Origin of the sequence: Arenimonas sp. (assembly GCF_041919775.1) — a bacterium.
Taxonomy (GTDB): Bacteria; Pseudomonadota; Gammaproteobacteria; order Xanthomonadales; family Xanthomonadaceae; genus Arenimonas.
In genome coordinates, this window is the sequence record NZ_JAYRTE010000005.1 from 1 (window position 1) to 114181 (window position 114181).

96 protein-coding genes (1 of these 96 cut by a window edge) are annotated in these 114181 nt (G+C 69.4%); 51 read left to right on the forward strand and 45 right to left on the reverse strand.

What is annotated here, in order from left to right:
• Positions 1-64: 64 nt before the first annotated feature.
• Positions 65-2278 (reverse strand): catalase/peroxidase HPI, encoded by a 2214-nt coding sequence (gene katG / locus ACE3TE_RS04605; protein WP_374602621.1) that lies wholly within the window; start codon positions 2276-2278, stop codon positions 65-67.
• 188 nt (positions 2279-2466) lie between these two features.
• On the opposite strand from katG, the gene ACE3TE_RS04610 reads away from it, so the two are divergent.
• A complete protein-coding gene (locus ACE3TE_RS04610; protein WP_374602623.1) occupies positions 2467-3381 on the forward strand; it encodes a class I SAM-dependent methyltransferase in 915 nt (304 codons plus the stop codon).
• Positions 3382-3466: 85 nt separating this feature from the next.
• Here ACE3TE_RS04610 and ACE3TE_RS04615 read toward each other — a convergent pair whose 3' ends face one another.
• Positions 3467-5236 carry an ABC transporter ATP-binding protein gene (locus ACE3TE_RS04615; protein ID WP_374602625.1) on the reverse strand — a complete coding sequence of 590 codons (1770 nt, stop codon included), beginning with the start codon at positions 5234-5236 and terminating at the stop codon, positions 3467-3469.
• Between the two features lie 67 nt (positions 5237-5303).
• Here ACE3TE_RS04615 and ACE3TE_RS04620 point away from each other — a divergent pair, with 67 nt between their 5' ends.
• Positions 5304-5849 carry a pseudouridine synthase gene (locus tag ACE3TE_RS04620; RefSeq protein ID WP_374602627.1) on the forward strand — a complete coding sequence of 182 codons (546 nt, stop codon included), beginning with the start codon at positions 5304-5306 and terminating at the stop codon, positions 5847-5849.
• A gap of 56 nt (positions 5850-5905) precedes the next feature.
• On the forward strand, positions 5906-6667 hold the full coding sequence (locus tag ACE3TE_RS04625) for a class I SAM-dependent methyltransferase (RefSeq protein ID WP_374602629.1): 762 nt from the start codon (positions 5906-5908) through the stop codon (positions 6665-6667).
• A gap of 135 nt (positions 6668-6802) precedes the next feature.
• On the opposite strand, the gene ACE3TE_RS04630 is transcribed toward ACE3TE_RS04625, so the two are convergent.
• Positions 6803-7312 carry a hypothetical protein gene (locus ACE3TE_RS04630; RefSeq protein WP_374602631.1) on the reverse strand — a complete coding sequence of 170 codons (510 nt, stop codon included), beginning with the start codon at positions 7310-7312 and terminating at the stop codon, positions 6803-6805.
• 92 nt (positions 7313-7404) lie between these two features.
• A complete protein-coding gene (hrpB, locus tag ACE3TE_RS04635; RefSeq protein ID WP_374602633.1) occupies positions 7405-9915 on the reverse strand; it encodes an ATP-dependent helicase HrpB in 2511 nt (836 codons plus the stop codon).
• Between the two features lie 93 nt (positions 9916-10008).
• Here hrpB and ACE3TE_RS04640 point away from each other — a divergent pair, with 93 nt between their 5' ends.
• Genes ACE3TE_RS04640 through ACE3TE_RS04650 form a run of 3 tightly spaced genes read left to right on the forward strand, consistent with a single transcriptional unit; the run spans position 10009 to position 11787 of the window.
• Positions 10009-10800 carry a TatD family hydrolase gene (locus ACE3TE_RS04640; RefSeq protein ID WP_374602634.1) on the forward strand — a complete coding sequence of 264 codons (792 nt, stop codon included), beginning with the start codon at positions 10009-10011 and terminating at the stop codon, positions 10798-10800.
• Positions 10797-11570 (forward strand): hypothetical protein, encoded by a 774-nt coding sequence (locus ACE3TE_RS04645; protein ID WP_374602636.1) that lies wholly within the window; start codon positions 10797-10799, stop codon positions 11568-11570. The genes ACE3TE_RS04640 and ACE3TE_RS04645 overlap by 4 nt, the downstream gene beginning before the upstream one ends.
• A 55-nt stretch (positions 11571-11625) precedes the next feature.
• Entirely contained in the window at positions 11626-11787 is a 162-nt protein-coding gene (locus tag ACE3TE_RS04650; protein ID WP_374602638.1) for a hypothetical protein, read from the forward strand.
• Between the two features lie 92 nt (positions 11788-11879).
• Here ACE3TE_RS04650 and ACE3TE_RS04655 read toward each other — a convergent pair whose 3' ends face one another.
• The 7 genes from ACE3TE_RS04655 to ACE3TE_RS04685 form a co-directional block, all read right to left on the reverse strand.
• Positions 11880-12368, reverse strand: coding sequence for a hypothetical protein (locus ACE3TE_RS04655; protein WP_374602639.1), 489 nt, complete (start codon positions 12366-12368; stop codon positions 11880-11882).
• A 37-nt stretch (positions 12369-12405) separates the two neighbouring features.
• Positions 12406-13701 (reverse strand): hypothetical protein, encoded by a 1296-nt coding sequence (locus ACE3TE_RS04660; RefSeq protein WP_374602641.1) that lies wholly within the window; start codon positions 13699-13701, stop codon positions 12406-12408.
• Positions 13698-14813 (reverse strand): OmpA family protein, encoded by a 1116-nt coding sequence (locus ACE3TE_RS04665; protein WP_374602643.1) that lies wholly within the window; start codon positions 14811-14813, stop codon positions 13698-13700. Before ACE3TE_RS04665 ends, ACE3TE_RS04660 begins: the two co-directional genes overlap by 4 nt.
• A 75-nt stretch (positions 14814-14888) precedes the next feature.
• Positions 14889-17504, reverse strand: a complete 2616-nt coding sequence (locus ACE3TE_RS04670) for a protein kinase (protein WP_374602644.1) — start codon at positions 17502-17504, stop codon at positions 14889-14891.
• A gap of 4 nt (positions 17505-17508) precedes the next feature.
• Positions 17509-18054, reverse strand: coding sequence for an ECF-type sigma factor (locus ACE3TE_RS04675; RefSeq protein WP_374602646.1), 546 nt, complete (start codon positions 18052-18054; stop codon positions 17509-17511).
• 71 nt (positions 18055-18125) lie between these two features.
• Positions 18126-18893, reverse strand: coding sequence for an ABC transporter permease (locus ACE3TE_RS04680; RefSeq protein WP_374602648.1), 768 nt, complete (start codon positions 18891-18893; stop codon positions 18126-18128).
• Entirely contained in the window at positions 18890-19825 is a 936-nt protein-coding gene (locus ACE3TE_RS04685; RefSeq protein ID WP_374602650.1) for an ABC transporter ATP-binding protein, read from the reverse strand. The genes ACE3TE_RS04680 and ACE3TE_RS04685 overlap by 4 nt, the downstream gene beginning before the upstream one ends.
• A 116-nt stretch (positions 19826-19941) precedes the next feature.
• Here ACE3TE_RS04685 and ACE3TE_RS04690 point away from each other — a divergent pair, with 116 nt between their 5' ends.
• The 4 genes from ACE3TE_RS04690 (at position 19942) to ACE3TE_RS04705 (ending at position 24129) form a co-directional block, all read left to right on the forward strand.
• Positions 19942-20694, forward strand: a complete 753-nt coding sequence (locus ACE3TE_RS04690) for an FAD-binding oxidoreductase (RefSeq protein ID WP_374602652.1) — start codon at positions 19942-19944, stop codon at positions 20692-20694.
• Between the two features lie 77 nt (positions 20695-20771).
• On the forward strand, positions 20772-22226 hold the full coding sequence (locus tag ACE3TE_RS04695; RefSeq protein ID WP_374602654.1) for an alpha/beta hydrolase: 1455 nt from the start codon (positions 20772-20774) through the stop codon (positions 22224-22226).
• Entirely contained in the window at positions 22223-22957 is a 735-nt protein-coding gene (locus tag ACE3TE_RS04700) for an ATP-binding cassette domain-containing protein (protein WP_374602655.1), read from the forward strand. The genes ACE3TE_RS04695 and ACE3TE_RS04700 overlap by 4 nt, the downstream gene beginning before the upstream one ends.
• Positions 22954-24129: an ABC transporter permease gene (locus ACE3TE_RS04705; RefSeq protein WP_374602657.1), complete on the forward strand. Its 1176-nt coding sequence runs from the start codon at positions 22954-22956 to the stop codon at positions 24127-24129. The genes ACE3TE_RS04700 and ACE3TE_RS04705 overlap by 4 nt, the downstream gene beginning before the upstream one ends.
• Positions 24130-24275: 146 nt before the next feature.
• On the opposite strand, the gene ACE3TE_RS04710 is transcribed toward ACE3TE_RS04705, so the two are convergent.
• From ACE3TE_RS04710 to rpmH, 5 genes are all read right to left on the reverse strand, one after another.
• Positions 24276-25298, reverse strand: coding sequence for an energy transducer TonB (locus tag ACE3TE_RS04710; RefSeq protein ID WP_374602659.1), 1023 nt, complete (start codon positions 25296-25298; stop codon positions 24276-24278).
• 131 nt (positions 25299-25429) lie between these two features.
• On the reverse strand, positions 25430-26764 hold the full coding sequence (gene mnmE, locus ACE3TE_RS04715; protein WP_374602660.1) for a tRNA uridine-5-carboxymethylaminomethyl(34) synthesis GTPase MnmE: 1335 nt from the start codon (positions 26762-26764) through the stop codon (positions 25430-25432).
• A gap of 63 nt (positions 26765-26827) precedes the next feature.
• The gene (gene yidC / locus ACE3TE_RS04720) at positions 26828-28564 is read right to left on the reverse strand and encodes a membrane protein insertase YidC (protein ID WP_374602662.1); all 1737 of its coding nucleotides are present in this window, start codon (positions 28562-28564) and stop codon (positions 26828-26830) included.
• A 53-nt stretch (positions 28565-28617) separates the two neighbouring features.
• A complete protein-coding gene (gene rnpA, locus ACE3TE_RS04725; RefSeq protein WP_374602664.1) occupies positions 28618-29055 on the reverse strand; it encodes a ribonuclease P protein component in 438 nt (145 codons plus the stop codon).
• Between the two features lie 39 nt (positions 29056-29094).
• Positions 29095-29235 carry a 50S ribosomal protein L34 gene (gene rpmH, locus ACE3TE_RS04730; protein ID WP_026817103.1) on the reverse strand — a complete coding sequence of 47 codons (141 nt, stop codon included), beginning with the start codon at positions 29233-29235 and terminating at the stop codon, positions 29095-29097.
• 174 nt (positions 29236-29409) lie between these two features.
• Here rpmH and dnaA point away from each other — a divergent pair, with 174 nt between their 5' ends.
• From dnaA to ACE3TE_RS04790, 12 genes are all read left to right on the forward strand, one after another.
• The gene (gene dnaA / locus ACE3TE_RS04735; protein ID WP_374602666.1) at positions 29410-30747 is read left to right on the forward strand and encodes a chromosomal replication initiator protein DnaA; all 1338 of its coding nucleotides are present in this window, start codon (positions 29410-29412) and stop codon (positions 30745-30747) included.
• A 233-nt stretch (positions 30748-30980) separates the two neighbouring features.
• On the forward strand, positions 30981-32081 hold the full coding sequence (gene dnaN / locus ACE3TE_RS04740; RefSeq protein WP_374602668.1) for a DNA polymerase III subunit beta: 1101 nt from the start codon (positions 30981-30983) through the stop codon (positions 32079-32081).
• Between the two features lie 103 nt (positions 32082-32184).
• Complete coding sequence (gene recF / locus ACE3TE_RS04745) at positions 32185-33267, forward strand: DNA replication/repair protein RecF (protein WP_374602669.1); 1083 nt, start codon at positions 32185-32187, stop codon at positions 33265-33267.
• Between the two features lie 259 nt (positions 33268-33526).
• Positions 33527-35980, forward strand: coding sequence for a DNA topoisomerase (ATP-hydrolyzing) subunit B (gene gyrB / locus ACE3TE_RS04750; RefSeq protein WP_374602671.1), 2454 nt, complete (start codon positions 33527-33529; stop codon positions 35978-35980).
• A complete protein-coding gene (locus ACE3TE_RS04755; protein ID WP_374602672.1) occupies positions 35958-36776 on the forward strand; it encodes a lysostaphin resistance A-like protein in 819 nt (272 codons plus the stop codon). Before gyrB ends, ACE3TE_RS04755 begins: the two co-directional genes overlap by 23 nt.
• Positions 36777-36851: 75 nt before the next feature.
• Positions 36852-38450: a UUP1 family membrane protein gene (locus tag ACE3TE_RS04760; RefSeq protein WP_374602673.1), complete on the forward strand. Its 1599-nt coding sequence runs from the start codon at positions 36852-36854 to the stop codon at positions 38448-38450.
• Between the two features lie 3 nt (positions 38451-38453).
• Positions 38454-39425 carry an alpha-L-glutamate ligase-like protein gene (locus tag ACE3TE_RS04765; RefSeq protein WP_374602674.1) on the forward strand — a complete coding sequence of 324 codons (972 nt, stop codon included), beginning with the start codon at positions 38454-38456 and terminating at the stop codon, positions 39423-39425.
• Between the two features lie 191 nt (positions 39426-39616).
• A complete protein-coding gene (locus ACE3TE_RS04770) occupies positions 39617-40897 on the forward strand; it encodes a tetratricopeptide repeat protein (RefSeq protein ID WP_374602676.1) in 1281 nt (426 codons plus the stop codon).
• A gap of 110 nt (positions 40898-41007) precedes the next feature.
• Entirely contained in the window at positions 41008-41670 is a 663-nt protein-coding gene (locus ACE3TE_RS04775) for an energy transducer TonB (RefSeq protein WP_374602678.1), read from the forward strand.
• A 52-nt stretch (positions 41671-41722) separates the two neighbouring features.
• Positions 41723-42505 carry a MotA/TolQ/ExbB proton channel family protein gene (locus ACE3TE_RS04780; protein WP_374602680.1) on the forward strand — a complete coding sequence of 261 codons (783 nt, stop codon included), beginning with the start codon at positions 41723-41725 and terminating at the stop codon, positions 42503-42505.
• 28 nt (positions 42506-42533) lie between these two features.
• Positions 42534-42947, forward strand: a complete 414-nt coding sequence (locus ACE3TE_RS04785) for an ExbD/TolR family protein (RefSeq protein ID WP_374602682.1) — start codon at positions 42534-42536, stop codon at positions 42945-42947.
• Positions 42948-42959: 12 nt separating this feature from the next.
• Positions 42960-43391, forward strand: a complete 432-nt coding sequence (locus ACE3TE_RS04790; RefSeq protein ID WP_374602684.1) for an ExbD/TolR family protein — start codon at positions 42960-42962, stop codon at positions 43389-43391.
• 78 nt (positions 43392-43469) lie between these two features.
• On the opposite strand, the gene ACE3TE_RS04795 is transcribed toward ACE3TE_RS04790, so the two are convergent.
• On the reverse strand, positions 43470-44222 hold the full coding sequence (locus ACE3TE_RS04795) for a pyridoxine 5'-phosphate synthase (RefSeq protein ID WP_374602686.1): 753 nt from the start codon (positions 44220-44222) through the stop codon (positions 43470-43472).
• Between the two features lie 94 nt (positions 44223-44316).
• Between ACE3TE_RS04795 and ACE3TE_RS04800 the strand changes: the two genes are divergently transcribed.
• Positions 44317-47199 (forward strand): diguanylate cyclase, encoded by a 2883-nt coding sequence (locus tag ACE3TE_RS04800; RefSeq protein ID WP_374602688.1) that lies wholly within the window; start codon positions 44317-44319, stop codon positions 47197-47199.
• Positions 47200-47229: 30 nt separating this feature from the next.
• Here ACE3TE_RS04800 and ACE3TE_RS04805 read toward each other — a convergent pair whose 3' ends face one another.
• The 3 genes from ACE3TE_RS04805 to cls all read right to left on the reverse strand — a co-directional run bounded on the left by ACE3TE_RS04805 (position 47230) and on the right by cls (position 49237).
• Positions 47230-47481, reverse strand: a complete 252-nt coding sequence (locus tag ACE3TE_RS04805; RefSeq protein ID WP_374602690.1) for a GlsB/YeaQ/YmgE family stress response membrane protein — start codon at positions 47479-47481, stop codon at positions 47230-47232.
• A 14-nt stretch (positions 47482-47495) separates the two neighbouring features.
• Complete coding sequence (locus ACE3TE_RS04810) at positions 47496-47759, reverse strand: hypothetical protein (protein WP_374602692.1); 264 nt, start codon at positions 47757-47759, stop codon at positions 47496-47498.
• Between the two features lie 62 nt (positions 47760-47821).
• Positions 47822-49237: a cardiolipin synthase gene (cls, locus tag ACE3TE_RS04815; protein ID WP_374602694.1), complete on the reverse strand. Its 1416-nt coding sequence runs from the start codon at positions 49235-49237 to the stop codon at positions 47822-47824.
• 54 nt (positions 49238-49291) lie between these two features.
• Here cls and ACE3TE_RS04820 point away from each other — a divergent pair, with 54 nt between their 5' ends.
• On the forward strand, positions 49292-50365 hold the full coding sequence (locus tag ACE3TE_RS04820) for a PA0069 family radical SAM protein (protein WP_374602696.1): 1074 nt from the start codon (positions 49292-49294) through the stop codon (positions 50363-50365).
• Positions 50366-50374: 9 nt separating this feature from the next.
• Here ACE3TE_RS04820 and ACE3TE_RS04825 read toward each other — a convergent pair whose 3' ends face one another.
• A complete protein-coding gene (locus ACE3TE_RS04825) occupies positions 50375-51079 on the reverse strand; it encodes a 2OG-Fe(II) oxygenase (RefSeq protein WP_374602698.1) in 705 nt (234 codons plus the stop codon).
• A 1-nt stretch (position 51080) separates the two neighbouring features.
• Complete coding sequence (locus ACE3TE_RS04830; RefSeq protein WP_374602700.1) at positions 51081-52094, reverse strand: class 1 fructose-bisphosphatase; 1014 nt, start codon at positions 52092-52094, stop codon at positions 51081-51083.
• A 90-nt stretch (positions 52095-52184) separates the two neighbouring features.
• Between ACE3TE_RS04830 and ACE3TE_RS04835 the strand changes: the two genes are divergently transcribed.
• Positions 52185-53432: an MgtC/SapB family protein gene (locus ACE3TE_RS04835; RefSeq protein WP_374602702.1), complete on the forward strand. Its 1248-nt coding sequence runs from the start codon at positions 52185-52187 to the stop codon at positions 53430-53432.
• Between the two features lie 4 nt (positions 53433-53436).
• Here the strand turns inward: ACE3TE_RS04835 and ACE3TE_RS04840 are convergent, their stop codons facing one another.
• On the reverse strand, positions 53437-54078 hold the full coding sequence (locus tag ACE3TE_RS04840) for a response regulator (protein ID WP_374602704.1): 642 nt from the start codon (positions 54076-54078) through the stop codon (positions 53437-53439).
• Positions 54075-55214: a sensor histidine kinase gene (locus ACE3TE_RS04845; protein ID WP_374602705.1), complete on the reverse strand. Its 1140-nt coding sequence runs from the start codon at positions 55212-55214 to the stop codon at positions 54075-54077. The genes ACE3TE_RS04840 and ACE3TE_RS04845 overlap by 4 nt, the downstream gene beginning before the upstream one ends.
• 155 nt (positions 55215-55369) lie before the next feature.
• Here ACE3TE_RS04845 and ACE3TE_RS04850 point away from each other — a divergent pair, with 155 nt between their 5' ends.
• Positions 55370-56095, forward strand: coding sequence for a hypothetical protein (locus ACE3TE_RS04850; RefSeq protein ID WP_374602707.1), 726 nt, complete (start codon positions 55370-55372; stop codon positions 56093-56095).
• Here ACE3TE_RS04850 and phhA read toward each other — a convergent pair.
• Positions 56041-56937 (reverse strand): phenylalanine 4-monooxygenase, encoded by an 897-nt coding sequence (gene phhA / locus ACE3TE_RS04855; RefSeq protein WP_374602709.1) that lies wholly within the window; start codon positions 56935-56937, stop codon positions 56041-56043. The genes ACE3TE_RS04850 and phhA overlap by 55 nt on opposite strands.
• Positions 56938-57059: 122 nt before the next feature.
• Here phhA and ACE3TE_RS04860 point away from each other — a divergent pair, with 122 nt between their 5' ends.
• On the forward strand, positions 57060-57539 hold the full coding sequence (locus tag ACE3TE_RS04860; protein WP_374602710.1) for an Lrp/AsnC family transcriptional regulator: 480 nt from the start codon (positions 57060-57062) through the stop codon (positions 57537-57539).
• A 101-nt stretch (positions 57540-57640) separates the two neighbouring features.
• Here the strand turns inward: ACE3TE_RS04860 and ACE3TE_RS04865 are convergent, their stop codons facing one another.
• The 4 genes from ACE3TE_RS04865 to ACE3TE_RS04880 form a co-directional block, all read right to left on the reverse strand.
• Positions 57641-59290 carry a M28 family metallopeptidase gene (locus tag ACE3TE_RS04865; RefSeq protein ID WP_374602712.1) on the reverse strand — a complete coding sequence of 550 codons (1650 nt, stop codon included), beginning with the start codon at positions 59288-59290 and terminating at the stop codon, positions 57641-57643.
• A 71-nt stretch (positions 59291-59361) separates the two neighbouring features.
• Positions 59362-60555 carry a GGDEF domain-containing protein gene (locus ACE3TE_RS04870; RefSeq protein ID WP_374602714.1) on the reverse strand — a complete coding sequence of 398 codons (1194 nt, stop codon included), beginning with the start codon at positions 60553-60555 and terminating at the stop codon, positions 59362-59364.
• 82 nt (positions 60556-60637) lie between these two features.
• Positions 60638-61411: a rhomboid family intramembrane serine protease gene (locus tag ACE3TE_RS04875; RefSeq protein WP_374602716.1), complete on the reverse strand. Its 774-nt coding sequence runs from the start codon at positions 61409-61411 to the stop codon at positions 60638-60640.
• Between the two features lie 43 nt (positions 61412-61454).
• A complete protein-coding gene (locus tag ACE3TE_RS04880; protein WP_374602718.1) occupies positions 61455-62426 on the reverse strand; it encodes a TerC family protein in 972 nt (323 codons plus the stop codon).
• Between the two features lie 296 nt (positions 62427-62722).
• On the opposite strand from ACE3TE_RS04880, the gene ACE3TE_RS04885 reads away from it, so the two are divergent.
• From ACE3TE_RS04885 to folE, 4 genes are read left to right on the forward strand one after another with little or no spacing between them, the layout of a single operon-like run.
• Positions 62723-63889 (forward strand): GGDEF domain-containing protein, encoded by a 1167-nt coding sequence (locus ACE3TE_RS04885; protein ID WP_374602720.1) that lies wholly within the window; start codon positions 62723-62725, stop codon positions 63887-63889.
• A gap of 39 nt (positions 63890-63928) precedes the next feature.
• A complete protein-coding gene (locus ACE3TE_RS04890; RefSeq protein WP_374602722.1) occupies positions 63929-65101 on the forward strand; it encodes a class I SAM-dependent rRNA methyltransferase in 1173 nt (390 codons plus the stop codon).
• Between the two features lie 9 nt (positions 65102-65110).
• Complete coding sequence (locus ACE3TE_RS04895) at positions 65111-66343, forward strand: TCR/Tet family MFS transporter (protein WP_374602724.1); 1233 nt, start codon at positions 65111-65113, stop codon at positions 66341-66343.
• A gap of 46 nt (positions 66344-66389) precedes the next feature.
• Positions 66390-66974 carry a GTP cyclohydrolase I FolE gene (gene folE, locus ACE3TE_RS04900; RefSeq protein WP_374602726.1) on the forward strand — a complete coding sequence of 195 codons (585 nt, stop codon included), beginning with the start codon at positions 66390-66392 and terminating at the stop codon, positions 66972-66974.
• An 18-nt stretch (positions 66975-66992) separates the two neighbouring features.
• On the opposite strand, the gene ACE3TE_RS04905 is transcribed toward folE, so the two are convergent.
• Positions 66993-67979 carry a VWA domain-containing protein gene (locus tag ACE3TE_RS04905; RefSeq protein WP_374602728.1) on the reverse strand — a complete coding sequence of 329 codons (987 nt, stop codon included), beginning with the start codon at positions 67977-67979 and terminating at the stop codon, positions 66993-66995.
• A 107-nt stretch (positions 67980-68086) separates the two neighbouring features.
• Between ACE3TE_RS04905 and ACE3TE_RS04910 the strand changes: the two genes are divergently transcribed.
• The 3 genes from ACE3TE_RS04910 (at position 68087) to ACE3TE_RS04920 (ending at position 69809) form a co-directional block, all read left to right on the forward strand.
• Positions 68087-68650 carry a hypothetical protein gene (locus tag ACE3TE_RS04910; RefSeq protein WP_374602730.1) on the forward strand — a complete coding sequence of 188 codons (564 nt, stop codon included), beginning with the start codon at positions 68087-68089 and terminating at the stop codon, positions 68648-68650.
• A 4-nt stretch (positions 68651-68654) separates the two neighbouring features.
• Positions 68655-68966, forward strand: coding sequence for a hypothetical protein (locus tag ACE3TE_RS04915; RefSeq protein WP_374602732.1), 312 nt, complete (start codon positions 68655-68657; stop codon positions 68964-68966).
• Between the two features lie 117 nt (positions 68967-69083).
• Positions 69084-69809: an OmpA family protein gene (locus tag ACE3TE_RS04920; protein WP_374602733.1), complete on the forward strand. Its 726-nt coding sequence runs from the start codon at positions 69084-69086 to the stop codon at positions 69807-69809.
• 153 nt (positions 69810-69962) lie between these two features.
• On the opposite strand, the gene ACE3TE_RS04925 is transcribed toward ACE3TE_RS04920, so the two are convergent.
• The 5 genes from ACE3TE_RS04925 to ACE3TE_RS04945 form a co-directional block, all read right to left on the reverse strand.
• Positions 69963-73496, reverse strand: a complete 3534-nt coding sequence (locus ACE3TE_RS04925) for an indolepyruvate ferredoxin oxidoreductase family protein (protein WP_374602735.1) — start codon at positions 73494-73496, stop codon at positions 69963-69965.
• A gap of 74 nt (positions 73497-73570) precedes the next feature.
• The gene (gene lnt, locus ACE3TE_RS04930) at positions 73571-76015 is read right to left on the reverse strand and encodes an apolipoprotein N-acyltransferase (RefSeq protein WP_374602737.1); all 2445 of its coding nucleotides are present in this window, start codon (positions 76013-76015) and stop codon (positions 73571-73573) included.
• 26 nt (positions 76016-76041) lie between these two features.
• A complete protein-coding gene (locus tag ACE3TE_RS04935) occupies positions 76042-76686 on the reverse strand; it encodes a hypothetical protein (protein ID WP_374602739.1) in 645 nt (214 codons plus the stop codon).
• An 18-nt stretch (positions 76687-76704) separates the two neighbouring features.
• Complete coding sequence (locus ACE3TE_RS04940; protein WP_374602741.1) at positions 76705-77793, reverse strand: SGNH/GDSL hydrolase family protein; 1089 nt, start codon at positions 77791-77793, stop codon at positions 76705-76707.
• 154 nt (positions 77794-77947) lie between these two features.
• Positions 77948-79084: a GGDEF domain-containing protein gene (locus ACE3TE_RS04945; RefSeq protein ID WP_374602743.1), complete on the reverse strand. Its 1137-nt coding sequence runs from the start codon at positions 79082-79084 to the stop codon at positions 77948-77950.
• A gap of 107 nt (positions 79085-79191) precedes the next feature.
• Here ACE3TE_RS04945 and ACE3TE_RS04950 point away from each other — a divergent pair, with 107 nt between their 5' ends.
• Both ACE3TE_RS04950 and ACE3TE_RS04955 read left to right on the forward strand, forming a co-directional pair.
• Positions 79192-80388 (forward strand): EAL domain-containing protein, encoded by a 1197-nt coding sequence (locus ACE3TE_RS04950; RefSeq protein WP_374602744.1) that lies wholly within the window; start codon positions 79192-79194, stop codon positions 80386-80388.
• A gap of 7 nt (positions 80389-80395) precedes the next feature.
• Positions 80396-83239, forward strand: coding sequence for an ATP-binding protein (locus ACE3TE_RS04955; protein WP_374602746.1), 2844 nt, complete (start codon positions 80396-80398; stop codon positions 83237-83239).
• A 54-nt stretch (positions 83240-83293) separates the two neighbouring features.
• Here ACE3TE_RS04955 and ggt read toward each other — a convergent pair whose 3' ends face one another.
• Positions 83294-85033 (reverse strand): gamma-glutamyltransferase, encoded by a 1740-nt coding sequence (gene ggt / locus ACE3TE_RS04960; protein WP_374602748.1) that lies wholly within the window; start codon positions 85031-85033, stop codon positions 83294-83296.
• Positions 85034-85068: 35 nt separating this feature from the next.
• Between ggt and ACE3TE_RS04965 the strand changes: the two genes are divergently transcribed.
• The 3 genes from ACE3TE_RS04965 to ACE3TE_RS04975 all read left to right on the forward strand — a co-directional run bounded on the left by ACE3TE_RS04965 (position 85069) and on the right by ACE3TE_RS04975 (position 87720).
• On the forward strand, positions 85069-85746 hold the full coding sequence (locus tag ACE3TE_RS04965) for a putative 2OG-Fe(II) oxygenase (RefSeq protein ID WP_374602750.1): 678 nt from the start codon (positions 85069-85071) through the stop codon (positions 85744-85746).
• An 18-nt stretch (positions 85747-85764) separates the two neighbouring features.
• Positions 85765-86670: an AEC family transporter gene (locus ACE3TE_RS04970; protein ID WP_374602751.1), complete on the forward strand. Its 906-nt coding sequence runs from the start codon at positions 85765-85767 to the stop codon at positions 86668-86670.
• 75 nt (positions 86671-86745) lie between these two features.
• The gene (locus ACE3TE_RS04975; RefSeq protein ID WP_374602752.1) at positions 86746-87720 is read left to right on the forward strand and encodes a hypothetical protein; all 975 of its coding nucleotides are present in this window, start codon (positions 86746-86748) and stop codon (positions 87718-87720) included.
• A 26-nt stretch (positions 87721-87746) separates the two neighbouring features.
• On the opposite strand, the gene ACE3TE_RS04980 is transcribed toward ACE3TE_RS04975, so the two are convergent.
• The 3 genes from ACE3TE_RS04980 to gltB all read right to left on the reverse strand — a co-directional run bounded on the left by ACE3TE_RS04980 (position 87747) and on the right by gltB (position 95225).
• Positions 87747-89234: an AAA family ATPase gene (locus ACE3TE_RS04980; RefSeq protein ID WP_374602753.1), complete on the reverse strand. Its 1488-nt coding sequence runs from the start codon at positions 89232-89234 to the stop codon at positions 87747-87749.
• A gap of 124 nt (positions 89235-89358) precedes the next feature.
• Positions 89359-90762 (reverse strand): glutamate synthase subunit beta, encoded by a 1404-nt coding sequence (locus ACE3TE_RS04985; RefSeq protein ID WP_374602754.1) that lies wholly within the window; start codon positions 90760-90762, stop codon positions 89359-89361.
• The gene (gene gltB / locus ACE3TE_RS04990) at positions 90759-95225 is read right to left on the reverse strand and encodes a glutamate synthase large subunit (protein ID WP_374602755.1); all 4467 of its coding nucleotides are present in this window, start codon (positions 95223-95225) and stop codon (positions 90759-90761) included. Before gltB ends, ACE3TE_RS04985 begins: the two co-directional genes overlap by 4 nt.
• Positions 95226-95354: 129 nt before the next feature.
• On the opposite strand from gltB, the gene ACE3TE_RS04995 reads away from it, so the two are divergent.
• From ACE3TE_RS04995 to ACE3TE_RS05035, 9 genes are all read left to right on the forward strand, one after another.
• Complete coding sequence (locus ACE3TE_RS04995) at positions 95355-95987, forward strand: P-loop NTPase (RefSeq protein WP_374602756.1); 633 nt, start codon at positions 95355-95357, stop codon at positions 95985-95987.
• Between the two features lie 15 nt (positions 95988-96002).
• On the forward strand, positions 96003-96479 hold the full coding sequence (locus ACE3TE_RS05000) for a histidine phosphatase family protein (RefSeq protein WP_374602757.1): 477 nt from the start codon (positions 96003-96005) through the stop codon (positions 96477-96479).
• Between the two features lie 4 nt (positions 96480-96483).
• Positions 96484-97062 (forward strand): YceI family protein, encoded by a 579-nt coding sequence (locus ACE3TE_RS05005; RefSeq protein ID WP_374602758.1) that lies wholly within the window; start codon positions 96484-96486, stop codon positions 97060-97062.
• Between the two features lie 6 nt (positions 97063-97068).
• Positions 97069-98910: a phosphatidylserine/phosphatidylglycerophosphate/cardiolipin synthase family protein gene (locus tag ACE3TE_RS05010; RefSeq protein ID WP_374602759.1), complete on the forward strand. Its 1842-nt coding sequence runs from the start codon at positions 97069-97071 to the stop codon at positions 98908-98910.
• A gap of 117 nt (positions 98911-99027) precedes the next feature.
• On the forward strand, positions 99028-99636 hold the full coding sequence (locus ACE3TE_RS05015) for a YkvA family protein (protein WP_374602761.1): 609 nt from the start codon (positions 99028-99030) through the stop codon (positions 99634-99636).
• Between the two features lie 7 nt (positions 99637-99643).
• Entirely contained in the window at positions 99644-100072 is a 429-nt protein-coding gene (locus ACE3TE_RS05020; protein WP_374602763.1) for a hotdog fold thioesterase, read from the forward strand.
• An 80-nt stretch (positions 100073-100152) separates the two neighbouring features.
• Positions 100153-100953 (forward strand): lysophospholipid acyltransferase family protein, encoded by an 801-nt coding sequence (locus ACE3TE_RS05025; RefSeq protein WP_374602765.1) that lies wholly within the window; start codon positions 100153-100155, stop codon positions 100951-100953.
• 5 nt (positions 100954-100958) lie between these two features.
• Positions 100959-101987 (forward strand): YheT family hydrolase, encoded by a 1029-nt coding sequence (locus ACE3TE_RS05030; RefSeq protein WP_374602767.1) that lies wholly within the window; start codon positions 100959-100961, stop codon positions 101985-101987.
• Positions 101988-101996: 9 nt separating this feature from the next.
• Positions 101997-104015, forward strand: coding sequence for a tetratricopeptide repeat protein (locus ACE3TE_RS05035; RefSeq protein ID WP_374602768.1), 2019 nt, complete (start codon positions 101997-101999; stop codon positions 104013-104015).
• A gap of 22 nt (positions 104016-104037) precedes the next feature.
• Here the strand turns inward: ACE3TE_RS05035 and ACE3TE_RS05040 are convergent, their stop codons facing one another.
• Entirely contained in the window at positions 104038-104832 is a 795-nt protein-coding gene (locus tag ACE3TE_RS05040) for an undecaprenyl-diphosphate phosphatase (RefSeq protein WP_374602770.1), read from the reverse strand.
• 312 nt (positions 104833-105144) lie between these two features.
• On the opposite strand from ACE3TE_RS05040, the gene glnA reads away from it, so the two are divergent.
• The gene (glnA, locus tag ACE3TE_RS05045; protein ID WP_374602772.1) at positions 105145-106554 is read left to right on the forward strand and encodes a type I glutamate--ammonia ligase; all 1410 of its coding nucleotides are present in this window, start codon (positions 105145-105147) and stop codon (positions 106552-106554) included.
• On the opposite strand, the gene ACE3TE_RS05050 is transcribed toward glnA, so the two are convergent.
• The 5 genes from ACE3TE_RS05050 to ACE3TE_RS05070 all read right to left on the reverse strand — a co-directional run bounded on the left by ACE3TE_RS05050 (position 106542) and on the right by ACE3TE_RS05070 (position 112022).
• Complete coding sequence (locus ACE3TE_RS05050) at positions 106542-107285, reverse strand: sulfotransferase (protein ID WP_374602774.1); 744 nt, start codon at positions 107283-107285, stop codon at positions 106542-106544. The genes glnA and ACE3TE_RS05050 overlap by 13 nt on opposite strands.
• Positions 107285-108133 carry a hypothetical protein gene (locus ACE3TE_RS05055; RefSeq protein WP_374602776.1) on the reverse strand — a complete coding sequence of 283 codons (849 nt, stop codon included), beginning with the start codon at positions 108131-108133 and terminating at the stop codon, positions 107285-107287. The genes ACE3TE_RS05050 and ACE3TE_RS05055 overlap by 1 nt, the downstream gene beginning before the upstream one ends.
• Positions 108115-109059 (reverse strand): glycosyltransferase, encoded by a 945-nt coding sequence (locus tag ACE3TE_RS05060; RefSeq protein WP_374602778.1) that lies wholly within the window; start codon positions 109057-109059, stop codon positions 108115-108117. The genes ACE3TE_RS05055 and ACE3TE_RS05060 overlap by 19 nt, the downstream gene beginning before the upstream one ends.
• Positions 109056-110339, reverse strand: coding sequence for an ABC transporter ATP-binding protein (locus ACE3TE_RS05065; protein ID WP_374602780.1), 1284 nt, complete (start codon positions 110337-110339; stop codon positions 109056-109058). Before ACE3TE_RS05065 ends, ACE3TE_RS05060 begins: the two co-directional genes overlap by 4 nt.
• 105 nt (positions 110340-110444) lie before the next feature.
• Complete coding sequence (locus ACE3TE_RS05070) at positions 110445-112022, reverse strand: hypothetical protein (protein ID WP_374602781.1); 1578 nt, start codon at positions 112020-112022, stop codon at positions 110445-110447.
• Between the two features lie 367 nt (positions 112023-112389).
• Here ACE3TE_RS05070 and ACE3TE_RS05075 point away from each other — a divergent pair, with 367 nt between their 5' ends.
• Both ACE3TE_RS05075 and ACE3TE_RS05080 read left to right on the forward strand, forming a co-directional pair.
• A complete protein-coding gene (locus ACE3TE_RS05075) occupies positions 112390-113208 on the forward strand; it encodes an ABC transporter permease (protein ID WP_374602783.1) in 819 nt (272 codons plus the stop codon).
• Positions 113198-114181, forward strand: the 5' portion of a protein-coding gene (locus ACE3TE_RS05080; protein ID WP_374602785.1) for a GspE/PulE family protein. The gene runs 711 nt beyond the window's last position; 984 of the gene's 1695 nt are visible here — the first part of the coding sequence; it begins with the start codon at positions 113198-113200; the stop codon falls past the right edge of the window. Before ACE3TE_RS05075 ends, ACE3TE_RS05080 begins: the two co-directional genes overlap by 11 nt.

Consider the following 114181-nt stretch of genomic DNA (forward strand, 5'->3'; position numbering starts at 1 on the left):
GGGCGGGGTCCAGTGGACCCCGCCCGTTTCGTTTTCTTACTGCACCTGACCCCAGGCCCGGGACTCAGCCGTGCAGGTCGAAGCGGTCCGCCTCCATCACCTTGGTCCAGGCGGCAACGAAGTCGTCGACGAACTTCTGGCCGGCGTCGCTGGCGGCATAGACCTCGGCCAGCGCACGCAGCTGCGCGTTCGAGCCGAACACCAGGTCCGACACCGTGCCGGTCCACTTGAGCTCGCCGGTCTTGCGGTCGCGGCCCTCGAGGATGTCGCGGTTGCCTTCCGAACGCTTCCACTTGGTGCGCATGTCGAGCAGGTTGCGGAAGACTTCGTTGTTCAGGGTGCCCGGGCTCTTGGTGAACACGCCGTGGCTGGCGCCCTTGTAGTTGGCGCCCAGGGAACGCAGGCCGCCCACCAGCACCGTCATTTCCGGTGCGCTGAGCCGCAGCAGCGCGGCGCGGTCGACCAGCATCTCGGCCTCGGAGCCTTCGAAACCCTTGGCGACGTAGTTGCGGAAGCCATCTACCTTGGGCTCGAGCGGCGCGAACGAATCGGCATCGGTCATTTCGTCCGTGGCATCGGTGCGACCCGGGTGGAAGGGCACGGTGATGTCGAAGCCGCCCTTCTTCGCCGCCGCCTCGACGGCCGCATTGCCGGCCAGCACGATCAGGTCAGCCATCGAGATCTTCTTGCCGCCGCTGGCGGAGGCGTTGAAGTCCTTCTGGATGCCTTCAAGCGTGGACAGCACCTTGCCCAACTGCTCGGGCTGGTTCACTTCCCAGTCCTTCTGCGGCGCCAGGCGGATGCGGGCGCCGTTGGCACCGCCGCGCTTGTCGCTGCCGCGGAAGGTCGAGGCCGAGGACCAGGCGGTGTAGACCAGCTCCTGCGTCGCCAGGCCGGAATCGAGCACCTTCTTCTTCAGCGCGGCCACGTCCTTGTCGTCCACGAGCGGGTGGTCGACGTCGGGCACCGGGTCCTGCCAGATCAGCACTTCCTCGGGCACGTACTTGCCCAGGTAGCGGTTGCGCGGGCCCATGTCGCGGTGGGTCAGCTTGAACCAGGCGCGGGCGAACGCGTCGGCGAACTCGTCCGGGTTGTCCTTGAAGTGGCGCGAGACCTTCTCGTAGGCCGGATCCATGCGCATGGCCATGTCGGCCGTGCTCATCATCAGCTTTTCCTTGCGGCCCGGCTCGTGCGCGGCCGGCGCCATGTCTTCTTCCTTCAGACCGACGGCCTGCCACTGCTGCGCGCCGGCAGGGCTCTTGGTGAGTTCCCAGTCGTACTTGAACAACACGTCGAAGTAGCTCATGTCCCACTTCGTGGGCGTCGGCGTCCACGCGCCTTCCAGCCCGCTGGTGATTGTGTGGCCGGCCATGCCGGACTCGTAGCCGTTCACCCAGCCGAAGCCCTGGTTCTCGATGTCCGAGCCTTCCGGCTCGACCTGCACCAGCGAGGCATCGCCGGCGCCGTGCGCCTTGCCGAAGGTGTGGCCGCCGGCGGTCAGCGCGACGGTCTCGTAATCGTTCATCGCCATGCGCGCGAAGGTGTCGCGGATGTCGCGGGCCGACAGCAGCGGGTCCGGGTTGCCGTCCGGGCCTTCCGGGTTCACGTAGATCAGGCCCATCTGCACGGCGGCCAGCGGGTTGGCCAGGTCGCGTTCGCCGGAATAGCGGCTGTTTTCCTTGTCGCTGGTCGACAGCCACTCCTGCTCCGGACCCCAGAACACGTCGGCGTTGGGCTCCCAGATGTCGGTGCGGCCGCCGCCGAAGCCGAAGGTCTTGAAGCCCATCGACTCAAGCGCGACGTTGCCGGTCAGGATGAACAGGTCGGCCCAGGACAGCTGCTTGCCGTACTTCTGCTTGATCGGCCACAGCAGGCGGCGCGCCTTGTCGAGGTTGCCGTTGTCCGGCCAGCTGTTGAGCGGCGCAAAGCGCTGGTCGCCGGTGCCGCCGCCACCGCGGCCGTCGGAGATGCGGTAGGTGCCGGCCGCGTGCCAGGCCATGCGGATGAAGAAAGGACCGTAGTGGCCGTAGTCGGCCGGCCACCAGTCCTGCGAGTCGGTCATCAGGGCATGCAGGTCCTGGATGACGGCGTCGAGGTCGAGCTTCTTGAACTCTTCGCGGTAGTCGTAGTCCTCGCCCATCGGGTTGGCCCGGGGCGAATGGCCGTGGAGGATGCCAAGGTTGAGCTGGTTGGGCCACCAGTCCGCATTGGTCCAGGCGCCGGTGATGGCCTGGCTGCGGCTTCCGCCCGAGAAGGGGCATTTTGCTTCGTTGGACATGGCGTTCTCTCCTGGGGTCCGCGATGGGGTCCGACCACAGTGGCCCCGTTGGCCCGATAGGTGAAGTTCTTTTTTCCAATGGCTGCCATAGGAACTGGCTATCGTTTCGCCCAGAGCCGCCATTGCAGGGGCTTAACGGGTCCGCGTGATAGCCTCCGGGCTCGTTTTCATGCCCCCGGAGCCTCTTCATGCGAACCACGCGCACCCCCCTCGCCCTTGCCTTCGCCCTGTCGCTGGGCCTGGCCGCCTGCAGCCCCGCCTCCGAAGAGCCGGTGGCCGCGCCGGAAGCCGCCCCGGAAGCGACCGTAGCCGCCGACACCGAGCTTGCCGACCGCGATGCCCAGGTCGATCCGATGGACAAGGTGCTGGCCGGTGACTGGCGCGACCCATCCAACGCCTCGCGTGACGCATGGCGCCACCCGCGCGAAACCCTGGGCTTCTTCGGCGTCGGCCCCAGCCAGACGATCATCGAGATTTCCCCGGGCGGCGGCTGGTACACCGAGATCCTGGCCGCGCTGCCGGGCGAGAAGGGCCGCTACATCGGCGTGATCAACGACCCGTCGAAGTCGGGCAACGAGCGCGCCCAGAACTACTACACCGAAGCCAACACCAAGCTGCGCGACAAGCTGGCGGCCCGCGCCGACGTCTATGGCGCGGCGACGCTGGTCGAAATCGACCCGAAGGCGCCGGTGCTCGGCGAGCCGGGTTCGGCCGACGTGGTGCTGACCTTCCGCAACGTGCACAACTGGGTGATGGCCGGCAACGAGGCGGCGATGTTCCAGTCCTTCTACGACGTGCTCGCCCCGGGCGGCGTGCTGGGCGTGGTCGAGCACCGCGCCGCGGCCGGCAAGACCCTGGCCGAAGTGAAGACCTCCGGCTACCTGCCCGAGGACTACGTGATCGGCCTGGCCGAGGCGGCCGGTTTCGTGCTCGATGACAAGAGCGAAATCAACGCCAACCCGGCCGACACCAAGGACCACCCGAACGGCGTCTGGACCCTGCCCCCGGGCAACAACCACGACGAAGCCGACCGCGCCAAGTACGCCGCGATCGGCGAAAGCGACCGCATGACGCTGCGCTTCGTGAAGCCCGCCGCCGAGTAAGCTGGGGCCCGTGTAGGAGCGCCTTCAGGCGCGAAGTCTTTCTTTGCCAAGGGCAAAGTCAAAAGATTCGCACCTGAAGGTGCTCCTACAATCTTTCCGGCGCCTCGCCGGTTTGCAGGCGCCAGAGGGCGGCGTAGGCGCCGCCCTTTTCCAGCAACTGGTCGTGGCTGCCCGATTCGACGATGCGGCCGGCGTCCATCACGTGGATCACGTCGGCGTGGCGCACGGTGCTCAGGCGGTGCGCGACCACCAGGGTCGTGCGGCCTTTCGCGGCACGGGCCAGCGAACGCTGGATCGCGGCTTCGGTTTCGTTGTCCACGGCTGATGTCGCTTCGTCGAGCACCAGCACCTTCGGGTCGCGGTAGAGCGCGCGGGCCAGGGCGATGCGCTGGCGCTGGCCGCCGCTGAGGTTGCCGCCGCGTTCGCCCACTTCACTGTCGTAGCCCAGCGGCAGCGCGTCGATGAAGGCGTGCGCTTCGGCGGCGCGCGCCGCGGCCTCCACGCGGGCGCGGTCGGGCTGGCGTTCGCCGTAGGCGATGTTGTCGGCGACGGTGCCGTCGGTGAGGAAGGGTTCCTGCGCGACGTAGCCCACCGCGCGGCGCAGCGAAGCCGGCGCGATGTCCGCCAGGTCGGCGCCATCGAGCACCAGCCGCCCCTGCTTCGGATCCAGGAAACGCAGCAGCAGCTTGAGCAGCGTGGACTTGCCCGCGCCCGTGCCGCCGACCAGGGCGACCGTGGCGCCGGCGGGCACGTGCAGGTTGATGCCCTGCACCGCCATGCGCCCGTCGTAGTCGAGACCCACGTCCTCGAAGTGCAGCTCGCCGCGCGCGCCCGCCGGCACCGCGCCGGTACCGCGCACCGGCACCTGCATGTCCAGCAGGTCCATCACCCGGTTCACCGAGGCCATGGCGCGCTGGTACAGGTCGACCATGTCGGCCAGGCGGGTCAGCGGCCACAGCAGGCGCTGGGTCAGGTACACCAGCGCGGAATAACTGCCTACGCCCAGCTCGCCGCGCAGCGTCAGCACGCCGCCGTAAAGCAGCGTGGCCACGAAGCCGGCAAGGATCGCCATGCGGATGACCGGCGTGATCGCCGCCGAAAACCGGATCGCATCGGCGTTGCGCGCACGGAAGCCATCAGAGGCCTGGCGCAGGTGTTCGGCCTCGAAGTCCTCGGCCGTGTAGGCCTGGATGGTGGCCATGCCGGCCAGGTTGTTGTTCAGGCGCGCCGATACCGTGGCCGCGGCGTCGCGCGCGGCAGCGTAGCGCGGGGCCAGCCGCTTCTGGAACCAGAACGCGCCGATCAGGATCAGCGGGATCGGCAGCATCGCCAGCGCCGCCAGGCTCGCGGTCAGCACGAAGAACACCGCGCCGACCAGCAGCGACGACACCAACACCTGGATCAGGTCGTTGGCGCCGGTGTTGAGGAAGCGTTCGATCTGGTTGACGTCTTCGTTCATCAGCGCCATCAGCCGGCCGCTGCGCTCGCGTTCGATCACCGCCGGCGGCAGCCGCTGCAGGTGGCCGTAGGCCGCCTGGCGCAGCGCGTGCTGCAGCTCCTGCGCGAGGCCGCGCCACTTCACCGCCAGCAGGTATTCGAACACCGACTCGAGCACCCAGACCACGATCGACAGCGCGACCAGCAGGTAGAGCTGGTGCAACGGATCGGGCACGCCCAGGCCGGCCAGGAAGGAATCCTGCTGGTTCACCACGACGTCGACGGCCACGCCGATCAGCAGTTCGGGCAGCACGTCGAAGAACTTGTTGAGCACCGAATAGACGGTGGCTGCCACGGTGGTGCCGCGGTGCGGCCGGGCGAAGCCGGCAAGCCGGCGCAGCGGGTGTTCGCGGGTCATGGGGGTTCCCTGGACGGGGCCGGTGCTGGCCCCGGCAGCATTTTCCCATGCGGCGTAGAATGGACGGATGCTGATTGCCTTCAACAAGCCCTACGGCGTCCTGAGCCAGTTCACCGACAAGACCGAGCCGCCGCGGCCGACGCTGGCGGGCTTCGACCTGCCGCCCGGGGTTTACGCCGCCGGCCGGCTGGACCAGGACTCGGAGGGCCTGCTGTTGCTGTCCGACGACGGCCCGCTGATCGCCCGCATCAGTTCGCCCAAGTTCCACTGGCCCAAGACCTACCTGGCCCAGGTGGAAGGCGACGCCACGGAAGCCCAGCTCACCGCGCTGCGCCAGGGCGTCGAGCTCAAGGACGGCACCACGCGCCCGGCCAAGGCCCAGAAGCTGGTCGGCGCCCCCGACTGGCTGTGGCCGCGCGACCCGCCGGTGCGCCAGCGCAAGACGGTCGCCGACAGCTGGATCGAACTGACCATCACCGAAGGCCGCAACCGCCAGGTGCGGCGCATGACCGCCGCGGTCGGCCTGCCGACCCTGCGCCTGCTGCGCATCGCCGTCGGCCCGCACCGGCTCGAGGGCCTGCGCCCGGGCCTGTGGCGCGAAGAGCCCTTGTAGCCTCCGGAGCCCGGGAGTCAAATGGGGTCTGACCCCATTGACCGGCCGGAGGGTGCGTGGACTTCAAGGATCATTTTTCCGGGCACGCAGCGGACTATGCCGCGGCGCGTCCCACCTATCCGCACGCGCTTTACCAGTGGCTGGCTGACAACTGCCGGCACCACGACCTGGTCTGGGACGTCGGCTGCGGAAACGGCCAGGCCAGCCTCGCGCTGGCGCACTGGTTCAACCGCGTGCACGCCAGCGACGCCAGCGCGGAGCAGATCGCCAACGCACCCGAACACCAGCGCGTCACCTGGCGCGTCGAAACGGCCGAACACTGCACGCTGCGCACGGGCACCGTCGACCTGGTCACCGCCGCGCAGTGTTACCACTGGTTCGACCAGGAGCGGTTTTGCCACGAAGCCCTGCGCGTGCTCAAACCCGATGGCCTGTGCGCGGTCTGGTGTTATGGCAAGTCACGGGTGAGTCGCGACGTCGACGCCGTGTTCAACGAACTCTACGAGGACCGGCTGGGCGCCTACTGGCCGCACGAGCGCCGGCACGTCGAGGACGGCTACCGGCACCTGCCTTTCCACTTCGAGGCGCTCGGTGAGATCCCGCGCCTGGAGATGACCCAGTCCTGGACCCTGGCCCAGTACCTGGCCTACCTGCGCAGCTGGTCGGCCAGCCAGCGCTGCCTGGCCGAAACCGGACGCGACGCGGTCGCCGAACTGCAGCCGCGCTTCGCCGAGGCCTGGGGCGACCCGGAGCGGGAACGTGAGGTGGGCTGGCTGCTGTCGATCCGCGCCGGGCGTTCGCCGCCGGCGGATCTGTAACAGCGCGGGCTTCTTGGGCGGAGCGTTTCACCTGGGCAGGGACTTCCACCGTGGGAGGGACTTCAGTCCCTCCCACAAGGAAGTCCGTCCCACGAGGAACTGCCTCCCAAAGGGAAGCTCCTCCTGTAAGGAGGTTTAGCTGGCGGACTTCTTGGCCGGTGCCTTGCGGGCCGCCGTCTTGCGCGTGGAGGCCTTCTTGGCCGGCGCCTTCTTCGCGGCGGACTTGCGCGCAGTGGTCTTGCTCGCGGCCTTCTTCGCCGGGGCCTTCTTGGTCGCCGCCTTCTTGGCGGTGGCCTTCTTGGCCGTCACCTGGGTGGACTTCTTGGCGGTGCCACCGGCGGCCGTCGCCTTCTTGCGCTTGTTCACCGCGTACACCGCGGCGCCCACGGCAGCCAGGGCGGCAGCGCCCACGGCCGTACCGACAGGATGCTTGCGCACGGCCTTGATGGCCGCCGACGAGCCGCGCTTGACCGCAGCAACGCTGGCGCCGGCGCTGACGATGGCACCGGCCTTCTTGGCCAGGTCGGCCTGGTTCCACTTCTTCTTCGCCAGGGCTCCGGCGTCGCCGAGCTTGTGCCTGGCAACCGAACCGGCATCACCCAGCTTGGTCATGGCGTTCGAAACAATCGTGTTCTTCTTGCTCATGTCTTGTCTCCGGGATCGGGGTGTAGCGACGGAATTGCCCCCACAGCCTACCCTGAGAAACATGAACGCAGCGCAGCGGCCTGGCCGGACGCCTAGGTTCCGCGCGGCTTGGCGCGATGCGTCGCGGTGGCGGTCCAGGGGTCTTCGGGCCACGGATGGCGAGGGTAGCGACCCTTCATTTCCTTGCGCACTTCCGGGTAGGTGGACTGCCAGAAGTTGCGAAGGTCCTGGGTCACCTGCAGCGGTTTTCCGCCCGGCGAAAGCAGGTGCAGCAGCACCGGCACGCGGCCGTCGGCCACGCGCGGGGTGTCGGCCAGGCCGAACAGTTCCTGCAGTTTCACCGCCAGCACCGGCGGGCTTCCCAGTGCATAGCTGACCGGGCGCTCGAGGCCCGACGGGACGGTGATCCGACGCGGCGCCAGCGCGTCGATGCGCTGGCGCAGCGACCAGTCGAGGCCCGACTTGAGCGCCTCGCCGAGGGTCGCTTCATCGAGGGCGTCCAGCCGCGTCTTGCCGGCGAAGGCGGGCATGAGCCACTGCCCGCGGCTGGCCAGCAGTGCCTCGTCGGACAGGTCGGGGAAGCCCTGGTCCGGCAGCCATTCGCGCAGGCAGCGCACGCGTTCGCGCCACTGCTGAAGGGCCTCGGTCCAGGGCAGGGCGTCGAGGCCGAGTTCGCCGACGGCGTCGGTCAGCGCCTGCGCCGCCAGCGCCGGGTCGGGGCGTCCGGCCGGACGGGATGCCAGCGTGATGCGGTCGAAGCGGCGCTCGCGGCGGCTGACCAGCGCACGGGCATCGGCGTCCCAGCGCACGACGTCGCCTTCGAAAAACCGGTCCGGAAAATCGCGCTGCAGGCGCGCTTCGTCCACCGGCGCGGCGCGCAGCACCAGCGAGTCCCGCGCCTCGAAGCGCAGTTCGCTGGCGACCAGCCAGGGTTCGCCGAACACCGCGCTGTCATCGAACAGGCGCGCCATGCGGCCATTGGCGAGCTGGTAGCGGCGGGGGTCGGCGGGATGCTGGCGGGCGACGCGGTCGGGGAAAGCGTGTGCGAGCAGGTCACCAAGGCAATGCGCCGGCACCTCTGCGGGTGGCGGCGTGTCGCAGCGCAGGCGACGGCGCCACTGGCGGGCGGCGGCGTCGATCGCCGCCAGCGCGCCCCGGTTCGCCTGCCCCGGCGCCCGCCCCGCGCGGAACGCGGCCAGCGCCTGCCAGCGTGCGGCCAGCGCGTCGCTGCGTTCGCGCAGGGGATCGCGGGCCTCGACCAGGGCGGCAAGGTCGCAGGCCAGCGCCGTTTCTTCGGCCGCGGTGGGCGCCATCAGCATCGCCGCCAGGCGCGGATGGGTGCCCAGCGCCAGCATCCGGCGACCAAAGGCGGTAAGCCGGGCGTCGGTGTCCAGGGCACCGAGTCGCTGCAGCAGTTCGCGCGCCGCCGCGAGTGCGCCGGCGGGCGGTGGGTCGGGGAAACGCAGGTCGTTGCTGCCCCAAGCGGCGAGCTCCAGCGCCAGGCCGGCCAGTTCGACCTGGGCGATTTCGGGCGTGCGCATCGGTTCCAGTCGCTGCGACTGCGGCCACAGGCGATACGCCCAGCCTTCGGCGACACGACCGGCGCGACCGGCGCGCTGGTCGGCCGAGGCCTGCGAGATCGCGACGGTTTCAAGCCGCGAAAAGCCGGAATTGGGGTCGTAGCGCGGCTCGCGCGCCTGGCCCAGGTCGATCACCACGCGCACGCCTGGCAGGGTGACCGAACTTTCGGCGACGTTGGTGGCGAGGATGATGCGGCGGCGACCCTGGGGATCGGGATTCAGGGCGGCGGTTTGTTGCTCGACGGGGAGATCGCCGTGCAGGGCGAGTACCTGGAGCTCGCCGGCGGCCGTCCCTGCGGCATGGGCGTCGGGCAGCGTGGAGACCGCCGCCTGCGCCAGGCCGATTTCCCGCTGCCCCGGCAGGAAGACCAGCACGTCGCCCAGATGGTTCTCCAGCGCCGCGGCCGCGCAGCGGCGCAGTTGAGAGGTCCAGCCCTCGTCGCGCCGCGCCGGGAAGTGCGACACCGTCACCGGAAAGCTGCGGCCAGCGCTGGTCAGGCGCGGTGCGTCGAGGAAACGCGCCAACGCCTCGCCGTCGAGCGTGGCCGACATGACGACGATGCGCAGGTCGTCACGAAGCTGGGACTGCACGTCCAGGGCCAGCGCCAGGCCCAGGTCGCCGGCGAGGTGGCGTTCGTGGAATTCGTCGAACACGATCGCGGCCACGCCTTCGAGCGTGGGATCGTCCTGGATCATCCGGGTCAGGATGCCCTCGGTGACGACTTCGACGCGGGTGCGCGCCGACACCTTCGATTCGAAGCGGATGCGGTAACCGACCGTCTCCCCCGGCGCCTCGCCCAGCTGGCTTGCCATGAAACCGGCGGCGGCGCGCGCCGCGACCCGGCGCGGTTCCAGCATCAGGATCCGGCCATCGCCCCGCCAGGGCGCATCGAGCAGCGCAAGCGGAACCTGCGTGGTCTTGCCGGCGCCGGGCGGGGCCTCCAGCACCAGGCGCGGATGCCCGGCGAGGCTGCGCAAGAGCCCCGGCAACAGTTCGGCAATCGGAAAGTCAGTCCCGCCCACGGCGCGCAGTGTAGCCGCCCCACCCCAATGGGGTCAGAGAACATTTATGTTTCAATGGCGCGCTTCAAGCAAATATGTTCTCTGACCCCATTTATGGATTTGATTGATATTGGCGCCAACCTGGGCCATGAGAGTTTCGACCACGACCTCGACGCCGTGCTGGCGCGTGCCCGCACCGCCGGCGTGGGCCGGATGGTGGTCACCGGCGCCAGCCGCGCCGGGTCGGTGCGGGCGCTCGAACTCGCGCGTGCGCATCCCGGCCTGCTGTGGGCAACCGCCGGCGTGCATCCGCACCACGCGGTCGAGTGCACGGCCGAGGCGATCGCGGAGCTGCGCGCCCTGCAGGCCGAGCCGGAAGTCGTGGCGGCCGGCGAATGCGGCCTGGACTACCACCGCGACTTCTCGCCGCGGCCGGCGCAGCGACTGGCCTTCGAACGTCAGCTGGAACTCGCCGCGGAAACAAGGCTGCCGCTGTTCCTGCACCAGCGCGACGCCCATGGCGACTTCATGGCGATCATGAAGGCGTTCGAAGGCAAGCTCGGACCGGTGGTCGTGCACTGTTTCACCGGCACCCGTGAAGAGTGTTTCGACTACCTCGACCAGGACTGGCACATCGGCATCACCGGCTGGCTCTGCGACGAACGCCGCGGCAAGCACCTGCGCGAGTTCGTGAAGGACATCCCCGCGCACCGCCTGATGGTGGAAACCGACGCGCCCTACCTGCTGCCGCGCACCGTGCGGCCGATGCCCAGCCATCGTCGCAACGAACCGATGTACCTGGCGCACATCGTCGAAGAGCTGGCCCGTGACCGGGGCGAAACCATGCAAACCACCGCCGCCGCGACGGTGGCGACGACCGAGGCGTTCTTCGGACTGGCGCCTTGAACGGCCTGCTCGCTGCCTTCGGGCTTATCCTCGTCGGCAGCGTGGCAGCGATCCTGTCGCCACTGGCAGTGCGCTGGCGGGGAAAAGCTGGCGCCGACGGGCTTCTTATCCGCGAGGAACACCACCGGAAAAAGCGGATCGGCCTTGAAATCGGCATCCCGACCCGCGCCTGGCTGGATTTCGAGTGCCGGGTCGAAACGAGGATGGACCGCTTCTTCAAGCGCCTCGGCTGGACGCGCGAGATCCAGGTCGGCCGCAACCCTTTCGACAAGACCGTCTACCTGACGGCCGACGACCCGCGCATTGAAGCCCTGATGCGGGAGAACGAAGAAGCCTGCGCCTTGCTGCAGCGGCTGGTCGCCAGCCTTCCGCCCGAGGGTGCAGGGCTGCGCCAGATCGTTTGCCGGGATGGCGTGCTGCGAATTTCGCTCACCACGCCCGACGCCGCCGACGGGGAAAAAATCAGGCAATGGGCCTTGCCCCGGCTGCGCGCCCTCCAGGCGGCCCTTCCGCCGCCCGGCGGTTTGTCCGTGGCGCGGCGCGGCCGCGGTGGTCGCCGTGCTGCTGGCGCTGGCCTTCTGGCTGGTCGGGCGCAGCTCCCGGTTCCACCACGTCTTGCTGAAGGTGTTGCTGCTCGGAAGCCTGGGCGCGTTCTCCAGCGCCTACATGGGCCTGTCGGACCTCAACCGCGCGACCGACAGCTCTCCGGTCGAACGCCGCCATGCAGTGCTCTTGCCGGGCGAGTCCCTGCGCCTCTCCCGTCGCTCTAAGGTGCCGCGGGCCGATGTGTATTCGGCTGGCCTCCCCGCGGGTCTGCTGGTGCGCATGCCGCGTGGATACGCGAGCCAGCCGGGGATGCCGATGGTCGCCATGGTGCTGGTGCGACGCGGTGGTCTGGGCCTGACCTGGCTGGAGGGCGTGGACGCCCTGACGGAAGAGGAATGGCAGTACTGGCAGGAACTGCTGGATCAACGCACTGCGCGATGAAGGCCGGGACGGGCCTTTTGAAACCTCCGCGGCAGCGACGAGCGCCACCGCCGCGGCATTCTCCGGGTTGCCGGATGCCGCCCGGGCCAGGTTCAGGGCGCCGGCGCCACACCCACCGGGAAACAGCGGTCCGGCGCCATCGTGCGCCGGGCGATCCGGGCGTAGATGCGTTCGCCGAGGTTCGCCGTGTTCTTCAGCTCCACCTTGTCCACCTTCGGCTTGCGGTCCAGGCAAACCCAGGGCTGGGGGCTGAGGCCGTAGGACTGCACCGTGCCCGTGACCCAGGCGTGGCCCGACGCATCGCGGCGGATCTTGCGCTCCAGGTCCACCAGCACCTTCGCGCGCAGCTTGCAGCCCTTGAACGTGACGTCCTCGACGCCCAGCAGGTTGAGCGTCTTGCGTCGCGAGATCTCGATCTCGTCGCCGGCGATGTCGCTGTCGATGGCGGCGATCACTTCGGCACGCATCGCGTTGCCGATGGCTTCGACGACACGGCAATCGATGGTCTGGGCGCGGGCTCCCGACGCCGCGGCCAGAACACAGGCACCAGCGAGGGAGAACAGGGGAAGAAGTTTCTTCATGGGGGATCTCCGGGGGGTGGAAGGAAAAGCCGCCGGTTCAGTCGTCGACCGGCAGCCCGTGTCGGCGACCGAAGTCGAGCGCCTGGTCGCGGAACCCGTCTTCGAGCGCCTTCATCCGCGCCCGTTCACGCTCGCGGCATTCGCGCCCCGGCCGGCCTTTCGGGCAGGCGTCGAGCGCCTGCCGGATCGCGATGGCCTGGGCCTGCAGGTCGAAACCCTGCTGCCCGAGCGCCGTCGCCTCCTCGAGCCCGCGCGCGGTGAAGGCGGTGACGAAGCGATAGGGCGTGGTGTCGGCCTCGATGCGGGCCGCATCGAGTTCGATCAGGTCCATCACCAGGTCGCCGCCGTCGCTGTCGGCGCCTTCGGCGAGCATGCGCTTCACCAGGCGGTTGGCGCGCACGCGGTAATCCTTCATCAGGCCGACACCCAGGCCCAGGTAAGGCATCTGCGTGGCGACCGGGTGCGCGTTGCGGCTGACCCAGAACTGCAGGTGGCCGGTCTCACCGCGACCGCGCAGGCCCTGCACCGCGCCGCCCGGGCCTTCGCCCAGGGTTTGCGGCGTGCGCGGCACCGAGCGCAGGAATTCGCGATGCAGCGCCGAGTTGCGCAGCCAGGCGAACCCGGCGCCCAGCTCTTCGCCCAGCTGCAGGCAGGCCGGGCCGATGTCCACCTGCTTGCCGCACACCAGGGTGTCGCCGTCGGCCTGGCGCAGCAGGAAATGGAACTCTCCCTGGTTGAACTGGTTGCTCGGCAGCCAGCTGCCCAGTCCCCAGTGCGGGAAGTACATGCTGTTGTCGGCGGAATTGACGAAGTAGGTGATCTCGCCCAGGCCCTCGGCCGAGTCGATGAGCTGGCGCAGGCGCAGGTCGAAGCGGTGTACGCCCAGCTCACTCTCGGGATTGCGTGGAAATCCGCTGTCGGCGACGAAGGCCGCCTCGGCCCGCGCGCGCAGCATCGCCAGTTGCTTCACCGCATTGAGGTCGGTGATTTCCTCGCCGTGCGCGATCCAGGCTTCGTCGGTGCCCGACTCCACGACCTCGATCGGCGGCAGTTCGAAGGGATTGTGGATTTCCTCGATCACCTCTCCCACCAGGTCGCGCGCTTCGGCCGAGCCCGATTCGACGATCGGCAGTGCCGGCGCGAACGGGTCGCTGGCCGAGGCCGGCGCGGGCATCGTGATTTCGCCGGCCTCGCGGGCCGATTCGCTGCCCGAGTCGACGACATCCGGCGACGGCGGGTCGAACGGGTTGGGCAGCCGGCCGGTGGCCGCGAGTGCCGCGCCGGCGATGAGCACCGCGGCCCCGGTTCCGATCCAGGCGGCCCGCCGGCTCATGGCTTCACCAGCTCGACGCGGCGGTTCAACGCACGACCGGCTTCGCTGCTGTTCGGTGCCACCGGTTCCGACTCGCCGGCGCCGCGCGAACGCAGGCGCCGGTCGGGCACGCGATGTTCGATCACCAGGACCGAACGCACGGCCAACGCGCGATCTTCGCTCAGGCGCAGGTTTGCGCCGGCGTCGCCGACGTCATCGGTGTGGCCGACGATCTCGAGCTCCAGCGAAGGATCGGCGCGCATCAGTTCGGCCACCTGCGCCAGCGCATCGGACGACTCCGGCCGCAGCGTGGCCTTGCCTGTGTCGAAGTATATGCCGTCGAGCCGCACCTTGCCGGCCGCGGCGAGTTCGGCCGCGAGCTCCGCCGCATCGACGCCGGCCTGGCCGGTCTGCATGGCCTCACCTTCGACCACATACACCCAGCTGCGCTGCTTGTTGACCATCACCGCCGCGGCGATCGCGCGACCGCCCACCTCGCCTTCGGCGGCGAGGTAGCGGAAGTCGCCGCCGACGCCGATGTTCATGTCGGCCACGCGCATCCAGTTGGCCTCGCGCGTGCCGGTGCCGCCGCATTCGGCGCGCCCGGCGCAGCGGTGCACGATGCGCAGGCCCTGGCCGGTGAGCGCCTGCTCGTAGTTGCGCGCGATCTCCAGCGTCGAGCGGCCTCCGGGGTTGTCGTAGACCTCCTTGCTCACGCGCCCTTCCAGCCGGCGGCTGCGCAGGTCGCCATTGTCCTCCCGGCCGGTGACGAAGTTGTACTCGTCGAAGGCCTGGACCTCGCTGTCGCGCAGGCTCGAGCCGGCATAGGGCACGACCCGGAATGCCGCGGTCGACGCTTGTTGCCCCGTCGCAGGGACCGGCGCGGAAGTGGCCCGGCCCCGTGCATCGACGTATTCGACCTGCTCGCCGCGGCGCCGGGCTTCGCTGGCGCAGCGTTCATCGCCTAGGGCGCAGCGCGTCGCGCGCCGGACCTCGCGATCAACTGCGCGCTCGACTTCGCCCTGCACCGCCCGTTCGGCCGTGCGCCGGAGTGACTTGCCGAAGTCCTGGCCCAGGCCGGGCAGCGGCATGGCCATCAGGGCAGCCAGGACAAGAACGGGAAACACGCGCATGGAACACTCCTGCGAATTCTGGGGTGACTCCGTGCAATACGCCGACCGGCGCCAGGTCGTGCCACGAGATGGTGTTCACAGGGCGCCGGGGCAGGACAGCGCGGCCCCGGGCCTGGCCAGGCAGTCCTGCACGAGCTCGCGGTTCTTCCATGGGCCGGGCATGGCCTCGACCGCCGCCAGCACCGCCGGCCGCAGCTCGGCCGCGGCCGCCGGGTCGGTGGCGTCGAGCAGTGCCAGGCGAAGGCGCCAGTTGCGCAACCAGATCGGCGCAATGGGCTCGGGCGCATCACCCGGCGGCGCCGGCAGCAGCTGCGCAGCCAGGCCTGGCTTGCCTTCCAGCAGGGCCAGCTCCGCGTCCGCCATCTCCAGCAGGGATTCGTTTCCCGCTGCATCGCGGCAGGCCGCACGGGCGGCGCGGGCGCCGTCCGGATCGCCCGCTACGAGGTGCGCGCGCATGGCATAGGCGCAGCCGGTGGCCCGCCAGCGGCTTTCGGGCCCCTCTCCCAGGGCGACGCGCATGGTCTCGGCCGCCGCGACGTCGGCCAGCGCGCCGGGGACATCGCCCGCCAGGCCGCGAAGCTCGGCCCGGTGCAGCAAGCAGCTCAGCGCGTGCGCGTGCACCCGCTTTAGGGCCGCATCGATCGTTATGGTTCGGTCGAGCAGCTCCATCGCTTCCTCGCGCCGACCGCGGTCCAGCGCCAGGCCGGCAGCGTTGCAGTAAGCGATGGCGGCGATGACGTGGGGTTCGGTGTAGTTCTCGTCGGCCACCTTCACCGCGGCGTCGGCTAGTTCCTGCGCCCGCGGGTAGTCAGGCCAACGCCTGAGGGTCGGCACCGCATCGGCGTAGGTGAAGGCCAGCCAGCCGGGGTTATTGGCGTACACCCGGGCGGCCACGTCCAGCCGTTCCTCGAACAGTTCGCGGTCGTCCGGCTTGCGCAGAAGGGCGTTCACCGTGGAGAGCAACTCCAGGTATCTGAGATGCGTCTGGCTGCCGCGCAGGTCGTCCTCGCGGAAGCGCTCCCGCAGCGGTTCCATACGCGCCAGCGCCTGCTCGTTATCGCCCGCAGCGGATTCGGTCGTGGCGAGCTCCAGCGTCAGCAGGATCAGTTCATGTTCGTCGGCGCCGTGCCTGCGCGCCATGGCCAGGGCGTCGGTGGCCAGATCGACCGCACGCCGGTTCTTGCCGACCGGCCGCAGCGCCTCGCTGTAATCGGCCATCAGCGTCCAGTGCAGGCGCGGATCGATGCCGGGCGTTCTTTCGGCCAGCGCCAGCCCTCGCTCGAACAGTTCCGCGGCGACATCGTATTCGCCACGCGTGGTCCGGGCGCCGGCGATCAGGCGCAGCAGGTCGGTGGCCACCTCGGGCTGCCCGGCTTCCAGGGCGGCGTCGACCCGCGCTTCGCCCGCGTCCAGCAGGTCGGCGGCGGTCGCTTCGCGCCCCAGGCTCGGGTTCGAGGCCGCCAGCATCTCCGCCACGTAGTCGCGAACGGCTTCGGCGCGCGCCCTGGCCGTTTCGGCCTCGGCCTGGGCTTCGCGGGCGGCGTTCGCCTGGGTCCGCGCTTCGCCCGCCTGCCAGAGGCTGGTACCGACACCCACCGCGATGCTGGCCACCAGCGCGGCGGCCAGCGCGGCCGGCAGCGGATGCCGGCGGATCCAGCGTCGCAGGCGGTATCCCGAGCCGCCGCGACGGGCCTTCACCGGCTTGCCGTCGAGCCAGGCGCGAAGGTCGGCGGCGAGTTCGGCGGCGCCGGCGTAGCGCTGGCCGGGCTCGCGCGCCAGCGCCTGGCGCAGCACCGCCTGCAGGTCCGCGGGCAGGCGGCAGTCGCCGGGCAGCACCGCGGTGTCCGCGCTGTCGGGCAGCACCGGCGGCGCGCGCAGCAGCAGCGTATGCAGCAGGGCGCCCAGGCCGTACACGTCGGTGGCCGTCGACACCGGACCACCGCGTCGCTGTTCGGGCGCGGCATAACGCGGCGTCAGCGGGTAGCTGCCGCCGCTGGTCAGTTCCGAAACACCTTCCTCGAGCACGCGCGAGATGCCGAAGTCGAGCAGCACCACGCGGCCCTCGGCGTCGACCATGACGTTGCCGGGCTTGATGTCCCGGTGCACCACCAGGTGCCGGTGTGCGTGTGCCACCGCGTCCGCGACGGCGGCGACGCGACCGACAATGTCGCGCGTGTCCGGCCGGGTCCGTGCGCTCCAGGCGTCGATCGCCTCGCCGTCGACCAGCGCCATCGCGAACCAGGGCCGACCGTCCGGCGCCACGCCGGCATCAAACAGCGGCGCGATGCCCGGATGCCGAAGCCGGGCCAGGATCTGGATCTCCCGCGCGAACCTGGCGCGTGCCTCGTCACTCGGCGTCGGCAGCGCCAGCAGCTTGACCGCGGCGACCTGGTCTTCCGGCGCCACGCTCGAACGGGCGCGATAGACGACCGACATGCCGCCGCGACCCAGCACCGCGCCAATGCGCCAGCGGCCGAGCTGTTCCGGGGTATGCGCGTCCGGAAGGCGCTGGTCGAGCGGACCGGTGCCGGCTTCGGCCTTCTGCATGCGCCGGACGCGGTCCCGAACCGCCGGCGACGCGGCTTCCAGCGCAGCAGCCGCCTGGTCGTCGTCCAGGTCGCGCAGGCGTTCGAACAGCGCGATGGCGTCCTGCCAGAGTTTCGAATCGGTATCGTCGCCGGCGCCGGCCATGGGCTCATTCCATCATTGCGTGCAGGGCCGCACGGGCGCTGGCCCAGTCTCGTTTCAAGGAACGTTCGGAGCGGCCCAGGAGTGCCACGAGTTCGGGGAACTCCAGGCCGGCGAAAAAGCGCAGCTCGACCAGGCGGGCTTTTTCGGGGCTGGCGCGGGCCAGGCGTTCAAGCGCCTGGTCCAGTTCGATCACGCGCTGCGGCGAGAGTTCGTCGACCTGGTCTTCGTCCATTTCGACGCGCACCAGGCCGCCACCGCGGCGGTCGGCCAGCCGTCGGCGGGCGTGGTCGACGATGATCCAGCGCATGGCCTGGGCGGCCGCCGCGAAAAAGTGCTGCCGGCTTTCCAGCGGCAGGGCGCCGCCGGCGAACAGGCGCAGGTAAGTTTCGTGTACGAGGACGGTGGGCGACAGCGTGGCGTCGCCGCCCTGGCCCAGCCGCGCGGCGGCCAGTCGCTTGAGTTCCGCGTACAGGCTTTCGAAAGCGCGGGCCAGCGCCCGGGGATCGCCTTCGCGCGCCGACGCCAACCATGCCGTGATATCGCCAGTCATCCGTCGGGGGCCGGAAGGGAAACCGGCCCGACGTTAACCCGCAGGCCCGGGCAACGCCAGCCCGGGCGGACTCAGGTGCGCAGCCCGACGCCCCGGCGCAGCAGCCACAGGGCCAGGGTGCCGAGGCCGATCACGAAGGCCAGCATCAGCCCGAAGGCCACCGCCATCGACACGTCCGACTGGCCGAGCAGGCCATAGCGGAAAGCATTGACCATGTAGAAGATCGGGTTGAGATGGGTGGCCGTCTCGGCCCACTGCGGCAGCAGTTTCACCGAATAGAACACGCCGCCCAGGTAGGTCAGCGGCGTGAGGATGAAGGTCGGGACGATGGCGACGTCGTCGAACTTCTTGGCGTACACGGCGTTGACGAAACCCGCCAGCGAGAAGATCACCGCGCCCAGGAACACCGTGGCCAGCGTCACCAGCGGATGCGGGATGCGCACCGTGGTGAACAGCATCGCGATGCCCAGCACGATCGCGCCGACCATCAGCCCGCGCAGCACGCCGCCGGCGACGTAGCCACCGAGGATCACCCAGTTGGGCATCGGGCTGACCAGCAGCTCCTCCACGTGCCGGCCGAACTTGGCGCCGAAGAAACTCGAGCTGATGTTGCCGTAGGCGTTCTGGATGATTGACATCATCACCAGGCCCGGCACGATGAAGTCCATGTAGCTGATGCCGTCCATGGTGCCGATGCGCGAGCCGATCAGGTTGCCGAAGATCAGGAAGTACAGCGTCATCGTGATCGCCGGCGGCACCAGGGTCTGGCCCCAGATGCGCAGGATGCGGGCGACCTCGCGGCGGGCGATGGTGAACAGCGCGACCAGGTTGGGGTTCACGGGTTCACCTCTGCATTTCCGGTCAGGCGCACGAACAGTTCCTCGAGCCGGTTGGACTTGGTGCGCATCGAACGCACCTTGATGCCGGCCTGGTCGAGCGCGGCGAACACGCGGTTGAGCTCCATGTCCCGCGGCATCTCCAGGTCGATCGTGTGGCCGTCCTCGGCCAGCAGGGTGGCGCCTTCGATCGCCGGCAGCGTCGCCGGCAGGCCGCCTTCGACGTCAAGCAGGAAACCTTCGACGTCGAGCTTGGCCAGCAGCGTCTTCATCGGGCCTTCCTCGATGATGCGGCCGTGGTCGATGATCGCCAGGTTGCGACACAGGCTTTCGGCCTCCTCCAGGTAATGCGTGGTGAGGATGACCGTGGTGCCGGCGGCGTTGACCTCCTTGAGCGTCTTCCACATGCCGCGGCGGATCTCGATGTCGACGCCGGCGGTCGGCTCGTCGAGGATCAGCAGCTTTGGCCGCGTCATCATGGCGCGGGCGATCATCAGTCGCCGCTTCATGCCACCCGACAGCGTGCGCGACATCTTGCGCGCCTTGTCCCAGAGCTGGGCCTTCTTGAGCTCTTCTTCGGCACGCACCAGCGCCTCGGCGCGCGGGATGCCGTAGAAGCCGGCGTAGTTGACCAGGATGTCGAGCGGCTGCTCGAACATGTTGAAGTTGATCTCCTGCGGCACCAGCCCGACCAGGCGCATCGCCTGCGAACGGTTCGCGTGCAGGTCGACGCCGAACACGCGCACTTCACCGGCGCTCTTGTTCACCAGCGAACTGACGATGCCGATCAGGGTGGACTTGCCGGCACCGTTCGGCCCGAGCAGGGCGTAGAAGTCGCCTTCCCCGACCCGCAGGGACACGCCCTTGAGGGCCTCGACGCCATTGTCATAGGTCTTGCGGAGATCGGTGATCTCCAGCGCGGGTAGTTTCTGCATGGGGCTCCTGGGCCGGCCGGCGCTGCGCCGGTGGGCGATGGGGCCTTATTATAGGCGCCTTGCCGCCCGGCCCCCGGGCCCGGGCGGCACACTGTTTCCCATTCCCGGAGTCCGTATTGGCCATCGTGCATTTCCCGCTTCGCGTGGTTGGCAGCCGAATGCTGGCGCCCAGCGTGCGTCACCTCGAATTCGCCCGTGACGATGGCCAGCCGCTGGACTTCATCCCCGGCCAGTTCATCCAGGTGCATTTCAACTACGCCGACGGCACGCCGACCAAACGCAGCTACTCCCTGGCGACCATGCACGACCATGCGCTGGGACCGGGCGAGGCGGTGGAGATCGCGGTCAGCTATGTCGCCGGCGGCGCCGCCACGGCGCTGTTCGAGGCGCTCGACGAAGGCCAGCAGATCCAGGCCTCCGGCCCTTACGGCCGTTTCTGCCTGATGCCCAATGACACCAACCGCCGCTACCTGCTGATCGGCACCGGCACCGGCGTCACGCCCTACCGCGCGATGCTGCCGCGGCTGGCCGAGCTGATCCGCGAGCGCGGCATCGAGGTGGTTCTGCTTTTCGGCTGCCGCACGCCGCAGGAGCTGCTTTACGGCGACGACTTCCGCGCCTTCGCTGCCGCCAACCCGGGTTTCCGCTTCGTGCCCTGCTTCAGCCGGGCACTGCCGGCGGACGCTTCACCGGACGACCGTCGCGGCTACGTGCAGGACGCCCTGGCGGAATTCGCGCCCTCGGCCGACGGCGACATCGCCTACCTGTGCGGCAACCCCAACATGGTCGACGCATGCTTCGAGGTGCTGAAGTCCGCGGGACTGCCGGTGCCGCACATCCGCCGCGAGAAGTACGTCAGCGCCAAGTAGGCAGGTCCTTCGTCACGTTTCGGCGTCCCCGGTCGTCTGTCATCCTGTGGGCCGTTTTGGCCCGGATGGGAGAGTCCATGAAACCCCTGCTCTTGCCGCTGGTCCTGGCGGCGCTGGTCGCCGCGCCCTCGGCGCAGGCCCGCACCCTGGGCCAGCTTGAATTCACGCCCTGCGAACTGTCGCAGCCCGGCACCGGCGCCACCACCGCGCTCGAATGCGCCACGCTGGAAGTCCCCGAGAACCCGGAAAAACCCGGCGGCCGGACCCTGAAGCTGAAGGTCGGGCTGGCCGCCGCGCGTTCGGCCGAGGCCGAGCCGGACATGGTGCTGTTCATTGCCGGCGGCCCGGGCCAGTCCGCCACGGAAACGTATCCGTCGGTGGCCGGGGGGTTCTCGCGGCTGCTCGAGAAGCGCCATGTCGTCTTCGTCGACCAGCGCGGCACCGGCGAAGGACACCGCCTGGCCTGCGACTTCCCGGACGAGCTGGCCGAGTCCGAGGCTTCCGACGAGCAGCAGGTCGAGCTGGCAAGGGACTGCCTGGCCAGCTTCGATGCCGACGTGGCCCAGTACACGACCACCGTGGCGGTGGCCGACCTCGAGGCGCTGCGCCAGGCCCTGGGCGCACCGAAGTTCAACGTCTACGGCGGCTCCTACGGAACGCGCGTCGCCCAGGAATATGCGCGCCGTCACCCCGATGGCGTGCGCAGCCTGCTGCTCGACGGCGTGGTGCCGCCGGGCCTGGCCCTGGGCAGCGAGCACAGCATCAACCTCGAGGACACGCTCAAGTCCATCCTGGGCCGCTGTGCCGCTGATGCTGCCTGCCGCGAGGCCTTCGGGGATCCCTACCGCACCCTGTACGCGCTGCGCGACCGCGTGCGCGAACAGCCGACGACGGTGACGGTGCCGGACCCGCGCAGCTTCGCCCGGCGCGAACAGCGCCTGGACGAAGCGGCCGTCGCGGTGATTGCGCGCTTGTTCGCCTACGCGCCGGAAACCGCGGCCCTGCTGCCCCTGCTGCTCGACGAGGCGCAAAAGGGTCGCCCTGAAGCCCTGTTGGCGCAGGCCGCGCTGGTTTACGACTCGCTGGCCGGGCAGATCAACCACGGCATGCAGCTTTCGGTGATCTGCGCCGAGGATGCGCCGCGCCTTGCTTCGCGCGACGAGGACGAGGCGCTGATCCTGGGCAATGCCATCGTCGGCGTCACGCTCAACCAGTGCAGCGTCTGGCCGCGCGGCCCGGTTTCGGCAGACTTCCGCGAGCCGCTTGAAAGCGGGCTGCCGACGCTGCTGATGTCCGGCGAACTCGATCCGGTGACGCCGCCGCGTTACGGCGACGAAGTCGCAAAAACCCTGCCGCGCTCGCGGCATCTGGTCGGCAAGGGCCAGGGCCACATCCTGCTCTCGCGTGGCTGCACCCCGAGGCTGGCGGCGGAGTTCGTCGACACGCTCGATCCGGTCGGCCTCGATGCCGGCTGCCTGGAGGTGCTCGACGCCTCGCCCTTCTTCCTGGATTACAACGGAGCCGCGCCATGATCGAGGTCCGCGACCTGCACAAGGCCTTCGGCAAGGTCGTCGCCGTGGACGGCGTCGGCTTCCGCGCCAACGACGGCCAGATCACCGGCCTGCTGGGGCCCAACGGCGCCGGCAAGACCACCAGCCTGCGCATGCTCTACACGCTGCTGCGGCCCGACCGCGGCCAGGTGATCGTGGACGGCGTCGACGCCGCCGTTGATCCCGAAGCGGTTCGCCGCCGCCTTGGCGTGCTTCCCGATTCGCGCGGTCTGTACAAGCGACTGACCAGTCGCGAGAACATCCGCTACTTCGGCCGGCTGCACGGCATCGACGACGCCACCATCGCCGCGCGCACGCAAACCCTGGTTGACGCGCTGGACATGGGCGACATCATCGACCGTCGCACCGAAGGCTTTTCGCAGGGCCAGCGGGTGAAGACCGCGATCGCCCGCGCGCTGGTGCACGACCCGCGCAACGTGATCCTGGACGAACCCACCAACGGCCTGGACGTGATGGCCACGCGCGCCATGCGCCGCTTCCTGCACCAACTGCGCGACGAGGGCCGCTGCGTGCTGTTCTCCAGCCACATCATGCAGGAGGTCGCGGCGCTGTGTGACCGCATCGTCATCATCGCGCACGGCCGCGTGGTGGCCGAGGGCACGGCTGACGAGCTTCGCGCGCAGACCGGCGAAGCCAACCTCGAGGACGCCTTCGTGAAGGCGATCGGCACCGAAGAAGGACTGATGGCATGAGCGCCGCGACCACCGTTTTCCTGAAGGAAGTCACCGAGAACCTGCGCGACCGCAAGACGGTGTTCAACGCGCTGGTGATGGGCCCGCTGCTGGGTCCGGTGTTCTTCGTGATGATGATGAGCTTCATGATCACGCGCGAACTGTCCAATGCGGAGAAGCCGCTGGAGATTCCCGTGGTGGGCGCCGAACACGCACCCAACCTGGTTGGTTTCCTGCGCCGGCAGGGCGTGACCGTGCAGGCGGCGCCGGAGGATGCCGAGGCTTCCATCCGTGAACGCGACACCCGCGCGGTGCTGGTGATCCCCGCCGACTATCCGGATCGCTGGCGCGCCGGCGAAACCGCCCAGGTCCAGGTGCTGCACGACAGTTCCGACCGCGACGCGCGCGCACCGATGATGCGGCTGACGGCCTTGCTCGATGCCTACGCCAAGCAGCAGTCGGCGCTGCTCATCAGCGCCCGCGGCCTGCATCCGGCGATCCTCTCGCCGGTGGTCGTGGCCCAGCGCGACCTGGCCAGCACGCAGCAGCGCGCCGGCCAGCTGCTCAGCTTCCTGCCCTACCTGCTGGTGCTGGGCGCCTTCCTGGGCGGCATGTACCTGGCGATCGACACCACCGCCGGCGAACGCGAACGGCAGTCGCTGGAGCCCCTGCTGGCCAGCCCGGCTTCGCGGGCCCAGATCGTGCTGGGCAAGCTCGGCGCGACCTTCGGCTTCGCGATGGTGTCGATGATGCTCAGCCTGGTCGCGTTCGCGGTCGCCTTCCAGTTCATCCCGCTGGACAAGCTGGGCATGAAGGTCGATTTCGGCGCTGGCCTGATCCTGCGGGCGGGGCTGCTTATGGTGCCGCTGGCGCTGGTGTTCGCCGCGCTGCAGACGGTGGTGGCGGCTTACGCGAAGAGCTACCGCGAGGCCCAGACCTACCTCTCGCTGCTGATGCTGCTGCCGATGATCCCGTCGGTGCTGCTGATGGTTTCGCCGATGAAGGGCGAGCTGTGGATGTCGGCCACGCCGCTGCTGTCGCAGAACCTGCTGATCATGCAGCTGGCGCGCGGTGAAACCGTCGCGCTGGCGGACTTCGCGCTCAGCTTCGGCTGCACGCTGGCGCTGGCGGTGCTGGTGACCTGGCTGGCGGTGCGCATCTACCACCGCGAACAGCTGGCCGTCTCGACCTGAACCCGCTTCGGTAGGAGCGCCTTCAGGCGCGAATCTTTTGGCTTTGCCTTCGGCAAAGAAGGGATTCGCGCCTGAAGGCGCTCCTACAGTCAGCAAGGAAAAGGCCCGGCATTGCCGGGCCTTTTCGTTTCCAGCTTCCGCGGAACTTACGGGCGGAAGGTGAAGGTGCGGGTGATCGTGGCCGGGCCGTCCATCGGCTCGAAGCGCCAGTCGCGCACGGTGCTCTGCACTTCACGGTCGAAGGTGCCACGCGGCTGCGAACGCACGATGCTGACGTTGGTGACCTCGCCGCTGGCGGCGATGGAGATCTCCACCGTGACTTCGCCCGAGACGCCGCTGCGGTAAGCCGCGCGCGGGTAGGACGGCTGCGGGGCGCGCACCGCCACCGGGTTGCTGGCGCTGGCGCGGGTCGGCTGGGCCGGCTGCGCGGCCGGGGCGGGGGTCGGCGTTGCCGGCTGGGTCGGGGCCGGGGTGGCCGGCTGGACCGGCTGGCTCGGCGCCGGCGTGGCGGGCTGCGCCGGCTGCGGCTGGGCAGCGGCCGCTGCGGCAGCGGCGGCGGCGGCGGCCGCTTCGTCGGCAGCGCGCTGGGCGGCCAGCTCGGCGTCACGTTCGCGCTGGGCTTCGCGCTCGGCTTCCTGCTCGGCGCGTTCGACCACACCGGCGCGGCCCTTGGCGATGGAGTCCTTGATGCGCGGCAGGGCCGGGGTCTGGGCGTCGGTGCGCTCGATCAGGGCGCGCAGGCGCTCGGCTTCGACGAAATCCTCGCGGCCGATGGCCTGCTCGGCGGCGATGATGGCGTAGGGCATCAGGTCGATGAGGGCGCTTTCGGCCGAGGCGTCCGGCTTGTCGCTCTTCTCGCGCAGGGTCAGGTAGTACTCCATGGCGTTGTCGCCGGCCGGGGCGTACAGGCGCTGTTCGCGCAGGGCCTGGGATCCGCGGCTGCGCAGTTCGTCGACGCTCAGGGAGGCCAGGGCGGCCTCGGCGGCCTGCTGGGCCTCCTGGGCAGCCACTTCTTCAGCGGTGGGGCCGGCGGGCTGGGCCGCGGTCGGCGCATCCCCCGCCGCGTCCGGTTCGGCCTCGTCCTTGGAGCAGGCGGCGAGGCTCAGGCCAAGGGCCAGGGCGATGCCCCAGCGCAGGGCGCGGGAGGAGGCGGGCGTGGACGCGGTCATTAGGTTTTCCCCTGAAAAGTTAACAAACCATGACGTTCAGCACATAAGAGTTTGGCCGGTTTGTCAAGGCGAAATCGTTTCGGGCTGCGATCCGCGTCACGGAATCGCCCGGCCAGGGGGCCGACGGGCGCCTACTTGCCGATGCAGAAGTCCGCGAAGATCCGGCCAAGCAGGGCGTCGGCGTCGATGGTGCCGGTGATTTCGCCGAGAGCGTCCTGGGCCCGGCGCAGCTCCTCCGCCGCGAGTTCGCCGGCGCCATGGTGCAGCTGCCGGGCGCCTTGGGCCAGGAAAACCGCGGCGCGATCCATGGCTTCCAGGTGGCGGGCGCGGGCGCTGAAGGCCCCGTCGCTGCCCTCGCCCTGCCCGGCCGCGTCGCGCAGCCTTGCCCGCAGGGCCTCGAGACCTTCGCCGGTGCGGGCCGACAGCCACAGGTGTTCCCCGTCGTCGTGGCGTTCGGCATGCACCGGGCGGCCGCTGAGGTCGGCCTTGTTGTGCAGCCAGAGCACCGGCACGCCGGGCGGCAGGTCCAGGCGGGGCCCGGATGGCGCCTGGTCGTCGAGCACGGCAAGCACCAGGTCGGCGCGCTCGAGTTCGGCGCGTGCGCGCCGGATGCCTTCGCGTTCGACCTGGTCGGGGGCCTCGCGCAGGCCGGCGGTGTCGACCAGGGTCAGTTCGATGCCGTCGACGAGGATGCGCTCGCGCAGCAGGTCTCGCGTGGTGCCGGCGACGTCGGTGACGATGGCGCGGTCCTCGCCGGCCAGCGCGTTGAGCAGGGACGACTTGCCGGCATTGGGGGCACCGGCGATGACCACGTGCAGGCCGTCGAGCAGGCGCTTGCCGCGGCCGGCGTCGGCGCGCAGGCGGTCGAGGTCGCCGGCCACGCCGCGCAGGCGCTCCTGCAGCTCCGGCGCCGCGAGGAAATCGACTTCCTCTTCCGGGAAGTCCAGCGCCGCTTCGATCCACACGCGCAGGGCGACCAGGGCTTCGACCACGGCATCAACGCGGCGCGAGAACTCGCCGTCCAGCGAGCGCCGGGCGGCGCGCAGCGCGGCTTCGCTGCCGGCGCTGACCAGGTCGGCGACGGCTTCGGCCTGGGCGAGGTCCAGCCGGCCCTCGAGGAAAGCGCGTTCGGTGAACTCACCCGGCCGCGCGTGGCGGGCCCCGAGGCCCAGGCAGCGGCGCAGCAGTCGGGCCAGCAGCAGCGGGCTGCCATGGCCCTGCAGTTCCAGCACGTCTTCGCCGGTGTACGACTGCGGGCCCGGGAAAAACAGCATCAGGCCATCGTCGATGACCTCGCCGTCGCCGTCGCTGAAACGCAGGTAGTGCGCATGCCGGGGCTCCGGCGGCCGACCCAGCAGCGTCGCGCCGATGGCCCGGCAGCCCGGGCCGCTCAGGCGCACGATCCCGACGCCGGCAGCACCGGCCGCCGTCGCAATCGCTGCAATCGTCTCGCGCTGGCTTGTCATTTGGAGCGATTTAGCCACGGATGAACAGTGTCTGTCCGTGTTCATCCGTGGCAGAAACCGCTCTTATTTGCTCACGGTCGCCGTGGCGGGCTTGGTGCCGTGGCGCTTGGTGATCACCCACTGCTGGGCCAGGCCCAGGATGCCGTTGGTGCACCAGTAGAGCACCAGGCCCGACGGGAAGAAGGCCATCATCACGCCGAAGATGAGCGGCATGGCCGTCATCATCTTCTTCTGCATCGGGTCCATGCCCGGGGTCGGCGTCATCTTCTGGGTGAGGTACAGCACCACCAGGTTGATCGCCGGCAGGATGAAGTAGGGGTCCGGCGCGGTCAGGTTCTGGATCCAGCCGATCCACGGCGCCTGGCGCATTTCCACCGACTCGAGCAGCATCCAGTAAAGCGCAATGAACACCGGGATCGTCACCAGGATCGGCAGGCAGCCGCCGATCGGATTGATCTTCTCTTTCTTGTAGAGCTCCATCATCGCCATCTGGAACTTCTGCTTGTCGTCGCCGTAACGTTCCTTCAGCGACTCGATGCGCGGCTGGATCGCGCGCATCTTGGCGAAGCTCTGGTACTGCTTGGCCGACAGCGGGTACAGCACCAGCTTGATGATCAGCACCGTCAGGATGATCGCCCAGCCCCAGTTGCCGGTCAGGTCGTGCAGGGGTTCGAGCACGTAGTCGAACATCGGCTGGGCGAGGAAGGTGAAGATGCCGTAGTCGAGCGTCAGCTTCAGGCCCGGTGCGACGTCGGCCATCTGCTCCTGCAGCTTCGGGCCGACCCACAGCGTGGCTTCACGCGTGGTGGCCGTGCCCGGCGCGACTTCGAAGGGCGCGCCGACGCTGCGCACCAGGTAACGCGGCTGGCCCTCGCCGAGGGTCGCCAGCGAGAAACGCTGCGGTTCGGCCTTGGCCGGCACCCAGGCCACCAGGAAGTGGTGCTGCAGCAGCGCGATCCAGCCGCCGGTGACGTCGAGGTTGAGCGGGCCGTCCTCGGCGAAATCGTCGTACTTGCGCTTCTCGAACTTCTCGGCCGGGCTGTACCAGGCGCCGCCGGTGAAGCTGTAGGCCTCGGGATTGGTCAGCGCCCAACCCTTGGACTGGCCCACGGGCGGGATGCGCTGCAGCTGCTGGTAGCCGTAGCCGCGCCAGGCGGCGGTGCCGTCGTTGCGGACTTCTTCGCGCAGGGTGATGTCGTAGGCGCCGCGTTCGAACACCCAGGTCTTGCGCACGGTCAGGCCGGTGGCCGGATCGGTCCACAGCAGCGGGACTTCGAGGCGGTCCTGGCCGTCGGCGAGCTGGAAGTCGGTGCGACCGCCTTCCGGGCGGAACACGGCCTCATGGTTGGGGGCGTTGCCGGCCGTGGCGACCAGGCCGGACTGCGCGACCGAGAAACGCGCGGCGTCGTTGTCGAACAGGCGCACCTTGCGCGCGGGTTCGTCCTTGTCCACCGGGTACTGCAGCAGCTCGGCGCCGACCAGGTTGCCGCCGCGCAGGTCGACGCGGATGTCCAGCACGTCGGTACGAACGCGCAGCAGGCCGGGGCTGGCCGCCGCCGGACCGGTGGCCGCCGGCACGCCGCCGGCGTCGGGAGCGGCCGGAAGCACGGCCGTGGCGGGCACCGCCGCCGCATCCGGCACCGCGCCATCCCCGGGCAGCGCCGCCGTCGGTTCGGGCAGTGCGGTGGCAGGGGCCGACTCGGCGGGGTTGGCTTGCACCGGACCCTTGTTCCATTCCAGGAACAGGAGGAAGGCGACGGCAAGCCAGGCGATCAGCAGGAAGGTACGGGTCTGGTTCATGGGCAGGCTGCAGGCGCCGGGCGGAAGGCCACGGGGCCGGCGGGAAGTCTCGGTCAGGAGTCGGTGGCGGGGCGCTCGCGCGCGTCCGGGGAGGCTGGCATTGTGCCGGCAGGGGCGGTGGGCTTCAACGACCGCGCCCTTTCCAGCAGCTGCAGCCACTGTTCGCGCAGCCCCGGGTTGTCCAGCGCGGACGCACCGGGCTGGGCGATCAGAACGTAGTCGCCGGCGGGCAGCCGATGGCGTTCGCGACGGAAGACGTCGCGGGCGATGCGCTTGATGCGGTTGCGGCCGACGGCGCGCTTGTCCACTTTCCTGGACACGGCAACGCCGAGCCGTGGCTCGGTGGCCTCGGCCCGGACGTGGGCAAACAACCTCAGCTGTGGGCTGGAGAGCCGGCGACCTGCCTTGAACACCGCCTGGTACTGGGCGGATACGCGCAGGCGCGCGTTGGGCGGGAAGTCGCTCGGCGGGACGGGCGGAAGATTATTCACAGCCCGTCAGGCGGCCGCCGGAAAGCCGGCGGCGGCGCGTCAGACCGCGAGGCGGGCCCGACCCTTGGCACGACGACGGGCGAGGATCTTGCGACCGTCGGCAGTCTTCATGCGGGCACGGAAACCGTGGTCGCGCTTGCGCTTGAGGTTGCTGGGCTGGTACGTGCGCTTGGTGGCCATGGGGCACCCCGGTTGGTTTTTGGGCGGAAAAGACCGCGGACTATAGCGGTTTCCCCGGGCCGTAGTCAACAGCGGTTTGCATGGCGGACCAGCCGGCGCGGCGCTAGACTGCACGACCCCGAACACTTATCCACAGCGCCCCCGCGGTGCTGTCGCCCGGAATTTCGCTTGAACATGGATGCTGCCTGGCCCCGCTGCCTGGAACGACTGGAAGCCGAACTGCCCGCCGAAGAGGTCCACACCTGGCTTCGGCCGCTGCAGGTGGAAACCCACGCCGACGGCCTGACCCTCTACGCCCCCAATGAATTCGTGGTCGACCAGGTGCGCGAGCACTACCTGGCCCGGATCCGCGAACTGGTGGCGCATTTCGCCGGGGCCCCCGCCGCCGTCGCCCTGGCCGTGGGCTCGATGCAGCGGGCCGCGGCCAGCCCGGCCGCCAGCGCCGCCCAGGCCACGCCCGGGCGGCCGCGCGCCGCCGGCGGTGCGGAATTCACCGGCAACCTCGACTCGCACTACACCTTTGAAAACTTCGTCGAGGGCCGCAGCAACCAGCTCGGCCGGGCCGCGGCGCTGCAGGTGGCCCAGAACCCGGGCAAGGCCTACAACCCGCTGCTGCTGTACGGGGGCTCGGGCCTGGGCAAGACCCACCTGATGTACGCGGCCGGCAACTTCATGCGTCGCAACAACCCGGGCATGCGGGTGCTGTACCTGCGATCGGAGCAGTTCTTCAGCGCGATGATGAAGTCGCTGCAGGAGAAGTCGATGGACCAGTTCAAGCGCCAGTTCCAGCAGGTGGACGCGCTGCTGATCGACGACATCCAGTTCTTCGCCGGCAAGAACACCACCCAGGAAGAGTTCTTCCACACCTTCAACGCGCTTTTCGACGGCAAGCAGCAGATCATCCTGACCTGCGATCGCTACCCGCGCGAAGTGGAAAACCTCGAGACCCGGCTCAAGACACGCCTCACCTGGGGCCTGAGCGTCGCCATCGAACCGCCCGATTTCGAAACCCGGGCCGCGATCCTCACCGCCAAGGCCGCCGAGCGGTCGGTGAAGCTGCCCGAGGACGTCGCCTACCTGATCGCCAAGCGCATGCGCTCGAACGTGCGTGACCTCGAGGGCGCCCTGAACACCCTGGCGGCCCGGTCCAACTTCATGGCCCGGCCGATCACCGTGGAATTCGCCCAGGAAACCCTGCGCGACCTGCTGCGGGCCCAGCAGCAGGCGGTGTCCATAAGCAACATCCAGAAGACCGTGGCAGACTACTACCAGCTGCGCATGGCGGACCTGTTGTCGAAGCGGCGGACGCGCTCCCTGGCGCGCCCGCGGCAGATGGCGATGGCGCTTAGCAAGGAACTGACCGAGCACAGCCTGCCGGAAATCGGCGATGCCTTCGGTGGCCGCGACCACACCACCGTGATGCACGCCTGCAAGGTGATCCGCGAACTGCGCGAGATCGACGGCAAGATGCGCGAGGACTGGGAAAAGCTGCTGCGCAAGCTCAGCGAGTAACGTGGATCCGGCCGTGGAACTCATCCCCGGACGGGCTGTGGACAAGTTGGGGGCAATTCCAGGGGCGGAAATCCATCCACAGGTTTCCACAGGGACCCGGGGCTTCCACACACAGGCTTAGGGTTGCTGTTTTTCGTTTAAAAACAAAAGGTTGGCTGTGTTATCCCGCGATTTTCGCGACACTACCACCACCAGTTTTTGATTTATCCACTCATTGGAGCTTGGGGAATCGCATGCGTTTCAGCCTGACGCGAGAAGTTCTGCTCAAACCCCTTCAGCAGGTCGTGAACGTGGTCGAGCGGCGGCAGACCCTGCCGGTGCTGGCCAACCTGCTGGTGACGGTCGAGGGCGACAAACTGTCGATGACCGGTACCGACCTCGAAGTCGAGATGGTCGCCCGCACCGACGTCGACGACGCCCAGCCGGGTGAAACCACGATCCCGGCGCGCAAGCTTTTTGAAATCGTCCGGGCGCTCCCCGACGGCAGCAAGGTGACCCTCAGCCAGTCGGGCGAGAAAGTCACCGTGCAGGCGGGTCGCAGCCGCTTCACCCTGGCCACGCTGTCGGCCAATGATTTCCCGGCCGTCGAGGATCTCGACCTGGTCGATCGCATCCGGGTTCCGGAGGCCGCGCTCAAGGAGCTGATCGAACGGACCGCGTTCGCGATGGCCCAGCAGGACGTGCGTTATTACCTCAATGGCCTGCTGCTGGACCTGCGCGAGGACAGCCTGCGCTGCGTCGCCACCGACGGTCACCGCCTGGCCCTGTGCGAAGCCCCCCTGCCGGCCGGCGCCCAGACCCGCAAGCAGATCATCGTGCCGCGCAAGGGTGTGCTGGAGCTGCAGCGCCTGCTGGAAGGCGGCGACCGCGAGGTCGAGCTGGAAGTCGGTCGCAACCACCTGCGCATGCGCCGCGAGGACGTCACTTTCACCTCGAAGCTCATCGAAGGCCGCTTCCCCGACTACGACGCGGTCATCCCGATCGGCGCCGACAAGGAAGTGAAGCTCGACCGCGAAGGCCTGCGCGCTGCCCTGCAGCGTGCGGCGATCCTGTCCAACGAGAAGTACCGCGGCGTGAAGCTGGAAATCAGCCCGGGCCAGGTGCGGATCGTGGCGCACAACCCGGAACAGGAAGAGGCCCAGGAAGAAATCGAGGCCGAAACCAAGGTCGACGGCCTGGGCATCGGCTTCAACGTGACCTACTTGCTGGACGCCCTGAGCGCCCTGCGCGAGGACACGGTCATCCTGAACCTACGGGATGCCAATTCCTCGGCCCTGGTTCGCGAGGCCAGCCACGAGCGCAGCCGCCACGTGGTGATGCCGCTGCGGCTGTGACCCGAGGTTTCGCCGCTTGTGACCGCCGCCCGGCCCGTGCCGGGCGGTGTCGTTTCCGGGCTCCGGCGATCCGCGCGGCAGTCCTTCAACGCCCCACTCCCACATGCGCCTGACCCGGCTCGACGTCCAGAACCTGCGCTGCCTGGCCGACGTCCGCTTCGAGCCGGCCGCCGGACTGAACCTGGTCACGGGTGGCAACGGCGCCGGCAAGACCAGCCTGGTCGAGGCCATCCACCTGCTGGGCTACGGCCGGTCCTTCCGCGGGCGCGTGCGCGACGGCCTGGTTCGCAGCGGCCAGCCCGCCCTGTCGGTCTATGCCGAATGGGTCGATGGCCAGGGCCGCTCCCGCCGGGCCGGGCTTCGCCACAGCGGCAGTGACTGGGAGGCCCGCCTCGACGGCGCGACGGCACCAAGCCTCACCGAGCTGTGTGCCGAGCTGGCGATCGTCAGCTTTGAGCCGGGCAGCCACGAACTGATTGCGGGCGGCGCCGAACATCGCCGCCGGTTCCTGGATTGGGCCCTGTTCCACGTGGAACCGAGCTTCCTTCCGGCCTGGCGGCGCTATGCCCGGGCCCTGAAGCAGCGCAATGCCCTGCTCAAGCGGGGGCCGCCGGCCAGTGCCCTGGATCCCTGGGACCAGGAGCTGGTCGATTCCGGCCAACAGCTGAGCCGGCTCCGCGCCGACTACCTTGCCCGCCTCGAACCGGTGCTTGCCGCGACGGCGGCTGAGTTCCTGCCGGAGCTGGGGCAGGCGGGCCTCTCCTTCCTGCCGGGCTGGCGGCAGACCGACCACCCGCTGGCCGATGCGCTGCTGCTGGCTCGTGACCGGGACCTTGCGCTCGGCTACACCAATGTCGGCCCCCACCGGGCGGACTGGCGCGTCGATTACCCCGCCTTGCCCGGGAAAGAAGCCCTGTCGCGGGGTCAGGAAAAGCTCACGGCCCTGGCCTGCATCCTGGCCCAGGCCCGGGCTTTTGCCGCCGACCGCGGGGAGTGGCCCCTGGTCTGCCTGGACGACCTGGCCTCCGAGCTGGACCAGACCCACCTTCGGCACGCGCTGTCAGCGGTACTGGACTCCGGGGCCCAGGTCATCCTGACGGCGACCGAGGCGCCCGGGATCCTGACCGGGCCGCTGGCGCCGTTGGCGAGGTTCCACGTGGAACGCGGGCAGTTGCGGCAGGTGTAGCGGGGCGGTCCGGGTCCGCGGCCGGGAAGTATCGGGACTGAAGTCCCTCCCACGGTGGGCATTTCCGGCAAAACCGGCCTGGCGCGGGACTGGCGGCGAGATCGGCCCGACCCGCTCCCCGGGAGCGCTCCGCCGCGAGGCGCCCGCCTGTGCCATGTGAAGCCGCCACGCGCTATACTCGGACACCTTATTTATAGGCGCGCTGTGCCGCCCCCCGCGGGCGCCGGCGGGCCGCCGTGGACCCGAGTACACGCCTCCGATGACCGACACCCCGACTCCGCCGACTCCCGCCAACAACAACTACGACTCCAGCAAGATCACCGTGCTGCGCGGCCTCGAAGCGGTCCGCAAGCGGCCAGGCATGTACATCGGCGATGTGCACGATGGCACCGGCCTGCACCACATGGTGTTCGAAGTCGTCGACAACGCCATCGACGAAGCGCTGGCCGGCCACTGCGACGCGGTCCTGGTCACCTTGCACGCCGACGGCTCCTGCTCGGTGTCGGACAACGGCCGCGGCATCCCGGTCGACATCCACAAGGAAGAGGGCGTGTCCGCGGCCGAGGTCATCATGACCGTGCTGCACGCCGGCGGTAAGTTCGACGACAACAGCTACAAGGTCTCCGGCGGCCTGCACGGCGTTGGCGTCTCGGTGGTCAATGCGCTTTCGTCCAGCCTGTGGCTCGACATCTGGCGCGACGGCCAGCACTACCAGCAGGAGTACGGGCTCGGTGAGCCGCTGTATCCGCTGAAGGAAGTGGGCCCGTCGGGCAACAAGAAGGGCACCCAGCTGCGCTTCCTGCCCAGCGCCGAAATCTTCACCGACGTCGAATTCCACTACGACATCCTGGCCAAGCGCCTGCGCGAGCTGAGCTTCCTCAACTCCGGCGTGCGCATCGAGCTGGTCGACGAGCGCGGCGAAGGCAAACACGACGTTTTCGAATACGAAGGCGGCATCCGCAGCTTCGTGGAACACCTGGCGGCCCTAAAAACCCCGCTGCATCAAACAGTTATCTCTGCTTCGGGCGAAAAGGACGGCATCGTCGTCGACATCGCCGTGCAGTGGACCGACAGCTACCAGGAAACGATGTTCTGCTTCACCAACAACATCCCGCAGAAGGATGGCGGCACCCACCTGCAGGGTTTCCGCGCGGCGCTCACGCGCACGCTGAGCAATTACATCGAACAGAACGGCATCGCCAAGCAGGCCAAGGTCGCGATGAGCGGCGACGACATGCGCGAAGGCATGATCGCCGTGCTGTCGGTGAAGGTGCCCGACCCGAGCTTCAGCTCGCAGACCAAGGAAAAGCTGGTCAGCTCCGAGGTGCGCCCGGCGGTTGAATCGGTGATCGGCCAGAAGCTCGAGGAATTCCTGCAGGAGCGCCCGAACGAAGCCAAGGCCATCGCCGGCAAGATCGTTGACGCCGCGCGTGCGCGCGAAGCGGCGCGAAAGGCCCGCGACCTCACCCGTCGCAAGGGTGCGCTCGACATCGCCGGCCTGCCCGGCAAGCTGGCCGACTGCCAGGAGAAGGATCCGGCGCTGTCCGAACTCTTCATCGTCGAGGGTGACTCGGCCGGTGGCTCGGCCAAGCAGGGCCGCAACCGCAAGCACCAGGCGGTGCTGCCGCTGCGCGGCAAGATCCTCAACGTGGAACGTGCGCGTTTCGACCGCATGCTCGCGTCCGCCGAAGTCGGCACGCTGATCACCGCGCTCGGCACCGGCATCGGCAAGGACGAGTACAACCCGGACAAGCTGCGCTACCACCGCATCATCATCATGACCGACGCCGACGTCGACGGCTCGCACATCCGCACGCTGCTGCTGACCTTCTTCTACCGGCAGATGCCGGAGCTGATCGAGCGCGGCCACGTGTATATCGGCCTGCCGCCGCTGTACAAGCTCAAGCAGGGCAAGAACGAGCTTTATCTCAAGGACGACGCGGCGCTCAACGCCTACCTCGCCAACAACGCCGTCGAAGGCGCCGAACTGCGACCGGCCGACGGTGCGCCGCCGGTGTCCGGCGCGGCGCTGGAAAAACTGCTGCTCGACTTCACCGCCGCGCGGGATTCGCTGGCGCGTTTTGCGCACCGCGTCGATACGCCGGTGCTCGAAGCCATGCTGGAAATGCCGCCGCTGACGGCCGACGGTTTCGCCACGCCGGGTGCGCTCGATGGCTGGACCACCGAGCTTGAAAAACGCCTCAACGCCACCGGCCTGGGTCGTGCGCGCTACACGATCACGGTGCAACCCGGGAACGTCGAGGAAAACGCGCCCGCCGCGCTCGTCGTCTCCAAGCAGCACCACGGTCTTGCATCCACGCAGACGCTGCCCGCCAGCCAGCTGCTGGGCGGCGAACTGCGCCTGCTCACCGAAGTCGCCACCGCGCTCGATGGCCTGCTGCAGCCGGGCGCCAGCATCACGCGCGGCAATCGCACGCAGCCGGTCACGCGCTTCGTGCAGGTGCAGGAATGGCTGCTCGAGGAAGCCAAGAAGGGCCGCATGATCCAGCGCTTCAAGGGCCTGGGTGAAATGAATCCGGAGCAGCTCTGGGAAACCACCGTCAACCCGGAAACGCGCCGCCTGCTGAAGGTGCGCATCGAGGACGCCGTCGCCGCCGACGAAATCTTCTCCACGCTGATGGGCGACGTGGTTGAGCCGCGCCGCGAATTCATCGAAGACAACGCGCTGCGTGTCGCCAACCTCGACGTCTGAGGACACGCCGCCGGCCGGCGGCGCGTCCGACAATCCGCCCCTGCCGCCCGCCGCGACGAAGAACGCGCCGCCGCCGCGACCCTGGCTGGGTTTCACGATCGACGCAGCGCTGGCCGTCGTGCTGCTGATGGTCGTTTCGATCCTGCTGATCACTCCGCTGGTCCTGGTCGAAACCTTTGCCAGTCCGGGCAGGCCGTCGGACGAAGTGCTGCAGGCGATGCTGCCCCAGATCACCGTCGCCGCCATCGTGTCCATGCTGCTGGCCGCCCTGGCCACCTGGATGCTGCGCGGCCGCAACATGGTGGGCGAGCTTCCGCGCTCGCCGCTGGGGCCGGCGCTGGCCTGGTCGCTGCTTGCCGGCGTCGGCATCCAGCTGCTGGTGCTGGCCATCGACGCCGGCCTAGGCTTCCTCGATGCGCCGCTGACGCCCAGCAACGCCGAGCCCATCGAGGCCCTGGCGCGGCAGTGGCCCTGGCTGACCTGGGTGCTGGTCGTCATCGTCGGCCCGTTCGCCGAAGAGCTGCTTTTCCGCCACGTGCTGCTGCGCCGATTCGCCCTGGCGGGCCGCGTGCTGGCCGGACTGGTCGCAACCTCCGCCCTGTTCGCCCTGCTGCATGAAGTCGGGCAGGGCGCCGACCGCAGCCTGGCGGCCTGGTTCGGCATCCTCGCCGTTTACCTGGCCATGGGCATGGGCTTTGGCCTGGTTTACGTCCGCACCGGGCGCTTGTGGGCCGCCTTCGCCGCCCACGCCGCCTGCAACGCCACCGCCATGGCGATCGCGGCATTCTCGACTTAGCGGACCCGGGGTTACACTGGCCCGCCGCACGGCCGCAGGGGCACGGCGCCGTGCAGGAATCCAACCGGGAACCCTATGAGCAAGCGACACCTCTACCTGCTGGCCCTGGCCATCATCGTCGCCGCGTCCGCGGCGATCTACTACAAGTGGAAGGTGCTGGAATTCCCGCTGCAGCCCGACGCCCAGGTGCAGGTCTGGACGCTGCAGGCGCACGTCGAGTACCAGCCCCGCAAGGCCGCGAACACCGTCACGCTGCAGCTTCCCGAGACCACGCCCGGCTTCACGCTGATCGACGAACGTTTCGTCGCGCGCAATTACACCAACCTGGGTGAAACCGCCGACGGCGGCCGCGAGGTGCAGTGGGCCATCCGCCGCGCCGTCGGCGAGCAGGACCTGTACTACCGCGCCACCGTCGTGCGCGCCGACGAGGGCGCCACGGTCGAACTCGACTTCGACCCCGAGCTCGCGCCGCAGCCGGAGTTCGAGGAGCCCTACGCCACCGCCGCGAATACGCTGCTCGACCAGGTGCGCGAACGTTCGTCCAACACCGTCACCTACGCCCGTGAACTGCTGCGCCGGCTCAACGAATCCGAGCCCAGCGAGGAAGTCGCGCTGCTCCGCGAACTGCACGGTGACGACGACAGCGCCCGGACCAACTTCGTCGTGCAGCTGCTGGCGGTGCGCAACATCCCCGCGCGCGTGGTGCACGGCCTCAAGCTTGCGCCCTCGGGCGAGGGCATCGATCCGGGCGTCGAGGCCCGCATGCAGTCCTGGCTGCTGGTGCACGACGGCCTGACCTGGACCATGCTCGACCCGCGCACCACCGCCGAAGGCCGCCCCGCCGACCTGTTCCTGTGGAACGCCACCGGCAAGCCCCTGCTCACCATCGACGGCGACCCGCCCTCGATGCTGGCCTTCACCGTCAAGGCCAACCTGGCCGACGCGATGGCCACCGCCGAACGCCGGCTGGAAGTACGCGACGCCAACCTGGTGCGCTATTCTCTGCTGAGCCTGCCGCTGCAGGCGCAGGAAACCTACCGCATCCTGCTGATGGTGCCGATCGGCGCCTTCATCATGCTGTTGCTGCGCAACCTGGTCGGCGTGAAGACCTACGGCACCTTCATGCCGGTGCTGATCGCGCTGGCCTTCCGTGAAACCGCCCTCGTGGCCGGCATCTCGCTGTTCGTGGTCGTGGTGGGCTTCGGCCTGCTGGTGCGTTTCTACCTCGAGCGCCTGCGCCTGCTGCTGGTGCCGCGCCTGACCGCCATCCTGATCCTGGTGGTGCTGCTGATGGCCGCCGTCAGCGTGCTGTCGAACCGCCTGGGACTGGAAGTGGGCCTGAGCGTCGCGCTGTTCCCGATGGTCATCATGGCCATGACCATCGAACGCATGTCCGTGGCCTGGGACGAACGCGGCGCCGGGACCGCCATCCGCGAAGGCATCGGCACCCTGGTCGTCGCCGCCCTCGCCTACGTGGTGATGAGCTGGCGCCCGCTCGAGCACCTGGTCTTCGTCTATCCGGAAGTGCTGCTGGTGCTGTTCGCGCTGGCCCTGCTGCTTGGCCGCTATTCGGGCTACCGGCTCAACGAACTGCTGCGCTTCCGCGCCCTGGCCCGCGACCCGGACCCGATCGCGCCGCCGCCGGCAGAACCCGAACCGGAAACCAAGGCCTGAGCCATGGCTTTCTTCAACCCCTTCAAGGTCGCCAGGCGGCTGCGTGAAATCGGCCTGGTCGGCATCGGCCAGCGCAACGCGCACTACGTGCTGATGCACAACCCGCGCAAGTTCTACCCGCGCGTGGACGACAAGCTGCTGACCAAGAAGCTGGCGATCAAGGCCGGGCTGCCGGTGCCCGACCTCTACGCCGTGGTTCGCGAAGAACACGAGATCGCGGAACTGCACAAGAAGCTCGAGGGTCGCGACAGCTTCGTGGTCAAGCCGGCGCATGGTTCGGGCGGCGACGGCATCCTGGTGATCAGCGGCCGTCGCGGCGACAAGTACCGGCGCGCCAGCGGCAGCCTGATGACCCGCGAGGAATTCGAGCACCACCTCTCGAACGGTCTGTCCGGCCTGTTCTCGCTCGGTGGCCAGCCCGACCACCTGATCGTCGAGTACTGCGTGCAGTTCGACCCGGTCTTCGACAACGTCAGCTACAAGGGCGTGCCGGACGTGCGCATCATCGTGTTCCTGGGTTACCCGGTGATGGCGATGATCCGGCTGCCGACGCGGCTCTCGGACGGCAAGGCGAACCTGCACCAGGGCGCGATCGGCGTCGGCATCGACCTGCCGACCGGGAAGACCAAGCGTGGCGTCTGGGGCACCGAGATCATCCGCGAACACCCGGATACGGAACACAGCATTGTCGGACTCACGATTCCGCACTGGCGCCAGCTGCTGGAAATGGCCTCGCGCTGCTACGAACTGTCCGGCCTGGGTTACGTGGGCGTCGACTTCGTGCTCGACCGCGACCGCGGGCCGCTGATCCTGGAGCTCAACGCCCGGCCCGGGCTGGCGATCCAGATGGCCAACGGCAACGGCCTGGAGTCGCGCCTGCGCAAGGTCGAGGCCCTGCGCGACCGCGGTGAGCTCTCGAAGGATCCGGCCGAACGGGTCGTTTTCGCCATCGCGAACTTTCCGACCACCGGCTGAACGTCACGCGGCGTTTAACGATGTTTTAAGCCCATCGTCAAAAAGCGCGGGCATGCTTGGTCCCAAAGGGGAAGTCTATACGGGGGCGGACGGTGAAACCGGACAGCCCACCGCTTGAGTGATTGCTCCATTCCCCGTTACCCTTACCGGCCACCAGTCGCGGCACACCGCTGCGGCGAAGGAGTTCCCAGATGAAGTTTGCCCACGCCCTCAAGCTCAAGGTCCTGGCGGCCGCCGTCATCGCGGCGACCCTTTCCGTGGGTGACGCGCACGCCCAGCGCAGTCGCGACCGCGACAAGGACAAGGTCGAGGAAGCCTATCCGGACGCGACCCGCGAATCCCCGAAGGCCACCAACACCCCGCGCCTCGCCAAGGACATCAACAAGATGTTCGAGCTCTACAACGAGGGCGAGGACATGGAAGGCGCGATCGCGATCGCCGAGAAGCTGCTGGCCAACGACCGCGCCAAGCCCTACGACCGCGGCGTCGCGCTGATGATCGCCGGCAACGCCGCGCTGGGCATCGACGATTACGCCCGCGCCATTCCCTACCTCGAGCGTGCCCTCGAGGAAAACGCGCTGCCCAACAACAACCACTTCGCGACCATGCACACCCTGGCTTCGGTCTATGCCCAGGAAGACATGGCCGACAAGTCCATCGCCCTGCTCGACCGCCTGATCGCCGAGACCCAGTCCAAGGACCCGCAGGTGTTCGGCCTCAAGGCCGGCGTGCATTACAACGCGGGCCAGTTCGAGCAGACCATCGAGGCCGTGCAGAAGGCGATCGCGCTCAACGACGGCAATGCCGAGAACAACTGGCAGCAGATCCTGATGGCCTCGTACAACGAGCTCGGCCGCGAAGGCGAGGCCGTGGTGCTGGCCGAGCAGCTGCAGGCCAAGAACCCGGACGACAAGCGCGCCCTGCTCAACCTCGCCTCTCTCTACGCCCAGACCGGCGCCTCCGACAAGGCCGCGGCCCTGCTCGACAGCGCCCGTGCCAAGGGCATGCTCACCGAGCAGCGCGACTACGAAAACCTCTACGCCACCTACCTCAACATGGATGGCAAGGAGGCCGAGGCCGCCAAGGTCATCCAGGAAGGCCTGGACAAGGGCGTGCTGCCCGCCGACGCCCGCACCTACACCTTCCTGGCGCAGTCGCTGTACTTCAGCGAACAGATCGATGCCGCCATCGCGGCCTATTCCAAGGCCGGCCCGCTGGACAGCAAGGGTGATTCCTTCCTGGCCCTGTCGCAGATCCTGACCAACGAGGACCGCAACGCCGAAGCCAAGGCGGCGGCCCGTTCGGCCCTGGACAAGGGCCTGGCCAAGCCCGGCGAGGCCTGGATGGTGATCGCGCGCTCCGAGTACTACATGGACAATTTCGCGGCGGCCCGTCAGGCTTACGCGGAGGCCGCCAAGGATCCGGCGACCCGCGACCAGGCCCAGAAGGCCCTGGCCCAGATTTCCCGTTGAACGGTTGGTAAACCGATTCCCCGTGGTATAAGCTAACAAGTTCCCGCCGGTGTCCCGGCGGGCCACGGCCCCTGACGCCGACCGAACGAAGAGCTCGAGCCGCCGAACGCATGACGGACAAGAACTACAACAGGTACGACACCCCTCCCCAGGGATTGAGCTGGGCACGCATTGGCGGCAACGCGTTTGCTATCGCGCTGCATGCGGTCGCGTTCATGTTCATGATGGCGCCGGTCAATCCTCCCGAGGTCAAGAAGGCCGCGGAAGAGGCGACGGTGGTGTCCTTCATCGAACCGCCGCCGCCGCCCCCGCCGCCGCCGCCGCCGCCGCCGGAGCCGCCCAAGGTGGTCCAGAAGATCATCCAGCAGCCGAAGCCGACGCCGATCCCGCCGCCGCCGGAAGAGCCGCCGGTGGTGTTCGACGACCCGAGCCCGATCGACATCGAGGCCCCGCCGCCGGCTCCGCCCGCGCCGCCGGCCCCGCCTGCCGACTACGCGCCGTCCGAGGACATCTCGGGTCGCTCGCTCTACCAGCCGCGCTACCCGGCCAAGGAAGCCCGCGACGGCGTTGGCGGCACCGTGATCCTGCGCGTCACCATCGACGCCGCCGGCAACGTGCTTGATGTCGCCATCGAGCGCTCCAGCCGCAATCGCAACCTCGACCGCTCGGCCATGGATGCCGCGCGTCGGTGGAAGTTCAACCCGGGACTGCGCAACGGCCAGAAGGTCGGTGGCGCGGTGCTTGTCCCGGTCAAGTTCACGCCTCCGCGGTAACGCCAGCAATACCCACGTAAACGGTCAAACCACTTAAAGAAAGGCACTCCTTATGCTGCAGGAAATCCTCCTCACGGTCGCAACCGCCGCTGGCGGCGCCGCCGACAACGCCTCCGCCCTGTCCAAGATGGGCTTCTCCCACATGATGGCGGAGCTGATGCGGGACCCCGCCGAGTTCTTCGTGCAGTGGGTCGTCTTCATCATGCTGGTCGTGATGTCGTTCGGTTCCTGGTGGTACACCATCGTCAACGCCATCAAGAACGCCGTCATCTCCAAGCGCGCCGACACCGTCGTGCGTACGTTCTGGGAAACCCCGAACGCCCAGGACGCGATCCGCTTCATGGAAGAACAGCCGGCCAACGAGCCGTTCTCCAAGATCGCCCTTGACTGCGCCCAGGCCGCGGCCCACCACCAGCGCCACGAAGGCAGCCGCCTGGTCGACGCCCTGAACCGCTCGGAGTTCATCGACCGCGCGCTGCGCCAGGCCGTCACCCGCGAGAGCGCCAAGCTCGAGAACGGCATGACCTGGCTGGCCACCGTCGGTGCGACCGCCCCGTTCGTGGGTCTGCTCGGTACGGTGTGGGGCATCTACGGCGCCCTGATCCGCATCGGTGCCACCGGCCAGGCGTCGATCGACGCGGTCGCGGGCCCGGTCGGCGAGGCGCTGATCATGACCGCCATCGGTCTGTTCGTTGCGATCCCGGCGGTGCTGGCCTACAACGCCTTCAACCGCGCGAACCGCAACACCTACGCCAAGTTCGACACCTTCGCGCATGACCTGCACGACTTCTTCGCCACCGGCTCGCGCGTCGGCGAAGTCCCGGCCAAGCGCTAAGTCGAACGTCTAACCAGGAGTCGCAGGCATGGCTTTTTCATCCAACTCCGGTGGTGGCGGCCCGATGGCCGACATCAACGTCACGCCCCTGGTGGACGTGATGCTGGTGCTGCTGATCATCTTCATGATCACGGCCCCGCTGATGTCCCACAAGGTGAAGGTGGAACTGCCCCAGGCCACCCTGGACAAGAAGCCGGAAATCGAGCAGCCGCCGATCACCCTCGCGGTGACGGCGGACGGCAAGGTCTACTGGAACGACGAGGCGGTCACGCAGGACATGCTTGACGCCCGCCTCGCCGTGCTGGCCCAGAAGACCCCGCAGCCGCAGGTCGACATCCGCTCCGACAACATCACCAAGTACTCGGTCATCCACGAAGTGGTGACCGACGTCCGCAATGCGGGCATCCGCAAGGTGGGCTTCGTTTCCACCCCCGAGCGCTGAGGACGACAGACCATGGCATTTGCCTCCAATACCGGCGCGGGCCCGATGGCCGACATCAACGTCACGCCCCTGGTGGACGTGATGCTGGTGCTGCTGATCATCTTCATGGTGACGGCCCCCGCCCTGTCCTACCAGATCCAGGTCGACCTGCCGCAGCGCACGTCCACCCCGCCGCCGCCGCCGAAGGATCCGCCCGAGCCGATCCGCCTGCGCATCGAGGCGGGTGGCACGGTGACCTGGAACGACACGCCGATCCCGCTGTCCTCGCTCCAGGCGGCCCTCGAGGTCGAGGCCGAGCGCGCAGGTTCCGACGTGACCCGCCAGCCGACCGTCGAGATCCAGACGGACATGGAAGCCCAGTACGAAACCCTGGCGAAGGTGCTTTCGCGCACCAAGAACGCCGGGATGGCAAAGATCGCTTTCGTGGAACCCGGCGCCGACTGAGGCCGCGCTTCCCGCACCCTGCAGCAACGCCGCCTCCGGGCGGCGTTTTTTTTGCTCGCCGGCGGACCGGGGAAGGGCTCAGCGCGTCGCGGCAATCACCGCCAGATAGGCGCGCACCGTCGGCTCCAGGCCCGCATAAAGGGCCTCGCCGACCAGGGCATGGCCGATCGACACCTCCAGCACCCCGGGCACCCCGCGCAGGAACTCGCCAAGATTGGCCTGGCTAAGGTCGTGCCCGGCGTTGACGCCGAGGCCGGCGGCCCGGGCCTGTTCGGCCGTCTGGCGGCACAGGGCCAGCGCCTGCGCCGCATCGCCGGCCGCGAAGGCTTCGGCGTATGGCCCGGTGTAGAGCTCGATCCGATCCGCGCCGAGTTCAGCGGCCAGGGCGATGTCGGGCGCACCGGCATCCATGAACAGCGACACCCGCGCCCCGCATTCCTTCAACTCGGCGATCAGCGGCCGCAGGCGCGGTCCGTCACGGATCAGGTCGAAGCCGTGGTCGGAGGTGATCTGCCCGTCGGAATCCGGCACCAGCGTCGCCTGCTGCGGTCGGGTTTCCCACACCAGCGCCAGCAGGCCCGGGTAATCCCCCCGCGGTGGCGCGAACGGATTGCCCTCGATGTTGAACTCGGCCCGACCCTCCACCAGGCGGGCCAGCTCCCGCACGTCCGCCGGGCGGATATGCCGCTGGTCCGGCCGGGGATGCACCGTGATGCCACCGGCGCCGGCCCGCAGCGCGGCCTCGGCGGCCTGGCCGACCCGGGGTTCGTCGCCGCCGCGGGAATTGCGCAGGACGGCGATCTTGTTGACGTTGACGCTGAGCACGGTCATGGCGGCAAGCCTACCCTGTGGCCCGGGCACCGGGAAGCGGGAAAACGAGAGCAATTCGCGCTTTCCGGACCCGGCTTTCAGACATAATCTCCGGATGCGACCGCTCCTGCCGCTGCTCGTCCTGCTGGCCTTGCTGGTCTGCCCGGTGGCGTCCCCGGCGGACACGGTGCCCGGCGCGCCGCTGTCGCGAAGCTACGGCTCGGAACAGACCCGGGCCAAGCCGGGTCACATCGCCCTGGCCACGTCCCCGGACGGCGAACTTTTCGCCGGCAACCAGGAAGGCGTGCTGCGCTTCAACGGCATCGACTGGCGACTGACCATGCTGCCGGCGCGCTCCGCCGCCCATGCACTGACCATCGGCAACGATGGCCTGGTCTACGTGGGCGGTTACGACACCTTCGGTCGGCTCGCGCCCGACGGCGAAGGTGGCCTGGCCTACGAGGAACTGCTCGATGCCGCCGGCCTCACCGGCGACCAGCGCCATCTTGGGTTCGTGTCCCAGGCCATCGCCACGCCGCACGGCATCTATTTCCGCGCTGAACAGCGCCTGGTCCTGCTGCCCGACGGCGGCGGCAAGGCGCGCCGGTGGCCGCTTCCCGGCGACACGCGCAGTTTCTACTGGGTGCGTGGCGAACTGCTGGCGCGCGTCCAGGGCCAGGGACTGGTGCGCTTCAGCGACGGCACGTTCGAGCTGCTGCCCGGTGGCGATGCGCTGGCCGACGTGCCGCTGCCGGGCATCATCGAACGTGGCGACGACCTGCTGCTGGTCGCCGGCGACGGACTCCGGCTGGCCAACGACAAAGGCATCCGACGCCTCGACGGGCCGGCCAGCGACCTGCTGGCGAACTTCCGCGGCTACACCGTGCGCGAACTGGCCGACGGATCGGTGGTGGTCGGCACGCTCGATGGCCGGCTGCTGCGATTCGACGCTGACCTGCGCGTCCGCGAGAACCTCGACCTCGGCAACTACGGCGTCCTGGCGCTGGAAGTGGACCGCGAGGGCGGCCTCTGGGTCGCCACCGAAAACGAACTCAAGCGTCTGACCCTGCCATCGCCCTGGTCCCACCTGGGCGAGGACGAAGGCCTGGCCGGCAATCCCAATGACTTCGAATGGTTCGACGGCGCGCTCTGGCTGGCCACGAGCCAGGGCCTGCAGCGCCTGCGACCCGCCGCCGACGGCCAGCCACGTGCGGAACGCCTGCCCTGGACGGATAACGCGGCCTCTACGCTGCTTTCGGCCCGCGACACCCTGCTGATCGGCATCCGCGAGGGCCTGCTGGCGCTGGAGCCGGGTTCGGACACGCCGCGGCTCCTGTTCGAACACCCGCACCACGGCGTCTTCGCCCTGATGCCCTCGCGCCACGATCCGGATCTGGTCTACGGCCTGGGCGGACCCGACCTGCTGCTGCTCCACCACCGGCAGGGGCGCTGGCAGGAGGGGGCGCGGGTGTCGCTTGGCGACATCAGCGTCTTCGGCCTGGAGGAAGGCGATGTCGCCGGCGACATGTGGATCGGCGATTCGCGGGGTCCCGTGCAGCGCTGGCAGGTCGACCCCGCCACCGGCGAGGTGTCCTCGCGCGAAGTTTTCGACGACAGTCGTGGTCTGGCGGTGAGCCCCCGGTTCGGCACCAGCGTTTACCGCTTCGAGGACCAGATCCGGGCCACCAGCGGGGAGGCCGGCTTCCGCTTCGAAGGCGACCGCTTCGTCGCCGACAACGCGCCGCCGATCACGCTGGTCGAACGCCCCCATGAAATGTCGGTCGAACAGACCCCGCTGGGCGACTATGCCTATACCTCGCGCGAGCTGTGGTTCCGCCCCGCCGGCAAGGACCAGTGGGATCCGCTGTATCCCGGCGGTCGTGGCATGGCGGGCTACTCCTATGTGCGTTTCGGCAAGGACGGCGTGCTGCGCATCGCCACCTGGACCGGCCTGCTGCAGTTCAATCCCGACGAGCAGCGCCCTGACTCGCGTCCGCTGCAGCTGGGCATGGAATCCGTCATCGCCCAGGATGCGACCGGCCAGACCCGGGTCCTGCCCACGCAGACCAACGGCGCCGAGCCCGTGCGCCTGCCTCCCGGCCACAGCCTGACGCTGCGGTTCGCGATGGTCAGCATGGAAAGCGGCGCCGAGTTCCGCTACCAGCTGCACGGCGTCACCAGCGACTGGAGTGAATGGGCCGACCGCGACCTCTTCATCCGCGCCCTGCCGCCCGGCGACTACGCGCTGGAAGTGCAGGCCCGCACCGGCACCGGCCGCCAGCCCGCCGCGATGACCTACCGCTTCCGCGTGCTGCCCTACTGGTACCAGCAGTGGTGGGTGAAGGCGCTGGCGGGCCTGGCGCTGTTCGGCCTCGCGGTGGCCGTGGCGCTGTGGCTGGTGCGGCTGCGCACCGAACGCTTCCTGGAAGCCAACCGCCGCCTCGAGGCGCGCATCGCCGAGCGCACGCACGAGCTCGAAGACGCCAACCGCAAGCTGGCCGAACTGGCCACCGAAGATGCCCTGACCGGCGTCGCCAACCGCCGCGCCCTGGAGAACGGCCTGCGCCGCGAGTGGTACCGCTGCCTTGACCAGCGCCGGCCGCTGAGCGTGCTGATGATCGACGTGGACCACTTCAAGGCCTACAACGACGCCCACGGCCATCTCGAGGGCGACGTGCAGCTGCGCGGCATCGCCCAGCGCCTGTCGCAGCAGCATGATCCGCAGCGTGAGTTGCTTTCGCGTTACGGCGGTGAAGAATTCGCCCTGCTGCTGCCGGGCGTGCATGTCGAAGAAGCCACGCGCCGGGCCGAAAGCATCCGGTCCGCCATTGCCTCCAGCGACGCGGGCATGACGGTCAGCATCGGCGTGGCGGGGTCGGTGCCGGTCGTGCAGTTCGAACCCGACAGCCTGCTGCGGCGCGCGGACGCCGCGCTGTACGAGGCAAAACGCAGCGGCCGCAACCGGGTGGCGACCGATACCGGCGAAGCGGCCGGCTGAACCAGCCGGCCGCGGGAAAAGCCGGGCCGGTCAGGCCCGCTTGATCAGGGCGATGATCGCCAGCAGCACCACCGCGCCGAGGAAGGCCGTGATGAAGACACCGATGCTGCCGGCGAACTGCACGCCCAGCATCGGCAGCAGCCAGCCGCCGAGGAAGGCGCCCAGCACCCCCACGATCATGTTCACCAGGATGCCGAAACCGCGGCCCTTCATGACAACCCCGGCCAGCCAGCCGGCGAGCGCGCCGATGATCAGGAAAACCAAAAGACTCGTTGCGTCCATCGTGTTGCCTCCTTTCAGGAACGGTGGGTGGAGTCTTCGCCCAGCGCGGCCTTGCGCGCCTCTGCCTGCTCGCGCAGGTGCCGGAGTTCTTCGGCGGTCATGATGTGGCTGGCGTCGCGGGAGGTGCTGGCGATGCGCGAATTGAGCCAGCCCAGCAGGAAGGCCACCATCAGCGCCAGCGAGCCGGCCAGGAAAACCAGCACGCCCAGGGTCGGCATCGATCGCCACATGGCCAGGCCCAGGCAGGCCAGGGAACCGAGAAGATAAAGCCAGTGCATGGGTCACCTCGCAGGGTTGCCGGGAGTTTAGCCCAAGCCGGCGGCCAGTCCAGCCACCGTGCCTAGAGCAGAGGCGATAGCAGGCGGGTGGCGTTGTCGGCCAGGCGGCGCAGGAAGGGCTGCGGCGGGTCGTCGGACTTCACTTCCCGGCAGTGGGAGAGGGTCGATTCCATCTCCTTCTCCAGCTCGGCGGCGACGTCACGGTCGTGCAGCAGCAGGCTCAGCTCGAAATTGAGCCGGAAACTGCGGTGGTCGAAGTTGGCGCTGCCGATGATGCAGGTGTCGTCGTCCACCAGCAGCGCCTTGCTGTGCAGCATGCGCGGCTGGTACTCGAAGACCCGCACACCCGAGGCCAGGAGCTCGTCGTAGTAGGAACGGGCCGCCGCGCTGACCAGGATCGAATCGCTCTTCGCCGGCACCACCACCCGCACATCCAGGCCGCGCATGGCCGCCGAAGTCAGCGCCATGCGCGCGGCCTCGCCCGGCACGAAGTAGGGCGTGACCAGCCAGACGCGATGGTCGGCCTGGTGGATGGCTTCGACCTTGACCCGGTGGATCGATTCCCACACCGAATCCGGCCCCGATGGCAGGGCATGCGCCAGCAGCTTGCCCTCGCGCGGCTCCGGCCACAGGTTTTCGTCGCGCAGCGCGGTGCCGGTGCCGTAGTGCCAGTCTTCCAGGAAGGCCAGCTGCAGCCAGCGCACGATCGAACCCTCCAGCCGCAGGTGCAGATCGTGGAAGGCATCGGGATTGACCGCCTCGTTCTCCTCGTCGGTGATGTTGATGCCGCCGGTGAAGGCCACGCAGCCGTCGACGATGACGATCTTGCGATGGTTGCGCAGGTTGATGCGCGGACGCCACAGCCAGCGCAGCTTCACCGGGTGGAACCAGCCGACCTCGGCCCCGGCTTCCACCAGCGGCGCCAGGAAGGCCTTGGACAGTTTCGCCGAACCGACGGCGTCCAGCAGAAGCCGCACGCGCACGCCTTCGCGCGCCTTGGCCACCAGCGCGTCGCGTAGCGGCGTGCCGGTCTCGTCGGGTTCGAAGATGTAGTACTCCAGGTGCAAGTGGTGCTTCGCGCCGGCGATGGCTTGGTGCAGGGCCGCAAAGGTGGCCTTGCCGCCCACCAGCAGCTTCACGTCGACGGCGCTGCTGGGCGCGAAATGGGTGATGGTCTGGGCCAGGTGGGAAACGGTGGCGCAATCGTCGCTGGTCACCAGGTCGGTCGGCAGCACCGGTTCGAGGCTGCGCCGGGACAGGCTGCGCCGCCGCTGCTGGCGAACAATCCGCTGGGGCCCCAGGAAGTGGTAGATCACCAGCCCGATCCAGGGCAGCGCCGCCAGCGAAAGCACCCAGCTCAGGGTGGCGATCGGCTCGCGCTTCTTCATGACTATCCAGCCGGCCATCACCGGCATGTACAGCACCCACAGGCCGATCAGCCAGGGCCGGAGGGTGTCCCAATCGAAGGAAAGATCCATGCAGGCTCCCTGTGGTCTCGCCGGACGAGACCCGCCGGCGGCAAACTGGCGCCCATGATGGCATCAAACCTGCCCAAGGGCCGAGGCGCCGGCGGCAATCGCGAAGGCCGTTTCGCGGTCACCACGCGCCACGCTGAACACGACGGCTGGGCCGACGAGGACCCGGGCGCGCCCGATCCGCGCACCGTGGTTGCGGAAGAGCGCGCCCGCAGCGTCATCAGCCGCAACCAGTCGCCCGATGTTCCCTTCGACCGCTCGGTGAATGCCTATCGGGGATGTGAACACGGGTGCAGCTATTGTTTCGCCCGTCCCTCGCACGCCTACCTCGACCTCTCGCCGGGCCTCGATTTCGAAACCCGGCTGTTCGCCAAGACCAACGTCGCCGAAGTCCTGCGCGGCGAACTCGCCAAGCCGGGTTATGCCTGCGCGCCCATCGCGATGGGCACCAACACCGATCCCTACCAACCGATCGAACGCAGGTTCCGCCTGACCCGCGCCATCATCGAAGTGCTGGCCGACTGCGGTCATCCGTTCACGCTGCTCACCAAGAACGCGCTGATCGAACGCGACCTGGACCTGCTGGCACCGCTGGCGCAGCGCAATCTGGTCAGCGTCGCGCTTTCGGTAACCACGCTCGACAACCGGCTGTCGGCGAAGCTCGAGCCGCGCGCAAGCGCGCCGCATCGCCGGCTGCAGGCCATTCGCCGCCTCAGCGAGGCCGGCATCCCGACCGGCGTGATGTTCGCACCGGTCATCCCGGCCGTGAACGATGCGGAGCTGGAATCGGTGCTCACGGCCGCACGCGAGGCCGGCGCCAGCCGCGCAGGCATGGTGCTGCTGCGGCTGCCGCATGAAGTGGGCCCGATCTTCCGTGACTGGCTCGACGCGCACCTTCCCGAACGCGCCGCCCACGTGATGAGCCTGGTGCGGCAGGCCCGCGGCGGTCGCGACTATGACGCCAGCTTCGGCCAGCGCCAGGCCGGCACGGGCGCCTGGGCACAGCTCGTCGGCCAGCGATTCGACCTGGCAGCGCGCAAGCTTGGCTTCACGACGAAGCGGGGATTCACCCTCGACTGCAGCCAGTTCGTTCCGCCGCGCAAACCGGGCCCGCAGGGCGAACTGTTCTGACGCCAGGCCTCAGCCCGGCTTGCCGAAAATCTGCTCGGCGCGGTTGAACAGCACCCAGCTGGTCGCGATGTACTTGTCGCCGCCCTCGGGGCGGTTGCCGCGGTGGGTGTGGGTGAAGCCGGCCGGCGCGATCAGCAGGCTGCCGGTGCGCGGCGGCACCTTGCGCTGCTGGTGGAAGAACTCGGTTTCGCCGGCCTGGAAGTCGTCGTTGAGGTAAACCGTCCAGAGCAGGTGCCGGTGCAGGGTTTCGCAGCCCGGGTCGCGCGGGTAGAGCTCGCAGTGCCAGTAGGGATACCCGCCCTCGCCGGCCCGGTAGCGCTGCAGGTTGATGCGGCCGGGCCGGAAGATCGAGCGGATGACCTCGCCGAGCGTTTCGTCGGCAAGCGTCGGGAAGTCTTCCGCGACCAGCCGGCGAACGGCGCCCGGACTGGCGCCGTGCTGGATCATCAGGGGCGCGATCAGCGTGTACGGATACTTGCGCAGGTACAGCGCCAGGCCCCTGAGCACTGCCTGCACGAAGCTGGCCTCGACGTCGCGCCATTCCTCTTTGCCGGAGATGCTGATGTCGCGGCTGTTCTTGAGGTCGGGGAAAAGCCCGCCGCCGACCAGGCCCGGCTGGTCCTGGCCGCAGGCTTCGAAGCGCCGGATGATCTGCGCGCAGGCATCCGCCGGGATGGCGTCTTCGTAGATCTCGATGAAGTCGCCGTCCTGCACCTCAGGCGCCCTGGTCGTGTTCGCGGTGGTAACGAACCGCCTCGGCCACCTCGTCGCGCGAGCCCAGGAACACCGGCACTCGCTGGTGCAGCCCGGTCGGCTGCACGTCGAGCATGCGCTGGCGGCCGGTGCTGGCGGCGCCGCCGGCCTGTTCGATGATGAAGGCCATCGGGTTGGCCTCGTACATAAGCCGCAGCTTGCCGCCCTTGTCGCGGCACTTGCTGTCGAGCGGGTAGCTGAAGATGCCGCCGCGGGTGATGATGCGGTGCACGTCGGCCACCATCGAGGCCACCCAGCGCATGTTGAAGTCCTTGCCGCGCGGCCCTTCCTTGCCCTGCAGCAGGTCGCCGACGTAACGCTGCATCGGCGCTTCCCAGAAGCGCTGGTTGGACATGTTGACGGCGAACTCCTTCGTTTCCGCCGGCACCTGCACATCGCGCGTGGTCAGGATGAAGCTGCCGATCTCGCGGTCCAGGGTGAACACGTGGGTACCGTGGCCGATGGTGAGCACCAGCTGGGTGCTGGGCCCGTAGGTCGTGTAGCCCGCGCAGACCTGGGTGGTGCCCGGCTGCAGGAAGTGTTCATCGCCGGGCGTGGTCACGCCCTCGGGGCAACGCAGCACCGAGAAGATGGTGCCCACCGAGATGTTGACGTCGATATTGCTGCTGCCGTCCAGCGGATCGAACAGCAGCAGGTAGTTGCCGCGCTGGAAGGCGTCGGGGATCGGCTGGCTGTGGTCCATTTCCTCGGACGCGAGGCCGGCGAGGTGGCCGCCCCAGGCATTGGCCTCGAGCAGGATGTCGTTGCTGAGCACGTCGAGCTTCTTCTGTGCCTCGCCCTGGATGTTGCCCGTGCCGGCGTCCCCCAGCACGCCGCCCAGCGCGCCCTTGCCGATGGCGATCGAAATGGTCTTGCAGGCGCGGGCCACGACCTCGATCAGTAGGCGCAGGTCGGCGTTGATGCGTCCGGCGTGCTGTTCCTGGATCAGGTAGCGGGTCAGGGAAATCGGTTTCATGGCTCTCCAGCGGGGCGGCGGCAGACCCGGGCATTGTCCGGGCCCGCGCCGGGCTTGCAAGCGCGGGTGCGCTTGGCGCCACAATCGGGCATGCCCCCGCTGACCCCGCCAAGCCCGGACACCCTGCCCCTGCTGTCGCTGGGCACCGCCCTGGGCGTGGGCCTGCTGGTCGGCGCCGTGCGCGAGCGCCGGCATCCGGACCGCGCCACCTCGGCCGGTTTGCGCACGCACGCGCTGGCGGCGCTGTCGGGCGCCGTGGCGCTGTGGCTGGGGCTGGCGGTCTTCGTGGTGGTGGTGGCGATGGCCGGTCTGTTTGCCGGCATGAGCTACCGGCTGAGCCGCGCCGAAGACCCCGGACTGACCGGCGAAATCACCCTGGTGCTGACCACCCTGCTCGGCGGCCTGGCCCTGGGCCTGCCGGCGCTGGCCGGTGGCCTGGGCGTGGTCGTCGCGGCGCTGGTCTACCTGAAGGCGCCGCTGCACCAGCTGGCGCGCGAACGCGTCAGCGAATCCGAGGTCCGCGACGGCCTGGTACTGCTGGCCTCGGCCCTGGTCGTGCTGCCGCTGGTGCCCGACCGCAGCATCGGGCCCTACGACGTCTTCAACCCGGCGATGCTGTGGAAGCTGGTGGTGCTGGTGATGGCGATCAGCGCCGTCGGCCATGTCGCGCTGCGGCTGATCGGAAATCGCTGGGGCCTGGCGGTAGCGGGATTTTTCGCCGGCTATGTGTCCTCGACCGCAGCGGTGGCCGGCTTCGGGCAGCGCGTGCGGGAAACGCCGGCGCTGCGTTCGCCGGCGGTCGGCGCGGCGATGCTGGCCAACCTGGCCTCGCTGAGCCTGTTCGTGCCGATCCTGCTGGCGGTGTCGCCGGCGCTGCTGCCGCAGGTGGCCGGCGAGTTGGCTGCGGGCGGCGCCGTGCTGCTGGTCGGCGGCCTGCTCGGCCTGCGCCCCGATGGCCAGGGCGAACCGCCGCCGACCGCGCAGTCGCGCATGTTCCGGTTCCGGCATGCGCTGCTGTTCGCGGTGATCATCACCGCGGTGCTGTTCGCCTCGGCGGCGCTCAATGCCTGGCTGGGTCCGCGCGGGGCGATGGCCGGCGCCACGCTGGCGGCGCTGGCCGAAGTGCATGCGGCCGCGGCGACCGTCGCCAAACTCTTCGCCAGCGGCGCCTTCGACGGCGAACAGGCGCGCTGGGCGATGGTGCTGCTGCTGGCGGCGAGCTCCATCGCCAAGTCGGTGGTCGCCTTCGCCAGCGGCGGGGCCGCGTATGGCCTGCGCGTCGCCGCCGGCCTGGTCGCGATGGTCGTCGCGGTGGCCGCGGTGGCCTGGCTGGCCTGAGCCTTCAGATGATGCGCAGCGTGATGGCCTTGAGCACCGCGCGGGTGCGGTCGCGGGTGCCGAGCTTGTCGAGGATCTCCGACACGTAGTTCTTCACCGTGCCCTCGGACAGGAACACGGCCTTGGCGATTTCCCGGTTGGAATAACCGCCGGCGATCAGGCGAAGGATCGCGACTTCGCGTTCGCTGAAGGTGTCGGTCGGCGCCGACTGGTCGCGGTAGGCGTAACGCGCGCGTACCGGGTCGGTGGGTACCGGTGCGAGCAGGGTCTCGCCGCCGGCCACCCGCGTGATGGCTTCGAACAGGTCTTCCGGCGAGGCGTCCTTCAGCAGGAAACCCTGGGCGCCGGCTTCGGCCGCGGCCAGGGGCAGGCTGTCGTCGTCGAAGGTGGTCAGCAGCACCACCGGAGTGGCGTCGCCGCTTTCGCGCAGCGTGCGCACGAGGCCGAAGCCGTCCAGGCCGGGCATGCGGATGTCGGAGAGTATGACGTCGGCCGGCGTGTGGGCCAGCGCGTCGATCAGGGCCTGGCCGTCGCCGGCCTGCACCACGATCTCGAGCTCCGGGAAACCGGCCAGCAGTGCCGTCAGGCCACTGCGCACCAGGGCCTGGTCGTCCGCCAGTGCGACGCGGATCGGCGCGGTGCTCATGCCGCCACCGGTAGCCAGGCCTGCAGGTGCACGCCACCGGTGTCGGTGCGGCCCAGTTCCAGGCCGCCGCCCAGGGCCTGCAGGCGTTCGCGCATGCCGCGCAGGCCGTTGCCGGGTTCCAGCGCACCGCGGCCGCGGCCGTCGTCGCGGATGTCCAGGCGCAGGCCGCCGGGTTCGCGGGCCAGCACCACCCACAGGTTGTTGGCCTGGGAATGCCGGGCGGCGTTGGTCAGGCCTTCCTGCACGGCGCGCAGCACGGCTTCGGCCTGCGCCAGCGAGCCCACGCGGGTGTCGCCGTCGATCTGCAGGTGCAGGCGCGGCCGCGGGAAGGGCGTGGCCAGGGCCTCGATCGCCGGGCCCAGGTCCATGCCGTCGGAGCGGCGCATCTGCTGCACGACCTCGCGGATGTCGGCCAGCAGTTCGTCGGCCAGGCGTGCGCACAGCGCCACCTGGGCATCACCGGTCACGCGCGGATCGCGCGCCAGCGCCGCCAGGTTCAATTTCAGCGCGGTGAGCTTGTGGCCGGCGACGTCGTGCAGTTCGCGCGACAGCCGCAGGCGCTCGCCGTCGCGCGCGGTTTCGGCCAGCAGCGAACGCGTCGCCAGCAGGTCGGCGTTGGTGGCGGCCAGTTCGTCGCGGGCGCGTTCGGCGCTGATGCCGAACCAAGCGGCGCTGGCGGCGAAGATCTGGAAGCAGCCCACCATCAGCGTGCCCACCACCGGCGAGCCCCAGTCCCAGACGAACGCATAAATGCCGTACAGCGCCAGGTTCACCAGCCCCAGCACCACCGCCGCGCCGCGCGGTGACCACAGGTGCGCCACCTGCACCGCGCACAGGATCAGCAGGATCGGCAGCGTGGAGTTGCGCGCCAGCGCCATCATCGCGAAGGCGAACACGTACTGCGCAAGCACCATCACCCGCAGGCGGTTGTTGGCATTTTCATCCGAGCCAAGCACGCCAAGGAACAGGCCGAACCAGGCCAGGTGCAGCGTTGCCAGCAGCCAGGCCGGCGCCGCCGAACCCAGCCACGCGGGCACGCCCGAGCCCAGGAAAACCACCTCCCAGCCGATCGCCGCCCAGGTGACGTAGCCGGCGAAGTTGAGCGGCGTGAACAGCTTCTTGAAGGGTGAGTGCATGCCGCCAGCTTGGGCCGGCGCCGCGCGGGGCTCAAGCCCTTGCGGCAACAAAGTGACTTCCGGCACCCGGAACCGGTGACCGCCGGCACCTGAGCCGGCCGCGGCCCTGCACGAGACTGGCGGCACGCCCAGTCAGCGCACCGAAGGAGTTAGCCGTGGACCTCGCCAAGTTGATCGTTTTCGCCCACGTCGTCGCCGGCACGATTGCCCTGGCCTGCTTCTGGACGGCGGGCCTGGCGAAGAAGGGTTCGCCGCTGCATCGCCGGGTCGGCCAGGTTTACCTGCTGGCGATGGTGGGCATCGTGCTCACCGGCGTCCCGCTCGTGCTGCAGGTCACCGAACGTGGCAACCCGGTGGGCGCCCTCTTCCTGACCTACCTGCTGGTGCTGGTCGGCAACGCCACCTGGTCCGCCTGGCGCGCGATCCGCGACCGGCGCGACCGCGCGGCCTACTTCGGCCCGATGTACTGGTTCGTGGCGGCGCTGACCGCTGCCTGCGGCCTGGCGATCATCGCCCTGGGTTTCCAGGCGGGCGCGGTGCTGCTTCAGGTGTTCGGCGGCGTCGGCGTGATGGCCGGCGTCGGCGCGATCAAAAGCTGGCGGCGTTCGGCCACCGACCCGAAGTGGTGGCTCAAGGAACACTACGGCGCGCTGATCGGCAACGGCGTCGCCACCCATATCGCCTTCTTCGGCATCGGCCTGCGCGGCCTGCTTCCCGGCGTCGATCCGCAGCTGCTGCAGCTGTTCTCCTGGTTCACGCCGCTGGCCGGTGCCTTCATCGCGGGCTGGTGGCTCAACCGCAGGTACGGCCGCCCGGCGGCGAAGGTTCAGACGTCGCCGTCGTCGAGCCAGCCTTCGCCGGTGCCTCGGTTGAACACCTGATCGTCCGGCTGCACGGAGCCGGCGGGGAAGCTGTCGACCTTGGCCAGCCTTTCATAGATCGGCGTGAAGTCGGGCCGCGTCGCTTCCATCAGCTGCTCGTAGCTGTCGATCACGAAGTAGGTCTTCTGGAAGGTGTCGATGCGGTAGCGCGTGCGCATGATGCGCTCGAGGTCGAAGCCGATGCGGTTGGGTGCCTTCGATTCCAGGCAGTGGATCGATTCGCTCTTGGAGCTGACGATGCCGCTGCCGTAGATGCGCAGGCCGTCGTCTTCCTTGATCAGCCCGAATTCCACCGTGTACCAGTACAGCCGCGTCAGGTTCACCAGCGCTTCCGGGCCGATGCCGTGCGCCTTGACGCCGCCGCGGCCGTAGGCGGCCATGTAGTCGGCGAAGACAGGGTTCATCAGCAGCGGCACGTGGCCGAACAGGTCGTGGAAGAGGTCCGGCTCGCTCAGGTAGTCGAGCTGGTCGGGTTTGCGGATCCACCACGTGACCGGGAACCGCCGGTTGGCCAGGTGTTCGAAGAAGGTCAGTTCCGGCAGCAGGCCCTCGACGCCGATCAGCTCCCAGCCGGTGGCCTTGCGGAGCACCGGGTTGAGTTCGTCGAACTTCGGGATGCGGTCGGCGGACATGCCCATCACCTCCTGCTGGGCCAGGAACTCCTTGCTGGCCCGGCCGGGCAGGATCTCGCGCTGGCGCTTGAACAGCGTCGCCCAGACCTCGTGGTCGGTGGCGGTGTAGTCACCCCAGGGCTGTTCGACCACGGCCGTGGTGTAGACCGGCACGTAGCCCTTGTCGGTGAGCTGGTGTTCGACGCGGCGCGGGGTATCCGGCGTATCCATGGTGACCTCCATACTCTTTGCACCAGTCTATCGCCGGGAAGCCGCAATCGGCTTGCGTAGTTGCAGGAGCAGCCGCCATAGGCGCAATATCATTGCGCACAAGTAGCCTGTGGCCGCATGAAATGGACCAGTTGAAGTTCGATCGCACCGACCTGGCCATCCTGGCCGAACTGCAGCGCGAAGGCCGCCTGAGCAATGCCGACCTGGCCGAGCGGGTGAAACTCTCGCCCTCGGCCTGCCTGCGCCGGGTGCAGCGGCTGGAACAGGACGGGGTGCTGGCCGGTTATGCCGCCCGCATCGACCCCGGACGCGTCGGCCTGGGCCTGCAGGCTTTCGTGCGCGTGCAGCTGGCCCGCCACGACGCCGACGCCGTGCAGGCCTTCACCGAACGCGTGAACCGCTGGGACGAAGTGGTGGCTTGCCACGCCCTCACCGGCGAGATGGACTACCTGCTGCAGGTGGTCGTGCAGGACCTGGCGCACTTCTCGCGCTTCCTGCTCGACCACCTTTTGAACGCCAGCGGCGTCGCCGACATCAACTCCAGCTTCGTGCTGCGCACGGTGAAGCAGGCGCGGGGACTGCCGCTCGGCCATCTTGGTTGAAGAAGGGGGTCAGGTTCACTTATGGGCGATCTGACGTCGGTTTCCCGGATGTCTTCCGCCCATAAGTGAACCTGACCCCCTTCTTGGGGCCCCTTCTTGCCCTACTTCCCGGCGAAGGTGCGACCGAAGAAGTCGCCTTCCTTCCAGTGGGGCTTCTGTTCGGCATCACCCACCCGGCGGCCGATCGCGGCGTTGAGCATCGCCAGGCGCGCGGCGCTCGGGTAATGGATCGCCAGCGAGGTTTCGTCGCTGGGCTGGTGGTAGTGGCCGGTGAGGAAGTCTTCGTAAAGCGCCAGCGCGTCCACGTCCGGCGAGCGCGCCTTGATGCCGGCGTCCAGGTAGACGGCGGGAATGCCCTTGCGCACGAAGGCGTACTGGTCCGAGCGCACGAACACCACTTCCTCGGGCTTGGGGTCGGCGGTGAGGCCGATGCCCAGCGCCTCGGCGGCGGCCTCGACGTCCTGTTCCAGGCTGCTGTGTTCGATGCCGATCGGCACCACGTCGGTGACGTCGGCCAGGAAAACCGGCATGTCCATGTTGATGTTCGCCACCAGCGTGCCGTCCACGCCCGGGTTGGACGCGAAGTGTTCGGCGCCGAGCAGGCCACGCTCCTCGGCGGTGAGCGCGACGAACAGCAGCGTGCGCTTCGGCGCCGGCGCCGCCACCAGTTCGGTGGCCGCCTCCAGCATCACCGCGGTGCCCAGGGCATTGTCGAAAGCGCCGTTGTAGATGCCGTCGCCGTCGACTTCGGCGCCGATGCCTACGTGGTCGAGGTGCGCGGTGTAGACGATGTGCTCGGACGCCAGCGCGGCGTCGCTGCCGGCCAGCCGGCCGACGACGTTGTGGCTGGTCACGCGGGCAAGCGTGGTGCTGCCCGACAGCGTCGCCTGGCCCGGCAGCTCGAAGGCTTCCAGGGTGCCGGCCTCGCGGCGGGCGAAGACCTCGTCGGCGTCCATTTCCGCGCCCTCGAACAGGCGCCGCGCCGCATGCACGCCCAGGCTGGCGGTGGCGCGCAGCTCCGGCCAGGCGTCCACCGGCTTGCCGTCGGCGTCCAGCAGGCGCATGCCCGGCATCGCCCAGTTGCGCGAGCCGCGGGCCCAGGGGTACTTCGCTTCGTCGACCGGGTTGCCGATCTGCACCGCACCGATGGCGCCGCGCCCGGCCAGCGCCATCATCTTCTGCCGCCCCGAGGCGTGGAAGGCGCGCTGGGTGTTGGGGAAGTCCGACGGTGCGCCGGAGAAATAGACCGCGATCTTGCCGCGCACGTCGACGCCGTCGAAGTCGTCATGGTCGAGTTCGGGCGCGTGCACGGCCTGGCCGACGAAGACCAGCGGCGCGGTCACGGCGTGGGTGGCGGCGTTGTAGTTCACGCCGGGCAGGAAGTCGTCCTGGAAGGCGAAGTCGATCAGCTGCCCGTCGCGGCGCACCGAAAAAGCGGCGCCGGCGCGTTCACGACGGCCTTCGAGCAGCGACACCGCCTGCAGGTAGCTGCCGTCGTCGCCGGCCGGTTCCAGGCCGATGGCGCGGTAGCGGTTGGCCACGTACAGCGCGGCCAGGTCGTAGCCGCGGGTGCCGGCGGCGCGGCCTTCAAGCAGGTCGTCGGCGAGGAAGGCGACGTCGGCCTCGATGCGGCGGGCCGCGTCGCCTTCGCGGTTTGCCGCGGCGGCGGGCGCCGCGGGGGCGTCCGGGGCCGGTTCACGGCCGCAGGCCACCAGCAGGGTCAGCATGATCGGGACCAGCAACAGCTTCATTCGGCGAACTCCCCAGGGGTATGCCCGGAAGCTATCACCGGGCCGGCCTGCTGGGAATGAAGGCGGCGCGATCAGTCCGGCGCGTTGTCCCAGCCGCTCATCGCATCGGCCATCACCAGGTCGCGGCCGGCGTGCTTGGCGGCGTACATGGCGCGGTCGCCCCGCTGCAGCAGCTGCGAGAACAGCCGGTCGGCCGGCGCCAGCACCGCCACCCCGATCGAAAGCGTGACCCGGCGCGTCTGGCCATTGAGGTGCAGCGGGCGCTCCGAGAACGCCTCGCGGATGCGTTCGGCCGCGGCCACCGCGGCGGCGCCGTCGGTATTGGGCATCAGCACGATGAATTCCTCGCCGCCCAGGCGGCCCAGCAGGTCTTCGGCGCGCAGGCAGGCGCGGATGCGTTCGACCGCGCGCACCAGGGCCAGGTCGCCGGCGGCGTGGCCGAGTTCGTCGTTGATGTGCTTGAAGTCGTCGATGTCCACCACCTGCAGGGCCAGCGGCATCCCGTGCCGGCGCGCGCCCGCGATCGCGCGGGTGCCCAGCTCCTCGATCGCCCGGCGGTTGTAGACGTCGGTGAGGTAATCCATGCGCGCGGCGCGCTCGAGTTCATGCTGGCTGCGGTCAGTGCACAGCAGCAGGAAGCCCACGGTCGCCACCACCGGCAACACGCTGCCGATCGCGTAGGTCATCAGCTGCACCGGCGTCAGCTGGAAGACGGCGATCACCTGCCCGGGGTCCCAGGTCAGGGCCAGCGCGCGATACGCCATGATCACGGTCGCCACCAGGAAGGCGCCGCCGGCGACATGGCGCACCAGCCCGCGCACGTCCGGGCCGCGGTAGATGCTCCAGGCGCAGTAGCCCAGCATCACCGCCAGCACCACCGAGATGGCGATCAGCCGCCGGGTCAGGTCGGGCTGCACCAGGCCGAACCAGGCCGACACCGCCACGGCCAGGCCCAGCAGGCCGGCCAGCAGGCCCCAGGGGACCTTCAGCCGGTGGAAGCGTCGCAGCGCGATGGCATACGCCGCGAATGCGCCGGCGATGCAGGTGTTGGCGACGACGATGGTGACCCAGGCCGGCAGCTGGTCGCGCTGGCTGAGCAGCACGAAACCTGCGGGCTGCAGCAGGGTGGCCGCCACCCACCAGTTCATCGCGGGGCGGAACGGCAGCGGCATGGCGCGGGCGACGAACGCCAGGACGACGCCGATCAGGAGGGTGAGGAAGGCCCCGACCAGCAGGCCGGAGCGGATGTCGAAGGACCACTCCACGGACGGCCTCGCCTCCTTTGGCGATGGCTGGTCTTGCCGGCAAGGGTTTCACCCTGCCGGCGGGGGCGCAAGCCCGACGATGTCAGCGGGCGCCGTCGTCCTCGCCGCCGCGCCGGCGGAAGGGCAGCACGACGCCGTCGGCGGGCGGTTCCGGGCGCTGCCACAGCACCGGAACCTCCTCCGGACGCGGCGGCTCGAACTGGGCAGCGTCGGCCTCGGCCAGGGCGCCGGCCTGTTCGTCCTCGATCTCCCAGCTGTAGCGCTTGCGCGGCGGCTCGGGGTCCAGCCGGCGCCAGCGCCAGGCCGCGACGATGCCGGCGATGGCGCCGCCCAGGTGGTATTCCCAGGACACGCCGGGCTCGCGTGGCAGGATCGTCAGCACCATGCCGCCGTAAAGGAAAAACGCGATCAGCGCCGCGGCGATGGCGGCCTTGTCGCGCCGGAACAGGCCCAGGAACAGCAGCAGGAACATCAGCCCGTGGGTCAGCCCGCTGGCGCCGATGTGGAAGGACGGCCGCCCGATCACCCAGGTGACCACGCCCGACAGCAGCCACAGCAGCGGCAGCGCCCGCAGTGCGGCGCGCGGATACACGGTGCCGACCAGGGTGCCCAGCACCAGCAGCGCGCTGGCGTTGGCCAGCCAGTGCCCGGCCGAGCCATGCAGCAGCGGCGCGGTGAGGATGCCGACCAGGCCGCTGGCCTGCAGCGGCACCAGCGCGAACTCGCGCAAGCCGCCCAGCATCGGCGTGGCGAAGAAGATCGCGCCGATCAGCGCCACGAAGGCCATCGAGGCCAGCAGCGCCCGGCGGAAGTGGCGCTGCACGGCTTCGGCGTGGCGCTTGCGTTCGGGGTCCATCCCTTTCAGGTGGGGACCGGCGGGCGCGGGCGCAAGGCCCGGGTCAGCGCGGTGGCTGCAGGTGCCTGGGCGGCCGCGGCTGGATCCACAGGCTCATCACCATGGACGTGGCGATGGTGGCCGCGACCACGCCCAGCGAGATCGCCACTGGGATCTTGTAGATATCGACCAGCAGCATCTTGGCGCCGATGAAGATCAGCACCATCGCCAGGCCATAGGCCAGCAGGTGGAACTTCTCGGCCGCGCCGGCCAGCAGGAAATACAGCGCGCGCAGGCCCAGCACCGCGAACACGTTCGAGGTGAGCACGATGAAGGGGTCGGTGGTGATGGCGAAGATGGCCGGGATCGAATCGACCGCGAAGATGACGTCGGTGACCGCGATCATCACCAGCACGATGAACAGCGGCGTGTACTTGCGCCGCTTGCCCTGGCCCAGCCACAGCGCCTCGCCGTGGTAGCGCCGCACCATCGGGAAACGTCCGGTCAGCCAGCGCAGCACCGGGTTCTTGTCCATGTCCGGTTCCTGGCCGGCGGCCCAGAGCATCTTCGCGCCGGTGACCAGCAGGAACACGCCGAAGATGTAGAGGATCCAGTGGAACTGCGCGATCAGCGCCGCGCCTACGAAGATCAGGATGCCGCGCAGCACGATTGCACCCAGCACGCCCAGGATCAGCACCCGCTGCTGCGACTGCGGCGGCACCGCGAAGTACGTGAACAGCATCAGGAACACGAAGATGTTGTCGACCGCCAGCGCCTTCTCCACCAGGTAGCCGGTGAGGAATTCCAGCGCGATCCGGTCGGCGTCCTGGGCCGGCATCTGGCCCTGCAGGTACCACCACAGGCCGGCGTTGAAGACCATGGCCAGCGCGATCCAGGCCAGCGACCAGATCACCGCTTCGCGGGTGCTGACCTTGTGCGGGCCGTTCTGCCTCAGCACCAGCAGGTCGACGGCGAGCGCGACCAGGACCAGGACCGTGAAGACGGTCCACATGAGCGGGGTGCCGATGGTTTCCAAAACGGGGATCTCCGGTGCGCGGCCTGTCGTCCGGGCCACGGCGCCGGGTTCCGGGACGGAACGCCATTCACCGTGGGCGGGCGAAGGTCTCGCTCGCAGGCCTGGGTGGCCTGCCTGCCGGACCGGGGTTTTGGACGGCGGTCCGGACCCGTGATGACGATATCGGCAGCGGGAGCTACTCCCCTTCTGTGCGCAGATTCTGTCATTCCGGGTTAACGAGGTGTCAATCACACCCGCTGGGCCCGTGGCCGCGCTAATCTTCGCCCCGGGGCCGGGAGGCGATCGAAGGGGACGGCATGGCGCTGGACGTGCTTTCGGTGATGCAGGTTGGCGTGCTGCTCAGCGCGCTGACGGTGCTTTTCCTCGCCCAGGCCGGCCAGCATTTCCCGGCCGAGCGCCGGCGCCACCTGCGCATCTGGACCGTCGGCCTGCTGCTGCATCCCCTGGCCTGGGTGATGCTTGCGATGCGCGGTCAGGTGCCCGACCCGGTGTCGATTTCCCTGGGCAACGGCCTGCTCCTGCTGGGTTTCGCGGAAATGGCCCGGGCCGTGCGTGGCTTCCAGGGACTGCCCGAACGCCGCCTCCACCTGTGGGGCGTGGTGCTGGTGGCGGTGGCCGGGCTGGCCTGGTTCTCGGAGTTCCGCCCGCATTACAGCGCCCGCGTGCTGATCAACTCCGTGGCGGCGGCCATGCTGCTGGCCGCCATCGCCCTTGCCCTGTCGGCCGCCTACCGGCGTGACGGCTTCACCGCTGCGCGCCTGGCCGGCAGCTTCGCTGCCTTCGGCGCCCTGGTGGCCTGCTGGCGGTTTGTCGAACACATCCTTGCGCCGCGGGTGCAGGGCAGCCTGTTCGACGCCGGACCCAGCGACATCGCGGTCTTCACCTATGCCTGCGTTGGCGTGATGTTCCTGAGCCTGGGCTTCATCCTGATGCACACCGAGCGGGCCTACGAAGACCTGCGCAAGCTGGCTACCGTGGATCCGCTGACCGGCGTCCTGGCCCGCAGTGGCCTGGTCGAACAGGGCCACCGCCTGGTCTCGGAATCCCGCCGCCACGGCCGGCCGCTGTCGGTGCTGCTGCTGGACATGGACCAGTTCAAGGCCGTCAACGACACATTGGGCCATGCCGCCGGCGACGGCGTGCTGCGGCACCTGGCGGCGCGGGCGCGGCTGGTGCTGCGCGGCGAGGACATCCTGGGGCGGCTGGGCGGCGACGAGTTCGTGGCCCTGCTGCCCAGCACCGACGCCGCCGGTGCCCGGGTGGTGGCCGAACGCCTTCGTGAAGCGATCAACCACGCGCACATGCTCTATCGCGGCGAGGAAATCCCGGTGCCGGTGTCGATCGGCGTCGCCCAGGTCCGGCCCGACGAGGTGCTCGAGGCGGTGCTGCAACGCGCCGACCTAGCCATGTACCAGGCCAAACGCGCCGGCGGCGACCGCGTCGAACTGTCCCCCGCGGTCTGAACCGGGGCAGCCACAGGCCGGCCCCGGTACAATCCGCCGATGAATACGCCTGCCCTGCCCGTCATTTCGCTCAAGATCGAGCGCCGTTCCAACCACCCCTGGATCTTCCAGAAGATGGTGGTCAAGCCCGAAGCCAAGCCCAAGCCGGGCAGCATCGTCGACGTCGTCGACAACACCGGCAAATGGGTCGGTCGTGGCTTCTACAACGGCCATTCCCGGATCGCCCTGCGGGTGCTCACCGAGGACCGGGGCGAGGCGGTGGACGAGGCCTTCTTCGCCCGCAAGATCGCCGACGCGGTGGGCCTGCGCCGGGATTCGCTGCGGCTGGACGAAACCACCGACGCCTGGCGCGTGGTGCATTCCGAAGGTGACGGCCTGTCGGGCCTGGTGGTCGACCGCTACGGTGATCTGCTTGTGGTGGAATTTTTCTCCGCCGGCGCCTTCCGCCACCGCGAGTGGGTGTATGCCGCGCTGCGCGAACAGTTCCCGGGCTGCCGTTTCTACAGCTTCGCCGAGGAACACGTGCAGAAGCAGGAAAGCTTCGACTTCCGCGCGCCGCCGGCGCCCGAGCCGAGCCTGATCACCGAAAACGGCCTGAAGTTCCGCGCCAGCCCGGGCAGTGGCCACAAGACCGGCTTTTTCGCCGACCAGCGCGACAACCGCGAGTTCCTCGCGCGTTTCACCGCCGGCAAGCGGGTGCTGGACGTGTGCTGCAATTCGGGTGGTTTCGCGATTTACGCCAAGGCCCGCGGCGGCGCCGACGAGGTGACCGGCATCGACCTGGACGAGGAGATCCTCGAAGTCGCGGAGAAAAACGCGCGCCTGAACGACGCGAAGATCAAGTTCGTGCAGGCCGACCTGTTCCACTACCTGCGCGATGCCCACCAGCGCGGCGAACAGTTCGACGTGGTCGTGCTGGACCCGGCCAAGCTCACCCGCGACCGCGAGCAGGTGATCCCGGCGCTGAAGAAATACAACGACATGAACAAGCTGGCGATGCAGGTGGTGAAGCCGGGCGGCATCCTGCTCACCTGCTCGTGCACCGGCCTGGTGTCGGAAGAAGAGTTCCTGGACATGATCCGTCGCGCGGCCTTCTACTCCGGCCGCACCGTGCAGGTGCTGAAAGTCGCCGGCGCGGGCGGCGACCATCCGTTCATGGCCCATGTGAAGGAAAGCCGCTACCTGAAGGCGGTGTTCTGCCGCGTGCTCTGAGGAAAGTCCATGGACGCGCCCCTGCCTGAGGTGCCCCGCGTGCGCAGGGCCGCGCTGGCCTTCATCTTCATCACGGTGCTGGTGGACGTGATGGCCTTCGGCCTGATCATCCCGGTGCTGCCGCACCTGCTCAAGCAGGTCACCGGCGGCGAGATCGCCGACGCGACGATGTGGCACGGCCTGTTCGCCACCGGCTACATGGTGATGCAGTTCTTCGCCCAGCCGGTGCAGGGCGCACTGTCCGACCGCTTCGGGCGCCGGCCGGTCATCCTGGTCTCGAATGCCGGCCTGGCGGTCGACTTCCTGATCATGGCGATGGCGGAAACCCTGCCGCTGCTGTTCATCGCCCGGCTGCTGTCGGGCGCGACCTCGGCCAGCTTCAGCACCGCCAACGCCTACATCGCCGACGTCACGCCGCCGGAAAAACGCTCCGCCGCGTTCGGGCGGCTCGGCATGGCCTTCGGCATCGGCTTCACGGTGGCACCGGTGATGGGTGCCTGGCTGGGCGCGGTCGACCTGCACCTGCCGTTCTGGGTCGCGGCCGGACTGTGCGCGGCGAACTTCTGCTACGGGTATTTCGTGCTGCCCGAGTCGCTGCCGCCCCAACGCCGATCGCCCTTTGAATGGCGCCGGGCCAATCCGCTGGCCTCGCTGAAGATGCTGCGCGCGCATCCGGAGCTGTTCGGCCTGGCCGGCGTCAGCTTCCTGATGGCGCTGGCGCACCTGGTCTATCCGACGACCTTCGTGCTCTACGCCGACTACCGTTTCGGCTGGGGCCTGGAAATGGTCGGCTGGACCCTGCTGCTGGTCGGCCTGCTGACGGTGATCGTGCAGGGCGGCCTGGTCGGCCGCATCGCCCGCACCTTCGGCGACCGCCGCACGGTGATGATCGGCGCGACCGCCGGCGGCATCGGCTTCGCGATGTATGCGCTGGCCCCGAACGGCTACTGGTTCTGGGCGGCGATGCCGGTGGCGGCGCTTTGGGCGGTTGCCAACCCGGCCGTGCAGTCGCTGATGACCGCGCGGGTCTCGCCCGGCGAACAGGGCCGGCTGCAGGGCGCCATCGGCAGCCTGAACTCGATCGCCGGCATCCTCGGGCCGACGCTGTTTACCCAGACCCTGGCCTTCGTGGCCGCGAACGAGATGCGCGGCCCGATGGCCGGCGCCAGCTTCTGGCTGGCCGCGGTGATGGTCTCGCTGGGGGGGCTGCTGGCCTGGCGGGCGACCACCACGCGGCCCTGACACCGGTGGGAGTTAGGATGGTTCCCTTGATCAAGGAGCCGTCGCCATGAGCAACCCTGTCACCCAGGACCAGGCCGAAGAGGCCGTCCGCACCCTGCTGCGCTGGGCCGGCGAGGACCCCGCGCGCGAGGGCCTGGTCGACACCCCGCGCCGGGTCGCCAAGGCCTACGGCGACTGGTTCAGCGGCTACCGCGACGACCCGCGCGAGTACCTGGCGCGCACCTTCGAGGAAGTCGAGGGCTACGACGAGCTGATCGTGCTGCGCGACATCGAGTTCGAATCCCACTGCGAACACCACATGGCCCCGATCATCGGCAAGGCCCACGTCGGCTACCTGCCGGCCGGCAAGGTGGTGGGCATCAGCAAGCTGGCGCGGGTGGTCGAGGCCTACGCGCGCCGCTTCCAAGTGCAGGAAAAGATGACCTCGCAGATCGCCAACTGCATCCAGGACGTGCTGCAGCCGCGCGGCGTCGGGGTGGTGGTGGTCGGTGCGCACGAGTGCATGACCACCCGCGGCATCCACAAGCGCGGCGTCAGCATGATCACCTCCAAGATGCTGGGCAGCTTCCGCGAGGACGCCCGGACCCGGGCCGAGTTCCTGCGTTTCATCGACGTCGGCCCGGGGCGCTGAGGCCCCGGGGGCGCCGGGTCACTGCGTGGCGTCGTCGCGGATGAGCTTCACGCCGGGCTTCACGCCGGCCACGAAGCCCTCGCCCTCCTCGCGCAGGCGCATAGAGAACACGCCGTCCTTGAGGTGGCAACGCGGGAACTCCACGAAGTAGCTGCCGGTGGGCTCGTAGTGCCAGGCCTGGCAGCCGGCGTCCGCTTCGCACATCGCCTGGCAGGCCTTCGCGTCCTGGTCGACGCTGAACTCGTGAACGGTGGTCGCGCCACCGGCCTCGCCGTCGAGGGTTTCGCTGGTGTCGGCCTCGAGCACGAAACCCGGGATCCAGGCGTCGGCCGACTTCACCGCCAGCGCCGGCGCGGTCGGCGCGGCTTCGGCCAGGTCGCCCAGCGCGGCGCCGAGCTCGCCGGCATCGCGTGCCGCCAGGTAGCGGCCCCCGGTGTTCGCGGCCAGGCACTGCAGCTGGGCCTGGGCGCGGCTGCCCTCCTCGATGTCGAAGCCGACCACGTGCGCGGTGAAGTCCACGCCCAGCGACTCGAGCTCCTTGCCCAGCGCGCAGGGGTCGGCCGAGCAGGTTTCCTCGCCGTCGCTGACCAGGATGACGGTGGCCTTGTGTTCGCTGAACTTCAGGTGTTCGGCGGCCTGGCGCACCGCGGCCGAGATCGGCGTCATGCCGCGCGGCTGCAGGACACCGACCTGGCGGCGCAGGGCGTCGGCGTCGAACGCGCCCACGGGCTGGAGCAACTCGATGTCGGCGCAGTCGCCCTTGCGCCGGTGGCCATAGGCCATCAGGCCGAGGTCGCCGCCGGGCCAGCCGGCGAGCATGGCGTCGACGGCCTCGCGGGCGATGGTGATCTTGGGCTTGCCGCCGATCTGTCCCCACATCGAGCCCGAGGCGTCGAGCACGAGCAGGGCCTGGCTGCCGTTGGCGGGCGGATCGCCGGCCCGGGCGGCCGGCAGGGCGAAGGCGAGCGAGAGGGCGAGCACGGACAGGGCGGGACGCAGGGACATGGGCGTTCTCGTGAAAGCGGACGGGCCGCGTTGGTCTGGAACACGGTGAACGCAGGGTCGGGAGGACAACGCTCGCCACGTGGCCGGGGGCGCCTATAATCGGCGTCATGAGCGACCCCCGCGCCCAACTCGACGCCCTGCGAGAAGCGATCGTCGCCGCGTCCCCGGCGCAGGCCGCGCAGTGGCTGATGCTGATCGACGCGGTGGACAAGGACCTGGCCACCCTGGCCGCGCAGCGCGACCGCCTGCGCCAGGATGTCGAGGACGCCGAACACGCCCGCGATGCCGCCAACCTGGCGCGCATGAAGGTGATGGGCCAGCTCAACACCCTGCAGAAAACCCTGGCTGCCGCCGTGCCCGAAGTTCCATCGGGCAAGGACGCGCAAAGCGACGCCCAGCGCCGCGTCGAATGGCTCCTGAAGAACGGCGGCACCGACCCCGGTGCGGCCGAAGCCGCCAAGGCCGCCGAAATGGACGCGCCGATGCCCGGCCGCGCGGTGCTCGAAGCGGTGATCGCCGGCGAGCGCAAGTTCACCAAGGCCCAGCTGGAATTCTCGATCGCCGAGGCCATGGTGCTGACCGGCTGGCAGATGACCCCGCTCGAGCTGACCCAGAAGGGCGAGCCCTGGTTGGCCGACCTGATCCTGCAGAACCAGTCCGCCGCGGTCTGATCCCATGCCCGGCCCGGCCGACAGCCGCCGCCTGCTGCCCGAACGCGTGCTGGGCGTACTGATGTCGGTCGTTGTCGTTTCCGTCGGCTTGCTGGCGATAGTCAGCGGGTATTCACCGCAGGTCGCCACCCGCTGGGGTGTTTCCCCGGCGGCTTTCGGGGCCGACGCGGTGCACGTGGGCACCACCCTGGTGCTGCTGGGCCTGTTCCCGCTGGCGTTTCTCGCGCCCCGCGCCGGGCTGGCGGCGGCCTGGGCCGTGGCTTGCCGCGCCCTGGGTTTGGCCAATGCGGCCTTCGGCGCCGCGCTCTGGACCTGAATCCGCCGGTCGACGGGGAGTCAGCTACCTGAACCCTTCCGGCGCACCATCGTTGCGCCGACGCCGGAACGGCGCATCCTTGGCAGGCACCTCCCCCATTTGCATTGGAGTCCTGCCATGAAAACTACAAAACACGTGCTCATCGCTTCCGCCGTTTCCGCCGCGCTGCTTGCCGGCTGTGCCACCACCGGGGGCGGCTACAACGACGGTTACTACGGGTCGGCGCCGCCGCCGCGCAGCGAACCCGTGGACGACCGCGACGGCATGAATCGAACCCAGCGCGGCGCCCTGATCGGCGCGGCCGTCGGTGCCGTGGCGGGCCTGCTCAGCGGCGACGACGCCACCGAACGCCGCCAGCACGCCCTGATCGGCGCCGGTGTCGGCGGCTTGGCTGGCGGCGCCATCGGTCGCTACCAGGACAACCAGGAGCGCGCACTGCGCGAGCGCATGCAGGGCACCGGCGTGGACGTCGTCCGCGACGGCGACCACATCACCCTGGACATGCCCGAGGCGATCACCTTCGCCTTCAACTCCAGCACGCTCAACCAGCGCGCTTATGGCGTGCTCGACCGCGTCGCCGATACGCTGCGTGAGTATGACCAGACGATGATCGAAATCGCCGGCCACACCGACAGCGTCGGCAGCGATGCCTACAACGACAAGCTGTCGCGCGAACGCGCGCAGGCCGTGGCCAACTACCTGGTCAGCCGCGGCATCAGCGGCCAGCGCCTGATCATCACCGGCGCCGGCGAGCGTTACCCGATCGCCAGCAACGACACCGAGGCCGGCCGCGCCGAGAACCGTCGCGTCGAGATGACGATCGTGCCGATCCGCAACGACTGATCGCAGGCGTTGTCGCAAAAAAGAAGCCCCGGCATTGCCGGGGCTTCTTCGTGGACGTGTAGGAGCGCCTTCAGGCGCGAATCTTTTGACTTTGCCTTTGCCTTTGGCAAAGAAGAGATTCGCGCCTGAAGGCGCTCCTACAGGGGCATGGGCTCACGCCGCGTTGCGGGCCTCCGCCTTCGGCGCCTTCCAGCGCGCCAGCAGTTCCTTCTGCAGGCCCAGGGCCTTGGCCAGGTGCGCTTCCTTGACGTGGCCGTAGCCGCGGATCTGCTCGGGCACCGAGGCGATCTGCGTGGCCAGGTCGACGTTGTCGCTGTCCAGCGTGGCCAGCAGTTCGTCCACCTGCTTCGCGTAATCCACGATCAGCTGGCGCTCCATGCGGCGCTCTTCGGTCTTGCCGAAGATGTCGAAGGCGCCGCCACGCAGGCCCTTCAGCCTGGCCAGCAGCTTGAACGCCGTGAACATCCACGGCCCGAACTCCTTCTTCACCAGATGGCCGTCGGCGTCGCGCCTGGCGAACAGCGGCGGGGCCAGGTTGAAGTGGATCTTGTAGTCGCCCTCGAACTGCTGCTCGATGCGCTTGCGGAAGTCGCTGGCGGTGTACAGGCGCGCCACTTCGTACTCGTCCTTGTAGGCCATGAGCTTGAAGTAATAGCGGGCCACGGCCTCCGTGAGCGCGGTCGAACCGGGGGCCTTGCGGGCTTCGGCCTGGCGCACCTTGTCGACCAGCGCGACGTAGCGGCCGGCGTAGGCCTTGTCCTGGTAGTCGGTGAGGAACTTGACGCGGCGCTCGATCATTTCGTCAAGCGATCCGCTCAAGGTTTCGTCGTCAAAGGCGCTCGCGGCTGAAGCCGCTCCTACAGGGGCGGGATCTTCAGCCAGACCGGCGGCTTCGAGCACGGCGTCGGGCTTGATCGCGGCCAGGCGGCCCCACGCAAACGCCGTCTTGTTCATCTCGATCGCGGCGCCGTTGAGTTCGACCGCGCGCATGATCGCGTCGAAGCTCACCGGCACCAGCCCGCGCTGCCAGGCCACGCCCAGCATGAACAGGTTGGTGGCGATGGCATCGCCCATCAGCGCGGTGGCGATTTCGGTGGCGGGCACCTGCAGCGGCTCGCGGCCACCCAGCGCGGTGCGGATGGCATCGACGATGCCCTCGGCCGGGAATTGCATGTCCGGCATGCGGGTGAACGGGCCCGGCATCGCCTGGTAGTCGTTGATGACAACCTCGGTGCGGTCGGCGCGGATCTTCGACAGCGCCCAGTAGTCGTTCACCACCACCATGTCGCAGCCCAGCACCAGGTCGGCTTCGCCGGCGGCGATGCGCACGGCGTGGATGTCGGCCGGGTTCTTCGCCACGCGCACGTGGGTGGTGACGGCGCCGCCCTTCTGGGCCAGGCCGGTCTGGTCGAGCACGCTGGCGCCCTTGTGTTCAAGGTGCGCGGCCATGCCGAGCAGCGCGCCGATCGTCACGACGCCGGTGCCGCCGACGCCGGTGATCAGGATGTTCCAGGGCTGGTCGAGGTTGCTGCGGAACTGCGGCTCCGGCAGGTTCGCCAGCAGCTCCTTGTTGCCCGTGCCCTTGCGCTTGCGCAGCCCGCCGCCCTTGATGGTGACGAAGCTGGGGCAGAAGCCCTTCACGCAGCTGAAGTCCTTGTTGCAGTTGGACTGGTCGATCTCGCGCTTGCGGCCGTATTCGGTTTCCTTGGGCAGCACGGCGACGCAGTTCGACTTCACGCCGCAGTCGCCGCAGCCTTCGCAGACCAGCGAGTTGATCGCGGTGCGCTTGGCCGGGTCCGGCATCTTGCCGCGCTTGCGGCGGCGGCGCTTCTCGGCCGCGCAGGTCTGGTCGAAGATCAGCACCGAGGTGCCCGGGACCTCGCGCAGGCGCTTCTGCTGCGTTTCGAGTTCGCTGCGGTCGTAGAACTCCACGCCCGACGGGAAGATCGACTTGTCCGACCACTTTTCGATGTCGTCGCTCAGCACGACGATGACCTTCACGCCCTCGCTGCGCACCTGGTGCGCGATGTCGGGCACCGTAAGCGTGCCGTCCACCGGCTGGCCGCCGGTCATCGCCACCGCGTCGTTGTAGAGGATCTTGTAGGTGATGTTCACCTTCGCGGCGATCGACTGGCGGATCGCCAGCGAGCCGGAGTGGAAGTAGGTGCCGTCGCCGAGGTTCTGGAAGACGTGCTTTTCATCGGTGAACGGCGCCTGGCCGCTCCAGGTGACGCCTTCGCCGCCCATGTGCGTGAACGTATCGGTCTTCCGATCCATCCAGGTGACCATGTAGTGGCAGCCGATGCCGCCCAGCGCGCGCGAGCCTTCCGGCACCACGGTCGAGCTGTTGTGCGGGCAGCCGGCGCAGTAGTGCGGCACGCGCGGGAAGTTGGCGCGCGGCGCGGCCAGCTCCTTTTCCTTCGCGGCAATCCACTTCAGGCGGTTGTCCATCGCCTCGGACTGGAAGAATCGCTGCACGCGCGCGGCGATCACGCGGGCGATGCGCGCCGGCGTCAGTTCGTTGGTGCTGGGCAGCACCCAGTTCTGGTCCTCGTCGTACTTGCCGACGATGCTGGGGCGCTTTTCGTGCTCCCAGTTGTACATGTATTCCTTCATCTGCCGCTCGACGAAGCTGCGCTTTTCCTCGACGACGATGATGTCGTCCAGGCCGCGCGCGAACTCGCGGATGCCCAGCGGTTCCAGCGGCCAGGTCATGCCGACCTTGTACACGCGGATGCCGATGTCGGCGGCGACCTTGCGGTCGATGCCCAGGTATTCCAGCGCCTGCAGCACGTCGAGGTAGCTCTTGCCGGTGGTGACGATGCCCAGGCGCGCATTCGGCGAATCCACCACGACCTTGTCGATGTGGTTGGCGCGGGCAAAGGCCTGCGCGGCCTGCACCGCGTACTGGTGCAGGCGCATTTCCTGGTCCAGCGGCGGGTCCGGCCAGCGGATGTTGAGCCCGCCCGGCGGCAGTTCGAAATCGGTCGGCAGCACGATGTCGAGCTGGTGCGGGTTGACGTTCACCGACGCGGAAGACTCCACGGTTTCGGCGATCGTCTTGAAGCCGATCCAGCGGCCGGTGTAACGGCTCATCGCCCAGCCCAGCAGGCCCATGTCCAGGATGTCCTGCACGCCGGCCGGGTTGAGCACCGGCATCATCGCGCTTTCGAACTCACCTTCCGATCCGTGCGGCAAGGTGGACGAGCGGCAGGCGTGGTCGTCGGCGGCCAGCGCCAGCACGCCGCCCTGCTTCGAGGTGCCGGCGGCGTTGCCGTGCTTGAACACGTCGCCGCAGCGGTCCACGCCCGGACCCTTGCCGTACCACATCGAAAACACGCCGTCGTACTTCGCGCCCTGGAACAGGTTGGTCTGCTGGCTGCCCCAGACCATCGTCGCGCCCAGGTCCTCGTTCAGGCCCGGGGTGAACTCGATGGCGCTGGCCTGCAGGTGCTTGCGCGCCCGCCACAGTTCCAGGTCGAAGCCGCCCAGCGGCGAGCCGCGGTAGCCGGAAATGAAGCCGGCGGTGTTGATGCCGGCGGCGCGGTCGCGCATCTGCTGCATCAGCGGCAGCCGGACCAGCGCCTGCACGCCGGAGAGATAGATCCGGCCTTCCGCGCGGGTGTACTTGGACTCGAGGTCGTACTCGCGATCGAGCGGGACCAGGGTGTGGGGAATGACGGACATGGCGACGGCTTTCCGGGGCTGGAGCAAAGACTCGGAATTATAGCAGCCGGGGGTGTCCCGACCTGGTGAGCCACTCACCCCGCCAGCAGCCGCCACCCCAGCCACGCCGGGATGCCGAGGAAATAAATCACCCGCGCCAGCGTGAAGGCGCGGCTGCGCAGGGCGGCGGCGCGTGCCGGGGCCAGGCGCAGGGCCGCGATCGTGGCGGCTTCGACCAGCAGCCGCAGCGCGGCGGCCACCAGGGCCAGGCCCAGCATCCACGACAGCCACCAGATGCCCAGGCCCAGCCACCAGGCGCCCCAGCCGTGCACCTGGGCTTCGCCGAAGGTGCCGCCGAAGGTGATCACCTGGTGCAGGCGGAAGGCGATGGCCGCGGGCAGCAGCGGGAACAGGCCGAACTTGAGCCAGGGCTGGTCGAGCCACCGCGCCTGGCCGCTGGCGCGCACCTGGTCGCGGCGGGCGTCGGCGGCGGCCTTCGGGCCGTCCAGCCGGGCCGGCGAACCGCCCGCGGCCAGCGCCGCCAGCAGCGCCACCGGGTCGGCCAGCTGCAGCTGCTGGCGCCAGGCCTGGCCCGACGCCAGCTGCAGCCTTACGCCGCTGCCCGGCCAGGGCAGCTGCCACGGCCGCAGGCCCACGATCGACGCCAGCGGGATCTCGACCTGTTCGCGCCGCGACGCCAGCACCAGGTCCTCGCCCCGCACCTGCCACCGCGCCGCGCACCCCGTGCGCAGCGTCCAGGCCAGCGCCACCGGCAGCAGCACCGTCAGCGCGAAAACCTGCAGCTGGCCCAGCGAGGCCACCTGCCAGCCCGTGCGCAGCGCCATGTCCAGCGCCAGCCAGGCCAGGCCGAAGCCGGCCACGGCCTGCAGCGCGCCGATGGCCACGCGCGTGGAGGGCGTCAGCAGAAGTACGCGATCATCGTCGCGTCGTCGCGTCGGCCGGCGCGTCCAGGCCTGCAGCGCCACGGCCAGCGCCCAAGCCGCCAGCGCCAGCGCAGCCGCGCGGCCCACCCAGTCGCCCCAGCGCACGGCCAGGGTTGGCGGCGGCGACAGCACCGGCAGCGGCGCGGTCAGCACCGCCTGGTCGTTGGCCGGCGTGGCCGCCAGCACTTCGCCGGAAGGGTCGACGATCGCGCTCAGGCCGGTGGTGGTGACGCGCAGCTGCGGCAGTCGCGTCTCGATGCTTCGGAAGGCCGCGACCGCCAGGTGCAGCTTCGCGCCGCGACCATCGCGGCTGAACCAGGCATCGTTCGACAAGCCGACGATCGCCTGTGCACCCAGGCGCGCGCCGTCGATGGCCAGCGCGGGACGCACGTCGTCCAGGCAGATCAGCGGCACCACTTCCACCTGGCGGCCGTCGGCGGTGCGCAGCGGCAGCACGCGCGCGCCGTCGCCGGGTTGCCAGCTGCCGGCCCAGGGCAGCCCGCGGCGCAGCACCGGGCCGTCCAGCCAGGCCGGCACGTGTTCGGTCAGTGGAAACGGATGCGTCTTGCGGTAGGTGGCGAGGCGACCGGTGCGCGGTTCGAGGAACACGGCCGCGTTGTATTCGCCGGCTTCGTCGGTGTCGTAAGTGCCGAACACCAGCGGCAGACCGATCGCGTCAACGAAGGCCTGGATCTCGGCGTCGAGCGCGGCGCCGTCCTCGCTGCGCGGGCTGCCGAAGGTGGTGGGATAGACCGTCTCGGGCCACAGCAGCACGTCGGCGCCGTGTTCGCGCTTGGCCGACCACGACAGCGTGTAGTGGGTGTCGAGCACGTGTCGCACCGCGCCATAGGTGCCGTGTTCCTCGCGCAGCGCGGCGTAGTCGCCCAGGTTGGCCTGCACCAGCGCCACGCGCAGCATCGGCGTGTCTTCGGCCAGGCCCGGCAGCGTGCCCAGGCGCCAGGCGCCGTAGCCCGACCAGAAGGCCAGCAGCACCGCCACCGGCGCCAGCGTCGCGGCCACGGTGCGGAAGCCGCGGCGGCGGCGGGCGATCGCCAGCGCGATGCCCTCGTTCACCAGCAGCAGCAGGAAGGTCAGCAGCGGCGCGCCGCCCAGGTCCGCGGCCTGGCGCAGCCAGGTGGCGCCGAGCAGGCCGTGGCCCAGGGTGTCGCCCAGCAGCTTGGGCCACAGCGCTTCGCAGGCCGCCCACGCGGCGGCCGCGGCCAGCGTGCGCACGGCCGGGCCATGGCGGCGGCCGGCGATTTCGCGCACCAGCGCGTAGGCGATCCACTGCGGCTGCAGCAGCGGCGCGACCAGCACCAGCGCGGTGAAGCCGACCACTGGACCCAGCCCGGTGTAATCGCCGACGGCGGCGCCGAACCAGCCCAGCACCGCGGCGGTGTAGGCCACCGACATCGCCCAGCCGGCCACCAGCGCGCCGCGCAGGCGGGGCGTCGCGTCCAGCGCCAGCAGCCACGGCACCACCACCACCAGGCCGATCCACCAGGCGGCGCCGCCGAGCGAGAGCACGAACAGCCCGGCCGCCCCGAGCAGCAGGGCCAGCGGCAGGCGCGCGCGAAGCAGGAAGGACCGATCCATGGCCACGGGCAACTCCTTCGGGGAAATCAGGGTTTGTTCGGACGCACCCAGCGATGTGGCAGGCCCCTGGGCGCCAGTTCGGGCGGCACCACGCCGTTGGCCGGCAGGGCGATCAGGTTGCCGTTGGCGTCGTAGAACCGGGCTTCCGGCGCGAACATCAGGATCGCCTCGATCGGCTGGCCGTCGTCGGTGGCCTGGTAGTGGCGCAGGTAGCCCTCGGGCAGCTCGAAGTCCTCGGGCACCGCCAGGCCCTCGAGCGGCGGACTGGTGCCCGGCGGGTTGAAGGCGCCCAGGCCGGTATGGATGCCGGCCTCCTGCAGCGCGGTGATCACCTCGGCGCCGGTGGGCTCCGGGTCGCCGGGACGAAAATGCACGGCCAGGTCGTCGGGATCGAGGCTGGGCAGTTCAACGGGAATCTCGGGCGTCGGCATCGGGCGTGGCGTGCGTTGGACGGACCGTGCCTTCGACGGTTCCGCCGCAGGCGCTGCGACGATCGCCGGCGCCGGTGACGGTGCCGGCGTGGCCGGCCAGAGCCACCAGGCCAGGCCGGCACCAAGCGCCAGCAGCGCTCCCACCGCGACGAGCGGCGCAAGCCGCCCGTCGCGTCGTCGGGCGCGCACCGTCACGCCGTCCGGATCGGACGGCGTGCGCGGTGGCGGCTGGCTGGCCAAGGCCCCAAGCCCCCGTCGTCAGGGGCTGGGCGGGTTGTAGACAGACAGCGCCCAGCCCATGCGCTCATGGCCACGGCTGTTCCAGATCGGGCTCTTGCCGCCGCTGAAGCTGGTGTAGCGCGGCGCCACGGTGCCCGAGCTGCCGCCCCACAGTCCGGCGCGAACCGTGCCGCCCGCGTAGGTGGGATGCACGTCGTCGGACTGGATGTAGTCGTAGCTGGTGCTCGACGAGGTGCGCTTGAAGTTCGCATCGCGCAGGGTGGACTTCAGGCTGCCGGTGATGCGGCCGACGTAGCTGGCCTCGGTGTCGCCTGCGACGTAGCGCAGGGCGTCCGAATCAACCAGGCCATCGCCGTTGACGTCGAAGTCCGCGCCCATGTACTGGGCGAAGCTGTCGGCGCACTTGAAGCCCTTCTGGCGGGCGTATTCGCAGGTCCAGTAGTTCATCTTCGCGATCGCCGGCAGGAAGCGGTCGCGCAGGTTCACCGTCTGGCCGGTGCTGGCGTCGCGGCAGCTGCTCTGCACGTTGTCGGCGTTGTAGCCCGGGTAATACAGGTTCGAGACCACCTTGAGCCGGGTGTTCGGGTGTGCGTTGGCGTTGATGTAGTCCATCGCCGCGGCGACGTTGGTCTTGCAGGCGTTCACCGCCGCGTCCAGCCCGGCGTAGTTGCAGGTGCCGGTCTGCGACTTGAAGGCCGAACGGGCCTGCAGGCCGTCGTTGCCGCACATCTCGAAGGTCACCACGCGGGTGCTGGCGGCCTGCATGTAGGAGCGTTCGGCGACGATCTTGTTGCGGTACACGTCGTTGGCGACGGCGCCCGACTTGGCGCGGCGCACGCTTTCGATGTCGGCGTTCCATGCCGCCGACAGGTACTCCGAGTCGACCATGGGCGCCGCGTAAAGGCCTGCCTTGCTGATCGAGCCGTTGTAGCCGGCGTAGATCGAGTCGCCGTAGGCCACCACGCGGTACTTTGCGCTGGTGCCGGAGCGGTCGATGGTCCAGGACACGTTCTGGTTGAGCGTATTGGCCATGGTGGTGCCGCCGAAGGCGAGCAGCACGAGGGCGGGCAGGTACCGGCAGGCGGCACCGCGGAGCGACGTCTTCATTCCCTTTCCCCTTGGATGTGGTGGATCGAGCTGATGCGCAACGTGGCGGTCCCCTAACCGCCGCCCGGACGCTAGCGTATGGCCGGCACCCCCGCAATGTGCGCTGCAGCACAAAATCGGTCCGGCTGGGGTCCTCGCCGCGGTCCGCCCACCCTCACGAGGTCCGGGCGTCCATCTCCAGCCGGTCGCGCCCGCTTTCCTTGGCCCGGTACAGCGCTTCGTCGGCCCGCTGCAGCAGCGCCTCGGCGGCCTCGTCGGGCTGCTGTTCGGCCAGGCCGGCGGAGAAGGTCACCTCAACCGGGCCGGCGCTGGTTTCGAACGGCGCCCGGGCCACCGCCGCGCGCATGCGTTCCAGGCAGATGCGCGCCCCCGCCAGCGAGGTTCCGGGCAGGATGATCATGAATTCCTCGCCGCCGAACCGGCCCAGCGTGCGTTCCGGCGCCTGCCCGACGTGGTCGATGAAGCGAGCCTGCAGCCGAAGGATGGCGGCGAACTGGACCAGCACCTCGTCGCCCACCGAATGCCCGTGGGTGTCGTTGATCGCTTTGAAGTGGTCGATGTCGATCAGCGCGACGCTGAAGCCCTGGCCGTAGCGGCGGCCGCGCTCGCTTTCCTGCTCCAGCCTTTCGGTGAGGTGGCGGCGGTTGTAAAGGCCGGTCAGCTCGTCGCGGATGGAAAGCTCCTGCAGCTTGGCATTGGCCTTCTCCAGCGCATCGCGCTGCTTCGACAGCCGCCGCCGGATCGAGGCCAGGTAGCCGCCGATGAAGCTCATCCAAATCGTTATCACCACCAGGGCCGAAAAACGCAGCGCCTCCATCAGCCAGGCCTGGGTCGGCGCGTCACCGCCGCGTAGTTCCCAGGTGCTCAGCGCGGCATAGCCGACCGCGGTGCCGATGGTGAGGCGCAGGTATTGTCGGGTGGTCAGGCCGAACAGGCCGAAGAAGAAGATCGCCACGAACAGCAGCAGCAGCACGCTGCGGGCCTCGCCCTGGAAGAAGTGGATCATCGCCAGCGCCAGTGCGATCGCCGCCACCAGCTGCGGCACCATCAGGCTGGGGTCGGCGAAACGCTTGCTCCAGCCGCTGGCGACCGCCGCCAGGACGACCAGGTTGATGACGACCGCGGCGGCGGTGAAGCCGGCCACCCCGCCCCAGCCCATCCTCGACGCGCCGGCCAGCACCGCGATGCACATCGGCACCAGGAACATCAGGTAGGAAAGCAGGCCCAGAAGCACCAGGCGCACGCGCTTGCGCGTCCGCCGGTCGGGCGGGCTGTGCGTGTCTTCGGCCATGTCCCCAGCTTACGTCACCCGGCTGAGCCAAGGCTGACACCGGCCACCTTCCCTCCCGTTCAGGCGCCGGGTAGAGTCGGGAACCAACCCGGGGGAGGGGCGAGGGCATGAGCCTGGTCGATCTGCGCGTACTGCTGGTGGAAGACCACGGCTTCCAGCGCCGGCTGGGTCTGCGCCTGCTGGGCGACCTCGGCCTGCGCCACCTGCATGAAGCCGCCGATGGCTTCCAGGCTCTGGACCTGCTGCGCAGCCTGCCCGAGGCGCCCGACGTGGTGCTGGTGGACCTGGACATGCCCGGCATGGACGGCGTCGAGTTCATCGGCATCGTCGCCCAGGACCGGCTCGCCCACTCGATCGCCGTGGTCAGCGCGATGGAGCCGGCGCTGCTGCACACCGTGCAGGTGATGGCCAAGGCCTCGGGCCTGCGCGTGCTGGGCTGCATCGAAAAGCCGCTCACGCCGGGCAAGCTGTCCACGGTGCTGTCGCTCTACGAAAAGGGCCCCGGCCCGTCGGCGCTGCCCAGCGAAATCGAGGTCTCGCTTGAGCAGGTGCGCGAAGGCCTGGCCAAGGGTGAGATCAGCGCACACTTCCAGCCGCAGGCCGAATTCGGCAACGGCAAGATCGTCGGGGTCGAAGCCCTGGCGCGCTGGCGCCTGCCGGACGGCCGCATGGTGCCGCCCGCGGTCTTCGTGCCGCTGATGGAGGCCGGCGGCATGATCGACGAGCTGACCGGCCTGATGCTGGGCCAGGCCTGCGCCTGGTCCAAGCGCTGGCAGGCCCGTGGCCTCGACCTGCGGGTGTCGGTGAACGTCTCGGCCCAGAACCTCACCGGCCCCGAGGTCGCCGACCGCTACGAAGCGGTGCTGCGCGAGCACGGCGTCAACCCGGACCAGATCGTGCTCGAGATCACCGAAAGCTCGGTGATGAGCGACACCGCCCGCGGCCTGGGCATGCTGGCCCGCCTGCGCCTGAAGGGCTTCGGCCTGAGCGTCGACGATTTCGGCACCGGCTATTCGTCGCTGTCGCAGCTTTCGCAGATTCCCTTCACCGAACTCAAGATCGACCGCGGTTTCGTCTCCGGCGCGCCGACCCAGCCGCGCAAGCGCGCCATGATCGAAACCAGCCTGGACCTGGCCCGCAAGCTCGACCTGTCGGTGGTGGCCGAGGGCGTGGAAACGGTCGACGAATGGCAGCTGCTGGCCCAGCTGGGCTGCGACTTCGCCCAGGGCTACCTGATTTCCGCGCCGGTGCCGGGAGAAGCACTGCCCGACGCCATCCAGCGCTGGCGCCAGACCCACCACTAGGGCGCGCATGGCAGCCCCCGGACGGCCCCGTTTCGGCATCCGGCTGCAGCTGCTGGGGCTGTTCGGGCTGCTGCTGCTCACCGGCGCCGCGGTGCTGGCCCTGGACGAATACGAACGCCAGCAGAACCAGGCCGCCCTGCTTGAACTCAAGGACGAATCCCTCGCCGGCCTGCGCCGCATCAAGGCGGTGTCCGACGCCTACGGCATGGACATCGTCGACACCACCTTCCGCGTCCGCAACCACCTGATCAGCTGGGAGGAAGGCCTGCAGGTGGTCGACCATGCCCGGCTGCGCATCCGCGACCACTGGCAGGCGCTGGAGTCGATGCCGCTGACCGAGGAGCAGGCGCAGGTCTTCGCCCAGGTGCAGCGCTCGAAACTTCGCGCCGACACCGCCGCCGAAACCCTGCGCCAGACCCTGGTGCAGAAGGACATCGTCGGCCTGGCGCGTTTCGCCGACACCGAACTCTACCCGGCGATCGATCCGGTGACCTCGCGCATGAAGTACCTGGGCGACCTGGAGATGATCGAGGCCGAACAGAAGGTGCGCGCCCAGGCCGCGCGCGCGCAGCGCACCGCCTGGCTGCGCACGCTGCTCAGCTTCGCCACCCTGCTGGTGGTGGCGTTGGTGGGCCGCAAGCTGCTGCGCAACATCTACAAGGGCGTGGAATCGCTGACCGCGCTGGCCCAGCAGATGCGCCGGCACGACTACCAGGGCGTGCCGCGCTATTCGCCCTCGGGCGAGCTGGGTGACGTGATGGCCGCGTTCCTGGAAATGCGCGACGACGTGCGCAAGTTCGAGGCCGAGCTCAACGAACAGCTCGCGCGCAACGAACAGGTGCGCACCGCGCTGATCGAGCGCGACATGTTCCAGCGTTCGCTGTTCGCGGCCGCGCGCGTGGCGATCATGTCGATGGATACCGACGGCCGGTTCACCAGCTTCAATCCGCAGGCCGAACGGCTCACCGGCCATCGCTCAGAGCAGATGGTCGGCCGCGCGGGGCTCGACCGGCTGGTCAGCGAGGCCGACCTGCAGCGGCTGGCCGCCGGCCTGACCGCGGCGCATGACAAGGCGGTGCCGGTGGACGCCCGGCTGTTCCCGCTGCTGATCGACCAGGCGCCCGAGCCGATGGAGCTCGACTTCATCGGCAAGGACGACAAGCCGGTTCCGGTGCTGCTGGCCACGTCGCCGGTGCGCGACGCCACCGGCAAGACCGTCGGCTACCTGGCCGTCGGCACCGACCTCACCCAGATCAAGCTGCTCGAACAGCGCCTGCGTGCCAGCGAAACCCGCGCCCTGGAAGCCAGCGAAGCCAAGTCGAATTTCGTCGCCGCGATGAGCCACGAGATCCGCACGCCGATGATCGGCGTCACCGGCATGCTCGAAGTGCTCTCGCACAGCCAGCTCGACGAAGACCAGCGGCGCACGATCGCGGTCATCCAGCAGTCCGCGCGTTCGCTGCTGCAGATCATCGGCGACATCCTGGACTTCTCGAAGGTCGAGGCCGGCCGGCTGGAGCTGTCGCCGACCACGGTGTCGCTGCCGCGGCTGCTGCAGTCGACGGTGGCGAACTTCAGCGGCTCGGCGTCGAGCAAGGGGCTGGTGCTGCTGTGCGAGATCGACGACCGGGTCGGGCCGGCGCACCGGGCGGACGGGCTGCGCCTGCGCCAGGTGCTGGCCAATTTCCTCTCGAACGCGATCAAGTTCACCGAAAAGGGCATGGTCGAGGCGGCGCTGGAATGGAAGGGACGGGAAGGCGACGGCGACCGCCTGCGTTTCCGCATCACCGACACCGGTATCGGCGTCACGCCCGAGCAGCAGGCGCGACTGTTCCAGCCGTTTTCGCAGGCCGAAGGCAGCACGACGCGTCGCTACGGCGGCACCGGCCTGGGCCTGGTGATCTCGCGGCGCCTGGCCGAGCTGATGGGCGGCGAGATCAGCATGCAGAGCACGCCCGGCGCCGGCACCACCCTGTGCCTGGACCTGGTGCTGCCGCGCGGCCAGGAATCGGAGCTTGAACCCGAGGCGCCGGCCGATCCCACGCAGGGTTTCCTGGCCCGACCCTTGCCCGACGTCGAGCAGGCGCGGGCCGAGGGCAGCCTGGTGCTGATCGTCGACGACCATCCGACCAACCGCCTGGTGGTCGCCCGCCAGCTGGCCCTGGCCGGTTACGCCAGCGAGAGCGCCGAAGATGGCCAGAAGGGCCTGGACGCCTGGCGCAGCGGCCGCTACGGCCTGGTGCTGTCGGACGTGCACATGCCGGTGATGGACGGCTACGAGTTCGCCCGCGCGCTGCGTGCGGAGGAAGCCGCGAGGAACCTCAGGCACACGCCGGTGATCGCGCTGACCGCCGCGGCGCTCAAAGGCGAGGCCGAACGCTGCCTGGCGGCGGGCATGGATGCCTACCTGGCCAAGCCAGTGTCGATTCCCGAACTGGTGGCGACCCTGCAGCGCTGGCTGCCGCATACGATCCCGCTGGCCGCCGACGTCCGGCCGGGCACGCCGCTGCCGCAGGTGTCGGGCGATCCCCTGCCCCTGGATCCCGCAGTGCTGGCGCCGCTGACCGGCGGCGACCCGGCGGAAACCAGGGCGCTGCTCGATGACTTCATGGCCACGACGGCCCAGGACCTGCAGGGGCTGGACGCCGCGCGCGCCGCCGGCGACCTGGCGGCGCTGGCGCGCCAGGCCCACAAGATCAAGGGCGCCGCCCGCCTGGTCGGTGCCGGGCCGCTGGCCGAGGCGGCGCTGGCGGCGGAAGCCGCGGCCAAGTCAGCCGACTGGGCGCAGGTGCTGCCGGCCTGCGCCGACGTGGCGACGGCGGTGGAACGCCTGCGCCGCCACATCGGCTAGGGGACGGGTGCAATTTCCGTAGGAAATTGCACCCGTCCCCAATCCCGGCCCCGATCAGTACCCAGCCGCCTGCCCGTCCTTGCGGCTCTCCGACGCGCCCGCATACACCCCGGTTTCCGGGTCGCGCGCGATCGCCTGGTAGCCGCCGTAGGGGCCGTCGGCGAACTCGATGCGATGTCCCTTGCGCATCAGCGCGCGGATGGTTTCGTAGGGGAAACCGGTTTCGAGGTTGAGCACGCCGCCGTCGTTCATTTCGGCGGCCTGGCCGGCCGGGTCGGTGCTGCCGTCGTGCTGGATGCGCGGCGCGTCGCCGGCTTCCTGCAGGTTCATGCCGAAGTCCACCAGGTTCATCACGATCTGCGCGTGGCCCTGCGGCTGCATCGCGCCGCCCATCAGGCCGAAGCTGACCCAGGGCTTGCCATCCTTCGTGATGAAGGCCGGGATGATGGTGTGGAAGGGCCGCTTGCCCGGCGCGAAGCTGTTGGGGTGCCCCGCCTTGAGCACGAACTGTTCGCCGCGGTCCTGGAAGATGAAGCCCAGTCCAGGCGGCGCCATGCCGCTGCCCATGCCGCGGTAGTTCGACTGGATCAGCGACACCATCATGCCGTCCTTGTCCGCGGTGGTCAGGTAGATGGTGTCGCCGTGCTGCAGGATGCCGGCGTCGACCGACTTCGCGGCACGGTCGGGGTTGATCAGGGCGCGGCGTTTGGCGGCGTACTCCGGCGAGATCAGTTCGCGCACCAGCTTCGCGGCCTGTTCGCGGTTGCCGTCACGCGCCGGGAAGAAGTCGGGATCGGCATACCAGCGTGCGCGGTCGGCGAAGGCCAGCTTCTTGGCTTCGACGAACAGGTGCACGTGCTCGGCGCTGCCGAAAGGGATTTTCGAGAAGTCGTAGCCTTCCAGGATCTCCAGGATCTGCAGCGCCGCGATGCCCTGGCCGTTCGGCGGCAGTTCCCAGACATCGACGCCGCGATAGTTGGCGCTGGCCGGCTCGACCCATTCGCCCTGGTGCGCGGCCAGGTCCTCGTAGCGCAGGAAACCGTCGTGCTCTCGGAAATAGGCGTCGATCGTGCGGGCGATGTCGCCCTTGTAGAAGGCGTCGCGGCCCTCGCGGCCGATCGTCTCGAGCGTATTGGCCAGGTTCGGGTTCTTCCACAGCTCGCCGGTGCGCGGCGCGCGGCCGTCGATGGTGAACTGCTCGCTGAAACCGGGCCACTTCGAAAGCACCGGGACGCTGCGGTTCCAGTAATAGGCGATGGTGTCGTGCACCGGATGGCCTTCACGCGCGTAGCGCACGGTGGGCGCCAGCACCTCGGCCATCGGCAGCTGGCCGAAGCGGCCGTGCAGGGCGAACCAGCCGTCCACGGTGCCCGGCACCGTCACCGGCAGCGGCCCGTGCGAGGGCACCGACGCGTGGCCGTTGTCCTGGAACCACTTGAGGCTCAGGCCCTTCGGCGAGCGGCCGGAGCCGTTGTAGCCGTGCAGCTTCTGCGTCTTCGGGTCCCAGACGATGGCGAACAGGTCGCCGCCGATGCCGTTGCCTGTCGGTTCCATCAGGCCCAGCGCGGCGTTGGCGGCGATGGCGGCGTCCACGGCGCTGCCGCCGCGCTTCATCACGTCCAGCGCGATCTGCGTCGCCAGGGGGTGGGAGGTGGCCGCCATGGCCTCGGGCGCGTAGACCACGGAACGGGTGGCGAACGGCGCCCCGGTGATCCGGTCGGCGCCCGTCGCCAGCGCCGGAACCAGCAGGGCGCCGGCCAGCGCGTTGACGATGAATCGATTTGCGGCTTTCATGGGCATCCCCTAAGTGGCGCCGAGCGAGGCGAAACGTGTTCCAGATTACCCCGGCCTTTGCCGTCCCGCTCGTCATCGCCAAGCTCGATGACTGCCAAGCGCTGAACGCTCAGTTGCGCGAACTGTTCCTCGAGAAGGAGGCTCAGGGTGACAAGTACCGCAACCCGGAGCCGATGGTGTACCGCAACACGGCGCTGTTCGAGAGCAACTTCCGCCTGTTCGACTGGCCGCAGTCCTGCATCGCGACCCTGCGCACCTTCTGCTACCGCAACCTCTACCGGGCCATCGGCGAGCTCAACGGCTACGACCAGGCGACGCTGCAGAAGCTGCACATCTCGGTCGAGTCCTGGTTCCACATCGCGCGGCGCGGGGGCTACTTCGGCGCGCACAACCATGCGATGCACTCGTGGTCGGGCGTGTACTGCGTCAAGCACGAGGACGACGACCCGAACTCCCAGAGCGGCCTGCTGACCTTCATCAACCCCAACGGCGCCGGCTCGATGTTCCTGGACATGGCCCTGGCCAGCATGAAGCCGCCCTACGCGCTCAGCCCGCGCATGCTGCGGCTCGAGCCCGGGCAGCTGGTGCTGTTCCCGTCCTGGCTGCTGCACGAAGTGCTGCCGTACGAAGGCACCAGCGAACGCATCACCGTCGCCTTCAATGCACGCTTCGCGGTCGAGGGCGCGCGCCCGGCCGACGTGCCCCTGGGCTGATACGGAACCCCGGCCCGGATGGCCGCCTTCTGGCTGATCCTGGCGATGCTGGCGCTGGGCATGCTGTTCCAGCACCTGCGAACTTTCCCGGACAACGCGCCGGAGGTTCTGAACAAGGTCGTGCTCTACGTCTGCCTGCCGGCGGCGGTGCTGCGTTATGCGCCGCGGCTGGAGCTCGGGCCCGACGTGCTCGCGGTGGCCGCCGTGCCCTGGGCGCTGCTGGGCGCGACCGTCGTGCTCGTTGGCCTCACCACCCGCCTGCTGCGCCTGCGCCGCGACGAACACGCCGTGTTGCTGCTCTGCGTCGCGCTGGGCAACACCAGCTTCCTCGGCTATCCGCTGGTCCGCGCGCTGCTGGGCGAAGACGCCTTGCCCTATGCGGTGATCTACGACCAGTTCGGTGCCTTTCTCATCCTCTCGACGTTTGGCTTGTATGTGCTGGCACGTTACGGCGGCGACGCCGAACCGACCTGGCGAGACATCGCGCGCCGCATCGTCACCTTCCCGCCCTTCCTGGCGATGGTGTTCGGCCTGACGCTGATGCCGGTCGATCCGCCGGAATGGATCGCCGGTGGCCTGCAGCGGCTCGCCGACGCACTGCTGCCGCTGGTGGTGCTGGCGATCGGCCTGGGCCTGAAGCTGAAACTGCCGCGCGACGAACTCAAGCCACTGGCGGCCGGCCTGGGCCTGAAGCTGGTGCTGATGCCGTCGCTGGCGCTGCTGATGGTCAGCTGGCTGCCGCTCGACGCCGTCGCCCACGACACCGTGGTGCTTGAATCGGCGATGCCACCAATGATCACCGCCGCGGCGTTAGCGATATCGCACAGATTGGCCCCCGGCCTGGCCTCGGCGCTGGTGGGCTATGGCATCTTGTTTTCACTGGCCACCTTGCCTGCATGGGCGTGGCTGCTGACGCAGGTCTGAGGCCATCCCCGTGGGAGGGACTTCAGTCCCGATGTCTTCGGAACCGACGAATTCAAGAGCTCCGGGAGTAAACGCATGCACAAGTCACTCGCTCTTTTCCTGCTCACGCTGTCCCTGGCCCCGACGGCCGGCGCCCGGGATGCAGAAGGCAACCTGATGAACGCCCGGGTGCAGCTGGCGGCGGCGAAGGCACCCGGCGACCTCGTATCGGACGCCTATCTGGTGAAGATGATGGACGGAGCCTTGCAGGCGGACGACCCGGCACTGGATCCCGGCCTTCGAAAGGATCTGTCGGAGACCCGGGACGAACTGCAGGCGCGGGTCGACGCCGGGATGAATGACGATCCCGTGCTGCTGGCCACCCTGAGCAATTGTTTCGGCTACTCCGTCACGCGGGAAGATTGCGGACAGGTGTGGGCCCGGATCGAACAACTCGACGGTGACAACGGCTATCACCATTTCATCCTGATGTCTCAAGCGGCCCAGGAAAATGACGACGATGGTTTTGAGCGCCATGCGCTGAAGATGCTCGATTCATCGCATTTCACGCCGTCCGCGATCCCCGTTTTCACCTCCCTCTACGAACGCTATCGCCAGGTGCCGGAGGTGCTTTGGGATCATCCGGAGCTTGAGTACGGGCCGAAGGGGGCGGCGGGCGTGATGGCCATGGCCTTGTCGGCGGCGATTGCCTTGCCCGGTTACCAGCAGTTTGTGCGAGCCTGCGAGGACGCCGGGGAAGAAAGGCGCAGGCTGTGCGCCCGAGTCGCCCTGCACATGGCGGAAAGCAGCACGCTGCTGATTGATCGTTCAATCGCCATCGCCGTGCTCAAGAAGGTCGGAAGCCCCGCCGAGCTGGAGAGGGCGAACACGCTGGAGCGGCAGTCGCGGTGGTTGCAGTCGTCCATGGCGCGGTTTGACCAGGATCTGGACGACAGCGAGACGGGCGAATACTTCGACCTCTTCGCGAGCGAGGGTGAATTCTCGGCGCTGCGCTACGCCGCACGCGTCATGGGACGCCCCGTCGAGCCGCCGGCGGATTGGCAGCCGTAGCTGAAGTCCCTCCCACAAGGGGCACGCTAGTCGGCCGGGACGGTGCGGCCGTGGGCCCAGGCGCGCAGGGCGTTGACCTGTTCGGCCATCAGTACGCTCAGCGGGCGGGTGGCGCCGACTTCGGCGACCACGCGCGCTTCGTCGACGGGTACGCCGTCTGCGTGTGCGGAATAGAGCGCGCTGACGACGGCCTGTTCGATCTCGGCGCCGGAGAATCCGTCCGCGGCCGTGGCCAGGGCGTCCAGCGAGAAACCTTCCCAATCCACTTCGCGCTTTTCCAGATGCAGGCGGAAGATCTCGGCGCGTGCGGCATGGTCGGGCAGGTCGACGAAGAAGATCTCGTCGAAGCGGCCCTTGCGCAGCAGCTCCGGCGGCAGGTCGTTGACCGCGTTGGCCGTGGCGACCAGGAACACCTTGGACTTGCGCTCGGCCATCCAGGTCAGGAAATAACCCAGCACGCGGCGGGAGACGCCGCCGTCCTCACTGCTGCCGGACGCGGCCAGGCCTTTCTCCAGTTCATCGATCCACAGCACGCAGGGTGAAAGCTGCTCGGCCGAGGCCAGCGCGTCGCGCAGGTTCTTTTCGGTTTCGCCGTGGTACTTGTTGTACAGCGTGCCGAAATCCAGCCGCACCAGCGGCACGCCGAAGCCGCCGGCCACCGCCTTGGCCGCCAGCGACTTGCCGCAGCCCTGCACGCCCAGCAGCAGCATGCCCTTGGGCGGGTCCAGGCCCGGCGGCAGCGTTTCGGCGGTGAACGCAGTGCGGCGCTGGTTCACCCAGGCCTTCAGGCGCGTCAGCCCGGCGACGTCGGCGAACTGCGCGGTGTCGTATTCGAAATGCAGGTGGCCCGACTTGTTGAGCATCTCGAACTTGAGCTTGGCCAGCTCGGGCAGGTCGCTCGCCTGCAGCGCGCCATCGGTGAAGATCAGGTGCCGGGCCAGGCGCCGCGCTTCGGTCAGCGACAGGCCGCGCAGGTTGCGCACGATGGCCCTGAGTGCGTCCTGGTCGACCTCGACGCGCTTGCCGCCGTGTTCGCGCATGTACAGCGCGGCTTCGTCCTTCACGGCCTTTAGCAGCGCGTTTTCATCGGGCAGGCGCAGCGAGAAGCGCACGGCGTGGTGTTCGAGGTCGGGCGGCAGTTCGATCTTCGCGCCGACCAGAACCAGGGTGTGGCCGAGGCTACCGCGGCGTTCCATGGTTTCGCGCAGCAGGCGCTGGGTGGTGGCGTAGCCGAGGTAGGGATGGAAATCGAGCAGCAGGCAGACGCTGCGCTGGTCGAGGCCGCGGATCGCGCGCAGGGTGCCGGTGGCGTCGGGCGGCGCGATCGGCGGGTCTTCGCCGTCCAGGTCCACGCGGCGCAGGCCTTCGGTGATCGACCAGCGGTACAGCGGCCGCCAGACGTTCATCAGCAGGTGCCGGAACAGGTCCACCACGCGGACCTCGTCGGGCGTCTCGATGACGATCAGCGCCGTGTTCGCGCGCACCAGCGAAGTCAGGTCCTGCAGCTCACTCATTCGTGGGTTCCTTCGAAGGGAACAAACGATACCAGAGCGATCGCAATCCCTTGTAGGAGCGCCTTCAGGCGCGAATCCTTCCTTGTCAAAGGCAAAGTCAGAAGATTCGCGCCTGAAGGCGCTCCTACAAGGAGCTGGCGGTGCGCAGCAGCTGGCGGGCGATGGCGGTACCGGCTTCGCGGCCGTCGTAGACGGCGGTGACAACGAGGTCGGCGCCGCGGACGTTGTCGCCGCCGGCGAAGATCTTCGGATGCGAGGTGGCGCCGGCTGCGCCGCGGGTGGCGACGTGGCCGCGGGAGTCGAGTTCGATGCCACAGTCGGGCCACCACGGCGCCGGGCTGGGGCGGAAGCCGAAGGACTGGATGACGACGTCGGCGGCGATCGTTTCCTCGCTGCCCGGCACCAGCTCCACCGATCCGGCCCGGCCGCTGCTGGCTCGCGTGGCGGCGAGCGTCACGCCGGTCACCGACGTTTCGCCTTCGATCGCCAGCGGCTGGCGGTGGAACAGGAACTGCACGCCCTCGGCGCGGGCGTACTTCACCTCGCGCGCCGAACCGGGCATGTCGGCTTCGCCGCGACGGTAGGCGCAGGTGACCTGGGCGGCGCCCAGGCGCACCGCCGAGCGCACGCAGTCCATTGCCGTGTCACCGCCGCCGAGTACCAGCACGCGCCGGCCGGCCAGCGCGAAGGGCACGTCGCCCTCGTGTTTTTCACCGCGCTGCCGGCGCGCATTCGCTACAAGAAAGGGCAGCGCCGACAGTACGCCGGGCAGGTCCTGGCCCGGCAGGCCGGCGTCCACCGGCGTGGTGGCCCCGGTGCCCAGGAACATCGCGTCGTAATCGCGCAGCAGCTCGCCCGCCAGCGTGGCATCGACCTCGACGCCCAGGTGGAAGCGCACGCCCATCTCCTCCAGCACCATGCGGCGCAGGTCCATTACTGACTTCTCAAGCTTGAAGGCCGGGATGCCGTAACTCAGCAAGCCGCCGATCTGGGCATGGCGGTCGAACACATGCGCCTCGATGCCGGCGCGCGCCAGCCGATCGGCGCAGGCGAGGCCCGCAGGTCCGGCGCCGATCACCGCCACGCGCTTCCCGCTGGTAGGCACCGCCGACAGGTCGGGGCGCCAGCCCTGCCGGAAGGCTTCGTCGACGATGTATTTCTCGATCGAGCCGATCGTCACCGCCTCGAAGCCGGTGTTCAGCGTGCAGCTGCCCTCGCACAGGCGATCCTGCGGGCAGACGCGGCCGCAGACCTCCGGCAGCGGGTTGGTCGAATGCGCCAGCTCCGCCGCCTCGAACAGCCGGCCCTCGCGCACCAGCGCCAGCCAGTCCGGGATCGGGTTGTGCACCGGGCACTTCCACTCGCAGTAGGGATTGCCGCAGTCCAGGCAGCGTGCGCTCTGTTCGGCAGCGCCTTCGGCCTCGAAGCCCGCGTGGATCTCCTGCCAGCCCAGCACCCGTACGTTCGCCGGCAGTTCGCGCGGCAACCGGCGCGGCACCTCGAGGAACTGGAAGGGCCGGGCCTTCATGCCGCCCGCCGCAGTTCGTCGGCCAGCTGTTCGAGCGACGCCGCCTTGGGCTTGACCAGCCAGAACCTGCCGGCGACGTCGCGGAAATCTTCCAGCAGCCGCGACGCCCAGGCGCTGCCGGTGTGGCCGGCGTGGTCGCGCAGCAGACAGCGCAGGTGGTGGCGATGGTGTTCCATGCCTTCGGGCGTGATGCGGTGCACGTCCACCAGTTCGTGGTTGTAGCGGTCGACGAAATCGCGGTCGAGGTCGAGCACGTAGGCCAGGCCACCGGTGAAGCCGGCGCCGAAGTTCAGGCCGGTGCGGCCCAGCACCGCGACCACGCCGCCGGTCATGTACTCGCAGCCGTGGTCGCCCACGCCCTCGACCACCGCCAGCGCGCCGGAATTGCGCACCGCGAACCGTTCGCCGGCGCGGCCCGCGGCAAACAGTTCGCCGCCGGTGGCGCCGTAAAGGCAGGTATTGCCCATGATCGGTGCGTCGCGTGCGACATAGCGCGCGTCCGCGGACGGACGCAGCACGATGCGGCCGCCGGCCATGCCCTTGCCGACGTAGTCGTTGGCGTCTCCGGTGAGCTCGATGTGCAGCCCGCCGGCGTTCCAGGCGCCGAGGCTTTGCCCGGCGTGGCCGGACAGCTTCAGTTCCAGCGGTGCGTCGGCCATGCCCTGGTTGCCGTGCAGGCGCGCGATTTCGCCCGACAGACGGGCGCCGAGGCTGCGGTCGCGGTTGCGCACCGTGAAAGCGAATTCGCCGCCGGCGCCGGCCTGCAGCGCGGCGCGGGTTTCGTCGAGCATGCGCGCAGCCAGTTCACCGGTGTCGCGTGGCGGGTTGCGCGCCTGCTGGCAGGACCGCGCGGCGTCGCCTTCGCCGCGCGCGGCCTGAAGGATGGGGTCCAGGTCGAGCCGCTGCTGGCGGGGCGTGTCGCCCGGCAGGCGTTCAAGCAGGTCGGTGCGGCCGATCAGGTCTTCCAGCCGCGCCACGCCCAGCCGCGCCAGCCACTGGCGCACGTCGTTAGCGACGAAGCGGAAGAAGTTCATCGCCATTTCCGGCAGGCCGATGAAATGGTTGGCGCGCAGGCGCGGGTCCTGGGTGGCGACGCCGGTGGCGCAGTTGTTGAGATGGCAGATGCGCAGGTAGCGGCAGCCCAGCGCCACCATCGGCGTGGTGCCGAAGCCGAAGCTTTCCGCGCCCAGGATCGCGGCCTTCACCACGTCGCGGCCGGTCTTGAGGCCACCGTCCACCTGCAGGCGCACGCGTCCGCGCAGGCGGTTCAGGCGCAGCGTCTGCTGCACCTCGGCCAGGCCCAGTTCCCAGGGCGTGCCGGCGTGGTGGATCGAAGACAGCGGCGAGGCGCCGGTGCCACCGTCGTGGCCCGAGACGGTGATCAGGTCGGCGTAGGCCTTGGCGACGCCGGCGGCGATCGTGCCGATGCCGGCATGCGAGACCAGCTTCACCGACACCAGCGCCGTGGGGTTCACTTCCTTGAGGTCGAAGATCAGCTGCGCGAGGTCTTCGATCGAATAGATGTCATGGTGCGGCGGCGGCGAGATCAGGCCGATGCCCGGGCGCGCGTGGCGCAGCGCGGCGATGGTGGCGTTGACCTTGTGGCCGGGCAGCTGGCCGCCTTCGCCGGGTTTGGCGCCCTGGGCGATCTTGATCTGCAGCACCTCGGCATTGACCAGGTACTCGGGCGTCACGCCGAATCGGCCCGAGGCGACCTGCTTGATCTTGCTGCGCTTCTCGGTGCCGTGGCGGACCGGGTCTTCGCCGCCCTCGCCGGAGTTCGAGCGCCCGCCCAGCCGGTTCATCGCGATCGCCAGCGCTTCATGCGCCTCGGGCGACAGCGCGCCCAGCGACATGCCGGCCGAATCGAAGCGCGCGAGGATGGCCTCGATGGATTCGACCGAATCCAGCGGCAGCGGCGTGTCCACCTCGCGCAGCTGCAGCAGGTCGCGAAGTGCCGCCGGCGCGCGCCCGTCGACGTGGTCGGCGTAGCGGCGGTAATCGGCGGCGTCGCCGCTGCGCACCGCCTGCTGCAGGCTGTTGATGACGTCGGGATTGAACATGTGGCTTTCGCCGCCGACGACCAGCTTGTGCCGGCCGCCCGGCGACAGCTCCGGCGCCGGCGACCAGGCCTGCGCCGCCAGCTCCCGCGCCCCGGCCTCGAGTTCGGCGAAACCCGCGCCCTGGATCCGGCTGGGCACGCCCGGGAAACACAGCGACACGACCTCGTCGGCCAGGCCGACGATTTCGAACAGCTGGGCGCCGCGATAGCTGGCGATGGTGCTGATGCCCATCTTCGACAGGATCTTCAGCAGGCCCTTCTTGATGCCGCGCCGGTAGCTGCGGCCCAGTTCGGCCGGCGCATTGCCGATCTTGCCGGCGACCACGCCCGAGCGACCGAGCGCGGCGATGGTCTGGTAGGCCAGGTAGGGATACACCGCCGTCGCGCCGACGCCCACCAGGCAGGCGATGGCGTGCGCGCCGCGGGCGGCGCCGGTTTCCACCACTACGTTGGCGCGGCAGCGCAGGCCGGTGGCGACCAGGTGGTGGTGAACGGCGCCGGTGGCCAGCAGGGCCGGCACCACGGCCTGGCCCGGCTCCGGGTAGCGGTCGGTCAGCAGCACCATCGCGGCGCCGCCGCGGACGGCGGCTTCAGCCTCGTCGCGAAGGCGGTGCAGGGCCTGTTCCAGCGACTCACCGTCGCCCAGGTTCAGCCTGAGCAGCACGTGGCTATCGGCGAAACGCGGCATCGCCAGCAGCTGCCGCAGCTTGCGCTGGCTGAGCACCGGCGAGTTCAGCAGCACCTGCACGGCGTTGCCGGGCGTGTCCTCGAAGACGTTGCCCTCCGGGCCCATCTGGGTGGCCAGGGACATCACCACTTCTTCGCGCAGCGGGTCGATCGGCGGATTGGTGACCTGGGCGAAGGCCTGGCGGAAATAGTCGTGCACCGGCCGGATGAAGTGCGACATCACCGCCAGCGGCGTGTCGTCGCCCATCGAGCCGGTGGCTTCCTGTTCGGTTTCGGCCAGCACGCGCAGTTCGGCTTCGCGCTCCTCGCGGGTCAGCTGGAACAGCACCTGGAAACGCCGCAGCGTCGCCGGGTCCATCGGTTCGGCCGCCAGTGAAGGGTCGACGAGGCTGGTGGACAGGTATTCGACGCCCTGCTTGAGCCAGGCCTTGTAGGGCGCCCGCGACTTGTTGATGGCGTCGATGTCCTCGCTGCCCAGCAGCTGGCCGCGCGCGAAATCCACCGCCAGCATCTCGCCGGGGCCCAGCCTTCCGCGCGCGACCACCGAGGCATCGGGCACGTCGCAGACGCCGGTTTCCGAGGCGACCACCAGCACCTGGTCGTCGGTGAGCAGCCAGCGCGCCGGCCTCAGGCCGTTGCGGTCGAGCGTGCAGGCGGCGTAGCGCGAATCGCACATCACGATGCCGGCCGGGCCGTCCCAGGGATCGCTGGAGAGCCCGTGGTATTCGTAGAACGCCGCCAGGTCCGGGTCCTTGTATTCGAGCGAGGCGGTGGCCGGCGGCACCAGCAGGCGCATCGCCTGCAGCAGGTCCATGCCGCCCATCAGCAGCAGCTCGAGCATGTTGTCCAGGCTCTGCGAATCCGAGCCCTGCAGCGACACCAGCGGCTGCAGTTCCGCCAGGTCGAAGTGCGGCGTGCGCCAGTGGGCGGCGCGGGCCAGGGCCCAGCAGCGGTTGCCGGCGATGGTGTTGATCTCGCCGTTGTGCGCCAGCACCCGGAAGGGCTGCGCCAGGGCCCAGGCCGGCGCGGTGTTGGTGGAAAAACGCTGGTGGAACACCACCGCCGAACTGGCCAGGTCGGCGCGCGCCAGGTCCGGAAACAGCGCCGGCAGCGCCGACGGCAGCACCATGGCCTTGTAGGAGAGCGTCGCCGCCGACAGGCTGGCGACGTAGAAACCGGGCTGGCCGGCCAGTTCGCGCTCGGCCTGGCGGCGGGCCAGGAACAGCCGGCGTTCGAAACCGGTGGCGTCGCCTTCGCCGGGCGCATGCACGAAGACATGGGCCAATCGCGGCAGCCCGCGCCGGGCCACCTCGCCGCAGGCTGATTCGTCCACCGGCACCTGGCGCCAGCCGGCCACGACCAGGCCCCGGGCCTGCAGCGCGTCGGCCAGGGCGCCGCGGCAGCGCGCCTCGCCGGCATCGTCGTCGGGCAGGAAGACCAGGCCGCAGGCATCGCCGGCGCGCCAGTCCAGGCCGGCTTCGGCGGCAATCGCGGCCAGGAAGGCGTCGGGCCGGCGCAGCAGCAGGCCACAGCCGTCGCCGCTGCGGCCATCGGCGGCGACCGCACCGCGGTGCGTCAGCCGGTCGAGCGCGACCAGCGCCGCGTCCACGATGGCCCGCTGCGGGCGGTCGTCGAGTCGCGCCACCAGGCCGAAGCCGCAGCTGTCGTGCTCGAACGCCGGGGAATACAGCCCCGGGGCTGGCGATGTGCGCATGCGCCCCCCACGGAAACCGATGGATTCCTCAAACCTCACACACTCGCCTAGAGTTTCTGCTCGGCTGGCGTTCCCAGGCCGTGCCGGCCGGGGTAGAGTGGGCCTTCGTCCCGCAGCGGAGTCCCGTTGATGCGCACGATCCTGGTCGCGAGTTCGAAAGGCGGCGCCGGCAAGTCCACGGTCGCCACCAACCTGGCCGCGCACTTCGCGCTCGAAGGCAAGGCCACGGCCATCTTGGACGCCGACAAGCAGAAGTCGTCCACCCACTGGTGCGAAAAACGCGCCCACCTCGATTCCGCGGTGCTGCCGCTCGACGGCTGCCGGCGCAACTGGGACAAGCAGCTGCCCGACGGCATCGCACGGTTGGTGGTCGATGCCCCGGCCGGTGCCATGGGCGATGACCTCAAGGATTTCCTCGACATGGCCGACGCCGTCGTCGTGCCGGTGTTGCCCTCGGCGATCGACATCGAGGCCACCGTGCCCTTCCTCGACAGCCTGGTCAGCCACCCGCGGGTGAAGAAGGGCAAGCTGCCGGTCGGCCTGGTTGGCAACCGCCTCAAGCCCTGGACCAGCGCCTCCCAGCAGGCCATGGACCAGCTCAAGGCCTGGCCCTACCCGCTGGTGGCCCAGCTGCGCGACACCCAGGCCTACGTGCTGCTGGCCGGCCTGGGCAAATCCGTTTTCGACTATCACTCCGAGCAGGTGCGAAGCCACCAGGAAGACTGGGCTCCGCTGCTGCGCTGGCTCAAGAAAGCCCTCTGACCGACAAGGACCGTCATGCGCGAACTGATCCTGCTGCGCCACGCCCACGCCGAACCGCCCGCCCCGGGCCAGGACGACCTCGACCGCCCGCTGTCCCTGCAGGGCCAGGCCGAGGCCGAAGCCGCCGGCCGCTGGCTCAAGGAACACGGCTACCTGCCCGACCGCGTGCTGGTCTCGCCGGCCCGCCGCACCCGTGAAACCTGCGAAACGGTGATGGCGTCGCTGGGCTATTCCGAATGCCGGCAGCAAGCGGGCATCTACGACGCGACGCCGGGCCGGCTCATCCAGATCGCCGACGAAAACAGCGACGTGGCCCGCCTGCTGATGATTGGCCACAACCCCGGCTTCGAACAGTTCGCCGCCCTGATGGCCTCGGGCCAGTCCGGCGACTTCCGCGGCATGCCGGCCGGCGGCATCGCCGTGCTGACGCTGCCCGAGGATGCCGCGCTGGAACCGGGCGTCGCCCGCATCGCCGCCTTCTGGTGGCCCTGAGCCGATGAAACCCGGCCCGGCCGGCGCCGGCCTGGCCATGGTGGCCGGCCTCTGGCTGTCCGGCGCGGTGCAGGCGATCGGCCCCGGTGAGGCCCCTTTGATCGACGCCGGGGCCTCCGCGGCCGGCATCGAGGTCGACCTGCGCATGGGTGGCCGCGTCCGCGGCGTCTTCCACGCGATGGAAGGCCACATCGAGCGGCTCGGCGACGACCGCCTGCAGGTATCGGTGCGCCTGGACGCGCGCAGCCTGGAGCTCGACGGCCCGGAGTGGATGGAGCGTTCGATGCGCTCTTCGAAATTCCTGAACGTCGACGACCACCCCTGGATCCACTTCCGCTCCGAGCCCTTCCCGCCGGCCCTGGTGAAGGACGGCGGCGCCATGGCCGGCAGCGTGGAACTGCGCGGCGTGGCCCGGCCGGTCGCCTTCCGGGTGGATCCGTCCGCCTGCGACACGCCGGGGCATGGCTGCGACATCGAGGTCTCGGGCCAGGTCAGCCGGCGCGACTTCGGCATGACCGCCTACCGGGTCTGGCTGCGCGACGAGGTAGGCTTCCACTTCCACGTCCGCCTCCGGCAACCCTAGACCGCCATGTCCCCCCGCCTGGTCCTGCCGCTCCTCCTGCTCCTGTTCGGTTCCGGCTGCACCACGCTCAGCCGCGCCGACCTGCGTGCGTCCACCGATGTCGTCGAAGCCGGCCATGCCGCGGCGGCCGACTGCCGCGACGCCGCAGACCCGCTGTGCCGGCCGGTCGATTCGCCCTTGCTCGAGCTTGGCCGGCAGGCGATGGCGGCCTCGGGTGAAGGCGCCCCGCGCCACCACGTCACCCTGCTCGACCGCGGCCAGGACGCGCTGATCGCACGCCTGCACCTCATCCGCGCCGCCCGCGAAAGCATCGACCTGCAGAGCTTCATCTACGACGTCGACGACTCCGGCCTGCTGGTGCTCGAGGAATTGCTGGCCGCCGCCCGCCGCGGCGTGAAGGTGCGCCTGCTGCTCGACCAGCTCTACGGCCTGCCCGATCCCGGCCTGCAGGCCGCGCTGGCCGGCGCCCATCCCAATTTCGAGCTGCGCCTGTACAACCCCACCTTCGGCGAGGCCAAGACCCAGCCGCTGGAATATGCCGCCGGCATCGTCTGCTGCTTCCGCAAGTTCAACCGGCGCATGCACACCAAGCTGCTGCTGGTGGACGGCACCGTGGGGGTCACCGGCGGGCGCAACATCCAGGACCGGTACTTCGACTGGGGCGATTCCTACAACTACCGCGACCGGGACATCCTGGTCGCCGGCCCGGTCGCCGCGGCGATGAAGCAGAACTTCGAGGACTTCTGGACCTTCGAGCGCAGCCATCCCGCGCATGCGCTCAAGGACGTCGCCGAGCGCCTGATCCGCGACGGCGCGGTGCCCGCGCACCGGCTGCTCGACCCGGCCCGTGAACGTTCGCCGCGGGTGCTGGCGATGGCCGAGGCGATCACCGATGGCCCCGCGGTTTATGAGCGTCTCGCGCCGCTCACGCTGCCGGTGGGCAAGGTCGATTTTTTCGCCGACCTGCCCGACAAGCACATCGGCGAACAGCCCGCGCACGAAGATGCCTCCCGGGCGATGCGCGACCTGGTCGATTCGACCCGCGGCGAACTGGTCGTGCAGACGCCCTACCTGGTGCTGTCGCGGCCCGCGCGCAAGCTGTTCCGCGAGATGCATGCCCGCGACGACGCGCCGGAAGTGATCGTGTCCACCAATTCGCTCGCCGCCACCGACGCCTTCCCGGTGTACGCGATGAGCCACAAGTACAAGCGCCTTTACCTGCGCGAACTGGGTTTCCGGATCTTCGAGTACAAGCCCTATCCCGAGGACGCGCCGATCGACCTGGAGGCCACCGGCGTGCTCGGGCCGCACACCGCCACCCTGCCGATCTTCGGCTCCGGCTCGTCCGGTTCGGCCTCGGGCCCGGTGCCGCTCAAGCGCGCCGGGGTACGGGTGGGCCTGCACGCCAAGTCCATGGTCGTGGACGACCGCATCGGCGTGGTCGGCAGCCACAACTTCGACCCGCGTTCGGACAACCTCAACACCGAATCGATGGTGGTCGTGCACGACCGGCAGTTCGCGGCCGCGCTGCGCGCGAGCATCCAGCTCGACATGGTGCCGGCCAACGCCTGGACGATCGCGCCCCAGGAGAAGCCGCCGGTGCTGTCGGGCCTGAACTACAGCCTGGGCAAACTCTCGGAAAAGCTGCCGATCTTCGACATCTGGCCCTTCCCCTATGCCAGCAGCTTCGAGCTGCGTGAAGGCTGCAACCCGCTGCCCGCGGGCGACCCCCGCTTTTACGACTGCTACGAGGACGTGGGCGCCTTCCCCGAGGTGGACCTGCCCCTGAAAACCGTCTACACGCGCATCCTGACGGCCTTTGGCGCCGGCCTGGTGCCGATCCTCTAGTTCCGGGCCGGCGCGGCCGGTACCTGGCCGGATCGCGGCCGCACCGCGTTCGATTGACGCTGCGGGCGGGCCGGCCTAGGCTGCGCGTTCCAGAAAACGTCTGCCGGAATCGCCCGCATGCCCCTTTCGATCAGCTTCGAACTCTCCGACCGCGACCTCGCCCATTTCACCAAGGCCATGGAATCGGCACGCGCCTCGGCCGGCAACAAGTCCGCCGACGAAATCATCAATGCCGCGGCCGGGCTGCTCAAGGGCGCCGAGATCGCCGGGCTGCCGGACTTCATCGTCGAACGGCTCGACCGCCTGGACGCGATGATCGCGATGCTGCGCGACGAGGGCTGGCACCTGCCGGAGGAAGACAAGCAGCGCGTGCTGTCGGCCCTGGTCTATTTCGCCGACCCGACCGACGTCATTCCCGACAGCGTGCCGGTGCTGGGTTACTTCGACGACGCGATCGCCATCGAAATGTGCGTCAAGGACCTGCGCCACGAACTCGACGCCTACGACGAGTTCTGCGAATTCCGCCAGGGCGAGGCTGAACGCCGCGGCGTCGACCCGGCCAAGGCCGGCCGCGCCGACTGGCTCGAAGCCCGTCGCGACGAGCTCGTCGACCGCATGCACCGCCGCCGCAACCGCGAACTGGGCGGCGGCTACGGCGACAGCTCCGGCTACGCGCGCCGCGGCTACACCCCGGCCTACCGCCCGGGCATGCTGCGCGTCCGCTGATCCACGCGTGACCGACCCGTTCCGCCAGCGGCCCGGCGTCGACGCCCTCAACGCCCTGTTGCCCGGCACCGCGCCGGGCAGCCTGGGCATCGTGCTCACCGAACACGGCCCCGACTTCCTGCGGGCCACCATGCCGGTGGACGAACGCACCAAACAGCCCTTCGGCCTGCTGCACGGCGGCGCCTCGGTGCTGCTGGCCGAAACCCTGGCCAGCCTGGGCGGTTACCTGTGCCTGGACCCGGACTCGGGCCAGCAGCTGGCCGGCCTGGAAATCAACGCCAACCACCTGCGCGCCATCACCGAGGGTGAAGTCACCGGCACCGCGCGCCCGATCCACCTGGGCCGCACCACGCAGGTGTGGGAAATCCGGATCGAAGACGCCAACGGTCGCCTGGCCTGCATTTCCCGCATGACCGGCGCCGTCATCGGTCGCTGAACGGGTCCTTGTGGGAGGGACTTCAGTCCCGATGCCTTTCGGGACTGAAGTCCCTCCCACAAGGACCCGCTTGCGGCACAATGCCCTCAATGTCTGCATCCACCGAAACGGCCCGCCCGTCCCGCGACTGGCGCCGGCCGCTGCGCTACCTCTGGCGATTCCCGCTGCTGCTGCTGCACCTGCTGGTGGGGCTGCCGGTCACGCTGCTGCTGATCAACCCGCTCAGCGCGCGCATGGAAATCCGCGGCGAACGGCTCGACCACCTGGCCGTGCGCCTGTGGTCGGGCATGCTGATGCGCATCTTCGGCTTCCGCCTGCGCCGCTACGGCACGCCGCTGCCCGGCGCGGTGATGTTCGTGGCCAACCACGTCAGCTGGATCGACATCGAGCTGATGCACAGCCAGCGCATGATGGGCTTCGTGGCCAAGGCCGAAATCGCGCGCTGGCCGCTGGTCGGCTGGCTGGCCAGCCGCGGCGGCACCATCTACCACCACCGCGGCAGCAACGATTCGCTGCACGGCGTGATGCACCAGATGGTGCAGCGGCTGGAGCAGGGCCTGGCCGTGGGCGTGTTCCCGGAAGGCCGCACCACCCGCGGCGACGCCATCGCCACCTTCCATGCGCGCATCTTCCAGCCGGCGGTGCTGGCCGGCGTGCCGGCGCAGCCGGTGGCGCTCAAGTACGGCCTGCGCGGCAACGCCCAGACCATCGTCGCCTTCGGCGAGCGCGAGAACTTCTTCCAGAACTTCGTGCGCCTGCTTGGTGAGCCCGGCCGCGTGGCCGAGGTGCATTTCCTCGAGCCGGTGGCCGCCAGTGAAGACGGCCGGCGACGCATGGCCGATACCTGCCGCCAGCGCATCATCGCGGCGATGGCGGGCTGAAGCCGGTGTCCGGGCCCGCCGACTACCGGCCGCCGCGCTGGCTTCGCAATCCGCACCTGCAGTCGCTGCTGGGCTCGACCACGCTGCGTCGCGCCGCGGGCCGGCGCGCCCTGCGCCGCCTGGGCGCGGTCACCCACGAACACCTGGTGGAGGTCGACGACGGCGTGCGCCTGCAGGGCTTCCACAGCGCCGTGCCGGGCACCCGCTCACGCGGGCTGGTGCTGCTGCTGCACGGCTGGGAAGGCAGTGCCGATTCGAGCTACATGAGCCACACCGCGGCCACGTTGCTGGCGCGGGGCTTCGAGGTGTTCCGGCTCAATTTCCGCGACCACGGCGACACCCACCACCTCAATCCCGATCTCTTCCACTCCTGCCGCCTGGCCGAAGTGGTGCAGGCGGCGGCCGAGGTGTCGCGGCGCTTCCCGGCCCGGCCGATGCTGGCCGCGGGTTATTCCCTGGGCGGAAATTTCGCGCTGCGCCTGGCCCTGGCGGCGCCGGCCGCCGGCGTGCCGCTGCTGCATGCGGCGGCGGTCTGCCCGGCGATCGACCCGGCCGCGGTGCTGCGCACGCTCGAGGGCGGCCCGCGTTTTTACCACTGGTACTTCATGAAAAAGTGGCGGCGCTCGCTGCAGCGCAAGCGCCAGCTGTTCCCCGACCTGCATGATTTCGGCGACGACGTGCTGGCGATGGACATGCGCGCGCTGACCGGCTGGATGGTGCAGCGGCACACCACGCTGGGCGGCATCGACGACTACTTCGAGGGTTATTCCGTTTCCGGCGGGCGCCTGGCGGCGCTGGACGTGCCGGTGAGCGTGCTGGCTGCGGCCGACGACCCGGTGATTCCGGTGGACGGCTTTCCCGGGCTGGAGCTGCCGCCGCATTCGCGGCTGGAGATCGCCGATTTTGGCGGCCACTGCGGCTTCCTGGAGGGCCTGCACCTGGGCGGCTACGGCGAGCGCTGGGTGGCCGACCGGCTCGAGGCCGCGGTCGACGCGGCCGGGGCGGCTACAATGGCGGTTTCCGCGCCTGCCTGAAGAAACCCCATGATCGTCGACATCATCGAAGCCATGCGCGCGGGCGACCACGCCGCCGCCCTGGCCGCCGCCCGCGACACCCTCGCCGCCGAGCCCGACAACGCCGAAGCCCACCACCTGCTGGGCGTCTGCCTGCAGCAGAAGGGCGACCTGGCCGCGGCCCGCCAGTCCTTCGACCGCGCGCTGGAGCTGGCGCCGGACGTGGCCACCCACCATTTCAGCCTGGCCACGCTGAAGTTGTCCGAAGGCGACAGCGCCGGCGCCACGCGCGGCCTGCAGGACGCGCTGGCCCTGGACCCCAACCAGCTCGGCGCCTACGTGCTGCTGGCGCACATGGCCCTGGCCCGCGAGGACCAGGCCGAAGCCCGGCGCAACCTGCGCCTGGCCCAGCGCGTGAACGCCGACCACCCGCGCGTTCGCGTCGTTGAAGGCTATCTCGCGCAGGCCGAGGGCGACCTCGACCGGTCGCTGAAGTGCTTCACCCTTGCCGCCGAAGCCGACCCCAACCTGGCGGCCGCCCAGCTCGCCCTGGGCCAGGCCTACCTGGCGCGCGGCATGTGGCCCTTCGCCGAACAGGCCCTGGCCAATGCCCTGAAGCTGGACATCGCCCGCGCGCCGTCCACGCTGCGCGGCCTGGTCGAGGCCCGCCGCCGACAGGGCAAGGCCGAGGAAACCCTCGCCGCCCTGGACGAACTCATCGCCCACGTCCCCGGCGACAGCCGGGCGCTGACCCTGCGCGCCAAGCTGCGCTCCCGCGCCGGTCGCGGCGCCGAGGCCCTTGCCGACCTGCGCGCCGCGCTGGACGCCAACCCCGCCGAGGAGGCCGCGCTGGGTCCGCTGCTGAGCCTGCTGCTGCGCGGTGGCCAGGCCGACGAGGCGCGCCAGCGCGCCGACGCCGCGGTGCAGGCGGATCCCGGCCAGGATGCGCTTTGGAAACACCGGCTCAACCTGGCGACCCTGCTGCGCGAAGACGCCAAGCCGCTGCTCGATCGCTGGCAGCAGGCCATGCCCGAGTCGGCGGCCTGCCTGGAACTGCGCTGCGCCTGGCACGACGCCCGGGGCGAGCACGAGCAGGCCGCGCTGTGCGCCGACCAGGCCCTGGCCCGCAACCCCGACCTGTACGCCGCCAACGTGTACAAGCTGCGCGAAGAATTCGGCCAGGACCCGGCGCTGGCCCTGGCCCGCGCCGAACGGCTGCTGCCCGCGGCCAAGGACGGTCCGGTCCGCCGCACCCTGCTCGGCTGGCGCGGCATGGCGCTCGACGCCCTGGGTCGCCACGCGGAAGCCGCCGAAAGCTGGCGCGAGATGGTGCGCCACCCCTCGCCGGGCCAGATCCTGCCGCCGCCGGTGGCGCCGGCGGATGCCGCCCCGGCGGGCAAGGTGGCCGGCCGGCTGGTCTGGACGCCGCCCGGCGTCGGCGCCGAACACGTGCTGCGCCAGGCCAAGGCCCAGCTGGGCCCGAAGTTCCACCTCGAGCGGGTGGGTCGCGAGGACGACGGCGATGGCTTCGGCCTGCGCCGCTTCGCCCCGGGCCATCCGGAGGCCGGCAGCGCCGGGCGCTGGGAAGCGATGATGCGCGCCGCGGGCCTGGAACCGTCGGAGGCCCGCGACTGGCTGCCGCACGTCGATCCCTACACCCTCGCCGCGCTCGGCGAGGCCCGGGTCCTGGTGCTGCTGACCGACCCGCGCGACGCCCTGCTCAACTGGATGCTGCACGGCAGCCTGCAGAACTACCACTTCCTGCCCGACATCGGCGGCGCCGCGCAGTGGCTCGCGTCCGCGCTCGAGGCGGTGGCCGACGAAGCCGAAGCCTCCGGCCGCATCGACCTGGTGCGCCTGGATGCCGATGCCGGCGACGCCGCGGGCCGGATCGAACAGGCCCTGGGGCTGGAGACGCCGCTGTCGGGCCTGTCCGGTCCGGGCCGGCGCCTGCCCGCGGGGCACTGGCGCCACTACCAGGACAGCCTGGCTGCTGAGTTCGCCGTGCTGGCGCCGGTGGCCGCGCGCCTGGGTTACCCGGCCGAATAAGCGCGCCGGGGTCCGCCGGCGCTCAGCCGCCGGCGGGCAGCCCCAGCAGCAGCGCCGCGCCGAGGCCGATGCGGTACCAGGCGAAGGGCGTGAAGCGGTGGGTGGCGATGTAGCCCAGCAGCCAGCGCACGGCGGCGAAGCCGGTGATCGTCGCGGCGACGAAGGCCACGCCCAGGCTGGCCCAGTCCTCGTTGCCGGCCTCGCCCTCGAGCACGGTTTCCATCAGCGCATAGCCGCTGGCGGCAAACATGGTGGGAATGCCCACCAGGAACACGAACTCCGCCGCCGCCGGCTTGCGGTTCAGGCCCAGCAGCATGGCCATGAAGATCGCCGCCGCCGAACGCGAGGTGCCCGGGAACACGCCGGCCAGCACCTGGGCCAGGCCCACCGCGACCACGATCGCCCAGGTCACCTGGCTGCTCGGCGGGCCGCGTTCGCCCAGGCGCTCGGCGACCAGCATCCAGACGCCGCCGATCACCAGCGCCCAGGCCACGGGAGTCACCGTTTCCGGCAGCTCCCAGCCCATCAGCCGCACCGGCAGGCCGACCACGGCCGTCACCGCGAAGGCGGCGAGGATCTTGAGCAGGTAGTCGCGCTCCTCCGGCTGCCGCCAGCCGGTAGCGAGGCTCCACAGCCGTTCGCGGTAGACCAGGGTGATCGCGAGGATCGCGCCGGCCTGGATGCAGATGTTGAACAGGTCAGAGCGCGCGCCCAGCCAGTGCTGGGCAATCAGCAGGTGGCCCGTGCTGGAAATCGGCAGGAATTCGGTCAGGCCCTCGATGATGCCAAGCAGCAGGGCGGTCAGCAGGTCGGTCACGTTGGTCCGGGGTAGGGTTCGAAGCCCGCAAGCATAACCGCCGTGCCGCCACCCCCCACCGGTAGGAGCGCCTTCAGGCGCGAATCTTTGCTTTGCCTGCGGCAAAGAAGGGATTCGCGCCTGAAGGCGCTCCTACAGAGTTTCGCTGCCTCGTTTTGGGGAAGTTGCCATCGAGGACGCACTTCTGTGGTGCAACCAATTTGCTGCTGCGGCGACAGAACCTTTTCGTATCAGTGACTTAGGTCAGGAATATTCTTGGCACGTGCCTTGCAGATACTCCAGCAGACCCAAACCCCGCCAGGAAACCCTCCCATGCCCTACAGCCACATCGAAAAGCTCATCAAGGACCACGACATCGAGTTCGTGGACCTGCGCTTCGTTGACCCGCGCGGCGTGCAGCACCACGTGACCTACCCGGCCTCGATCGTCGAGCCGGCGCTGTTCGAGGACGGCAAGATGTTCGACGGCAGCTCGATCGCCGGCTGGAAGGGCATCAACGAGTCCGACATGGTGCTGCTGCCGGACCCGGACACCGTGCAGATCGACCCGTTCACCGCCGACCCGACCCTGATCCTGGTCTGCGACGTGCTCGACCCGGCCACCATGCAGGGTTATTCGCGCTGCCCGCGCGGCGTCGCCAAGCGCGCCGAGGCCTACCTCAAGGCCAGCGGCATCGCCGACCAGGCCTTCTTCGGCCCCGAGCCCGAGTTCTTCATCTTCGACTCTGTGCGCTGGGCCAACGAGCAGGGCAACACCTTCTTCGAGATCGAATCCGAGGAAGCGCACTGGAACAGCAAGAAGAAGTACGAAGGCGGCAACACCGGCTACCGCCCGGGCCTGAAGGGAGGTTACTTCCCGGTGGCGCCGACCGACCAGCTGCACGACATCCGCGCCGAGATGTGCAAGCTGCTCACCGCCGCCGGCCAGGAGGTGGAAGTGCACCACCACGAAGTCGCCAACGCCGGCCAGTGCGAGATCGGCACCAAGTTCAATTCGCTGGTGAAGAAGGCCGACGAACTGCTGATGATGAAGTACATCATCAAGAACGTCGCCCACCGCAACGGCAAGACCGCCACCTTCATGCCCAAGCCGCTGGTCGGCGACAACGGCAGCGGCATGCACGTGCACCAGTCGCTGGCCAAGGGCGGCACCAACCTGTTCACCGGCGACGGCTACGGCGGCCTGAGCCAGATGGCGCTGTGGTACATCGGCGGCATCTTCAAGCACGCCCGCGCGATCAACGCCTTCACCAACGCCTCCACCAACAGCTACAAGCGCCTGGTGCCAGGCTTCGAAGCGCCGGTGATGCTGGCCTACTCCGCGCGCAACCGCTCGGCGTCCTGCCGCATCCCGTACGTGTCGAATCCGAAGGCGCGCCGCATCGAGATGCGCTTCCCGGACCCGGTGCAGTCGGGCTACCTCACCTTCACCGCGCTGATGATGGCCGGCCTGGACGGCATCAAGAACAAGATCGACCCGGGTGCGCCCAGCGACAAGGACCTGTACGACCTGCCGCCGGAAGAAGAGAAGAACATCCCGACCGTCTGCCACAGCCTCGACCAGGCGCTGGAAGCCCTGGACAAGGACCGCGAGTTCCTGAAGGTCGGCGGCGTGATGACCGACGACTTCATCGACGGCTACATCGCGCTGAAGATGCAGGAAGTGACCAAGTTCCGCGCGGCCACGCACCCGCTGGAATACCAGATGTACTACGGCATCTGAGTGCGGAACTCCCGGACCTCCCGCCTGAGCAGCCAGCGCAGCAGCCAACGCGCCGGGTGCCAGGCCGGGTAGGGCCGGTAGCCGCCTTCGAAGACGCGGCGCTCCGCCAGGGGCGCCGCGGGGGGCGGCACGCCGAGGAAAGCGCAGACGCGCCCGACGGTCGTCGTCGGGTCGTCTGCCAGTGACTGCTGGTGCAACACCAGCAGCTGGCTGGCCGGGAAATGCCGGCGCAGGCAGGCCAGCTGGGACGCGTAGTCGCCGCGCAGGCGATAACTGTGGCGGCGCAGCGGCGAGACTTCCGACCAGTCGTCGTGATGGCCGCGCAATCGCCAGGATTCAAACAGCATCGCCGGCAGCAGCGGCCAGGCGTCGGTGCCGCGCGCGCGCTCCATGCGGTAATGCGACAGCGCGCGCTCGACCGGATCACGCAGCAGGATGATCCAGCGCATGCCGGGGTTGTAGCGGGCAATGCGTTCCACGAGGCGTGGATGCAGGCAATAGATCGGTGTCGCGTCGCCGTGCAGGCGCGTGTCGTCGCCGGGCGGGAAGTGCGCCGCGTAGCGCTTGTCGACCTCGGCTGCAGCAGCGGCGTCGTCGAAGTCCGGCGCGTCGAAGACGTGCGCTTCCTTGTCCGCCGGCAGGCACAGCTGAGGGTGTTCGGCGAGGTAGGCGGCCAGCGCGCTGGTGCCGCACTTTTGTACGCCGCCGATCAGGAACTGTACGCGGGGCATCAGGCTGGCCCCGGTTCACAGAGACTTGTCGCGAGCGCGCGCACCTCGTCTTCGTCGTACAGCTCGCGCCAGCGCCCGGGACGTGACAGCAGGTGTTCGGCCATCCGCGCAATCGCCTCGCGCGGGTAGGCGGCATTGGTGTTGCGGTTGCCGAGCGGCGCGAGTTCCGGGACTGACAGGCCGGCACGTTCGAACAATTCACTGCCTGGGCTCCGCACCAGGGTTTCGTAGCGCACCAGGCGCTGTGTGCCGAGGTGGTCGAGGAAGCGGCCGGTGAACCAGTCCAGCACCAGGCGCTGGCGCTCGAAGAGCTCCGGTTCGGCGGCCAGCGCGGCGGCCAGCGCCGGGTCGAGGCGCTCGCCAGCAGGCACGTGGCCGCGCGACACCGGCAGCTCCAGCGAATTCCAGGACGCCAGCACCGCCAGCGGGTTGCGCACGACGCCCAGGCAGGGCGCTACTGCGGCCAGTTCGGGCAGCAGCGCGGTGAAGGCGGCGTTGTGCTTGATCGCCAGCGTGAAGCCGGCGTCCAGCGGCTTGTCGAAGGCGACCTCGCCGCGTTCGACGCGCCAGCTGCGGCGCGAGCCGACGATGTCGCCGGCCGGGTTGTCGGGCACCTGGCCCTGCGCGTGGTAGCTGATCGCGCGGCCGCGTTCGAGCAGGTCGCGGCGGGCGTCCTGCGCATGCGCCAGTACCGCCTCTACCGCGGCAGCGCGGTCTTCGGCCGGCAAGGCGAACACGTCCACCGGCTCGAACAGCGCCACCGTGTTCGGCGCCTGGTTGAGCAGGTGGCAGCACAGCGTCGTGCCCGAGCGCGGCAGCCCGGTGAGGATCAGCAGGCGTGGCGGCATGCGGCCCACTCCGTGTCCAGGCGGTCGAGCAGGGCGTGGAAGGCCGCGCGTTCGCGCGCCAGCGTGTAGCGGGCAGCGGTCGCGGGACCGGCGGCGGCCAGGGCGGAGCGCCGGCCGGCGTCGTCCAGGAGCAAGCGCACGGCCGTGGCGATGTCGCCGGCCTCGCGGGCGGGCACCAGGGCGTTGCCGCCGGCATCGAGGTATTCGCGGTTGCCGCCGGCGTCGGGCATCACCACGGCGGCGCCCAGGGCCATCGCCTCCAGGCCCGGCAGATAGAAACCCTCGCGCTCGTGCGGAAGCATGACGGCGATGTCGGCCTTGCCGAGCTGCGCCAGGAATTCTTCGCGCCGCAAGCCGGCCGGAAGCACCACCGGCGTCGCGGTGGTATCGGACAGCGCCGCGGCAACCCCGGCCGCCAGCGCCGGCGCCTTGCCGGCGGCGATGACGACGCGCACGGGTGACGCCGCATCGGCAGGGCGCGCGGGCAAGGCCGGCAGGTCCAGCGCCGCGGGAATCACATGCACCGGCCCGTTCACTTCACCGGTGGCGAGGATCGCGTCGGCGACGGCCTGGCTGACGCAGATACGCAGGGCAGGCCGGCGCAGGAACGGGCGCCGGGCATCGTGGGCATCGGCGTGGCGCAGGTGCTGGACGAGGTTGATGACGGGGCGCCCTGGCCGGTCATCCGGCACCGCTTCCCAGTCGAGGCCTGCGAGGAACAGCACGTCGGCCGCGTCCGGATCCCACGCTGCCGCGCGGCGAAGGTCGCCGGTGGCCCAGGGATTGCCGTCGGAAACCGAGTCGGCCGTCAGCCAGGTCTCGGCTTCGAAGCCGGGATGTGCATCCACATGGCCCACGTAATCCCGCACCTTGCCGTGTCCGCCCGAGTAGCCGTGGAAGCGGCGGTGGAACCGCACCCGCCTCATGGTTCGCCAAGGACCTGCATGTCCATCGGCAGCGGAAACAGCCCGGTGAAGCGCTCACGGCTGTCATCGACCACCTCGAACGACACCGCGCCTTCCTCGCGCGCCAGGATGGTGGTGCGGTCGAGCGCCGGCGCGTCGGCCAGGCGCATGCGCACGCGGTAGATGCCCTTCTGCAGCTGCGCGTCGAGCCGCACTCGCAGCAGGTGTTCGCCCGCCCCGGGCAGCGCGAAGCGCCGGCCGCTGACCTGCAGGCCCTTGCTGTCCATCAGGTCGAATATCAGCACGGGCGCCGTGATGCCCGGCTCCAGCGCCAGCCGCAGCTCGAGCTGCAGCGTCTCGCCGTAGCGCACGTTCGCGTGGGCATGGCCGTCCGGCGCGAAGCTGGCGGAGAGGATGCGCGCCTGGTCGCTGCCGTAACCGTGGCTGGAACGGCGCATGCCCGCGGCGGTGTCGGCCGGCAGCGCCTGCTTGTGGATGCGGTAGAGGTATTCGGTGCTCACGTCCTCGGGCGTGCCTTCCATCACCACCCGGCCCTTTTCCAGCAGCAGGGCGCGGCGACAGAAGGCGCGCGCCGCGTTGATGTCGTGGCCGACGAAAAGCAGGGTGGTGCCGCGGCCCAGGATCTCGTCGACCTTGGCCATGGCCTTGGCCTGGAACTGCGCATCGCCGACGGCCAGGGCCTCGTCGACGATCAGCACGTCGGGGTCCACGTGCACCTGCACCGAGAAGGCCAGGCGCAGGGCCATGCCGGAGCTGTAGGTTTTCACCGGGCGGTCGATGTATTCGCCGATGTCGGCGAAGCCGATGATCGCGTCCATCAGCGTCTCCAGCCGCGCCGGCGGGATGCCCAGGATGGCCGCGTTGATCTGGATGTTCTCGCGCCCGGTCATTTCCGGGTTGAAGCCCGAGCCAAGCTCGAGCAAGGCGGCGACGCGGCCGTGCACCTGTACGCTGCCGGCGGTCGGGGTCAGCACGCCGGCGACGATCTGCAGCAGGGTGCTTTTGCCGCTGCCATTGAGCCCGATGACCGCCAGCGAGTCGCCGGGCATCAGTTCGAAGCCGACGTCGTGCAGCGCGGTGAAGCGCGGCATGCGGCGCTGGGCGGCGGCGTCCAGGCGCCGGGCGAGGCCGGGCAGCAGGCGCTGCAGGGCCGCGGCCGTGCGCGCGGCCAGTGGCGCCATCAGCCGGGCACCGGGGCTGGTCCAGAGGGTGTAGGTCTTGCCAAGGCCCTCGACGCGGATCGCGGGGAGCGGGCTGGCCGGGGCGGCGGAGGGCTTCATCGCGCGCATTGTCGCAAACCCGTGCGCCGCCTGCGCTGGCGCGGGCACAAAAAAACGGGCGGCCCGAAGGCCGCCCGTCAGTTACTCAGAATCGAAGCCGAAGTATTAGTTCGGGTCCGAACCCTCGTAGGTCGACAGCGTGCCGAGGAACGGAGTCTTGTTCTGCTCGTCATTGGTGTCGTAGTCCGTCAGGTTGGTGACGGTGCCATCGGTGTTGTTGCGGTTCAGGCTCTGGACGCGCATGCCGGCGAACTCACCGGTCACCAGGAAGCGCCACTTGCCCGCGCCGTCACCCAGCGCACCGGTCAGGCCGGCGCCGCCGGCTTCGATGACGTCCGAGTTGATCTGACGCGAAACGCCAGCGCCCAGGTTGAAGGTCACGTTCGGAGCCTTCACGCCAGCGTCGTCCCAGGCTTCGATGGTGACCTGACCCGCGGTGGAGCTCGGGTTGGTGACACGCAGGAAGGACTGGGCGGTCGCGTTGGCGCCCGGGTTGAAGGTGGCAACCTTCACGACCGAACCGTTGTAGACCAGCGGCAGCAGGTCGCAGGCCGGGGCGGTGAAGCTGGTGGTGCCACGGGTGTGACGGGTCACGACCGACACGCCGCTGGCGTCGATGACCTGGGTGTTGCCCGGGGCCACTTCGAAGCACAGCGAGACGTCAAAGCCAGCGGCCGAGAAGTTCGCACCCAGGTCGGCGCCGGTGTAGTTGAACACCACTTCGGTGCGGGCCAGGTTCGGCACGCCGGTGACGAGCGCGGTGGCGCAGGTCGGGTCGGTGGCCAGGAACACGCGGTTGCCGCTGTCGAAGGCCGAGAACAGGCCGGTGACGGTGGTGCGGAAGCTGTCGGTGGCCAGGTACTGGAACGAACCGAAGCCGGCGGCGACGGCGGCGGTCACGGAGCCCGCGTTGAAGATGCCGTTGTCCGACAGGCCGATTTCGCCGGTGCTGGAGAAGTAGGTCTTCGAGGCCTGGGTGTCGGTCACGCCGACGTCGATGGTCTCGTTCGGCTCGGCGGCGGTGGTCTCGTCGCAGCCAAGGACCAGCGGGTTACCCGAACGCAGGACCGGGGTGCTGACCGCGCCCATGCCGAAGATCTCGTTACCGGACACCGGGTCACGGAAGGTCGAGGTGGCGGTGATCTCGCGACCGGCAACCGTCAGGTACGGGGCCAGGTTGGTCAGCTCGAAGCCGTCGCCGGAAGCCGGAACGACAGTGGCGGCGGCGTCAATGCGCAGCAGCTCGCCTTCGACCAGACCCGGGACCGGGACGGTGGACGGCGGGTTGATCGACAGCACGGCGTAGCTTTCGCCCGCGCCGCCGGCAGCCAGCGTGGCGGTCCAGCCACCCGGGGCGCCCGGGCCCATGGTGATGTCGGTATCGGCATTGACGAGCGGATCCGAGGTGCCGGTGAAGCCGGCAGCGAATTCGGCGCCGTTGCTCAGCTCGATGCGGATGCTGAAGCCGGTGGTGCGGCCGAGGATGGTGTCATCGCCCAGGGTGATGATCAGCGGCTCGTTGACGCCGACGACGGTGGTGGGGCCGGCGATGTCAGCGGTGGCGACGAGGACGGGGGTATCCGGGGCACCGGTGGTGTCCAGATCGTAGGCGGCAGCAGTGCCCGCGGCGCCCAGGGCGGCGACCAGGGCAAGCGCCAGGGTCTTCTTGTTGAGGGTCGACATGTCGAATTTAACTCCAATTGGTAAATAGGGTCGTAGCTTAGACCGGTTGCTCCGCAATGCCCGGTACCAGTGGTTTGCGCTGGCGACCGGCTGTTCCAAGGAGGGACCTGCAAAGACGCTAGCGTCCCCCCCCAGGACGTCAAGCCACGCAGGGAAAATAGACCAACGCTGCAGGGCGGTCAATAGCTTACAGACAATAGCTTTCCGCGGTCTGAGGCCTTGTCACGATGTGATCCGGCTCACATTTTTCACCCTTTCCGGACCGGGCTGGCCGGCTCCCTGAACAGCGCCTCCGCCGGGCAACGAGGCCCGCTCACCTGTCCCGGAACCTCCGCTTTGGCGGTAAGATGCTGAATCCACTTGGTTAATGCCTCCGATGACCGCCGCCGCCCCTGCCCTCGTCAGCGCTTACACCCATCGGTCGCTGATCAGGCGCCTGGTCGGCCGCGAGCTGGCCACCCGCTACCGCGGGGCCGCGCTGGGCCAGGCCTGGCCGCTGGTTTCGCCACTTCTGATGCTGGCGGTCTTCACCCTGGTCTTCGGTGCGGTGTTCCAGTCGCGCTGGCCCAACCAGGCCGACGACGGCCTGCTGTCGTTCGCGCTGGTGCTGTTCGCGGGGCTGCTGGCGCACGCCTTCATGAGCGAAATGCTGTCGACGGCGCCGGGCACGATCCTCGAGAACCCCAACTACGTAAAGAAGGTGGTGTTCCCGCTCGAGACCCTGGCCTGGGTGCGGCTGGGCGTGGCCGGCCTGCATGCGGGCGTGGGCTACCTGCTGCTGCTGGTCGTCAATGCGCTGATGGGTTCGGGATTGCACCTGGCCGCGCTTGCGCTGCCGGTGATCATGCTGCCCTTCGCGCTGCTGCTGCTGGGCCTGCACTGGTGGCTGTCCGCGATCGGCGTGTACCTGCGCGACCTGGGCCAGCTGGTGTCGCCGGCGCTGACGGCGCTGATGTTCCTCAGCCCGGTCTTTTATCCGCGGTCGCAGGCGCCGGCGCCCTTGGATGCGTGGATCGCCTGGAACCCGCTGACCATCCCGATCGAACAGGTCCGCGCGGCGCTCTTCGCCGGCCAGTGGCCCGATCCGCTGCAGTGGGGCCTGTATCTTGCGGCCGCGCTGCTGGTCTTCGCCTCGGGCCTGCTAGTGTTCCAGAAATTGCGCAAGGGATTCGCCGATGTCGTCTGAAAGCCACGCCCTGCCGGCCCGTATCGGCGAACTGCTCGTGCACGAAGGCCTGGTCTCCGCCGGCGATCTGGACAAGGCGCTGGCGCTGCAGCCGCGGGTGAAGGGCCGCCTGGGCAACGTGCTGGTGCGCACCGGCGCGCTGTCCGAGGACAACCTGCTGGAAGTACTTGGCCGCCAGCTCGGCCTGCCGGTCGCCGGCGCCGGGCTCGAGCTGCCGTCTGAAGACGAGGTGCGCGGTTTCATGGCCACCACCCGGGTCGGCCTGGACTGGGCGCTCGACCGCCAGGTCGCGCTGTGGGAGTCGTCAGGAACCGTCTACGTGGCCTCGCGCGATCCGCTGTCGCCCGAACTCGCCGACGCCCTGCGCTTCATCGTGCCCGGCCGCGTGCCCTCGCCCTGCCTGGTGCGCAGCCAGGACCTCGAGCGCCTGCTCGACGGCCTGGCCCGCCTGCAGGCCGACAGCCGCGAGAACGAATCCGGCGACGTGCGCCAGCTGCGCGAACTGGCCGAGGAAGCGCCCACCGTCGAACTGGTCAACAACCTGCTGGCCCAGGCCGTCGAGCAGCGCGCCTCCGACATCCACGTCGAACCCGAGGAGCGCACCTTCGCGGTGCGGTTTCGCATCGACGGCGTGCTGCAGAGCCGCCTGAGCCTGCCGCGCGACCGTTTCAACGCGGTCGCCTCGCGCATGAAGCTGATCTCGGGCATGGACATCGCCGAGCGCCGGCTGCCGCAGGACGGCCGCCTGTCGGCGCGCGTCGGTGGCCAGGAAATGGACATCCGCGTCTCCGCCCTGCCCGGCGTGCACGGCGAATCGCTGGTGCTGCGCCTGCTGCCCAAGGAGCGCCGTGAACTCGGCCTGGAAATGCTTGGCTTCCAGTCCGACCACCTGGCGATGATGGAAGCCTGGACCGCCGAGGCCAACGGCATCGTGCTGGTCACCGGCCCCACCGGCTCGGGCAAGTCCACCACG

Bases quoted from the DNA above. Each gene is read 5' to 3' on its own strand.
- ACE3TE_RS04655 (WP_374602639.1), bottom strand. From the start codon at position 12,368: ATGAAGAAACTTCTTCCCCTGTTCTCCCTCGCTGGTGCCTGTGTTCTG.
- ACE3TE_RS04835 (WP_374602702.1), top strand. From the start codon at position 52,185: ATGCCCCCGCTGACCCCGCCAAGCCCGGACACCCTGCCCCTGCTGTCG.
- ACE3TE_RS04925 (WP_374602735.1), bottom strand. From the start codon at position 73,496: ATGTCCGTCATTCCCCACACCCTGGTCCCGCTCGATCGCGAGTACGAC.
- ACE3TE_RS04800 (WP_374602688.1), top strand. From the start codon at position 44,317: ATGCGACCGCTCCTGCCGCTGCTCGTCCTGCTGGCCTTGCTGGTCTGC.
- phhA (WP_374602709.1), bottom strand. From the start codon at position 56,937: ATGGATACGCCGGATACCCCGCGCCGCGTCGAACACCAGCTCACCGAC.
- ACE3TE_RS04895 (WP_374602724.1), top strand. From the start codon at position 65,111: ATGGACGCGCCCCTGCCTGAGGTGCCCCGCGTGCGCAGGGCCGCGCTG.
- yidC (WP_374602662.1), bottom strand. From the start codon at position 28,564: ATGAACCAGACCCGTACCTTCCTGCTGATCGCCTGGCTTGCCGTCGCC.
- ACE3TE_RS05005 (WP_374602758.1), top strand. From the start codon at position 96,484: ATGAAACCCGGCCCGGCCGGCGCCGGCCTGGCCATGGTGGCCGGCCTC.
- ACE3TE_RS04805 (WP_374602690.1), bottom strand. From the start codon at position 47,481: ATGGACGCAACGAGTCTTTTGGTTTTCCTGATCATCGGCGCGCTCGCC.
- ACE3TE_RS05010 (WP_374602759.1), top strand. From the start codon at position 97,069: ATGTCCCCCCGCCTGGTCCTGCCGCTCCTCCTGCTCCTGTTCGGTTCC.
- ACE3TE_RS05070 (WP_374602781.1), bottom strand. From the start codon at position 112,022: ATGTCGACCCTCAACAAGAAGACCCTGGCGCTTGCCCTGGTCGCCGCC.
- ACE3TE_RS04770 (WP_374602676.1), top strand. From the start codon at position 39,617: ATGAAGTTTGCCCACGCCCTCAAGCTCAAGGTCCTGGCGGCCGCCGTC.
- gyrB (WP_374602671.1), top strand. From the start codon at position 33,527: ATGACCGACACCCCGACTCCGCCGACTCCCGCCAACAACAACTACGAC.
- ACE3TE_RS04915 (WP_374602732.1), top strand. From the start codon at position 68,655: ATGCCCGGCCCGGCCGACAGCCGCCGCCTGCTGCCCGAACGCGTGCTG.
- ACE3TE_RS04820 (WP_374602696.1), top strand. From the start codon at position 49,292: ATGATGGCATCAAACCTGCCCAAGGGCCGAGGCGCCGGCGGCAATCGC.
- ACE3TE_RS04620 (WP_374602627.1), top strand. From the start codon at position 5,304: ATGCTGATTGCCTTCAACAAGCCCTACGGCGTCCTGAGCCAGTTCACC.
- ACE3TE_RS04640 (WP_374602634.1), top strand. From the start codon at position 10,009: ATGGATTTGATTGATATTGGCGCCAACCTGGGCCATGAGAGTTTCGAC.
- ACE3TE_RS04660 (WP_374602641.1), bottom strand. From the start codon at position 13,701: ATGAGCCGGCGGGCCGCCTGGATCGGAACCGGGGCCGCGGTGCTCATC.
- ACE3TE_RS04940 (WP_374602741.1), bottom strand. From the start codon at position 77,793: ATGAAGACGTCGCTCCGCGGTGCCGCCTGCCGGTACCTGCCCGCCCTC.
- ACE3TE_RS04950 (WP_374602744.1), top strand. From the start codon at position 79,192: ATGAGCCTGGTCGATCTGCGCGTACTGCTGGTGGAAGACCACGGCTTC.
- ACE3TE_RS04790 (WP_374602684.1), top strand. From the start codon at position 42,960: ATGGCATTTGCCTCCAATACCGGCGCGGGCCCGATGGCCGACATCAAC.
- ACE3TE_RS04975 (WP_374602752.1), top strand. From the start codon at position 86,746: ATGCACAAGTCACTCGCTCTTTTCCTGCTCACGCTGTCCCTGGCCCCG.
- ACE3TE_RS04830 (WP_374602700.1), bottom strand. From the start codon at position 52,094: ATGAAACCGATTTCCCTGACCCGCTACCTGATCCAGGAACAGCACGCC.
- dnaA (WP_374602666.1), top strand. From the start codon at position 29,410: ATGGATGCTGCCTGGCCCCGCTGCCTGGAACGACTGGAAGCCGAACTG.
- ACE3TE_RS04650 (WP_374602638.1), top strand. From the start codon at position 11,626: ATGCCGCGTGGATACGCGAGCCAGCCGGGGATGCCGATGGTCGCCATG.
- ACE3TE_RS04665 (WP_374602643.1), bottom strand. From the start codon at position 14,813: ATGCGCGTGTTTCCCGTTCTTGTCCTGGCTGCCCTGATGGCCATGCCG.
- lnt (WP_374602737.1), bottom strand. From the start codon at position 76,015: ATGGATCGGTCCTTCCTGCTTCGCGCGCGCCTGCCGCTGGCCCTGCTG.
- ACE3TE_RS04945 (WP_374602743.1), bottom strand. From the start codon at position 79,084: ATGGCCGAAGACACGCACAGCCCGCCCGACCGGCGGACGCGCAAGCGC.
- rpmH (WP_026817103.1), bottom strand. From the start codon at position 29,235: ATGGCCACCAAGCGCACGTACCAGCCCAGCAACCTCAAGCGCAAGCGC.
- ACE3TE_RS04675 (WP_374602646.1), bottom strand. From the start codon at position 18,054: ATGACTGGCGATATCACGGCATGGTTGGCGTCGGCGCGCGAAGGCGAT.
- ACE3TE_RS04710 (WP_374602659.1), bottom strand. From the start codon at position 25,298: ATGACCGCGTCCACGCCCGCCTCCTCCCGCGCCCTGCGCTGGGGCATC.
- ACE3TE_RS04885 (WP_374602720.1), top strand. From the start codon at position 62,723: ATGGCGCTGGACGTGCTTTCGGTGATGCAGGTTGGCGTGCTGCTCAGC.
- ACE3TE_RS04780 (WP_374602680.1), top strand. From the start codon at position 41,723: ATGCTGCAGGAAATCCTCCTCACGGTCGCAACCGCCGCTGGCGGCGCC.
- ACE3TE_RS04670 (WP_374602644.1), bottom strand. From the start codon at position 17,504: ATGGCCGGCGCCGGCGACGATACCGATTCGAAACTCTGGCAGGACGCC.
- ACE3TE_RS05050 (WP_374602774.1), bottom strand. From the start codon at position 107,285: ATGCCCCGCGTACAGTTCCTGATCGGCGGCGTACAAAAGTGCGGCACC.
- folE (WP_374602726.1), top strand. From the start codon at position 66,390: ATGAGCAACCCTGTCACCCAGGACCAGGCCGAAGAGGCCGTCCGCACC.
- ACE3TE_RS04810 (WP_374602692.1), bottom strand. From the start codon at position 47,759: ATGCACTGGCTTTATCTTCTCGGTTCCCTGGCCTGCCTGGGCCTGGCC.
- ACE3TE_RS05060 (WP_374602778.1), bottom strand. From the start codon at position 109,059: ATGAGGCGGGTGCGGTTCCACCGCCGCTTCCACGGCTACTCGGGCGGA.
- ACE3TE_RS04705 (WP_374602657.1), top strand. From the start codon at position 22,954: ATGAGCGCCGCGACCACCGTTTTCCTGAAGGAAGTCACCGAGAACCTG.
- ACE3TE_RS04795 (WP_374602686.1), bottom strand. From the start codon at position 44,222: ATGACCGTGCTCAGCGTCAACGTCAACAAGATCGCCGTCCTGCGCAAT.
- glnA (WP_374602772.1), top strand. From the start codon at position 105,145: ATGCCCTACAGCCACATCGAAAAGCTCATCAAGGACCACGACATCGAG.
- ACE3TE_RS05035 (WP_374602768.1), top strand. From the start codon at position 101,997: ATGATCGTCGACATCATCGAAGCCATGCGCGCGGGCGACCACGCCGCC.
- mnmE (WP_374602660.1), bottom strand. From the start codon at position 26,764: ATGACAAGCCAGCGCGAGACGATTGCAGCGATTGCGACGGCGGCCGGT.
- katG (WP_374602621.1), bottom strand. From the start codon at position 2,278: ATGTCCAACGAAGCAAAATGCCCCTTCTCGGGCGGAAGCCGCAGCCAG.
- ACE3TE_RS05055 (WP_374602776.1), bottom strand. From the start codon at position 108,133: ATGCCGCCACGCCTGCTGATCCTCACCGGGCTGCCGCGCTCGGGCACG.
- ACE3TE_RS04630 (WP_374602631.1), bottom strand. From the start codon at position 7,312: ATGAGCAAGAAGAACACGATTGTTTCGAACGCCATGACCAAGCTGGGT.
- ACE3TE_RS04760 (WP_374602673.1), top strand. From the start codon at position 36,852: ATGAGCAAGCGACACCTCTACCTGCTGGCCCTGGCCATCATCGTCGCC.
- ACE3TE_RS04970 (WP_374602751.1), top strand. From the start codon at position 85,765: ATGGCCGCCTTCTGGCTGATCCTGGCGATGCTGGCGCTGGGCATGCTG.
- ACE3TE_RS04955 (WP_374602746.1), top strand. From the start codon at position 80,396: ATGGCAGCCCCCGGACGGCCCCGTTTCGGCATCCGGCTGCAGCTGCTG.
- ACE3TE_RS04890 (WP_374602722.1), top strand. From the start codon at position 63,929: ATGAATACGCCTGCCCTGCCCGTCATTTCGCTCAAGATCGAGCGCCGT.
- ACE3TE_RS04860 (WP_374602710.1), top strand. From the start codon at position 57,060: ATGGACCAGTTGAAGTTCGATCGCACCGACCTGGCCATCCTGGCCGAA.
- ACE3TE_RS04695 (WP_374602654.1), top strand. From the start codon at position 20,772: ATGAAACCCCTGCTCTTGCCGCTGGTCCTGGCGGCGCTGGTCGCCGCG.
- ACE3TE_RS04610 (WP_374602623.1), top strand. From the start codon at position 2,467: ATGCGAACCACGCGCACCCCCCTCGCCCTTGCCTTCGCCCTGTCGCTG.
- ACE3TE_RS05025 (WP_374602765.1), top strand. From the start codon at position 100,153: ATGCCCTCAATGTCTGCATCCACCGAAACGGCCCGCCCGTCCCGCGAC.
- ACE3TE_RS04775 (WP_374602678.1), top strand. From the start codon at position 41,008: ATGACGGACAAGAACTACAACAGGTACGACACCCCTCCCCAGGGATTG.
- ACE3TE_RS05000 (WP_374602757.1), top strand. From the start codon at position 96,003: ATGCGCGAACTGATCCTGCTGCGCCACGCCCACGCCGAACCGCCCGCC.
- ggt (WP_374602748.1), bottom strand. From the start codon at position 85,033: ATGAAAGCCGCAAATCGATTCATCGTCAACGCGCTGGCCGGCGCCCTG.
- ACE3TE_RS04905 (WP_374602728.1), bottom strand. From the start codon at position 67,979: ATGTCCCTGCGTCCCGCCCTGTCCGTGCTCGCCCTCTCGCTCGCCTTC.
- ACE3TE_RS04995 (WP_374602756.1), top strand. From the start codon at position 95,355: ATGCGCACGATCCTGGTCGCGAGTTCGAAAGGCGGCGCCGGCAAGTCC.
- ACE3TE_RS04910 (WP_374602730.1), top strand. From the start codon at position 68,087: ATGAGCGACCCCCGCGCCCAACTCGACGCCCTGCGAGAAGCGATCGTC.
- ACE3TE_RS04785 (WP_374602682.1), top strand. From the start codon at position 42,534: ATGGCTTTTTCATCCAACTCCGGTGGTGGCGGCCCGATGGCCGACATC.
- ACE3TE_RS04985 (WP_374602754.1), bottom strand. From the start codon at position 90,762: ATGAAGGCCCGGCCCTTCCAGTTCCTCGAGGTGCCGCGCCGGTTGCCG.
- ACE3TE_RS04685 (WP_374602650.1), bottom strand. From the start codon at position 19,825: ATGCAGAAACTACCCGCGCTGGAGATCACCGATCTCCGCAAGACCTAT.
- ACE3TE_RS04615 (WP_374602625.1), bottom strand. From the start codon at position 5,236: ATGACCCGCGAACACCCGCTGCGCCGGCTTGCCGGCTTCGCCCGGCCG.
- ACE3TE_RS04865 (WP_374602712.1), bottom strand. From the start codon at position 59,290: ATGAAGCTGTTGCTGGTCCCGATCATGCTGACCCTGCTGGTGGCCTGC.
- ACE3TE_RS04845 (WP_374602705.1), bottom strand. From the start codon at position 55,214: ATGCACTCACCCTTCAAGAAGCTGTTCACGCCGCTCAACTTCGCCGGC.
- ACE3TE_RS04840 (WP_374602704.1), bottom strand. From the start codon at position 54,078: ATGAGCACCGCGCCGATCCGCGTCGCACTGGCGGACGACCAGGCCCTG.
- cls (WP_374602694.1), bottom strand. From the start codon at position 49,237: ATGGATCTTTCCTTCGATTGGGACACCCTCCGGCCCTGGCTGATCGGC.
- ACE3TE_RS05065 (WP_374602780.1), bottom strand. From the start codon at position 110,339: ATGAAGCCCTCCGCCGCCCCGGCCAGCCCGCTCCCCGCGATCCGCGTC.
- dnaN (WP_374602668.1), top strand. From the start codon at position 30,981: ATGCGTTTCAGCCTGACGCGAGAAGTTCTGCTCAAACCCCTTCAGCAG.
- ACE3TE_RS04765 (WP_374602674.1), top strand. From the start codon at position 38,454: ATGGCTTTCTTCAACCCCTTCAAGGTCGCCAGGCGGCTGCGTGAAATC.
- recF (WP_374602669.1), top strand. From the start codon at position 32,185: ATGCGCCTGACCCGGCTCGACGTCCAGAACCTGCGCTGCCTGGCCGAC.
- ACE3TE_RS05015 (WP_374602761.1), top strand. From the start codon at position 99,028: ATGCCCCTTTCGATCAGCTTCGAACTCTCCGACCGCGACCTCGCCCAT.
- ACE3TE_RS04875 (WP_374602716.1), bottom strand. From the start codon at position 61,411: ATGGACCCCGAACGCAAGCGCCACGCCGAAGCCGTGCAGCGCCACTTC.
- ACE3TE_RS04920 (WP_374602733.1), top strand. From the start codon at position 69,084: ATGAAAACTACAAAACACGTGCTCATCGCTTCCGCCGTTTCCGCCGCG.
- ACE3TE_RS04700 (WP_374602655.1), top strand. From the start codon at position 22,223: ATGATCGAGGTCCGCGACCTGCACAAGGCCTTCGGCAAGGTCGTCGCC.
- ACE3TE_RS05075 (WP_374602783.1), top strand. From the start codon at position 112,390: ATGCCTCCGATGACCGCCGCCGCCCCTGCCCTCGTCAGCGCTTACACC.
- gltB (WP_374602755.1), bottom strand. From the start codon at position 95,225: ATGCGCACATCGCCAGCCCCGGGGCTGTATTCCCCGGCGTTCGAGCAC.
- ACE3TE_RS04980 (WP_374602753.1), bottom strand. From the start codon at position 89,234: ATGAGTGAGCTGCAGGACCTGACTTCGCTGGTGCGCGCGAACACGGCG.